The following is a 115,343-nucleotide window of genomic DNA, read 5'->3' on the forward strand; positions in this document are numbered from 1 at the left end:
GTGACCCTACACATTTGTTTATATCGAAACGATATTCAGTTTTCAATGATCTACTTTTTCGTTAGACAAGAGGCATTACCTCTTACGACCCAACTTGATTAAGTTTACTGTATTTAGTAATCAAAGTCAACAACTTTTTAATTTAAATTATCGTGTGACTTTTATCGCTCAAGTAGAGAACTCAAACTATATTACAGAACCAGCGGGTCTTTGTCAATAAAAAAAACAAACAATTTAAATTGTTTGTTTTCGTCTTTTTTAGTCACGCAAAGTATAGGGTTGTTTGATTTGATCGAATAGCTCCGATACTGATAATTGATAGAGTTCTTTGAAGAATTCAGCTCGTTGTGTTTCTTCTTCTGGAGCTGAAATAGCAAAACTATTTTGACCATCTTGTTTTGTTACACCAATATATGCCGTTTGGTTTGTTGTCTCATCCAATAAATCAACATGCTTAATATTGAAAATTTGATTAACCGTCAAACGCAATTGGCGTTCTGAAAGCACTGGCGTTAGGGTAGCAAACTCCTTCGCATTCAAAAGTGGCAATTGCATTTTTGCCATTTGTTCATCAAATGTTGTGAAGGCCGCGACAACAGCACGATGCAATCCTAAGGCATTGGTGATTTTTTCAGGCTGCATAGCTGCTAAAATCTCACTTGCGGCGGCCCAGGCCACTGGATACAAATCCATTAGCTCTGTCTGCTTTGCCTTAATTTGATCATTATCAAGCACGCTAAACAATACCTGCGCATCTAATAGCAGCATAATCCGCAAAGCTGCCTGGCTTTGCTCATCATCTGATGTTTCAGGAGTCAATTCTGCTTCAACTCCCTTAACGTACCCGTTCAAGACATCATTTGTAATCAAACCATGTTGCTTTTGTTCTTTATAGATAATGGCGTGCAAAGCTGGGCGATACAAGTAAGTTGACATCACAATCATTTGTTCCGTCAAATCATCATTATCTGCCACCTTCAATTGGAAGAACACTTGTGGGAAACCACCAAGTCCCAACATCATATGTAGTAACTCATGTGTAGCTGTAAAATCTGGGGCAGTTGCATCAGTCACCTGAATGGCCAAACGTTCACCAAGCACATCTGTTGTCACTTGTTCGTGATTAATAATGCCAGACGCATCCCCACTTCCATGTAACACAATTGAACCTGGATATAATTGATTAACTTGATCGAGTAACTTTAATGTATCTGCTGAAAATTGCATAGTAATTTACCTCATCTCTTTTCTAATATCTTCTAACAAGGCCTGCGCTGAGGCTTGATTAATTTGTTTTGATTTTGTCAAAGCTGCCACAAGTAGGGGAACTTCAGAAACCGTGGCGCCCACCTGTAGGGCAAGTGACTTCGCTTGAAGCGCCATATGACCAGCCTGAATACCACTTGAAACTAATGCTCTTAAGGCCGCCAAGTTTTGTGCCAATGCAACACCCGCTACTATTGCGCTCAATGTCTGCGCGTCAGGATTCCCCATGATCTGCTGGTTTAACTGGACTGCTGGTACAATACCGATTGAACCACCAACCACTCCTAACATCAGTGGCATTTTAATATAGCCGTGTAAATAGTCGCCATCGTCAGAAACTAACCATTGAGCCAGTCCCTTATATTGTCCTGATTCAGCAGCGTAAGCATGCATTCCTGCGTTCACGGCACGCGTATCATTACCACTAGCGAGTACAACGGCTTCAACGCCATTCATAATGCCTTTATTAGCAGTGACTGCACGATACGGTGTTAATTGTTCCATATGGCTGGCTTGCGCAATTTTCTCAGCAACCTCCGCACCAGTCATGCCTTGCTTTGTTTTCAAAGCCACCACTGGTACCGTAACCTCAGCTTCGATCAGCGCTTCAGTTGCATAATTTGATAGAATACCCATCAATATTTCAAATCCGGCTGAACGCAAGTCTTGTGCCACCGCCTCAGCCATTGTATTGACGACATTAGCGCCCATGGCTTCACATGGATCGACTAAAATATCAACTGCAACCGTGTTTATATCCAACGGCTCAATTGTAATATCTTTTGCACCGCCACCACGGGCTAGCATACTTGGGTGTGCTTGATTGGCTACTGCTAATAACTCTGCCGTATGTTGCTCTACATAATCCTGAAACGCCTCAGCATCTTCCAAGTTAATCGCAATCACTTGTCCTCGAATCAACCGTTGTTTAAACGCTGCTCGAACTCCATCGCCTTGATTCAACATTCTGGCACCGTTGTTAGCGGCTGCAATGACGCTAGGCTCCTCAGTCGCCATCGGTACTGACTTATGTTCACCATTAACCTTAATATCCGTCAATAACCCCGTTGGCACTCCGAAATTATATAGATAGTTTTCTACCAGCTGATCACCAACCGGGTTATAGTTCTCAGTTATCAGTTCTGCCTGATTCCCATCAATCAAATGATGGTCAACTAAATATTGTACCCGATCTTGCCAATCTAATTTATAGTAACCTGACCAATTCATTTATTCACCCTCTGCGCGCACATGATAATGAACTTTTTCATTTTCATCAATTGAAGCCCATAGCCGTGTTTGCGCTTTCTCGTCAAAAATTCCTAGATCCACCATCATTTCACCATCCACTTCTTCGATGCCACGAACAGCATGCCCGATAATGGTATGAATCTTTCCAAACATCTCTAAAATTTCATCCGTCTTGGCGACGGCTGCTTTTAACGTATAGCCTTCATCCAAAAAGTATTTAATTGATTGAACTTTATGAAACGCTTCATAGTTATAGACCCGGGCATCTTGATCACCTTCCCGTGGTAACGGATTGATAATCGCCTTGCTTTCCCAGTAACGTAACTGACGGGTTGACACGCCTGTCATTTTCGATAGCTCCCCAATTCTAAATTTAAAGAGATCAGGTTTAAATATGCTTTCAATCACTTCTCTTTTATCTAAATATGCCATCAATTCACACCCGTTATTTCAAATAATTTTACTTACCAAGATTGTTAACCTATTTAACAGACATGTTCAATTTTACTAAATTCCCATAAAAAAAGCCAACCGACAAAATATCGGCTGACTGGTAGTTCTGTGCTTATGGATTAGGCTTATCATTTCCGCCATCCGTGGCATCCCCTTGATCAGGGTTTATTTGCTGAATCCGCGAAGTATTTAATCGTGGCTGATCCTTTTCAGGCGCATCCGTCTTGTACAATGGTTGCGTTGATTTGTTTCCATGAATGGTAAACAAGTCACGTGAACTTGATTTACGTTGTTTCTCAAGATTTTTCAACTTTTCCAAACCGTTCGAATAATTGTATTCCTTAGCATCCACTGGTTTAAAGCCCTTTGGCGTGTAGAAACGCAACAAATCCTTTTGATTAATTGCATCCGATACGCGTAATTGTTCATGCGCGGCATCAGTCGCTTTCTTTGCCTGAGCAAGTTGTGCTTCGGTTGGATTTTCTATCGGCTGGTCAGTCTTATTATCGTACATCACTGAATTAATGTAACTGTACTGTGGTGTAATCACATCACCGTCACGCATAGCTACCACTTGTTGACGTTTGTCACTCAACAAGTCTTGTCCTAATTCAACATATTTCTTGGTATCCGTCACACCTAACAAATGTAACAATGTTGGCATTACATCAATCTCACCACCATACGTATGGTTGATGAATCCACCCTTATAACCTGGAATATGAATCATAAATGGGACACGTTGCAACTGAGCATTATCATTAGCATTCCACTTATCTGGATCCTTCCCTAAAATAGGCGCCAAAGCCTTATTTTCGGAATTAGAAATACCATAATGATCCCCATACATCACGATAATGGAATTATCGTATAACCCTGAACTCTTCAAATAATCAAAGAATTCATGAATAGATTGATCCATGTAGTGATTCGTTTCAAAATAACCGTCGACTACCTTCGATCCACTATCCGTCGTTTGGAAGTTCGGATCTTTATCCTCACTATCCAAACTATATGGGAAGTGATTTGTCACCGTGATGTACTTTGCATAGAACGGTTGTTGAAGACGCTCTAAATATGGAATTGAATCATAAAATAGAAGCTTATCCTTCAATCCATAGCCTGTTGCTTTATCCCCAGATGTATCATAATAACTCGCATCAAAGAAATACTGGTATCCCATGTTCTTGTACACGTTATTTCGATTCCAGAAACTTGCTGTATTTCCATGGAAAACTGCTGAAGAGTATCCCTGTGTCTGCTTCAAGATACTTGGCATAGCCTGGAACGTATGATCACTTCCCTGCGTAGCAAATAATGATCCTTGCGGCAACCCAAAAGTTGAGGTCTCCAGCATGTTTTCTGCATCAGAAGTTTTTCCTTGTCCTACCTGGTTGAAGAAGTTATCAAAACCAATGGTACTCTTTGAATGATAAATACTATTCAAGAAAGGGGTCACTTCTTGGCCATTAACTTTTAAATCAAGTGAGAATTGCTGGGTTGATTCAAGGTGAATCACAAATACATTACGTCCCTTTGCAATTCCTGCATACTTAGCATTCGCTGGCACATTATGGTCGCGAATGTATTTCTGTACTTTTTCGATATCTGATTTCTTAGCGCTACTCTTCATTTCAGAAACTTTTTGTGCGCGAATGGCATCAGAAAAAGTATAACTATCTAGCCCCAAATAACGGACCATCATTTTACTATCAAATTGACGGGTGATTAATTGTGGCCGATCCATTTCACTCAACATTAGCACAAGCATTGACCCTAAAATTGCAAAACTTGTAATACTGAAAGCTTTAAATTTTGCGACTGCAGGTGCTTTTAATCTGATTTTCCTAAAGACAACCAAGATTAACAGCACAATTAGATCGAGCCAAAAGAAAATATCATGTACATTACTTAAGGCAAATCCAGACGCGCCCAATCCTTGATTAACTTTATCGTATCCCAACATAACTAAGACTGACATGAAGTCAGAAAACTCACGATAATAGATAACATTTAACTGAACTAATGCGATATTTGCAATATATATAATTAATGAAATCGGATAAAATAGTTTAGGTGATTTAAAATATAAAGCAAAACTTAGTAATAATAATGCAATTGGTATTGGATTCACTAATAGAGTTATCCATTGAACCGGGCTAGCACCCTGATACAATTTAAAGTCCATTATGTTAGCCATCTGTGTTTTAGCCCAGAGTAAGGCAACTAAAATCACAATAAAGCCAATCCGTGATTTAAACCAATCAGAAAGACGACTCTGCTTCATAGATTATTGGTTCCTTTGTTTTTTTTTAACTATTCTCCATTATACGATAAATTCTGACAATTGTGTCCATCGTATAGTGTATACATCATATTAAAAGTAATTTAAACCAGCCATAAGGCGTTCCCTACGTCTCAAATTATGTCACTATCCTTTATGAACATGGATTTTCAGATGTTTACATTGGTGCTTTTGAAATTTGCCAAGTCGTTTTCATAAGCTGATAAAATATCACGCGCGCAGAGCAGTTTGACTCACTTGATGCTCTGGTTTCTACATCACGCTGATTACTTCAATGTCATCCTCATACTCACATGATTAAAACCAACCCATAAAAAAAGCTTATCCAGTTACGCAAACTGGATAAGCTTTTTAATTTTACTCTGAGTCATCTTCAGCACGGTCAAGCAAGGCTTCTACTTGTTCAGTCTGAGAATTAACTGCTTCAGCTGGTTCATCTACGACATCAACCACAACAGTTTCAATCTCCTCATCTACCGCTGCATCAGCATCGGGATCCGGATCAACTGTGGTAAATGTTGCAACCTTTGAATCACCATCCAAGCGAATCAAACGAACTCCTTGAGTTGCACGGCCTGTTTCAGAAACAGCATCTACGCTGAATCGAATCATGACCCCCATATTAGTTGTTAACATGATGTCTTCATCATTATCAACAACAGCAATTCCAGCAACTGGGCCATTCTTCTCAGTGATTTGGGCTGTTTTAATACCCTTACCACCACGACCCTTAATTGGATATTCGCTAACTGGGGTCTTTTTACCATAACCATTTTCAGTAATAACTAAGACATACTTATCATCTTCAAGCGCTTGGGCTCCGATGACATAATCGTCATCCCGCAAATTAATTCCACGAACTCCGGCTGCAGTTCGTCCCATTGAACGGACAGCAGTGGAGTTGAATGAAACGGCATAACCATTGTGCGTACCAATTAGAATATTACTTGCACCATTGGCAACTAACACATTAATTAATTCATCTTCATCCCGCAGATTAATCGCACGCAAGCCACTTGTTCGAATATTTCCAAAGTCAGAGACTGGTGTCCGCTTCACAACCCCTTGACGAGTAGTAAAGAAGAGGTAGTCTTCACTTTCAGAAGCATCTCCTTGGACACTAATCACCGTTTGAATAGATTCATCAGAATCAAGTCCCAAAAGATTAACGACTGGAATTCCCTTAGCCGTTCGGCTATATTCAGGAACTTCATAACCCTTCAAACGGTAAACGCGACCAGTATTAGTAAAGAAGAGCAATGTATCATGTGTTGATGATGAGACCATTTGGTCAATAAAGTCATCGTCATGCACACCCATACCTTGGACGCCTCGACCTCCACGGTTTTGTGAACGGAATTCACTTTGGGCCATACGCTTGATATAGCCACCACGCGTTAGTGACACAATGACATCTTCTTCTTCAATCAAATCTTCATCTTCAATTGATGTAACATCACCAACTTGCAATTCAGTTCGACGTTCGTCACCAAATTTATCTTGAATCTCCAACAATTCTTGATAAATAATTGCATCAATTCGTTCAGGCTTTGCCAAAATATCCTTGAAGTCAGCAATTTTTGCAACTAATTCTTGGTATTCATCTTCAACCTTATCGCGTTCCAAACCAGTCAAACGAACCAAACGCATATCCAAGATAGCTTGGGCTTGCTTATCTGATAAGGCATAATCTGCCATCAATTGTGTTTTGGCAATCTCAGCAGTTTTTGATCCACGAATAATCGTAATAATCGCATCGATATGGTCCAAAGCAATCCGCAATCCTTCAAGGATATGCGCACGTGCTTCGGCCTTTTTCAAATCAAATTCAGTACGACGACGAATTACTTCTTGTTGGTGTTCAAGATAAGCAACTAAAATTTCTTTTAAGCCAAAGAGCTTTGGCGCTCCATTTTGAACGGCCAACATGTTGAAACTAAAGTTAGTTTGCAACAATGTCTGCTTATACAAGTTATTCAAAACCACAGAAGCTGACACGTCACGACGAACATCAATTGCAATTCGGTAACCTTCCTTGTCGGATTCATCGTTAACACCGGTGATTCCTTCAATTCGCTTATCACGACCTAAGTCGGCAATTCGTTCAATCAAACGTGCCTTGTTGACCATAAATGGTAATTCAGTCACGATAATGCGTTCGTGTCCAGATTTATCAGTCTCAATATCAACCTTGGCACGTACCGTAATATGACCTTTTCCAGTTTCATAAGCCTTACGAATTCCAGCTTTTCCCATCACGATTCCACCAGTTGGGAAATCAGGACCTGGGACAGCCTCCATTAATTCAGCGGTCGTCACATCAGGATTATCCATCAACATGTGAATGGCTGATATAACTTCACCCAAATTGTGTGGTGGAATGTTAGTTGCCATTCCAACCGCAATTCCATTCGTTCCATTAACCAGCAAGTTTGGGAAACGTGCTGGCAAGACTTCAGGTTCGTGATCAGTACCATCATAATTATCGATGAAATTAACGGTATCCTTATTGATATCACGTAACATTTCAACTGAAATCTTACTCAAACGTGCTTCGGTATAACGCATCGCGGCAGCTGAGTCTCCGTCAATTGAACCGAAGTTTCCATGACCGTCAACCAACATGTAACGATAACTAAAGTCTTGCGCCATACGAACCATCGATTCGTAAATCGCTGAGTCTCCGTGAGGGTGATACTTACCCATGACATCCCCAACAATACGGGCTGATTTTTTATGTGGCTTATCTGGCGTCACACCAAGTTCGTTCATGCCAAATAAGATTCGACGATGCACAGGCTTCAGTCCATCACGGACGTCAGGTAATGCTCGTGCCACGATAACTGACATTGCATAGTCCAAAAAGGACGTCTGCATCTGTTCGCCAACATTGGCATTTGTTATCCGACTATCATATTGTTCTTCAGACATTCTTGACCCTTTCTATATCTTTTGGAAATACGTCTATACGAACTAAATATCTAATTCAGCGTATTGCGCATTCTGTTCAATGAATTCACGACGTGGTTCAACCTTGTCACCCATCAACATTGAGAAAATACGATCTGCTTCAACCCCATCATCTAATTGCACACGCAATAGGCGACGATTTTCAGGATCCATTGTTGTTTCCCAAAGTTGACTCGCATCCATTTCACCAAGTCCCTTATATCGTTGAATTGCAGGCTTCGGTGAAGCATTTAGCGTTGGCAATAAGCGATTAAGTTCTTCTTCTGAATCCAAGTACTGCACAAATTTCCCTTGACGCACTTGATAAAGAGGTGGTTGCGCAATATAAACGTATCCCTTTTCAAGAAGAGGACGCATGTAACGATAAATTAGCGTCAATAGCAATGTTCGAATGTGGGCACCGTCGACATCGGCATCAGTCATGATAATCAACTTGTGATACTTAGCCTTGGTAACATCAAATTCATCACCAAAACCAGTTCCCATAGCCGTAAAGAGTGACCGAATTTCTTCGTTACCCAAAATCTTATCAATGCTTGCCTTTTCAACGTTCAAAATTTTTCCACGAATTGGCAAAATAGCTTGTGTCAAACGTTCACGACCTTGTTTAGCTGAACCACCGGCTGAGTCTCCCTCAACAATAAATAGTTCAGAAATTTCAGGGTCTTTTGACGTATTATCCGCCAACTTACCTGGCAAATTAGAAATTTCAAGCCCGCTCTTCTTACGTGTCGCTTCACGTGCACGCTTTGCAGCTTTACGAGCTTTATTCGCCAACATTCCCTTTTCAACAATCTCACGCGCCGTTGCTGGGTTTTCCAACATAAATCGTGAGAATGTTTCTGAAAACATGCGATCAACAGCAGTTCGTGCATCAGAATTTCCAAGTTTAGTCTTTGTTTGACCTTCAAACTGTGGATCTGGGTGCTTAACTGATACAATCGCTGTCAAACCTTCACGCACATCTTCACCAGAAAGAGATTCATCCCCATCCTTTAAGATGCTGTTCTTACGTGCATAGTCATTGATAACACGTGTCAAAGCTGACTTGAATCCCGTCTCATGGGTTCCACCTTCATAAGTGTGAATATTGTTAGCAAATGACATCATGTTTGAATGGAAATCATCCGTATACTGCAAAGACACTTCAACAGCAATGCCATTTTCAGTTCCTTCAACATAAACTGGATCTTCAAACAAAACATCTTTATTAACATCAAGGTATTCAACATACTCTTTGATTCCACCTTCATAGTGGAATGATTCTGTAACGGGTTCTGCTGGACGATTATCTGTAATTGAAATTCGCAATCCCTTATTCAAGAAAGCCAATTCACGGACACGGTTTGTCAAAGTCTTGATATCAAATTCCGTTGTTTCTTGGAAAATATCAGGATCTGGCGTGAAATGAACAATTGTTCCACGTGAAACAGCAAGTCCTTCAGGGCTCACTTCATGGATACTATCCTTCACATGCCCGCGTTCAAAGTCCATATCGTAGGCTTTATCATCACGAACGACAATCACATCTAATTCAGTTGATAATGCATTAACAACTGAGGCTCCAACACCGTGAAGTCCCCCAGAAACTTTATAACCACCACCGCCGAATTTTCCTCCAGCGTGAAGTACAGTAAAGACTGTTTCAAGGGCAGACTTACCTGTCTTAGCTTGAACGTCAATTGGAATACCACGACCGTTGTCAGTCACAGTTATTGAATTATCTTTTTCAACTGTCACAGTGATGTGATCCGCAAAGCCAGCAAGGGCCTCATCGATTCCATTGTCGACAATTTCCCACACTAAATGATGTAGACCTTGACTCGTTGTTGTTCCGATATACATTCCTGGACGCTTACGCACCGCCTCAAGTCCTTCAAGAACTTGAATCTGGCTGGCATCATAATCATCCGCTTGTGTATGCATTTGTGTATCTTCTTCAGCCATTATTTTTCCCTTCTAACATTCATTCATTTTCTTTAAGTGTTCCATCTTGGACATTAAAAATCTTTGGGTCCTCAATCAATTGTTTAGCAACATCACTCAAAGAAGGTGTCGTGATAAACGTTTGCACCTTATTTTGCATTGCTTTTAACAAATGCGTTTGGCGACTTGCATCTAATTCAGATAAGACATCGTCTAGCAATAATACTGGATATTCTCCTGTTTGCTGTTTCATTAGATCAATTTCAGCAAGTTTAACGGCTAATGCCGTTGTTCTTTGCTGACCTTGTGAACCAAAGGTTGCCACATCAAATCCATTAACTAAAAAACGTAAATCATCTCGATGAGGTCCAACCTTCGTAACCCCTTCCGCAATTTCACGCTTTTGCACACGCTCAAACTCTTTGGTTAAAGTTTGCTGTAATTCTGTTTGGTCCAACTCTTCAACATTTTTAATTTGTGAAATATAGTCAATTTCAAGTTTTTCTTGATTTTGCGTAATCGCTTCATGAATTGGTTGTGCAGCTTGGTTAAGATCTTTCAAGAGCTTAATCCGCCGTTCAATTAATTCCGAAGCAAAAATAACAAGTCGCTCGGTCAGAACTTCTAAAAATAACTTGTCGGATTGTTTTTGCATTTGTAGTTGTTTTAAATATTGATTGCGCTGTTTTAGCGTGGCCCGATATTGATTGGCCACATACAGATATTTGGGGCTCATCTGACTAAATTCACGATCAATAAAACTACGTCGAACAGAAGGTGCACCTTTAACTAACTCTAAATCTTCAGGAGCGAACAAAATAACATTCAGATTCCCAATATAGTTGGCTAATTTCGGCTGATTCAAATGATTCACCCGTGCCTTCTTGCCTTTATTTGTAAACGTTAATGAAAGTGGTACCTTCCCAGAATTTTTTTCTACGACGCCGGCTACGCGGGCTTCACTTTCTCCCATCATAATCAATTCTTTATCAGAATGGGTTCGATGTGAGCGCGTCAAAGCCAGCACATAAATTGCCTCCAGTAAGTTCGTTTTACCTTGGGCATTTGCACCTAAAAAAACATTTACACCTGGTGAAAATGTGACGTCTAAATCTTGATAATTCCGGAAATTTTTTAACGTTAATTCCGTCAAATACATTAATCCGTTGCGCCCATCCCATTAATAACGAATCGTTCACCAGATGGTACCGCAACAATATCACCAGGATAAAGCTTACGGCCACGGCGATCATCGGGTTCTTGATTTACCAAGACTGTATTTTCACGTAGATACCATTTTGCTTGTCCACCAGTTTCTGTTACGTTGGCCTGCTTTAATAATTGCCCCAGTGTAATGTATGGTGTTTGAATATTGATTTCTTCAGCCAATTGAACCCCTCCTATTTGAAACAAAGTGTCATTTCTCTACTTTCTATTATACGCTTTCATAGGACTTTTCACAATCTTAAAAAGCCGATATACGCATTCTGAACAATTTATGTCAAATGTGACAAAAAAGCCGAAAACCCCTTCTGAATTCTTAAAAGGCAATTTTCGGCTTTTTATTAGTATGTGCGTACTGGCGTAATTAATTGAATGAAGTTAGTTTCATTGTTCGTTGGTACTAACGTGAAGGGATCCAAAGGTGTTTTGAACCCAATTTGGATTTCTTCATCACCAAACGACTTCAATGCTTCCCGCATATAATCTGGGTTAAATGAAATCGTTAATTCATCCCCTGAAGTTTGTGCAGCAAAAATTTCTTCTTCAACACGTCCAACTTCAGGTGAATTTGATGAAATCGTTGAACGACTATCACTCACCATAAATTGGATTACGTTTGAGCGACCTTCGTGACTAAGTAAAGCTGCACGTTCAATCGTTTGCAACAAGTCACGCGCATTAATCGTTAGTGTTGTTCGCTTTTCTGTTGGAATCAAACGTGATGCATCTGGATAGTTTCCTTCTAGCAAACGTGAATAGAACACTGTGTTTTCACCAAGTTGGAAAATCACTTGATTTTCAGCAACCCGAACATCAACTGTTTCAACATCATCAAGCATGGCTTGGAGTTGTGTCAATGAAGGCCCTGGAATGATGATATCAGCGTTGACATCAGATTCACCGAAGGTTACTGTGCGCTGTGCTAAACGGTGTCGATCAGTCGCAACAGCTGTTAAATTCCCACCAGCGATGATGAAGTGAACCCCTGTTAAGATTGGTTGACTTAATTGTTTTGAAACTGCAATCACCGTTTGGCTAATCACTTCAGTCAATGTGGCTGCTGGCAAAATTAAATGGTTAGTGACTTCAATTTCTGGCAAGTGCGGATAACTTTGCGCATCTTGTCCATTAATATCAAATTCAGCACTTTCAGATGTTATTTTGGCTTGTAAACCATCATTGTTAGTCAAAGTGAAAGTTTCACCAGGTAGACGTTTTACGATATTAGCAAAAAATGATGCTGGTAAAACAAGTGCTCCTGGTTGGGTTTGTTCTAATTTAGCTTGATCATCACTGAATGGGATTTTCGTTTCAATCGAAATATCTGTATTAGATCCGGTTAAAGTTAACCCTGTCTCATCTAATTCTAATTTAACACCTGTCAAAATTGGCATTGATGTACGTGAAGAAATAGCACGACTGACATGATTCATTGCTTTAATAAATTCTGAACGATTAATTGTAAATTGCATTTGACTCTCCTCATGAACATGTATCAAGCGTTGCTTATGCATGATTTATTTATAAATATAAAAAATAGTAATAGTAATAAGGGGTGTGGATACTGTGGATAACTCTAATACAGTTGATTATACCAATAATTGGTCTATGTGGATGACTGTGTGGATAACTTTTTTCAAACTTTCGACTTATCCACAGGCAGGATTGTGTTAATCGCTTAGCTTCTCGCGAATTTCTTCAACCTGACGTTGTAGTTGTTCATCTTCTGCAATCTTCTTTTCAATTTTTTCTGTAGAATGCATCACAGTTGTGTGATCCTTACCACCAAAGGTACGTCCGATTTGAGGTAAAGAATCTTGAGTTAGTTCACGAGCCAAATACATTGCTATTTGACGTGGTACCACAATTTCTTTATTACGCTTTTTACCATTCAAGTCATCAATCGTGACATCGAAGTAAGTTGCCACAGTATCTTGAATAATAGGTACAGTGATGGCACGCTGACGCTTAAAGCTCATCTTTTCCAAGATTGAACGTGCTGTTTCTACAGTGACATCGGCTTTACTAAACTTCATCTTACCAACAACTTGATTGAAGACACCTTCCAAGTCACGGACGTTCGTATCAACGGCTGCCGCGATTTCATCAATCACATCATTTGGAATGTTGAGATTTTCTTGATCGGACTTATTCCGTAAAATGGCAACTCGTGTAGGTAAATCTGGTTTGGTGATGTTTGCTGAGTAACCTTGTCCGAAACGAGTGACTAAACGCATCTCTAACCCGGGGATTTCTTTAGGTAGTTTATCTGAAGTTAAAACGATCTGGTTATTTTCACGGGTAATGGCATTAAATGTATTGAAGAATTCTTCTTGAATTTTTTCCTTACCGGCCAAGAATTGAACATCGTCAACCATTAGTAAATCAGTACTACGATACTCGCGCTTAAAGGCTTCGGTAGCTTTAGGTCCACGGCGCAACGCTTCAGTAAAGTCATTGATGAAATCTTCAGTGGTGATGAATTTTACCTTAGCTTCAGGGGTGCGTTCTAAAACAGCATTTCCAATGGACTGCATTAAGTGGGTTTTGCCAAGTCCAACGCCTCCGTAAATTAACAATGGGTTCCATTGTGTTCCAGGATTGTCAGCCACAGCTTGCGCAACTGAATAAGCCTCTCGATTTTCGTCAGACGAAACAAATGTGTCAAAACGGAATTCGGGGTTTAGGGTCGCTTTTGTGATGAAGTTTGAAGCCAAGACAGTTGAATCACCATCGTCAGATTCGACAGGGTCATTTGTAGACGAGTCGGCTGGATTCAAATCCAATTGGGTTGGTTTTGGTTCTATATATGTAACGGACGGCATAACATAAGTTGGCTGTCCGTTGAGAGACATGGTTGCCATCATTGCGGATTGGACGAAAGATTGCGTGTAAGCATTACCGTCAGTTTGCCATTCATCAGCAACATTTTCATGATTACTGGTCAATTGCAAAGTAACAGAATTATTATCATTTTCAATGATAGCGACCGGAGTCAAACTATCAATATAAGTTGCATATGAAAATTCATTGGTTTTCTTTCTCAAATCTTCTTTGATGGCATTCCAAAGTTGGATAGGATCCATTTTGGACGACCTCCTAAAAAGAATTAACTGGTGCAGAATAGTTATCCACAGAGCAAACTGTGAATAAATCTTATCACGTCACTCATTGTAACAGGGATATATTGAGTTTTCCACAGCTAAAAACGCGCTAGATAGGGAATCTAAACCACTATAAATAACAAAAAGAGATATTCACAGGCTGTGGAAAAAGTTATTCGACTTCCCACAGGGGTGTGATTAAAAAAAATAGGAAATTGTGGATATCTGTGGATAACTAACTGAAAATTGAGTTATCCATAACTAATTGTGGATAAGCGGATGTTACCATAGCAGTATTCAACAGACTTATCCACATATTCACAGGGGTAACCAAATTTATTTATACACCGCTGTGGATAATGTGGATAAACTGTGGAAATTGTGGAAAAACTACATAACAGAGTGTTAGGTGGGGTGTGGTTATCCACATAACAGAGCGTTAGATTTGGGATAACTTTTTTATTTTGAAATATTCAAATTAACCGGCCTGTTTTAAGTTTTTGAAGTCATACATTTGGTATAATAGGTAGCAACATTCAATAAAGAATCTTTTTTTGGATGCAAAAGTTCGTTTTGCTTGAATTGTATTTCGACAAATGGTATTATGGAAAACGAATTGTGGTTTGGCCTCGCCAACCGCAGGCCAAATCTAACTACGAATGAGAGGTGTTTTCACATGAAGCGTACATATCAACCTAAGAAGCGCCATCGCTCACGTGTGCATGGTTTTCGTAAGCGCATGAGCACTAGCAACGGACGTAAGGTATTAGCCCGTCGCCGTCAAAAGGGCCGTAAGGCATTGTCAGCCTAAGTAGGTCATACCTTCTATAGGAATTACTGATGAATGATGCGCGTGATGCGGCCAGGAATGGTTGCATGGCGCGTTTTCTTTTTGTCTTAATGGAGAAAAAATGAGAAAAAGTTATCGAGTTAAATCAGAAGCTGACTTTCAAAAGGTTTTCGATCAGCATCACTCGGTCGCAAATAAAATGTTTATTGTTTACACGATGCAACGTGATCAACCTACCCACTTTCGTTTAGGAATATCAATTTCTAAAAAAGTTGGGTTGCGTGGTCACGAGCGCGTTTGGGTAAAACGTCGGATTCGACAAAGTGTTTTAGAATTTAAACCACGATTACGTCAGGATATGGATATTTTAGTCATTGCGCGTCCAAGTGCACACGATCAAGACATGGCGACCATTAAGAAAAATCTAGAGCACGTCTTTAATTTAGCGCATTTATTTGTTGATACAGATGAACAAACGCATGACGCTAGTTCAACGGAGAAGAATTAATATGAAAGATACCCTAAAGAAGTTTTTGTATATGCGTTCTTTCCCAGTCGCTATTATCGCGTTAATTATTATGGTAATTGCTGGCGTTACCTACAATGGGCCGGTTGGTTCAGGTTCAGGATTGTGGAGCGGAGTCATTGTTGGCGCTGTTTCGCGTTCTATTTTAGGTGTGTCGGCATGGTTGGGGAATAATTATGGTTTAGGAATTATTGCCTTCACCATTTTGATTCGACTATTGATTTTGCCATTGATGGTACATCAAACCGAATCTACCATTAAGATGCAAGAAATTTCACCTCAACTGCAAGCTTTGCAAAAGAAGTATAAGTCAAAGGATCAAGATTCTATGATGGCTTTGCAAGCAGAGCAAAAAGCATTGTACAAAGAAGCGGGTGTAAATCCATTTGCAAGTTTTATTCCATTGATTGTGCAATTACCAATTTTGATGGCGCTATATTCAGCCATTCAAACAACAAAGGTCTTGCAACACGGAACATTCTTGTGGGTACAATTGGGTGAACGTGATCCATACTTCATCTTGCCTATCTTAGCGGCTGCCTTTACTTTCCTATCTTCATACATTGTGATGATGGGACAGCCAGAGCGAAACACGATGACAACGACAATGACCTTTATGATGCCAGTGATGATTTTCATCTTTGCGATTAATGTGCCATCTGTTTTGTCACTTTACTGGGTAGTTTCCAATGCGTTCCAAGTGGCTCAAACTTGGACATTGCAAAACCCAATTAAGTTACGTGAACAACGTGAGGCAAAGAAAGCGGCTGAAAAAGCACGTGAACGGGCTATTAAAAAGGCCAAGCGATCAAAGAAATAAGCATCAATTAGTTAAAAAAAGGACTGGTTTTTAAAAAACTAGTCCTTTTTTTAAGGTCTAAAACAGTTAATCGGTCTATTATGTTAAAATGAAGTGATGTAAAGAAGGAGTCACATATGAAAATCATTAAAAGTATTTTATCTTGGATCATTCCGATTGCAGTTGGTTTGCTGATTGCATGGGGTGTTACGCACTTCATCGTGAGCTTTGTACGTGTTGATGGAACGTCAATGGCACCAAACCTTTCAAACAATGAACGTGTTGTTCAATTTGTGAATGGTAAAGTTCGACGTGGTAGCGTCATTGTTTTTGATGCGCAGGGTGAAGATCCCTCAGTTACCGAAAGCAAGAAGTACGTGAAGCGTGTTATTGGTGTTCCTGGCGACACAATTAGCGCAACGAATGGCGAAATTAAGGTCAACGGTAAGAAAATTAACCAAGACTATATTTCTGAGAGCCAACAATATGCAACAAACAATCCGGGGCCAGTTAATATTGGTAACTGGAGTAGCTTGAAGCAATTGGGAACACGCATGGAATGGCAACAAGCTAAGCCAGTCAAGGTTCCTGCAGGCAAGTACTTTGTGCTTGGTGATCATCGCTCTGTCTCAAATGATTCTCGTTACTGGGGATTTGTGGATGGAAGCAAGGTTTCAGGTGTGGTCAAGGTTCCATTCTGGGATAATAGCGACAAAAAGACCGCTATTAATGAGCAATGGAAACATTTTTTTGAATAATGGTCATTAAATAAGACCCACGGTTTTAAACCGTGGGTCTTTTTTTGGCAGATTTTAAAAAAAGTTGAACAAAAAAAACGCCAGTTGGCGTCTTTTTTAAAGTTCAGGAATAATTAAACGTTGCCCAGCATGTTCCACAATTGAAAGTGGTAACTTAAACGTCTCTGACAGTAAAGTTTCGTCCATTAATTCAGTGACACTTCCCGTAATCAGTTGTTTATTGGCATCAATTAACCAAATATTTTGGCTGTTACTAAAAGCCTGTGTTAAATCATGTAAAATCATGAGCACTGTGAAGCCACGTTGGGCTTGTAAAGTTGTCAGTGCCTTTAGGAAAATTTGCTGGTAGTACAAATCTAAGTAAGTTGTTGGTTCGTCTAATAGAAGTAAATCAGGTTCTTGGTGTAAAACATACCCTAACCAGACCAGTTGACGTTGCCCACCAGAAAGTTTTTCAATTGGTCGATCCAAAAGTTGTTTGAGTTGTAAGAGATTCAAGACTTCTTCATCAAGTGTGTCACGTTGAATGGTTAATAATGCACGTACAGCCAACGGTTCAAACAATTCATTTTTCTGTGCTAATAGTGCAATTTTATCGGGGATGCCAATAATCTGGCCACTCTCGGGCTGAATTGATTGTGTAATTAGATTAAATAGCGTTGATTTTCCGATGCCATTAGGGCCGATTAAACAAGTAATCTCATGATCAATTAGTTCAGCACTCGCATCGTTGAAAATTGTTTTGTTGCCAATGGCGTAAGAAATGTGATCTAAAGTCAACATGTTAACGGCCTCCCTTAATTAAAAGCAAAATGAAGAGTGGGCCACTGATAGCAAGTAAGACCGCACTAGCTGGCAGTTCAGTCGGCGCAACCACTGTTCGCGCAATGGTATCGGCATTTAGCAACAAGAGACTCCCCCACAAACTAGTTGGGAGGAAGAGTGCTTGTGCTTTTGCCTGTGGGGCCATTAAACGAGAGATTTGGGGTAAGACTGCCCCTAAGAAGAAAATCACGCCTAGTAGACCAGTAACGGCCCCAGACCAGAGCCCAACAATCGCTAAGACGAGGTAAAGCATGCGTGATTCCGGGACCTTCAGTAAGCGTAATTGCTCTGAATTTAGTGCGAAATACTTTAAGTTGGGCCAGACTAGAATTAACAGCATGATTCCGATGACCAACATAACGAGCAGTTGCCAGGTTTGGGACCAGGTAACAGTGCTTAATGAGGGCAACGGAACGCCGAAACCAGTAGTCGTTAATTGTGTTAGTGACTGAAAAGTCATGGCTGTGGCGATTCCAACCAAGATAAGTTGCATTGTTGAGCGTTGCTTCAGAATGCATAGACGCCAAATGAGAAGTAAAATAACCCCACAAATTCCAGCAATTATAACATTGGCATTCGTCAAAAATGGTAGCATCACAATAATACATAAAGTTAAAAACTGTGAACCATTCATAATGCCTAAAATTGAAGCATCAACTAAGTGATTGCGTAGCACAAGTTGCAATAAGATGCCACTCATCCCAATCATGGCGCCACCAACGACAGCGACAATAATGCGTGGAAAACGGTAGTTAATGGCAAGTTGCCAAGCATCAGAATGACCTTGTAGCAAAGCCGTGAGTGATAAGTGCGTGCTTCCTAACAGCAAAGCCGCCCCAATACTGATGATAAGGGCGGCTGCTAGGATCACGTTGTATGCTTTATGCATAACGTGGTCTCCTTTTTAATTTTTGTCTGCATCAGCAAGCCAAGTTTGAATTTGCTTAAAGGCTTTTGGAGCATTCATGTTGGCAGTCATGCTGAAGGTTGGTTCTTTAGCTTGGTAGACATGGTTCTCCTTAACAGCCTTGATGTTTTTCCAACTGTCAGACTTGAACTCTGTCTTGAAACTATCAAAAACACTTTGATCCATGGCGTGCGCCATTGTGATAATCACATCAGGTTGTTCCTTAGCAATTTGTTCAGTGTTTGGTTGAACATAGTCACTCTTAGAACTGCTTGTTGTGACAACTTTTCCGCCAGCACGCTCAATTAAATCACCAACATAGCTGTACTTGGTTCCAGCTAGGAATGACCCACCAGGCATCCCCATCAAAAGCAAAACCTTAGGATGCTTCTTCGTAGAAGTATCCTTCAAATCAAGCTTATGCTTCAATTCAGCAGCCTTGACAGGCTTATTGTAGGTCTTACCAAGACTAGTAATGCTGTTTTGTAAATCAGCAACTGTTTTGAAATTTAAAATTTCAGTGTGAATGTTGTCGCTTGATAACTTCTTTTGATAATCATCAACTAACGCTTGATCGACATAAACAGCATCTGGCTTTAATGAAACGATTTTTTCAATATTTGGTGAGACGTGATTACCCACCTGAGGTAAGTCCTTATAGCGTTTTGGCACACTTTGCTTTTCACCTGGCGTGGCAACACCGACAACCTGCTTAATCCCCAATTGATCAAAGACCTGGGTTTGCGCATTGGTTGTGGTAACGACACGCTTATATGACTTTGCATTATCACTGGCATTGCTTTGGCTAAAGGCTAGCCATAACCAGCCCCCAGCTAAAATAAGCAAAAGGACAAAACAAAGTGACAAGAGACGAATTTGTTTTTTTGACATGTTATTTCTTCCTTGTGGTATACCAGATTGTACCAATAGCAGCTAAGATACCAATGCCTAAGCCCCCAGCAACGACAGCCCCCACTTGTTTGAACATGTGGGATTTATCATCTGTGTTGTCGTCACTTGAGCTAGACACATCAGGTTGACTAGACTTGCTTGACTGGCTTGATTGTTGTTCTGAAGAACTGCTAGTTTCACTACTTTCACCAGCACTTGAACTACTGCTATCCGCTTGTGATGATGCGGATGAAGATTTTGCAGGTTCATCTTGTTTGATGGAACTTGCATCTAATTGCAAACCAACATTGTAAGTATGGTGGTAGTTAATGTTGTTCACATCGACTTTAATGACCGCGGCGTGACGTTCACTCAAATCTTTTGTTTGATATGAGTAGGTAATTGTTTGTGAATCACCGTTGTCCGCCCTGCTAACGTTGGCTGGAGCCCCATCAATACTAAGAATCTGTACCGGATAATCCCCGAGCTTTTTACTGGTTGTCACAGTTGAAGTAATGGTATAAATACCGTTATCGTCAGAAGTGACGTTCGCCGAATGCGCAAAATATGATGCGGCATATGACGTATCGTTTGTACCATCTTTAAGCACAGCTAATGGCACTGTTTGCGTATCCGCATTCACAGATATGGGTAATGCGAAGAGCGCAATAAATGCCAGAGCGAGGCTGATGATTAATTTTTTATGCATTTGTGTAGCCACCTATCCTCTAAAGATATTCCAACCAAGGGTTGTACCAATGTAGCCTAAGACGGCTGAGATAATCCCACCAATTGAAAGGAAGGTCTTGTTCATGTCTGACTTTTCTTTATCTTTATCTTGGGCCGTTGCATCAGGATTTTTGATGTTATCACCGTTTTTGGCGCCATTCTTTTTAGCATTATCAGCGGCCTTCTTTGCTGCAGCAAGACTATTAGCATTGGCTGCATTCAAGTTTGAGGCTGATCCCATTGGGAACGCATTACCGCCCATTGCGCCTTCGGCTGAAGAACTATCACCACCAGCAGATGGCGTACCACTGAATCCAGGTGTTAGACGAAGTGAGAATGGTTGTGATTCATGGATGACACCAGGAACATCGACGTCCACATGTCCAGCAATGACTGATTCAAGTTCAGACTTAGGCAAAGTGACCGTGTAACCATTACCTGAACGACTAGCAGTCTGACCACCAAGGGTCATGTGCGTAATCATGTTGGCTGAACTAGCACTATTGGCAAAGACTGTAATTATGGCATTGTTACCCTTGATTTCAACGTGAGCAGCGTTAAGCATATAGTTAGCCATGACAGAACTCTCACTAGTTCCTTGCTTTAGGAAGTGGGCAGAGTAATTGTAGTAACTGTTTTTGGCGACAGCGACACTACCGCCAGATGCTCCATTGCTTTTGTTGGTATTAGCTGATGGAACTGGCTTTCCAATTGAACCGGAACCGGTACGCAACGAAGAAGCATCCCTCTTACGGATTTTTGGATTAGTCAAAGTCAACGTGAATTCAGGGTTCTCAGTAAATTTTTCGCCACTTGATAACCGAGTTGAAACACTAACTTTTCCATCGAATGTAACGCTGCCACGTTTTGAAATTTCTTTCGTACCTAGGTTAAAGTAAAATTCATTGCCACTTTTCTTGAAATAGCCATGACCGTTTAATTTCATATCTTTAATCATATTAGCAGAAGCGGGACTATTTGCACTGATCACAATGTATTGATGTCCACCTTTGTAATACATTGTGGCTTTAGTTGACATGAATTTAGCCATGGTAGATCGTTTACCAGTAGTTTTGTTTTTGTAGTTGGCTGTGTAATCGACGATATCCTGTTTATTAGCGGGATTACCAGACTTACGATCTTGTTCTCGTTCCTGTGCTCTTTTTCGATCGTCAGCTTTTTGTTGTTGTTCCTTACGACGATTTTCAGACTCTCGTTCAGCTTGTTGTTTCTTTTCTTCCTGCTTTTGTTGTTCCTTACGACGATTTTCAGACTCTTGTTCGGCCTTTTTTTGTTGGTCAGTTTTAGGATTTTCAGGTTTAGGCGCCTCGGCCTTTTTAATGCTACTTGTATTGATTTGGATATCAACGGGTTGCTTCTCTTGGAATGGTTCGTCTTCACCTATGTCCGCCACAATTCCAACATAACCCTTAAGAACGCCGTTGATTGAAGTTGATGGCACAATTACTTCAAAAGCGTTTCCCTTTCGGACCGTTGGCTTACCGTTAACTGTAAACTTTTTTACCATATCTGCACTGGACTTACTCTTAGCAGGGAAAGAAAGAGTTGCGTTGGCGCCATCGATGGTAACAGTTGCTTCAGGCTTCATGAACTGAGCCATGGTTGAAGTCAATTGTGTGCCAGATTTGTAGTAATTCACAGGCGTGTTAGGGTAAACACCATTAGCGTAAGGTGCGCTTTGATTTACAGCTGCTGGTTGAGCGGCAACCGTTTCAGCTGAGATAGTTGATGTATTTTGGGGGATTGCGATTGCGAGTGTTGAACCTAAAACAGCACTTGAAAATAGCAAAAATAATTTATTTCTTTGTTTCATGGTTCGTCTTCTACTCCTTGGATGATATATTTATAAAATTGAACATATTCATTAATTTGTCATTTATTATTATATGCCAAAAAAGTCCAAAATAACAGCGATTTAAGGTGCAATTAAGGCAATGGAATATGTTTTTTGAATTGATTCTGGCAGGATTCTATTAATTTGCGTTTTTCAAACCAGGTTGGTGTTAAAATAAGATAACGTAATTGAAGGTTAAGGAGAAAGCTATGCAACAGACATATGCCATTATTGGCTTGGGACGTTTCGGAAGTTCGTTATTAGAAGCATTAATCAACGCCAATCAAGAAGTACTGGCGATTGATAAAGATCCCGAGCGAGTTGAGGACTACATGGAAGTCGCAACACACGCCGTGATTGCTGACGCGCAAGAAGAAGAAGCGCTCGTTGAATTGGATTTGACGAGTTTTGATCACGTGGTGGTATGTATCGGGCACAATCAACAGGCTTCAATTTTGACGACGATTTTGCTTAAGGATTTGGGCGTGCACAATGTGATTGCCAAAGCCGAAAACAAATTGCATGCGCGTGTGCTTGATAAGGTTGGTGCAGATCAAGTCGTGCGCCCTGAGACCGAAATGGCGCAACGTTTGGCGGAACAATTGATTTCACCAAACGTGTTGAGTTTCGTTGATTTGGGGGATGCGACGGCCTTTGCTGAAATTAAGGTAGCTAACTTGAAGTTTTCTAACCAGACCATTGCTGAGTTGGATATTCAAGGAAAATATGGTTTGACAGTGGTTTCAATCAAGTCACAGGGCGATATTACAATATCCCCAGAAGTCGATACAACCGTACAAATCGGTGACATTATCACGGTGATTGGTAAGCATAGCGATGTCCAAAGGTTGGATGAGGCATTGGATAAGACGAAGTAGTCTGTATTGACTTTGTCATGTTTTGCTGATAATATAAATTTTTATTGTGAATAGTCAGTGAACAAAGCAGATTAGTCTCTATTTAATTTAAAAGAATAGGCAGAGAGCTCGGATGGTGGAAAAGAGCAAATTAAAGGACTAAGTGGAACTTTGGGAGATCAAGACAATAATCTTGGAATTAAGTTGCTCAACCTAGGTTGAGAAATAGGGTGGAACCGCGTTAATTAACGTCCCTATGTCAAATTCAAAATTTGGCATAGGGGCTTTTTTTGTCCTTATGCATACGGAGGTATTATGATGGAGCAACAGGAAGAAAAACGTGAGTTATCACGCGGCTTAACATCCCGCCATGTGCAGATGATTGCCATAGGTGGGGCAATTGGAACGGGACTGTTCTTAGGATCAGGAGAGGCCATTCGGACGGCGGGGCCAGCGCTAATTCTAGCGTATGCTGTGACTGGTTTCTTTGCTTACTTAATGATGCGAGCAGTCGGGGAACTACTATTATCAAATACAAAACTACGTTCATTCATTGATTTCGTGCGTGAGTATCTCGGAGAACGCTGGGAATTTGCGATTGGATGGGCATATTGGTTAAGTTGGGCCAGTCTGGCGATGGCAGACTTAACCGCGACCGGAATATACATGCGGTTTTGGTTCCCACAGCTACCGCAATGGGTGACGCCACTGATTGTGGTGGGGATTTTAATCCTGGCCAATCTGATTAACGTTGGATTGTTCGGGGAGCTCGAATCGGCTTTTGCGAGTGTGAAAATATTTGCGATTTTGGCGCTAATTGTGGTGGGACTCTGGATGATTGCGACTGGCTTCCAAACACACGGAACAACGGCATCATTTAGCAACTTAGTTAGTCATGGCGGATTCTTTGCGACTGGCTGGGGTGGATTTATCTTGGCCTTTCCAATGGTTATCTTTGCCTTTACTGGAATTGAAATGGTGGGGCTAACAGCTGGTGAGACAAAGCACCCTGAAGTTGACTTGCCAAAGGCAATTCACGCTGTGCCTGTTCGAATTGCGTTGTTCTATGTCGGATCAATGATTGTTATCATGTCGATCTTCCCATGGAACCAATTGAACCCAAGCCAATCACCATTTGTGCAAGTCTTTGCTGGAATCGGTTTGCCTGCAGCAGCGGATTTCGTTAACTTTGTGGTTTTGACGTCTGCGATGTCAGCAGCCAACTCAGCCATCTTCTCAACGTCACGAACTTTGTACATTCTGGGTGAGAACAAGCAAGCACCAAAGATGTTTGCCAAGTTGTCAAAGCAAGATGTACCTGTGAACGGTATGCTTGCCTCTGCTGGAATTTTCTTAGCAGTCGTTATCTTGAATTTCTTCTTCCCATCTAAGATTTTCGTCTTAATTACGGGAGTTGCCACGATGAGCTTTATCTTTGTTTGGATCATTATTATGGTTACGCACATTAAGTACCGTAAGACCAAGGATAGTGCTAAGTCATCGTACAAGATGCCATTCTTCCCACTTTCAAGTTATGCCACGATCTTATTCTTCGTCGCTGTCTTGGTGGTTATGGTGTTCAACAAATCAACACAGATTTCTGTGATTGCAACGATTATCTACTTTGCTTTGATGCTGTTCGGTTATACCGTTTGGCAGAAGCGCAAAGCTAAAAATTAATAATGAAAAACCGGAAGCTCCATTGTGGGGCTTCCGGTTTTTTGGTTGTTAGCATGAAATGGTTAACTTTCTTGACATTTTTTAAGGGATATTGTTATACTCCTCGTTACTTTAGTAAAGAGAAGAGGGTGATGAGAGTGCAAGCTCAACAGGCTTCTTTTATTTTGTTTAATGTTGTATCGCAAGCAAAATAAAGGACAAAAAATGATTAAACCAAATGAATATGTAAATTTAAAAAATAAAATTCACGAATTAATAAGTGTATACAAGTCAGTTAATGATAAAAATGTAGTGACCACTATTAAAAATGATACGTTCGCCTTAGGCGTTCAATATGGAATTGAACAGACTGATGAATGGAAGCATTTAGTCCAGGCAGTTGATGAGATATCGTGTTCGCATCAAAAAGCTGATAAGTTCCTATTAGGAATCGAAACGCTAGTCGTGCCTTTTGCTATGCCTAGTACAAAACAAATTGGCAAGTTATTTAAGAAATATAAAAAAGTACCTGATTTTGAGCAAAGTGAATTTGATTTATACGAAACCTCATATCTAGGTGTCAATGATACAGGGAATGCAAAAAAGTTTTTAATTTTACCCAATTCTGAAGGTCAATTATTTGGTGTTATTGGTGACTTTGATGTACAAGTAGTTAATGGTTTGTGTGCTGTTTGTCATACCATTGGGAATGTATCGTTGTTTTCTACGAAGGTTAAGCAGCGTGGGGCTAATGGTAACTACGTAAAACGTGGCAATTATATTTGTCGTCATTCGGAAAACTGTAATCATCAGTTAGTTGATTTGGAAAATTTATACAATTTTACTGATTCTGTTGTTAAGTATTAGTCGTGGTACTAGATAAGTTGAGGGTTTAGAAGATTTAACGGCTCAATTAACTCTAAATTAGACTTTTAATCGATAGATCGAAAACCCCACCCAAAAATCAAATGGGTGGGGTTTTTCTTGTTCAATTTTATGAGAATAGGTGCTATTTCATTTTAAGCATAACCAAACCAATTACAAAGAGAATAATTAGGCTGAGAATGCTAGTAAATGAAATGAAAATTCCTCGCTTCAAAAAATGATACTTCTGAGAGGCAATCTCAGAGTTAATATAGAGTTGTTTTTCTATTTGTAGAATTTGTTTTTGTGAGTCATCTATTGTTGATTTATACAACTTGGTGAAATCATTAAATGCCATATTGCTTACTGAATCGAAAAAATAAATTGAGTCATCACCAGAGGAGGTTTCTTCTGTGTACTTTTTATTTAGTCTGGGAATTAATGTGGTAATTAAGTAAGTGAGCCCAATAAAAAGTCCTAGTATTGCAGCAAGGGATATAAGTAAATATAATATATTCCAAAATGAACGGGTTTCTAAATTATGTTTGACTATTTTCTTGGCTATCTTAATAAAACTATCTCGAAAGATAATTCCAAATATAATACTTAACGCAGTAATCATGATTGACGCTTTAGTATCCGAACGTTCTATTAGTTTAGTTGTTCGCTCCAAACTGAGGTTTAGGTCTGAAATAAGTTTATCCGTATTGTTATCTGAGTTACTTTGTGCGTTTTCTGTTTCCATTAATTTTCACCTGTTCAATATATGTATTCGATACATATAAATATAACATTTATAAAAATTGATTCAAATAGTATCACTAAGAGCTTTTGTTATTAATTTTGACGTTTACAATATTAAAAAGGATACTATTACACAAATATATGATGTTCTGTGAGAAACTCACAAGTAATTATTTTACTATTGATTTCTGTTTATAAAGAGCCAAGCAAAGCCTAAAAATTAAAAAAGAGTGAAACATCTTAGATGTTTCACTCTTTTTTACTTATGATAGGGTGATCCTTCATTAATCATGAAGGCACGGTAAATTTGTTCAGTCAGCACCAAGCGCATCAATTGGTGCGGCAGTGTAAAGCGTCCAAAACTAATTTGCGTGTTCGCACGCTTCAAGACTGCTGGGGCTAGTCCAAGAGACCCACCAATGACGAATGTAATGTCAGAGGTACCGTGAACCGCTAAATCAGCGATTTCGGATGCAAGGTCTTCACTAGTGCGTTCTTTACCAAGGATAGCGAGGGCAAAGACATACTCACGATCCTTGATTTTGCTCAAGATACGTTCGCCTTCCTTTTCCATAACCTGATCCATTTGTGCTTGCGACAATTGTTCGGGCGCTTTTTCGTCTGGAACTTCTACGATTTCAAATTTTCCGAACTTTTGTAAGCGTTTGGCGTATTCATCGATACCCGCTTTCAAATATTTCTCTTTTAACTTTCCAACACATACAATTTTGATATTCATTTCGGCCCTCGTCTTATAAAAATCTTTATATTTTTTTTGCTTTGTTAATAAATGTGGATAACTTGTTAATAATTGTGATTTAAACACGTTTTCCACACGAACAAATGCTTGTCATAAATCGTAACAATCGGCTATATGTCAGTGTTTATCGTGTTCGCCTGTGTGTATATCTATGAGTTATACACAATTACATTGTAACCTGTGGATAAACTGGTGAAAAGTGATTAAATACGTACTTATAGCTTATCATAATTTAGGTAGTTGCCAACAAGTTTTCCACTTATCAACAGTTTTCCACAGTATAATTTTGCTAGGCAGAAGTTAACACCAAAAATGGATCAACTTTTATCATCGAACGTTCGCTTATTGTGGTTAAAAAACGATGTTCAGTATGCAAAAAAGAATAAAATCACTATAAAACCGAACATATTGTGCTTGTTTTCTCAGAAAACAGATTTATACACAAATTATGTTAGTTTTAAGCTAATTAACTAAAATCAAAGCCGATACTGCGGGCTTTTTGCAAAGTACAAGTGTTTCCCCAGACTTATCCACAGCTAACTTTTCCCCATCTTTGAACGGATTAGGGGTATAACTCACTTAGTTATCAACAAGTTATCCACAGGTAGAAGTTGTGAAATTTACTTTTCCACAAGTTTTCCCCAAATCGTGTGTATAACTTTTGGAAAACTTCGGTATAATGTATGAAGAAGTGGGGACTAACTTAATTATGAAAAAATTTCTTGATCGACTTACACCGCCTCAGATTTTAACCTTCGGATTTTTGGTAATTATTGCCACTGGGACGCTTTTGTTAATGACACCTATGGCACACCAACATGGTATTCGTGTGTCTTTTATTGATGCTTTATTCACAGCCGTTTCAGCAACGGCTATTACAGGTCTGACAACTTTGAACACCGCCAATACATGGTCCTACTTTGGTCAAATTGTGATTTTATTGATGATTGAAGTGGGGGCGTTGGGGTTCATGACCTTCACCGTGTTGCTTTTAACGATTACACGGCAAAAAATTGATTTAAAAGCGCGGCTACTCATGCAAGATGCACTGAATCTGCGAAACTTAGCTGATGTTAAAGTTATGCTGACATATGTGTTCTCGCTATCGGCAATTATTCAGGTTGCCGGAGCCTTGCTCTTATCCTTTGACTTTATTCCAAGATTTGGAGTGGGCAAAGGAATTTATTTTAGTGTTGCGCACTCAATTTCTGCCTTTGGAAATGCGGGTTTCACATTTTTCGCGCAACCAGTGTCCATGTTTAAAAATGATGCTTACGTTCTTATTGTATGGATGTTATTAATTTTGGCAGGTTCGCTCGGCTTCCTAGTTTGGCGTGACCTCTTGTCATATGGTAAACATCATCGTCGCTTGAGTCTGCATACCCGACTATCTTTGGTCACGTCGGGCTGGTTAATTTTGTTTGGTTTTATCGGCTTTATGATTACTGAACGCTGTTTGAATCATCTGACCGGCGTTAACCTCTGGGATCGGATTTTAGACACGTTGTTCCTTTCGATCGTGCCACGCACGGCCGGATTTGAAGTTATCCCAATGTCGACAATATCAACAGGAGGGCTCCTTATCTTGATGGTGCTCATGTTTATTGGTGGGACACCAGGTTCAACGTCTGGTGGAATTAAGACAACAACTCTGGGAATTCTATGGTTGCAATCGGTGGCTACATTACGTGGTCAAGACCATGTGAACTTCCGTGATCGCCAAATTAGTCAAAAAAACGTGATTAAAGCATTGATGTTAGCAGTTGTTTCAATTGGCTTCGTTCTCTTTGCAACACTAATTTTGACGCAAACAGAAACAATCCCACATGGATTTGGAATAGAATATATCACCTTTGAAGTAATTGCGGCGTTCTCAACGGCCGGCTTCTCGCTTGGACTTACACCGCATTTAACAGTCATCGGTAAAATCGTGATTATGTTTGTTATGTTCATTGGTCGTGTTGGAATCTACACGGTTATGTTCTCGGTACTAAACATTCATCAACAGCCAATGCATCACCAATATCCAACTGAAGAAATTATGATTGGATAAACTTAATAAAATAAACCCTGGTCCATTGTGATTAGGGTCTTTTTTTAATGAATATGTTTTGTTTTTCACAAAGTGTGGTGGCTAAAAGTTAAGCAGGCTTAGTTTTTTGTTCGCCTCCAAAAAATATTGATTTACATAACCACTAGTGACGCGACAAGGTCTGTATATTCATTCACAATCTATTCAAAATAAAAGCCCCGTCATTAGACGGGGCTTTTTTACAATTTTAGAGTGCATCCATAGCTTCGTTAAGTAATTGGTCTACTAAAATGTTACCTTGACTGGTAGCGTGACCTTTTACCCAAATGAACGCTAGACGATTGCCTAGTTGTTGAACCAATTCGTAGATTTGTTGCCAGGCAGTGAGGTTGGCAATCTCACCGCTCTGCTTTTTCCATCCGCTAGCTTGCCAATTGTACATCCAGTTGGTAACACCATCTAAGACGTACTTCGAGTCACTGACAATTGTAACTGGGGTTTCAGTTCTTTGTGCTTGTAATAATGCGTTAATCAGGGCTAGAAGTTCCATCTCGTTGTTGGTACGTCCTAAGTATCCCTTAGCATCTGTGTAAACGGCCTTGGTTAAATTAGCACCGGAATAGATGGCAATCGCCCAAGCCGCCTTATCGCTTGCCTTAACATGACCACCAGCGTGATTACCGGTGTTACGGTTACCTCCATCAGTAAAGATGTAGAACCGATTCGGATCTGCTTTGAAACTACCATCATAGGCGGTGTCATATTGGCGGTTGGTTTGACGTTGGGCATCTAACCAAGCCTGTGCTTCTTGTTTTGTGGTAAACCCTTTGAACTTAGGGGCGGGCTTAGTTTTCGTTAATGGTTGAACTTTTGACCATGGCTCAGTGTATAAGCCTTCGTTTTTATTTCCATAAATGGCGTATGTTTTCATATTTGACTCCTTTGAGCAATAAAAAAGAATCCATCGTTAAACGGATTCAGTAACACATTACAATTCCTTCCGGTGCACAAGATGCGGAATCAGTAGCTTATCAGCACGTGAAATCACAAAGCCTTGGCAGAAGAATGAGAATAGGGTTCCGATGTTAACGGCAACTAGCTTGTGCGTAAAGAGCCAGATTAATAATGAGATGGTCATCGGAATTGCAAAGTTTAGTGTCTGTGCGATAACGACATTACCATGGAAGTACTTGAAACGTGTGACGTTGGTCAAGTCATCTAATGGATGCAAAAACTTAGCCAAACGTTGTGTGACTGAAATACCCATTCCAATCATGGTGATACCTAAGATATCGAGAATTAAACGAGGCCAGTAGTGTAGGTGGCCAACGCCAATAGACTTGAATCCAGTGGCTGTCGCGCCAATCACGACACTGAAGATGAACACAAAGGCTAAGTTTCTAAAGAAACGGCCTGCATCAAAATCGTGTAAAATAAAGATAACAGCCACAGCAGCGATAAATCCGAAGCCGAATAAGAAGATATCAATTGGTAGTTGGGTAACGTTCGCTAGATTGGCCGCAGCTGCGGTCCATGGAGCAGATCCCATATTTGTGGCCACGGTTAGTCCGTTTCCAATCGCATTTAATAGTAAACCTGCTAGTAAGAATGTAATACTCTGAATACTTGTTAATTCTACGGTTTTTCCGTTGTCATTGTACATATATTATTTCTCCTAATCTCTATATTTTAACAAATATAGAACAGCTTGTTAGGTTGAATTTCACAAAGTGTTGTCTTTTATGATTATTTAAAGATTAAATGATGATACTCAACATATGATAGGGGGCGAAATGATGACCTTAAAAACAAAGCGTCGAATTATTAATTATATTTCATATGCAGGATTGCTTGTGATGGTCGTTCTTGCTATTTGGCTATATCGTATCGGTGCGTTCACAGACCCTAAAGTGTTAAGGCGTCTGGTCGAAAGTTGTGGGATTTGGGCGCCAATTGTTTTTGTTTTCATCCAAATTATTCAAGTGGTAATCCCAATTATACCTGGCTGAATTTCACTAGCAGTCGGCGTCGTTATTTTTGGTCCGCTGTGGGGATTTATCTATAACTATGTCGGAATTGTTGTTGGATCATTAATTTTGTTTGGCCTTGGTCGACGATATGGGCATAAAATCATTGATGTATTCGTGAGTGAAAAGACACTTGATAAGTATATGGATAAACTTGATGGTCGAGGCTGGCACATTACGTTTGCGCTACTTATCTTGGCACCTGCGGCCCCTGACGATGCCCTAGTTCTATTAACGAGTCTAACAAAGATGACTTGGCGTGAGTTTACGTTAATCATCCTACTTTGTAAACCAGCAACTATCATTGCTTATAGTGCAGCATTAGTTTATGGTGCCGACTGGTTAACGAAATTCTTATCATAATAAATCAAACAATAAAACCCATGTGTCCCAGACACATGGGTTTTTAAGTGCTTACTTAGTCAGTTTTTTTATTTAAAGATAAGTAGCAGTAACAGTGCTAGTACGAGCAAAGCTAATGCCATGTTCAAAATACGAGCATACTTTAATTGTGCGGATAATGATTTAGGTGATGTACTTGAAGAAATTGTTTCACGTGGAACAGGAGCATTCACAGGTGAATGTTCATCAGTAATCTCACGGATAAATGTTTGCTGTGCGGATTTACCATTTGGAACGTCATGCTTAAAGTAGCGTCCATCTAGGTTTAAGAACGATCCATCGACGTCATCTTGGCTGTAAACTTCAATGATATTAAGTAACTGTTGGCGAATTGTTGCATCCAGAATTGGCGCAGCTAATTCGACACGGTTATCCATGTTTCTTGTCATTAAGTCAGCTGATGAGATCCACAAACTTGGTTCTTCATCTGAAAAGAACGCATAAATACGATTGTGTTCCAACAATTCACCAATGATACTTGTAACAGTGATGTCTTCCTTATCACCACAGACGCCCAACTTCAAACAACAAGCACCTCTAACGATGATACGGAATGGAACGCCTACCTTTGCCGCGTCATAAATTGCCTCAATCACTTCTTGGTCAGTTAAGGCATTCGTTTTTAAGAAAACATGGCCTTGACCGGTGGCTTGATAACGTTCGGTGACATGCTTAATATTTTGAATAACCATATCTTCAATTCGGTGAGGGGATGCAGCCACGGTTTCATAGTGCGGTGGTTGTGCGTCATCCGTTTCAAGATAGTTGAAGAATCGAGATAGATCTTTGACATAGGCCGGGTTACTTGAAAAGAGATTCAAATCAACGAATTGGTTAGCGGTCTTTTCATTATAGTTACCGGTACCGATATGCACATAACCGGTGGGATGTGATCCGTCGTTTTTTAAAACAAGACATGTCTTGCTATGCACCTTCATATGCTCCTTACCGAAGTATACGAAACAACCAGCATCTTCAAGTTCCTCTACGATGTCGAGGTTGTGTTCCTCATCAAAACGGGCCCGTAACTCAACGATGACGGAAACATGAATACCTTTAGCTGCCGCTTCTTTTAAGAGCTCAACAACCTTGGAGTTATCGGCAACACGGTAAATGGTTTGTTTAATCGTAACAGTATGAGGATCATTTACCGCCTCTTGAAGGAAAGTGAGAAATTGATCGAAATTATCATAAGGATATTGAAGTAGCAAGTCTTGGTGATTAAGGTAATCAAGCATAGGCTTGTTTTGGGTCCATTCACGCCCGGCAAACGGGGTGTAAGTTAACTCAGGATGTTTTTTTCCATAGATTTTTTCAAATTGGAATAGGAAAGTTAAATCCAAAGGGCCGGGAATGTTATAGATTCCTGTCTCACGGACGTGTGTGAGCTTCACTAATTGTTGGAATAGTTGAGCTTGAGGACTTGCTTCATGGGCTTCAATTTCGACTCGGGTCGTGTTACCACGTTCACGGGCGGCTAAGTAGCGTTCCATATTAGCGATGGTACCTTCTGAATTTTCATCATCCATATCAATTTCCATATCGACATCTTTATCGCGTGTAATACGGAAAGTCAATGATTCCTCAATTTCATGGTCCGGGAAAATTTCCGAGAAATTGTGCCGAATCAAGTCTTCAAGTAAGACAAATTGGTCCAATTCGGTATGTTGAAGACGGACTAACCGACTGAGCTTTGGCGGAATAGGAATCAGACGAATCGCATTTGGCGCTGTATCCGCCAAGCGGACCGCAATAATCAACGTACCATCTTTAATTTCAGGACGACTATGTAAATTATCATAGGTAACAACATTTAAGAAGGGTAAAATGCGTTGATGGAAATAATGATTCGCAGTCTCTTGCTCATCTGTACTTAATTGATCGTATGGATTTAAACTAAATAGTTTGTGTTCATTAAAAATTGAAAGAATCTGATATAAACTATCATATTGTTGTGAAATGTTTTTACTGTTTCGAACGTGAATTTGGGTCAATAACTCTTGTGGTGTTAAGCCAGACTTAGGATCAATGCCATCGCGACCTAAGCTAATCTGATCTTCAATGCTGGGGATGCGGACATTGTAGAACTCATCCAAATTATTTGAACCAATGGCTAGAAAATTAAGTCTTTCAAGCAAAGGGGTGTCAGGATTGGTTGATAGATTAATCACACGACGATTAAAAAGCAGCCAACTTAAATCACGGTTATAAAATTCGCCTGCATAAATATCTTTCATAAGCTACTCCTCAGTAAATGTTTCATAATCATATTCGACTTGTTGGAGATAATTATTAGCAAAATCAACGAAGGACTTACTCATCCAGTCATGACTTTGTAGATAACCAATAATCATAGGGAAAGTGGGAGATTGGCTGTGGGCACGCGCCAATAAGATGACACAAATCAAGATGTAGTCCTGATAGGCGGACCAATCGAGCTTTTCCAGGTTGATTGACCCTTTCATATCCTTAAATTGACGGACATAAAAACTATGTTCGTCGGTATCAAAGTAACCTAGGAACGTATCCGAGGCACTTTGTAGAATCAACTGACTATCGACGATGTTTTCACCTTGCGTATGATGATGACTTCGATAGATATTCGAGTCTTGATAAATAGGGAGTGCTTGCTTAATTTGAAGTACTAAATGATTGTTGTCAGCATCTTCGAGCAGCATTAAGTAACATAGTGTACCTACGCTACCAACACCAACACTGTGTCGTACAATGTCGATAATATGGAAATCTTCCAAGAAGAGACGGACATCACTGCGAGAGTTCGAGCGATAATTTAAATAGCCATCGGTAATTTTCTGATAATCGGCCGAATTAATATGGATGGTCACGGGTGCATTTTCAATAAAACGACGTGTACCATCATCACGGATTTCAGTGTATTTTTTGACAGCGTAGTTAGAATCACTACGCAAAGCCTTTTTAACACTCTTTTGGACCAATTTATCAAACGATGCTTCAAAGCTCTCAGAAGACTCTTCTAACTTACCGAAAATTTGGGTTAAGTTATCCAACGTACTTGGTAAATAAAATTTTTGAAGTGCTGGTAGCTCAGACATGTGGATCAAAGTATCACGGTACGTATCAACGACTTTAATGAGAAACTTGTTTACTTTCTTCATCTCCAGGTCTTGTTGCTTTGCCACGAGCAGGCAACTAACAAGGAACCGTTTCAGATCGTATTCCCAAAAGCCCATTCGTGATTCATCAAAATCATTCATATCGAAAAGTAATTGTCCTTCGGGAGATCCGTAGAACCCGAAATTACCCAAGTGTGCATCACCACCAATCAGAACATGAATATTACTGTTTGGATGTTTATCCAAGTCATAATTCATAATATCTACGGTACCACGGAAAAATGCAAAGTCGGATTTCGACATGCGTTCACGTTTTGTTTGCAGTAGATCCTTTATGAGAAGAGAGTTGCGGACATCCATAATCTGCTTGACGTCTCGCTTTTCAGCAGGGAAACCACTAATGTCGGTTTTAGATACGTTCGTACCCATATTTTTTCCAATTTGAATTAAACTGTCATTATCAACAGCTACATCGGTATTTTTAAAGTTATAAGGTGAATTTGGTTTGCGTGCCATTATTGGGTCCTTTCACGATACACATTACTGAAATTGTACTATATTATAATAGATATGTATTCAAATCCTAGCGCTTTTAACCCGTAACTTAAGGAAAGAAGGTTGAAAATGACTCCAAAATTATACTATGACCAAGTTGTTTTTGAATCACAGACCTATTTAGTTGCGTCTACTGATGACGGCTTGGCATTTGTGGGTTCGCCAAATGCAGGCCTCGAAGAACTGCAGCGCTTCTATCCAACAGCTGACTTGGTCTTAGATCAACATAAAAACCGAACGGTTATGTGTCAACTTAAGCACTATCTTGAAGGAAATGGAGATTTATCGGCAGTAAAACTTGATATTACGGGGACTCCATTTCAAGAAGCCGTCTGGGACGTGTTACGTGGCATTCCTTTTGGAAGTGTTGTCACGTATCAGGATATTGCAGATAAGCTTGGCCGCCCGCGTGCAGCTCAAGCTGTGGGTAATGCAGTGGGGAAAAATCCAGTTCTGATTGTTGTGCCATGTCATCGTGTGGTCTCAAAAAGCAAGCAAGGCTCAGGTTATCGTGGAGGAATGCTCATGAAAGAATGGTTGATTGCACATGAACAAAATGTAGCTAAGTAATAAAATAATAGCTATAGATAGACTTCTAGTGGAGTCGAAATGAATTTGTTGAACTAAAAATGAAAAGTTTCTTCTATATAAAGGGGAAATATGACACTCATTAAAAAAGCTAAATGATGTTGTTTTTTTGGCATGATTATAACTTTTAAGTGGAAAGTGTTAAATATAGGCCAAATAAGTTAATAAAACAGTATATTTATAACGTAACGCTGTTGCGCTGTTGTAATTAAAATTGTAAAAAAAGTCGAATATAACCAAAAACAAATCTTTTTTCAAAATGATTTGTTTTTTTTTAGTCAAATTCCCTGATTTATATTACAGGCGCTAAGTGTACATATAAACACGTTTTGAAACGTTTTACTCGTTTTATATGTCGTAACTATGCAACATTTGTAACGAAACGTTATATGTATGATATTCTACAGAGCTTTAATCACGGTATAGTATTCCTTGTCGTTAAGAGCGACCAACAAAAACTAAAAAATATAAATTATAAACGTATAAAACACAGAGGAGATTTATTTCGATGAATATCAAACAAACAATCATTATGACAACTGCTGCTGCTGCCGGATTATTGGGTGCTACTGGAATTGCTTCTGCTGATCAAGTTACTGTTAAGTCAGGTGACACACTTGCTGCAATCGCACAAGCTCACAACACAACTGTTGAAAACTTGGCCTCAATCAACGACATCAAGAACATCCACATGATCTATGCTGGTGATGTTCTTGAAACTGAAGGACAAGCAACTGCTGTTGCCGCTGCTCCAGCACAAGCTGCTGTTCAAGCACCTGTACAACAAGCTGCTGCCCCAGTTGCACCTGCTGTACAACAAGCACCTGCACAAGTTGCTGCTCCTAAGCAAGCCGCTGCACCTGCTGTTGCCGCTGCTCCAGCACAACAAGCTGCTGCTCCAGCCGCTTCAGGTTCAACTTACGCACAATTCATCGCCAATGGTGGAACTGATGCAATGTGGAACACAATCGTTCGCCCAGAATCAGGTGGAAACCCTAGCGCCGTTTCACCAAACGGTTACCGTGGATTAGGTCAAACTAAGGAAGGTTGGGGAACTGGTTCAGTTGCACAACAAACTAAGGGTATGGTTAACTACGCAACTTCACGTTACGGTTCAGTTTCAAACGCCATCTCATTCCGTCAAGCTAACGGTTGGTGGTAAGATTTAATCTTATATAAAATAAAAGCTGTTTCCGATTTTTCGGGAACAGCTTTTTTGTGTTCTCATCGATTACGAATAGAGATGGGCTTAAAAATAATCAAATAATTATAGTAGCGTAGCTGATAATTGTATTCAGTACCCTTTAGAGGAAATTATTGACTTTGTTTATTGAGCATTTAGTTTTTGAAAAAAATTAAAAATGCTATAATAATTCGAAAAGAGGTATTAGAATGGTTGATTCAGCGTTTTCAATAGAACAAAATGAAGAAATTTCAGCAAGATGTGCACAAGAAAAGTCACACCTTGGTCAATTGACCGATAAGCGTAAGTTTTTGTGCAATGGTTGTGGAGTTAAACTAACTTGTATTAATTGGGGAAAGAACCCCTCAAATATCAAACGATGTTATTTTACCCCTACGGATAGAAACGTACTACACTACTTAGATTGTCCAAAAATTGATAGTGTTGAACGAAAATCTCAGATAAAAAAAGAATCAGATATGGCTACAAATTTGATCCAAACTGGAAATGAAATTAATATGTGTGTATCTAAAGAAAAGGCAATTTCAAATATTATTGATGAGAGTATTAATTCATCAATGATGAATGTCACTAGAAGTAAAAACACACAGATAAATTCGCCAACTAAAACTTCAAAGAAAGCAAATTTATATTCATTAGCAAGCTTTGTTGAACTATATGATAATCCAAAAATACAAAATGAAAGTACAATTATTAATGCTAGTGGAGAAAAAATGACTCTTAATGAACTATTTAAAGAGGCAAACGATTTAAATAATTCAAGTTCAAAAAGCATACATATTTTTTATGGAACTGGTAAGTTGGAAAAAATGTCAAAGAATAATGAAATACTGATGATTAAATCTGATGACTTTCCGAAAACTATATTTGCTAATTTAAAATTGGTGGAGAGATTGAATGCTAATCTGATTAAGAAGTATCTTGGTACAGGAGAGAGAGTAAATGTTTATTTTAGAGGGCGGTATGACATGAATGATGAACATCCATATAAACCATTTCACGATGGAAAGGTCTATATGGATGTTTACTTTACAAATATGTGACTAAAAATGATGTGGGAGTGGGGCCATTGTTGTGGGAGAAAAAAATTTTGACTTACTACAAACAAAAGAGATTGAAGAAATACTAAATGGGGATAGAGGGACCTTTCCGTATTTATCAGGACAGTCAATCCTTGGTAAAGGTAAAAAGTTTGGGGCAGTTATGCCGAAAGAAGTTGGGATGAAATCAAGATGGCAGTTGATGGAGAAACTTCTACAAGAGATGGCTCGTCTCGATAAAACAGAGGTGTTTCTTGCTGATTTAGTTTCAAAAGTTGCTTTGAAAGATAGAATAGAAAATGCAAAAGATGCAAATTTTGAAATTAACCCTTATGAAAAAATGTCGACGGAACAAATTTATAGATCATTAAGACATGATGCATTGGCGGATTTAAATAATCAACTATTCTTTTCGGGTTATAAGCTATTCGATCATGGGAGTTTTATTGAAATTATCTACCTAACTGAGACACCCAAAATTGAAGTACCAAAAAATATAATTACTAATGATTTTGTTCAGAATGTTTTGGATAACGGTGAAAAGGATTTAAAAAATGGGGATTTTGCTAGTGTAGTAACAAAATCAAAGACAATATTAGAATCAATTTTTCGGCAAATATTAGATGGTGCTGGTAAAAGCTATTCTAAAAGTCCAAATTTGAAGGAATATCAAAGTAAGGTGTCGGAATTATTAAATATGAAATATTCTGACGACTGGAATTCAAGAGTTAGAAATATGGTGTCTTCGTTAAATAAGTTAGTGGATAGTATTAGTGAATTAAGAAATAAGGATAGTGATGCACATGGTAGAACTAAGATAGTAAATATTGATGCAGCTGAAGCTGAGTTATTATTAAATACATCAATTTCGTTGGCCATATATTATCTGCGAGTAGCAGATAGAAAATAAAAAGCGCAGGGCCTCAGACCTTGCGCTTTTTATTTATTATTCCCACTCAACGGTTGCTGGTGGCTTAGCTGTAATATCGTAGACGACGCGGTTAATGTGGTCGACTTCGTTGACGATTCGACGAGAAATCTCGTTCAAGATGTCCCATGGAATGCGTGCAAATTCAGCAGTCATACCGTCAACAGATGTGATGGCACGAATAGCAATTGTGTAATCGTAAGTACGGATATCACCCATGACACCAACTGAACGAACGCCAGTTAGCACCGTGAAGTATTGCCAGATTTCGTCTTCAAGACCATGCTTGGCAACTTCTTCGCGCAAGATGGCATCAGATTCACGGACAATTTCTAGCTTGTCTTCTGTGATGTCACCAAGGACACGAATACCAAGTCCAGGACCTGGGAATGGTTGACGCCAAACAAGTTCATGAGGAATGCCAAGCTTCTCACCAAGTTCACGCACTTCATCCTTGAAGAGTGTGTTCAATGGTTCGATTAGTTGGAATTGCATGTCTTCAGGCAATCCACCAACGTTGTGGTGTGACTTGATTGTTTGAGCAGTGTCAGTACCTGATTCGATAACATCAGTGTACAAAGTACCTTGAGCCAAGAAATCAATACCATCAAGCTTAGTAGCTTCTTCATCGAAAACTTGGATGAATTCGTTACCGATAATCTTACGCTTCTCTTCAGGATCAGAAACGCCAGCTAACTTGTCAAGGAAACGATCTTGGGCGTCGACCTTAATGATATTAAGACCAAACTTACCTCCAAGGGCTTCCATAACTTCGTTAGCTTCGTTTTTACGGAGCAAACCGTGATCAACGAAGATTGAAACTAATTGGTCACCAATGGCGCGTTGTAACAAAACACCAACGACAGATGAGTCAACTCCACCTGAAAGACCTAGAAGGACCTTCTTGTCGCCAACCTTATCACGGATTGCTTGAAGTTGTTCTTCGATGAAGTCATCCATTGACCATGTACGATCAGCATGGACAGCGTTATCGATGAAGTTTTCAAGAATCTTCATACCGTTTTCAGTTTGGCGGACTTCAGGGTGGAATTGTACACCGTAAAAGTTATGCTCACGGTCTTCCATAGCAGCAAATGGCGTTTGCTCAGAAGTGGCCGCGACCTTAAAGCCATCGGGAATTGCTTCGATCTTGTCACCGTGTGACATCAAAACAGTTTGTTCCTCAGGTGTGTCGGCAAAGAGCAAAGTCTCAGGATCGGTTACCTTAATGGTTGTTTCACCATATTCAGCAGTGTTGTCTGCCGCGATAACTTTACCACCTGGAAGCATGTGGGCCATTAATTGCATACCATAACATACCCCTAGAATTGGTAATCCAAGATTAAAAATCTCAGGGTCGATGGTGAAGGCATCTTCAGCGTAAACTGAGTTCGGTCCACCAGAGAAAATAATCCCCTTAGGATTGATTTCTTTGATTTGTTCCGCAGTCAAAGTATGTGGCTTAAGTTCTGAATACACACCCAATTCACGAATGCGTCGTGAAATGAGTTGGTTGTATTGTGAACCAAAATCCAATACGAGAATGGTGTCGTGTTGTTGTTCGTTCGCCATGGTGGCCTCCTTTTTAATAATTGTCTTTATTATACGGGAATGACGCAAATAATCAATGTTGATTTTTGCGATAGTTCGGCGGTTTATCGCAATTTTGTTTTAAGTTTGTCTTGGTTTTAATATAATGAATGATGATAGCGAATTACTGATGAATTGAATTATGATTTTTATCACCCGTTGTCCATTAATTTGTAAAAACGAAAAGAGGAAACACAATGTTAGGTGTTGAACGGCAACAAGCCATTAAAACAGAATTAATTGCAGCTGAAACGCCCATTAGCGCGAACACATTTGCCAAAAAATTCGGCGTATCACGACAAACAATTGTGGGAGATATTGCGTTGTTGCGCGCCGCAGGTGAAGAAATTGTTTCAACGACGCAAGGGTACCGTTATCAACCAGGATATGCTTACAGCCAAATTGTAGTTGTTCAACATAATGCAGAGCAAATGGAAGCTGAATTGATGGCTTTAGTAGATGTGGGTGTCACTATACAAGACGTCCAAGTTGAACATCCACTGTATGGTTTACTCAAAGGGGAGTTAGCGCTTGACTCACGCGAAACGGTGGAACATTTTTTGAAACAATACCACACCAGTCAAGGCGCCTTGTTATCTTCTTTGACGAGTGGGTTGCATATGCACACGCTAAAATACGATCAACCAGAACAATTAGTCCAAGCCAAGGCTAAGTTGGCAGAATTAGGGATACTCTACGAAAACTAGGTTGACAAGACACCCCTGTACTTGCTATTATTTTTCCTGTTGTTAGGGTGTCTTGACACCTAAAAATGGGAGCTATTTTAGGAGTAGGGTAATGAATAAAAGAATTGGGAAACTGCTGTCGGTGACTGGCTGTGCTTGGTTATTTGATGCAATGGATGTGGGATTGCTATCATTTATTCTAGTAGCGGTTCAAAAAGATTGGGGCTTGTCCCAAGTGCAAGTTGGGTGGATTGGTTCGGTCAATTCAATTGGATTGGCAATTGGGGCAGTCGTTTTCGGCGCTTTGGCCGATACAAAAGGGCGTAAGTTGATGTTAATGGTGACATTGCTGACATTCTCAATTGCGACTGGGTTGTCGGCGTTTGCGACCGGCTACATCATGTTTATGATCTTACGTTTCTTTGTTGGCTTAGGACCTGGTGGAGAGTTGCCAGTTGCATCAACTTTGGTAGCGGAACGCGTACCGAATAATATTCGTGGACGTGTGATTGTGTTGCTTGAAAGTTTTTGGGCTGTGGGTTGGTTAGTAGCTAGCTTACTAGCGTACTTCGTGATTCCCAAGTATGGTTGGCGAATTACGTTGATTATTGCATCGTTGACCGCCTTTTATGTCTTAGTTTTGCGCCGTCATTTGCCAGATGATGAAGATAGCGTTAAAGAAACGACGCATGCAGACAGTATTAGTATTGCACAACGTTTTAAAATGTTATTCCAAGGAGCATATCGCAAACAAACCATTATGTTGTGGATTGTTTGGTTCATGATTATGTTCTCATATTATGGCATCTTCCTTTGGCTACCAAATGTTTTGATTGGTAAAGGGTTCAGCATGGTGAATAGCTTCGGTTATGTTGTTATTATGACGCTGGCCCAATTACCAGGATACTTTACAGCAGCTTGGTTGGTCGAGAAGTGGGGGCGTAAGTCAGTTTTGGCCTTGTTCCTAACAGGAACTGCCATTAGTGCTTTTGCCTTTGGATTTGCGACAACGTTGCCAATGGTCCTAATTTCAGGAATGCTATTGTCATTCTTTAATTTGGGCGCTTGGGGTGTCTTGTATGCTTACACGCCAGAACTTTATCCTGCTTCAGTTCGTGCAACTGCAAATGGAGCAGCAGAAGGGTTCGGTCGCCTAGGAGGTATTCTCGGACCACTCGCAATTGGGGTGTTTTTGAGTCACAGTATGTCATTTGTTGGTATCTTTAGTGTCTTTAGTATCGCCATTGTGATTGCTGTGATTGCCATTCTAACCTTGGGACACGAAACGCGTGGTGTTGAACTCGAATAAAATAAAAAAGCAGATACGTCCAGTCGGTACGTACCTGCTTTTTATTCGCCTTTAACTTGGTTGAACGAGGCCATGCTTGATATCAACTTTAGTCGCTTGCTTGTATTGACTTTCTGAAATCTCACCATTATTAAACATCGAAAGTAAGACAATATCACGACGTTCTTTAACTGTTTTTGGACTTGTATACAAATTGTAGACAGATGGACTCTGGCCCAGCCCAGCGATGGTGGATTGCTGATCTAGACTTAAAGCTTTAAGTGGTTTTTGGTAATAGAACTGTGAGATGGTTTCAGCACCATACTTGTTGTAACCTTCATAAATCTTATTCACATAAAATTCAAAAATTTGATTCTTAGAGTAGACCTTGTTGAGATGATAAGCTAAATAAAGTTCTTGGATTTTACGTTTTGGTGTGGGTTCAGCGTCGTTTTTGAACGCCGTTAATTTAACTAGCTGCTGGGTGATTGAGGAACCACCACGACCAACACCATGACCAAATAGTGCTTTAATGTTACTCTCAACCAATGCTTTTACACCGTCGGAATTGATACCATTGTTTGTCTCGAAGGTAGCATCTTCGGTTGAAACCACAGCTTGGCGGTAACGGTCAGGAATGTCGGCTGATTTAATATAGGTTTGTTCACCTTCAGGATTAGCTTTTGCTTTTAGTTCAGCAGTTGTAATGGTGGGTGCATCATCGATGGTGATCCAAACGTAGATTCCGCCTGCGACGGCGGCTAAAACGAAAAGTAAGATGAATAATTTAAATAGTCGTTTAATAATCCGCATGGGAAACCTCTTCATATTTTATCGTTAATTTGCTTACAATTTATCATAACTTTTTTGATCGATATTTTAAAGGGAAAACCTGTGTTAGAATAGGACTTAACAAATACGTAAGAAAGTGAATTTTTTGTAGAACGAATGCCAGATTATAAGAAAAAAACGTACAACCAAAATCAACGTAATGCTAAGTCAAATCAAAAGCAAAATCAAGATGTCCAAGTGGAGGTGGGTGATAAGTTATTAATCACCATCAAACGACTTGGTATCAACGGAGAAGGAATCGGATACTATAAGCGTAAGATTACGTTTATTCCGAATGCTTTGCCTGGTGAGGTTGTCGATGTCGTTGTGACTGCTGTAAATCCAAAGTTTATTGAAGCTAGGATTCGAAAGTTTAAGCAAAAGTCACCTGATCGAATCGAACCACTAGATAATCAAGAAGTGGGCGGAACTGAGCTGGGTCACTTGCGTTATGAAAAACAGCTAGAATTTAAGCAAGATGTTATCCGACAAGCGTTGGAGAAATATCGTCCACGCGGTTATGAGGACTACGATTTGCGTCCAACGATTGGTATGGATGATCCAACTGGGTACCGTAATAAAGCGCAATTCCCAATTCGTAAGCAAGGTGATCATCTAGCTGTAGGAATGTATAAGCCAAACTCACACGAGTTAGTCGATTTACCTGAGATTTCAACACAGCATCCGGCTACTTTAAAAGTGGTACGGACAGTGCGTGATATCTTAGAAGAGCTAGAAGTACCCATCTACGATGAAAAGCAAAATTCTGGAATCGTAAAAACTTTAATTGCGCGTGTTTCTGAATCCACAGGGGATGTCCAATTAACACTCGTGACAAACTCTCCAAAGTTGCCGAAGGCGCGTCAAATTATTGAGCGTATCAATGCAGATTTACCTGAAGTTGTTTCAATTGATCAAAATATCAATAAGGGAAAGACATCATTAGTTTGGGGTGAAGAAACAAAGCATTTGTGGGGAACAGACTATATTACCGAGACAATCAATGGTAAGCAGTTTATGTTATCACCACGAGCCTTTTTGCAATTAAATCCTAAGCAAACCGAACGCTTGTATCAAGAAGCAATTAAGGCGCTTGATTTAACCCATGCAGATAAATTAGTTGATGCATATTCAGGAGTTGGAACAATCGGTTTGTCATTGGCTGATCAAGCTGGAGAAGTGCGGGGAATGGATACCGTTGCTGATGCAGTTTACGATGCGAATGAAAATGCTGAAGCTAATGAGATTGAAAATGCTGATTATTTCGTTGGTGAAGCGGAAGTCTTGATTCCAGAATGGGCTGACCAGGGTTGGGTCGCTGATGCAATGGTGGTTGACCCACCACGTACTGGACTTGGTGAAGCATTACGTGACACGATTTTGGATACTGAGCCAGAGAAGTTAGTCTATATCTCATGTAATGCCTCGACTTTGGCACGTGATTTAGAAGATTTGACTGAAGTGTATGATGTTGACTATATCCAGTCAATTGATATGTTCCCCCAAACAGCACGTTGGGAAGGGATTGTTAAGTTTACGCGTCGTTAATGTTCCATGTGAAACAAAAACCGCCAACGTTATGCGTTAACGTTGGCGGTTTTTTATTGTGTTAATTTTGAAGCCAATCACTTATATCAGTTGTGATTTGAGTGACGGGTACGTTATTTTGCAGCGGGTGTACGGGCTCCTGATTGACAACGAAAATATGTTCTAGTTTTTTTGCCCACAGGGTAAGTTGATTAACTGGAGCAACATTGAGTCGTGTCCCAACAATGACGACATTTTTAGCTGTCTGCATCCAAGATAACGCTTGGTCCATCCCTTTGACGTTCTCACCATAAAAAACAATGTCAGGCAGAATCATTAGGTTATCCTCTGTGTGTGGCAAATATTGATATTCTGTTTCGGACATCGAAACGGGTTGCCCATTTCGATCAATAAAATGGTCAATTGAACCGTGAATCTTTAACAGGTTATCGGCATTAATATGGGCTTGTTCCAATAAATTGTCGATATTTTGGCTGATGACTTTAATCCCTTGATGATGACTTAGGTCAGCAATCCACTGATGTCCTATGTTAGGCTGCGCAGTTTGATTCATTAAATACTTCACCATGAAGTCATGTTGTTCCCAATAGTGTTGGTAGTAAGCTTCGCGACTAAGTAAAGCTGATGTATCGAAATTTGCTTGGAGACTAGCAAAATCTTGAATGCCTGAGGCAGTTGATAACCCTGCTCCAATGATAAAAACAGTAGGACTTTTGGTAATGATTTTTTCCATTTCTGAACGGTGCATTAGTGAACCTTCCTTTTCAATTGTTTTAGTGTGAATTTCTTCACGAGTGATGTTGAATTTTATTATATTCAGCGTTAACATAGTATTTGTAATTGATAATATTTTCACAATATCAGAAGAGAAATGAATTTATTCATGTTCACGCTTTAAATTAATCATATCACTAAAAATAGGAGGATTGGAAAATGACATATCAAAAAGTAACAGTAGTTGGTGGTGGAACGCTTGGTTCACAGATTGCCTTCATGGCAGCTTTTTCTGGTAAGGATACCACAATTTGGGGTCGTTCCGAAGGGTCACTTGAACGTGCTAAGGCACGGGTTGATCGTTGGGAAAATGAAGTGAAGGCTTACTATGATGCTGCAGATGCTGATATTGAATCTGCTCGTGATCATCTCAACTATACGACGTCATTAGAAGATGCCTTAGCTGGAGCTGATTTAGTCATTGAAGCGTTGCCTGAAAATGTCGAAACTAAGACCGACTTTTACGAGAAATTTGATAAGTTAGCCGATCCTGAAACCGTGGTAGTGACGAATTCATCAACGATGATGCCATCACAATTTGCCGAAACGACAGGTCGTCCTGAGAAGTTCTTGGGATATCACTTCGCCAATGAAATCTGGAAGAATAACACAGCTGAAATCATGTCAGGTCCAGAGACTGACGCTACCCTTCCAGAAACATTGGAAGAGTTTTCTCGTGAGATTAAGATGGTTCCAATTATGGTTAAGAAAGAACAACCTGGTTATGTGTTGAATTCATTACTTGTGCCATTCTTAGATGCCGGAACTGATCTCTGGGTTAGGGATGTAGCTGACCCAGAAACAGTTGATAAGACTTGGATGATTGGAACAGGTGCGCCCGTGGGACCATTCGGTATCATGGATCTGGTCGGATTAAATACGGTATATGAAATTAATAAGGGTCGCCCAGATGAGAAGAGTCAGCATGCTGCTGAGAAGATTAAGGAGCGCATGGACCAAGGGCTAATTGGGCAAGAAACGGGGCAAGGATTCTACACGTATCCAAATCCGGCTTACCTTGAGGATGACTTTTTGAGCTAATAAAGAAAAGAAAGTTGAAATAACCGTTAGTGTTGTTTCAGCTTTTTTTATGCTATTATATTGGTTGGGAGCATAGTTATCTATTTCTGTTAATATTTAATTGTATAAAAACGGGGTGTTTTTAGTATATGTCCAAAGTGAATCAGGCACAGATTTTTCAAGCAGCACGTGAAGTGTTAGATGAAAAAGGGTATGAAAAAGCGCGCTTGGCGGATGTCGCACGTAAGTTAGATATTTCGTCGGCCGCGTTGTACAAACATTTTAAAAATAAGGAAGATTTGTTTGAAGGAACCTTGGTTGATTGGTTGAATATGATTGATGAACCGCTGTTTGCTGCAAATGAACGCGCAAAGCCAGCTGATCGTGATCGAGCCCTCCATGACTGGATGTGGTTATTGTCATCACGACGACAGGAATTCTTTTTGGAGGAGCCGGAGCTTACCAAATTGTATAAAGAAGTATTAGAGCGTAATCACGAGTTACTGAATCCACGCTTAGTTGCCTTCTCTGAAGTTGTTGAGAACATTATGGCTTGGGACACTTTCCGTCATCAACGTGGTGCAACAATCATGCAAACTTTTGCCATGTTTTATCATCCATATTTTGTGAATATGTGGAAAGATCCATTGCTAAAGACGTTATTTGAGTCAACTTGGTTAGAAATTAATCCAATTCTGGCAGATGCGCAAACTGAAGGATAAGTAAAACCGGCGTCAGGAAAATTGACGCCGGTTTTTGTGTTAGAATAGGTTCGAAAGTTAGAAACATATTTTGCTGTGGTTTATGCTCGAACAAGTGTAGAAATACGATAATATAACCAGAAGTGAGGGAAATAATGACTAAACCAAAATTATTCTTAGATATGGACAATGTTCTTGTGGACACGTTACCTGTCTTAAATGCAAAAGATATGCAGAAAGAAGACGTGGCTAAACCTGATCAAATTCCAGGTATTTTCAAAAACTTACCACCAGTTGCAGGTGCGATTGAAGCGGTGAATGTCTTATCCGAAGACTATGATATGTACATTTTATCAACTGCACCATGGCATAATCCAAGCGCTTGGCAGGACAAGTTGATTTGGCTGCAGAAATATTTTGGTGCGGATGATTCAAATCCTTTTTATAAGCGTGTTGTTATGGCACACGATAAGGGCCTTGTGCATGGTACGGGTGGTATTCTAGTTGATGACCGACCATATCATGGTGCGAGCGCCTGGGATGATGCTAAAACTGATAGCTTTTGGATTCAATATGGTTTCGATGAAAAGCTAGTTTGGTCAAATGAATTAGTTGATTTTCTACAGGCTGTGGCACAGGCTTATGCTAACACGCATAATGTGCGTGCAGCAATCGATCAAGTGAATCAATCAGTGCATTATGAATTGCATGGTGATAAAGAGAAGTTTGAAAAAGCAAGTTGGGAGTAATGTCCCAATAAAAAAACCACTTATGAAGATTCATAAGTGGTTTTTTATTGGTAAAGTTTCACGTGAAACTTTTATTTTTGACGAAGTATGCGCATTGAATTCAAAACAGCTAGCGCGGTCACACCAACGTCAGCGAAGACAGCTTCCCACATATTAGCTAGGCCAAAGGCACCTAATAATAGGAAGATAGTTTTGACAGAGAGTGCAAAAATAATATTTTGAAGCACAATTTTACGGGTATACTTGGCGATATTGATGGTCGTTGAAATACGACTAGGCTTATCATCCATAATAATCATATCTGCGGCTTCAACGGCAGCATCCGAACCAAGGGCCCCCATGGCCATTCCAACATCAGCTTTTACGAGGACGGGGGCATCATTGATACCGTCACCAACAAAGGCAACTTTTTGAGGGTTCTCATTGTTAAATTGAAGCTCGGTAATTTGTGTTACCTTATCAGCAGGTAGTAAATTGGTAACAGCCTTATCGATACCTAATTCACTGGCAACAGTGGTTCCAACAGCATGATTATCACCAGTAAGCATGACGGTTTGCAAACCTAAGTCGTGAATTTGACTGATAGCAGCTTTAGCATCCGCTTTAGGTTCATCGGCTACAATGATGCTACCCCAGAATTTACCATCAACAGCTACGAGAATGGTTGTTCCAGTTGGGTCAAGTTCGACATGATTAATATTTAAATCCGCCATCGCTTTTTCATTACCAATGCTGACCTTATGACCGTTAACAGTAGCTTGGATACCGCGACCAGAAGTCTCGGTACTCTCAGTAACCTGATATTGGTTCAAATCACCGGTGTAGCTGTTAACAATTGATCGAGCAATAGGATGAGTTGAGTTTTGTTCAACAGCAGCGGTATACCCGAGTAAATCATTCTCATTCACATCATTAGCTGGAATTAACTTGGTCACTGAGAAGCTACCCTTAGTCAAGGTACCTGTTTTATCAAAGACCACAGTTGTCACATCGTTCAATGCTTCCAGATAGTTACTTCCCTTGATAAGGACACCATTCTTAGAAGTAGCGCCAAGACCAGCAAAGAAGGCGAGCGGCACTGAAAGGACTAATGCACAGGGACATGAAATGACAAGGAAGACTAAGGCACGTTGGACCCAAGTACTCCATTCTTGACCAAAGAAGAGAGGCGGGATGATTGCAAGTAAGACCGCTACCAAAACAATGATAGGTGTGTAGATACGTGCAAACTTTGTAATAAACTTTTCTGTTTCAGCTTTGTGTGAGTCTGAATTTTCAACCAAATCAAGAATTTTGGCAACCGTTGAATCCGTGTAAGCATTTGTTACTGCAACGGTTAATGTACCGTCGATATTAATTGATCCACTTAAGACATCATCACCAGTGGCAACACGGCGTGGCAAAGACTCACCAGTTAGAGCAGCTGTGTTCAGGCTTGATTGGCCATCAGTCACAACAGCATCAACAGGAATTTTTTCACCCGGTTTGATGAGTAAGGTGTCACCAACTTTAACTGCCTCAGGTGCCACTTGCTTGAAGTTATCACCATCTTTAACATTTGCATATTCTGGTTTAATTGCGACAAGATCACTAATAGAGCGCTTTGAACGGTCAACGGCAGTTTCCTCAATCAATTCACCGATTTCAAAGAATAGCATAACGGCAATTGCTTCAGGGTATTGCCCTAAAATAAGTGCACCGATGGTGGCAATACTCATTAAGGTGTTTTCGTCGAAGAAGTCACCATGCGCGCAACTTTTAAGCGCATGCCAAAGAACATTTCCACCAGCTAATAGGTAAGCTACGAGATAAAGGGTGAGTTGTAGATATCCTTCGGAGAGCATGTATGCCATCATGCCCAGAACGACACTGGCGCCTAAGAGTAAAGCTTTTTTCTTTTGCTCCTCAGTTAAGTGTAATGATGATTGAGGTTTAGTATTTTGTGTATTTTCCATAAAGGCACCTCTTTTATAATGATAGTTTATATATGAATATTTGTTCATGTGTAAAGCTTATCATGTGTTATAAGGCTTTGCAACACTGATTGTGCTAATCTTTTGTTAGTGTGTTAAGATAGATTTATTGATTTTAAAAGGAGAAATGTGATGCCAGAAGATGTTAATTTAATTCATGCCGCTGACCTAGATGCAGCCCATGACATTTTTAAATTGCTCAGTAATCCAACGCGTTTACAAATTCTCTGCATATTAGAACAGCGCTCGTTGAATGTGAGCGAAATCGTGAATTTACTTGGGATGGAGCAGTCGGCGATATCACATCAGCTAGCGCTCCTACGTGCGGGACATTTGATTCGAACAGAACGCTCTGGAAAGTCGATCTATTATCGATTAGATGATCCACACGTTTTGGATATTATTAATGAAACCCTTGAACACGTTGGACATATTGCCAAAGGAGAACCTTGGCAGGCCGATGACGCATAGTAATATTAGCCGGGAGTCTTTCATTTTAAAACAAAAAAACTGTTAATTTGTGTTTAGCCAAGGCCGGCGAACAGCAAATTAACAGTTTTTTCAATTTGTTTTCATTAAATTTTATAAGCGTTCAAGAAACGATTGATTCGGTCGGTCGGATGATTAAAGAATTCATCAGGTGTACCATCAAATTTAATAGCACCATCTTCAAGAAAAATCATACGGTCTGCTGCATTCTTGGCGAACTCCATATTGTGCGTCACAATAATCATTGAGGCTTGTTGTTCAGCTAAGCGCTTTAGAATCCGCAGAATTTGTGCTTCGATTTCAGGGTCAAGGGCCGATGTTGGTTCATCTAATAGCAGATAATCTGGATGCATCGCCAAGGCTCGGGCGATTGCAATACGTTGCGTTTGCCCACCAGAAAGCTGATAAGGGTAGCGGTCCGCCATTTCGTCAAGGCCAACTTGTTTAAGTAAGTCATGGGCGTTTGCTTTGGCATCAGTCTTACTTTGCTTGAGTACGTGTACAGGGGCTTCAATCATATTGCCCATAACTGTTAAGTGATCGAACATACGAGGTTGTTGGAAAACCATCCCAGTTTTACGGCGAATCCACAATAATGTTTCTTTGGTAATGGGTTGGCTGAAGTCAATTTTACGATCATCAATGGTGTACGCACCTGTTTCAGGGTGTTCTAAAAGATTAAGCGAACGCAAGAGCGTTGATTTACCAGATCCAGAAGGTCCGACAATGACGGTAGTTTCCCCAGGGTTAAAGGTCACATTGATATCATCTAAGGCTTGGTGTTCAGTATAGGTTTTATTAACATTTTCAAGTTTTAACATGTGGAACCTCACTTATTTGACGAAACGATCCGCCCAACGTTGGATGTAACGTTGTGGAATCGAAAGAATGGTAACAAAGATGGCGTAGATGGCAGCAACGAGTAAGTACATTTGTAGTGGCTCGAAAGTTGCTGCAGCCAACTGTTGTGATAGGTAGAACATTTCAACAATCGTTACGGTTGAAGCCAATGAGGTGTCTTTGATTAATGAAATGAATGAGTTAGCGAGTGTCGGAATAGAAATTCGGGCCGCTTGAGGCAAGATAATGCGTATGAACGTTTGGCTGTCCGTCATACCTAATGCCTCGGCTGCTTCGCGTTGCGTGTCTGGAATGGAAGAAATTGCTGCACGAATTGCTTCACTGGCGTAGGCTCCAGAATTCAAAGACAAGACGGCGATGGCAGCAATCCATGCGGATGGTTGGAGCCAGGCAATCCCAAGCTTTGGCAAGCCGTAGAAGACAACGAAGAGTTGGACTAGCATGGGGGTTGAACGAAAGGCCCAAACGTAGAAGGCGAGCAATTGGTCAAGGGTGAACCAAAGGGCACGCTTAATGCCGGTGACCTGTGGCTTATATGAACGGAGCACACCAACGAAGGCGGCGAGGACTAGCGCAATCACGAAGGAGATTAACGCAAGCGGAATGGTGTATTTGATTCCAGCTATGATGAGCTGTGGGGCATAAGTTTTAATGAATTCAAACATGAATAAGTCCTTTCGATGGTGCTTGAGCAAAAGAAAAAGCGCCTAAGAATCCGGATGCCGGTCTTAGCGCGCTTGTTACGTTATATCGAATTGTTCACCAAAACAACCTAACGCAAGACGCGCGTTAGGCAGATGCAAGCAGCTTGATTGTTGATGTTTGTAGGTTTGTAGGCATCATCGTTTTGGATCTCCTTAGAAATTTAATAAATAAGTTGCCTTAATTATATTTAAATTACTAACGAAAAGCAAGTGTAAACCAGCACAAATTATGCGGATGTAAAATTGTTAACTTTTTATTAGTGAGTTAAACCCTTGGTATGAGTGCGTTTTTGATGAATAGAAAACAAGTTAATCAAAATTAGGGGTTTGACAGGTTAAAAAAAGGTGGTTATGATTTGGGCATAATCTAAATTTGAAGCGAGAAAAAATCATGAAAACTTTAATGAACCGATGTTGATTTTCCATTCTAATTATATATTTCGTATTAAAATAACGGCTTAATTTAGAAAAAGGAAAAGGTGTTAAATCATGAATAAAGTATTGAAAGCATCAATGGCAATTGCGGCAACTGGTCTAGTCGGATTTGGTTTGGCAATGTCGAATGTATCGGCTGACTCATACAAGTCAGAACTTAAGCACAAGGGTGAATTAACTGTTGGGCTTGAAGGAACGTATGCACCATTTTCATACAAAGATAAGCATGGTAAATTGGTTGGATATGATGTTGAAGTCGCCAAGGCAGTTGCCAAGAAGCTTGATTTAAAGCCTGTTTTTGTTCAAACAAAGTTTGATTCACTAGTTGCTGGTCTAGATTCAAATAAGTATGATGTCGTTTACAATGACATGGGACCAACTAAAGAACGTAAGCAACATTACACATTTGGTGGAACTTATTTGAATTCAAAGGCAGTTATTATCGTTAAGAAGGGTTCTGATATTAAGACTGTTAAGGACTTGAAGGGTAAGAAGGCGGCACAAACGACATCATCAAATTATGGACAAGCGGCCCAAAAGGCCAAGGCACAGATTGTGAGTGCGCCTGGTTTTGCTGAAGCACTAGACTTAGTGAGCTCAGGTAAAGCTGATGCAACATTGAATGCTGATGATGCATGGAGTGTTTACAAGAAACAACATCCTAAAACAGATTTGAAGGCAATTCCAACTGATGATCTTGATGCATCTGGTGCAGCACCAATGTTGAGTAAGAAAGATAAGAAGTTGGCAAAGAAGATTACTAAGGCCCAAAATGAGTTGAAGAAGGATGGTACTTTGACGAAGCTTTCAAAGGAATACTTTGGAAAAGATTTGTCAGGTAGCAAAAACTAATTTATATAGATAAATATTAAAAAAGTCGACTTCAGTTGAAGTTGGCTTTTCTTTTGTTTATAGCTTGAGCGAGTAGATAATACGAGACTTGTCACTGGTAGGGTAAGTAGTGCATAATTTGTAACGAAATCGATTTAGAAAGAGGATATGTAAACGTGAAAAATTTATTGAAGCTTGTGGAAATCCAATCACTTGTGGCTAGTGCGTTACCCTTAATGTTGGGATATTTATATACGTTAAATGCGTATCATGATTTTAATTGGGTGAATGCCTTGGTGTTTGCGCTAATTGCATTTGCTTTGCAAATGGGCGTCAATGTTTGGAATAATTTGCAGGATTACAAAGTTGCTAGTACTGATACATGGAAAAACGGGGTCAACAACATTGTTGGGTCAGCGGGGTATACCCTCCGTCAAGTTTGGCTGGTACTGCTAAGTTTGGTTGGCTTTGCTGGCGTTCTAGGATTATGGTTAGTGACGCAAACAGGTTGGCCTTTACTTGTGATGGGACTTATTGGGGTGTTTGTGGCTTATTGGTATGCGGGGACGCCGTTGCCACTTTCACGAACGCCCTTTGGTGAACTAGCTTCAGGGTTAACGATGGGCTATTTGATTTTTCTAGCAGCTGTTTATGTTAATGTGGCACCTTTAATGACGTGGACTTTGATTTGGCATGCGATGGTTGCATCAGCAATTGCGTGGTTTGCGATTGCTGACATTATGTTAGCGAATAATATTGGCGACTATGAAGAAGACATGGCTGAAGGGCGACGTACGTTGGTAGCGGTTTTAGGTAAGCCCACTGCCTTGAAATTCTTTGGTGGTATCTACGTAGCCGGATATGTGGTGTTGGTTCTTGCAGTTATTTTACGCATCTTACCTTGGCCTAGTGTCCTAGCATTGCTTTCTGCACCAATCGTCTTTAAAAATGTGAAGGCTTTTCAATCCGATCCCCAAAAGAAAAATTTCATCTTGGCAATCAAAAATGTCGTTGTGATCTCAGTGACTTTAGCGATTGGTTTGATTATCGCCTTGTTTATATAGTAAAATGAAATGTCTTAGTGCTAATATAGGCGCGAGGCATTTTTTTTATGAAAAAAACATATCAAGGAGTAGGCTATGGAACGTCTAAAGCAATCTAAGTTGCTATATTGGACATTAGAAGCACTCGCAGTGGTTGTCTTAATCTGGGTTCTTTCACAATTAAGCTTTGTGTTGAAGCCAATTGGTCAATTTATTGGTGCTGTCTTTGTCCCACTAATTGTTTCTGGATTCTTATATTATTTAATGAATCCAGTTGTGAAATTTGTTAGTAAAATCAAAAGTGGGAAGCGTCACTTAGGTCGTGGTTTAAGTGTTGCTATTGTTATGATTTTATTCTTAGCTATTATTGTACTGGCTATCTTTACTTTTGTTCCTAACTTAGTGGAACAATTAACAAAGGTTGTCGCAAGCGCCCCTAAGAGTATTTCAGGGATGCAAGAATGGTTAAAAGGCCTTAGCAACAACGAATTGGTCCAACGGATCAGTAAGGAACTTGACCTAAGTAACCTGCAAAAGCACGTGCAAAAGTATGCCGAAGGCTTTTTGGTTGGAACTGCAAACGGACTTGGAGCAGTTGTTGGTACTTTGACTGGTGTCATCGTGACAGCAATTACGGTTCCGGTTATGACTATCTACATGTTATTAGATGGCGATAAGTTGGTACCATTCCTACAAAAGTTGTTTGTTCCAAAGAACAAGGAAAAGGTTGCTGATATCTTGCATCGTCTGGATGAAACAATCTCTAACTATATTACCGGTCAAGCCATTGAAATGATTTTCGTTGGTGTCTTTACGACCGTTGGTTACTTTATGATTGGTCAAGAATATGCGCTCTTACTAGGAGTTGTAGCTGGATTAACAAATATGATTCCATATGTGGGACCATATATCGGCTATATTCCAGCTGTGATTGTAGCTCTAATGCAAGGTGGCTTCAAACAAGCTGCGTTGGTAACGATTGTCGTGTTGGTTGTGCAACAGATTGATAGTAACTTGATCTACCCACGTATTATCGGAAATACATTAAATATTCACCCATTAACAATTATTGTGTTGTTGTTAGCAGCGGGAAATATTGCTGGAATTCCGGGAATGATTTTGGCTGTGCCAGCCTACGCTATCGTGCGGACAATTGTGATTTACGCCTGGCAATTGTGGCAGTTACGTAATACATCAACAACAACTGATGTTACAAATACTTCTCAAAACAACTAAATCTTGAAAAAAGAGTAGCAGTGGCTACTCTTTTTTTGTTGGGACATTGTTAAAAAAGTATCAAAGTTACATAATCAGTGCGGGAAAATATTGCAAATTTTGGTGAGTAATTTATAATAACTAACTAACTGGCGTGCAATGTGCACGAACCAAAAATTGAATAGCGAAAGTGAGGCACAATTTATGTCAACACAAAACGAAAGTGGCCCGCAAGAGTTTGAGCGTGGGTTATCTGGACGTCATGTTGAAATGATTGCCTTAGGTGGAACGATTGGAACTGGATTATTCCTGGGAGCAGGAAAATCAATCAGTGCCGCGGGACCATCTATTTTATTGATTTACATCATTACTGGAATCTTTATGTTCTGGATGATGCGTGCATTAGGTGAACTTTTACTTACTGACACGAATGAACCGACATTCGTTGGGTTTATTGAAAAGTATCTTGGATTACGAACTGGCTTTGTGATCGGGTGGACCTATTGGCTAGGATGGATTACGATTGCCATGGCCGAATTAACGGCGGTGGGTACGTATATGAAGTACTGGTTCCCGAATATTCCGGTCTGGATTTGGGCCTTGGTATTCTTGGTTGCCCTTTACTTGATTAACATCATTGCTGTGGGAGCCTTTGGAGAAACCGAATTTTGGTTCTCAATGATCAAAATCATCGCCATTTTGGCAATGATTGCCGCCGGTGTCATCATGGTTTTGACACATACGCGTACGTCTGCTGGTGTGGCAAGTTTGTCTAACCTTTGGAAGTATGGCTTTGTAGCACATCATGGACATCAATTGTTAGCAGCGTTCCAAATAGTTTTCTTTGCCTTCCTTGGAATTGAATTCGTTGGAATTACCGCTGCTGAAGCTAAGAATCCTGAAAAAGTGATTCCAAAAGCAATCAATTCAATTATTGTGCGAATCTTGATTTTCTACGTAGGTGCTTTGATTGCGATTATGAGTATCCAACCTTGGACACACTATTCAGCAAACCAGTCACCTTTCGTGCAAGTGTTCTCAGGAATCGGTATTACTGCCGCCGCTGGAATTATTAATTTCGTGGTTTTGACAGCTGCTGCTTCATCTTTGAACAGTTCATTGTTTACAACAGGACGGATGCTATATTCACTAACACCTGCAACGTCACGTTTCCACACATTGAATCACCACAAGTTGCCATTCAATGCCATCTCAATTTCAGCGCTTTTGATTGGATTTGCGGCAGTTATTAACTACATTTCACCTGATGGGGCCTTTGAGATTATCACGTCAATTGCTTCAGCTGCATTCGTGGTTATTTATGCCGTGCTTGTGTTGGCCCACTTGGCTTACCGCAAGAGCGCTGACTATAACAAGTTTGAACATAAGTTTACGATGCCTGGGGCACCGTACACTGACTACGCAACCATTGCTTTCTTGGTTGGTATCTATATCATCTTGTTGACGACAGCCGATACACAATTAACAGCCATTCTTGCTTTGGTTTGGTTTGCAGTAATGATTCTATTGAGTCTCCGAATCAAAAAAGACAAAAATAAGTAAGATTTAAAGACTAACGTAAAGAGTTAGTCTTTTTTTTATCTAAATGTGAAACGGAAGTGGTAAAATGGCTAGTGACAGAAAAAGGAAAGTGAGGGGAAATCATGGCTGAACGATTTATTGATCGCGATTATCAAAGGACCTATGCCGAAGTCGCCGACATTAAACGCAAATGGTTGGATGTGCCATATATGGATGGTGCAAGGCATACGTTGGATATTTATTTACCCAACGAAGAACGTGAGACATACCCAGTAATTATCGATATTTTCGGTGGGGGACTGTGCTTCGGTGATAAAAGTTCGCATAAATTAGAACCTGCATTACGTTTACTCCGTAATAATGGATATGCGGTGGTCAGCATGGATTATTCGCTCTTAGCTGACGCCCCTTTCCCAACTCAAATTTATGAAGTAAAAGCGGTTATTCGTTATGTCCGGGCTCATGCGACAAATTATCAACTGAACCCAGACGCAATTGCTTTAATGGGCGAATCTTCCGGCGCACAATTGGCCGTTACGACTGCCGCTACCCATGCGGTAGGTGCAATGGAGCGAGATGATTTTGGAGAAGATCCAGATGTTTCTGAAGACGTCCAAGCTGTGATTGCCATGTATGGACCATATGATTTTGATAAATTTGTGGAACAATTTGCTGAGGCGGGGATTACTTCAAAATATCCTGAAACAGGTACTGCAGAATCATTCCAAGGACAATTGTTTGGGAAACAAGCGCCCAAAGATGTACCGGAATTAGTGAAGAAGGCTAATCCGGCAACCTATTTCTCAGCAAAAATGCCGCCAATTTTGGCAATGGTTGGTCGTGCTGACCCCGTTGTACCATATCAACAAACGGTGAACATGATGGAAGCGGCTCGCAAGGCAATTGGTAAAGATAAGACACCTTATTATATTGTTGAAGATGGCGTGCATGGACCAGATGATTATATGGGAGCAACATTGACGCAAGTTAAAGCCGATTTTCTTGAAAAATGGCTAAAGGAGCAACATGTATAACTCAATTCGTGGTAGTTTTTTTAGAGCAACACCGGCACAGTTATTTTATTCGTTAATTACGGATGCGCTACTGTATTTCTTTTTTACAGCTTTATTAGGTCCAATGGGACCAGGTTCAACATTGATTTACCTTATTTTCTTACCAGGCTTCGATTTTCTCTGCCTGATTATTAGTTTTTATCACTATGTTACTGATCATTTCAAAAAAACACATAAAAAATAAAATGTTTCATGTGAAACACAGGAGTTACGAATGAAAAAATGGGTTGATAAGCTCACAAACAAAGCTGAACAGTGGCATATTCCACAACTATTAACATTTTGGAAGCGTGGTAATGCAGCCATGGTTGGACCAACAATTGCATATTATACAATTGTTGCGCTAGTGCCATTAATTATGACGATTGGATCAATCGTGAGTTTACTGGGTGTTAATAAGGCTCAAATTCATGACACTTTAAAAGTACAAATGCCCGCAGGTGTTGCTGACATTGTTATACCAATCGTTGATTCCGTGCTACGAGGTGGCTTTGGAACGCTGTCAATTTCCATTTTAGTGGCGATTTGGAGTGCAAGTAGTATTCTGTCGACGATTCGTAAAGCCTTTAACGAAATTTACGGGTCGGATGTTGTTGAAAATGGACTTCTAACACGTATTGTTAGCTTTCTCTGGATGTTGGTGCTATTGACCGCAGCTGTTGCTGTAATGATTGCTAATTCAGTCTTGCCCGCAATTGTGAAGGCTTTACCCTCAGCTCCCGGTATCTCGTTACTCAAGGATTTTGCTAGTCAAAGTTGGATTTATGCTTTCGTGGCGCTAATGGTACTCTTTTCATTGTTCAATTACCTCATTCCTGCAGAAAAAATGCAATGGAAGCCCGTTATACTAGGCTCATTTATCGAAATTGTATTATTATTGTTGTTGAACTCAGGTTTCGGAATTTACAGTAAGTACGCTTTGAAAAATGCGAGTTTCTACCAATCCTTAGGGTCATTGTTAGTCTTGCTGATTTATTTGAACTTAGTAGCGATGGTCATGGTCGTCGCACAAATTTTGATTGCTTGGTTTATGACTTTCTTGGACAAACCGGAAAAAAAGAAAATACTTGAAAGCAAATAAAAAAGCAACGATACAAGAATTGTATCGTTGCTTTTTTGTTAATCATTTTGATGTTGTTCAGCCAATTCGGCTTGTTTAGCAGCCCATTGTTGATCAAATTCATCGAGAATGTTGCGTACTTCATCGGTCGTCTTCGTTTCCATAAGCGCAACTCGTAAATCTGAGGCGTATGAGAAACCGCGAACATAAATTTTGAAGAAACGCTTGAGCTTTTGGAAATTTGTTGGGCCAAATTCAGCTTCGAATTCGTCATGCAAATCCAATTGATAACGCAATAGGTCTAATGAATCATCAAGTGTATGTTCAGTAGCGGTATCTTCAAAAGCGAATGGACTTTCAAAAATGCCACGACCAATCATAATGCCATCAAGACCAGGGTGTTCCTTGGCAATTGCTAAACCTTGGGCACGGTCTTTGATGTCGCCATTAATTTGAATTAATGTATCTGGTGCGATTTCATCACGCATTTGCAAAATCTCATCAATTAATTCAAAGTGGGCTGGCACTTTTGACATCTCTTTACGTGTACGAAGATGGATGGTTAATACTTGAATGTCCTGGCGAAGTAAGAATGGAATCCATTCGCGGAAGGTGTCAAGTTTATTAAATCCAAGACGTGTCTTAACTGAAATGGGTAGTCCACCAGTTTTAGCCGCAGCAATAAGTTCAGCAGCTTTATCGGGTTCTTTAATTAAACCAGAACCGGCACCGTTTTTAATGACCGTTGAATCAGGGCAACCCATGTTAATGTCGACGGCTTCAAAGCCACGATTTTTAACATCGGCGACACCAAGTTCAAAGTCAATTGGTCGATCGCCCCAAAGTTGTGCAACTGGAATTTGCTCACTTGGGTCGAAAGACAAACGGCCTTGCACCGTAAATTTCGCTTTGGGATGTGAAATGCTACGGGCATTGGTGAATTCTGTATAAAAAGCATCAGGTGCGGCAGCTTTAGCAACAACACGACGGAAGACTGTATCAGTAACAGCTTCCATAGGGGCTAAAGTGAAAAAGGGTAACTTTTCCAAACCATCAACCTGGGGATGCTGTTGGGCAGCATCCACAACGTTCTGCCAAAAGGCAGATTTTGGTTGTACCATAATATAGTCCTTTCAGGTATTTATATTTTTAAAATTTGCGGCTCGATCTTCCGCATCCGAACTGGGACATCTACTAATATAACTTACTGAATTGCGATGTCAATGGTCGAATCGGCGCCTGAGTCACGTTTATGAATGATAAATGTGAGGACTGGTAGGTGGTGTTTCAAAACAAAGGCGAAAAGAATATAATTGAATGTGAAAATGAATCGGAAAGAAGTGAAAACATGCAAAAAGGCTGGGTGCTTATTTATCTTATAATCGGATTGATATTACTAAACTATGCTAATAAAAGTAAGTCCAGTCAGGGAAACCGGGTGATGTTTGGTGTCATGGGAATGCTGTTTGTCTTTTTTGCGCTAATTTCATATACCGGATAAGCGCTTTAAAAGCGTACGAACATGACACGAACATATTAACGAAAATTTAACTTACGAAAAAAATTTAAATTTGCTAACTTAGAGAAGTTGGTTAAATTAAATATTTTCGGAGGGGAAAATGCCAAATAATAAACATGAAAGTCTTATTTTTACAATTATGATGTGCTTCGTCATGGTTTTGGGGATGAGTCTATACAATGCCTACTTAATTCAGGGGCAAGTGTCAGCCGCCATGGTGAGCCAAGCCTGGTTGGGATTCCCATTTGCCTATATTGTCGCGATGGCCCTGGATGTGCTCGTTGTGTCCAAGAATGCTAAGACAGTTGCTTTTAAATATATTATTAAGCCGGAACAGTCACAAGCAGTTAAAGGGATTACCATCTCAATCTGTATGGTGATTCCAATGGTGATTTGTATGTCAGGTTATGGTGCTGTCATAGGTGCGCTTCATACCGGTATTTGGCAGGATCTGGTGGGACAGTGGATAAACAATATCGGGAAGAATGTACTTGTCGCATTGCCCTTACAATTGTTAATTGCTGGGCCGCTTGTACGTAAGACTTTTAGACGTGTCTTTCCAGTTGGGGTCATCCAAGGCTAAATGAGATTTAGATGAGGATATTGACATATAATTATAAAATGCGTTAAACTTGTAAACATAAACTTTTAGGAGGTAGGATCAATGTAATATTCAATGGTAACAGTTGAATCATTTAAGGGCTTTACGTTTTTTGGGTAACTATCCGAAATTTATGTAAAGTCTGTTTACGTGAACTTTCGGATGTTGAATCCGGAAATGTTTACGTGCATTGAACTACTTTAAACAAGTAAGCCAACGTGAGTAAGTGTGCCGGATTCTAACGATTAATCCGTCGCACTTTTTTTATGATTATTTTAGGAGAATTTATATGGGTTTATTGAATCGGGTATTTAAAAAAGAATCGATTGCAAATTACATGCAGTCAGATGAACACCTTACGAAAACATTGAGTGCAAAAGACTTGCTTGGTTTAGGCGTTGGGGCAGTTATTGGTACAGGAATCTTTATTCTGCCTGGAACGGTTGCTGCTACAACAGCTGGTCCCGCGGTTGTCATTAGTTTTATTATTGCCGCTTTGATTTCCGGATTAGTCGCAATGGCCTATTCTGAAATGGCTTCAGCTTTACCTGTGGCGGGATCCGCTTATTCATATGGAAACATCATTTTTGGTGAAATTATCGGTTGGATTCTTGGCTGGGCTTTAATCTTGGAATATTTCTTAGCAGTTGCCGCAGTGGCAACCAGTTGGTCGGCATACTTTGCTAATTTGGTAGCCCCAATTTTCAAAATGCCAAAGGCGATTTCGGGACCTTTTAATCCAGCTGGTGGAACGTATATTAATTTGATTGCCGTTGTGGTTCTCCTTGTTTTGGGGATTTTGCTGTATGGGGGCATGAAAGAATCAAAGCGTCTCCAAAATGGGATGGTCTTATTGAAAATTGCCATTATCCTATTGTCCATTGGTGTCGGTATTTTCTATATTAAATCTGGTAACTATCATCCCTTTGTACCAGCACGTTCAAATGGTGCCTTTGGAATTCATGGTATTTTGACTGGAGCCTCAATGGTATTCTTCGCCTTCCTTGGCTTTGATGCTTTGTCATCATCTGCCGCAGAAGTGAAGAATCCCAAGCGTAATATTCCAATTGGTATTTTTGGGACTTTGATTATCGCGGCTATCTTATACGCGTTAGTTGCTTTCGTTCTAACAGGGATGGTCAACTACAAGCAATTGAATGTTGCTGATCCTGTTGCCTTTGCTTTGCAAATGGTTGGAAAGAACGGTGTTGCCTTTGTGGTGACCATTGGTGCCTTGGTAGGTATGTTCACAATGATGTATACCATGTTATATGCGTCATCACGTTTGGTCTATGCGATTGGTCGTGATGGGTTGTTACCTGGTCATTTAGGTAAGTTGAACAAGAAGGGAGAACCAAGCCGTGCTTTGTTGATTGCCACAATTGTGGTAATGATTTTTGGTGGTTTGGTTCCATTAGATCGGTTGGTTGCCTTAGTGAATATTGGAACCTTATTGGCATTCATTGTTGTGTCACTAGGTATCATCCCACTACGTAAGCGTAAGGATTTGAATCATACTGGCTACAAAATGCCATTCTATCCGGTACTACCACTTATCTCAGCTGGTTTCTCATTCTTCTTAATGACGCAACTACAAGTAGATACATTGGTTGCCGCCGCTGTTTGGTTTGCTATTGGGATTGTGATTTATTTAGCCTACGGCGTTAAACATTCAAAATTAAATAAGCAATAATAAAAAGCACATGCAGCGATTGCATGTGCTTTTCTTATGCGTTAAAAATGGTTTCAGCGATGATTTCTGCATCACGGAGATTACGATCACCAACATTAGGACGTGGGGCAAAGGTCGTAAACCAGTGCCACTTTTCCGTTGGAAGTCCCCAAACATAGAGGTGCTGTTGTTGTCGTCCATTCGCATCAATGACTTGCTGTGTTTTACGGTTTGTATGCACAGCATCAATCTCAAAGATACTATCGTCAGACCGCTTAAGTGCTACGGAGCTCACGATTCCCTTCGCAGCTAGTTCACTCAAGAGTGGGTCGGCAGTATGTTTAACTGTTGTTGCTGGTAAGCGCGCTTCAATTAATTGTGTGGCTGTCCAAGTATGTCCCTGTTCATCAGTTGCCTGATACCCATCCGTGGTGATGGTAACTTTAAACTTTGGTGCCGCCACAGTGATAATGCCTGCAGCCAGTAACGTATGCAGTTGTTCCATTCGTAAGAGTGGTGGGCCGACATTGAGCAGACGGTTAATTGGGTTGAATTCCTTCAAAAATATTTCATATTCATCGACCGTTAATGCATCTGCTTCCAGATACTGACGTAGTTGGCCACGTAAATCTTTCAATAATTCAAACGCACCGGCAAGCGGTGCTAAATCATTACCTTTGCGCGCATCAATGATGTCGTTTTCAAGATATTGTTGCATAAACGCCTGATAATCCGTGGGAATCTCCGCCAATGGATTTAATATCCGTGACCAATTAATTTGTAGATTGGCGGGGATGCCGTACGCGTTAGCCGTGGCTGAAAGATCATCGCTACGACGTAACGATGATAGAAAATCAGCCCGATTAAATGGCCAGTTGGCGGCCATATCACTCATTAAATTGAAATAATACTTGTAGGTCATTTCATTTTGGAATAATTGATAGAAGTCGGCATAACTAATGTGCCCATTAACCATATGGCGTTCAATATTAGTGCGTGTGAAGAAGATGGCATCATAGTTTTCAGCATGTGGCTTTTGATTATAGGCTTTGGCGTGTGGAATGGTTCCGGTGCGTGAGCCCGCGATGATATGTGGCTCACGACCTGAAGGATGATAGACGAGTTGGTTGTCTGGTAACCGTTCAAATTTTCCGCCGCGCCCTAAGGTGAAATCAGCCATGTAATCAAAAAAGCTTAAGCCAAGGCCACGAATGAGTACATCGTCGGCAGGACGAATGGTATCCAACGGTGCAGCGCTGGGTTGCATGGGTGCGATATACTGCCAGTTGGCATTTTTGTCCGCCGCAACTTGAAATGAATGTTCTTCATCAGTTGGTTTCGTGGCGGTATACCCTGGTGTGTAGATAACATCATCAGCAGTGAGTTGTTGCCCGTCCGCAAGATTAATTTCATAATGCCCATCAGTTATAGCACGGACTTGGGTAGCTTTTGATTGTTTGAAAACTAATTGCGTATTTGCGTCCGTGTTTTGTTGTAACTGATCAAAATACCACGATGCATATAAGCCAAAGATGGCGCGCGAAGAAAAATGATTTGGATTCAAGACTGCAATTTCATCACGAAAAGCTGCCTCATTTTTGAAGGTATGAGTATCCAGATAAGTAGCAGCTTGATGATGCGCCCATTCATAGAGATTAGGACCAGTTAGCCCCGGTTGCTGTTTAGGGATGCTGTTATCGGTAAATAATGTCAGCTGTTGGCTAATTGTATTGGCAATGAATTTTGGATTTTGATCAGGGTTCCAAACCACACCACCAACTGGAAAAGGATCCAATAGGGTAATCGTGTGCGCTTGTGTTGAAGCGTTGGCGAAAGCCACTAAGCGTTCGGCAAGGACCAAATTACGTGGTCCAGCACCAATCAATACAATATTCATAAGAGTAAGTTATTCCTCCTCTTGTTGAGAAGCTAAGAATTCCTCTAAGTTTTCAGGACGGAAAATGCCAATGTCTTTGACATAAATGTCACCGGCACGTTTGATCTCTTCATTCTTAAGGAGACCTGTTTTAGGGTAAGCAAACGTTACGGTTGAATTGGCGCGAATGGCTGAACCAAGAATTTCACCGGTTGTGGCGTTTAATCCAGAAGGGACATCCACTGAAACAACTGGGATATTCGCAGCGTTAACCCGCTTGATAATATCGCCGAGTTTAACGGGAACTGGCTTTGATAGACCAATCCCAAATAAGGCATCTACAATGACAGAATAATGCTTAAAATCATGGATTCGATGCAAAGGTTCAATCCCATAGTTACGAGCAATTTTTAATTGTGTGGCGGTATTAGGCGTAGCACGCTTTTCATCACCTAAAATAAGTAAGTCAACATTGACGCCTTTTTGACGTAAGAGCCGGGCGATGACGATGCCGTCACCACCATTATTACTTAGACCAGCAATGATAAGAACTTTTGATAAGTCGTACTTTCCAGAAGCTAAGACTTCAATCACTGATTGAGCCGTGCGTTCCATTAAAACGAGGGATGGCATTCCGATTTGATCAACGGTGTAGCGATCCAGTAGTTGCATTTCTTGTGCGGTTACAGCTTCAACCATGAATTGTAACCTCCTTAATTATTGTTTTTGATGTGCATGAGGCACTTAGCACCATTATAAACGGAATTACGACTCCCTACAAATTCAATTCGCATTAACCTTTATAAACTAATTGAGCATGTTACAATATTCATTAAAGATGTTTAATTTTAGGAGGATGATGACATGGCAGAACCAAAAATTCCGCAAGATATGCAAGAAGTCAAAGATCAAGTGATTTTAATGAATGCTCGTGGCTTCGAAGTTTCTGAAGATGATGTGATTCGTGAAGCGTTAAAAGCTGGTTTTCAAGCGATTGTGAATGATCGTATGGATGGGAACTATGACACGGTCCGTTGGGATGATGAATTTAAAGGGTTACAAATCGTTGGCATTGATGACTCACTTGAGGGTGAGATTCAACCAGCTGATGACGAGCCTAGCTTTATCGAACAATTTAAAGAAGATGCCAACAAGGTCTGGTTTAAATTAGACAATGCTGCAGCTTCAATTATTGGACGCTAAAATTAATAAGAAATACTTTAGTTAAACGCTTTAAGTTTAATTAAATGGGCTTGGTGTTATATATTAGAAGAGAATAAATTTAGAAATTTACTGGAGGATTTATCGTGGAAAAAGCACGTCTATACTTGGCCGAATTTATCGGTACATTAATGCTAGTTGCTGTTGGAACTGGTGTGGTCGTATTCGTTGGGGTACAAACTGGTGCATTACCAGTTGCCGTTGCCTTTGGTTTAGCTGCAATCATGGCAGTTTACACCTTTGGAAATGTCTCAGGAGCGCACTTGAACCCAGCGGTTTCATTAGCTATGGCCATTAACAAGCGGCTCTCATGGATTAATTTCTTGGGTTACGTTGTTGCACAAATTCTTGGTGGTATTGCTGGTTCAGCAGTTGTCTTTGGATTCATGAAGGCCTTTGGTGCCAAGCATGCAGCCATCCAACAAATTGGATTTGGACAAACAGTTTATCAAACACCAGTTTCATTCATGGGTGCAACCATGATTGAAATGTTCTTAACATTTGTCTTTGTTTTGGTAATCATGATGGTAAGTTCAAAGAAGCATGGTGCAGGTAAGCTTGCACCACTAGTAATCGGATTTGCTTTGACAGCCTTGGTTCTACTAGGTATTTCAGCGACCGGTGCTTCATTGAACCCTGCTCGTTCATTTGGACCAGCTTTGTTCGCAATGTTCTTTGGATCAGCTACTGCCATGTCACAAATTGGTGTGTACTTGATCGGACCTTTGGTCGGAGGAGCTTTAGCTGCCGTAGTTGCTAAGTTCTTCGGTTCAGAAGAAGCCTAAATAATAAAAAGCTCCCAAATTTAATTTGGGAGCTTTTTTTAAATCGGTGTGCCCTGCTTTTGGACTTTTGGGCTAGGTTTCAGGTATAATTAGAAAAAGGTTAACCAAAACCAATGTAAATAGAATTACACAATGAGCTGGTCATCAGTTCAGTAGGGGGAAAACATGTCAAACTTAGTAAAGTGGTTACTTGGAATTGGCGCTGTTGCCGTTATCGGCGGCGGTGGTTATGCCATTGTAGAATCACAAAATCATGCTGATAAGAAAACAGAATCATCTGTTTCTAGCCATAAGAAGGCTAGTTCACATAAGCGTGCTTCTGAAAAATCAAGTTCAAAAACGAGTTCAAGTTCTTCTGAAGTTAGTTCTTCTGAAGCACCAGCTAGTTCAAGTGAGCAACCTGCCTCAAGTGAACAAGCTGTTTCAACTGAAACGAGTGAAGCTGCTGCTACAACTCAAGCAGATCAAAGTGTTGTCGGAAATCCACAAGGGGAAGTGCAAGCGGATCCTAACACTTACGTGACGACACCTGGTGCTGCAACGTCAGCTGTAGCGGCTCACATGAGTCAAGTGCAAGGTCGCGATCCAAATCGCTTCACATTGAGTGCCCACCCATCTGATGGTGGTGTAGGTTACACGGTTAACGTTTCAAGCAGCCAAATTGCTGGTACGTTGGCCGTTTACCAAGTTTCAGCCAATGGAGTGGTAACACAAGTTCAATAAGTAAGATAAAAAACGTCTAACACAATGTATATTGTGCTAGACGTTTTTTTATTTATAGTCGTGGGCAATTCGTGCTTCCGCTGCTGCGACAATCGCGGCAACAAGGTCATCAATAAATGTATTTACGCGACCGCCATTTTTCTGAGCATCGTTTAACTCACCAATAATACCGGGCTTAGTACGATCAAGGAAGCCAAAGTTGGTCCATGAAATAGTACCGTAGAGCCCCAAAATAGACATAACTAATTGTTCGTCAATGCCATAAGTACTTGAATCTTCTTGCACGCGTGTTTGCAATGGCTCGGGCAGTTTTCCAGCTTGTGCTAAATCATCTAAGGCGAGCCCAGTTAAGATGGCGTCTTGTGATTCAGTCTTATGAAGAACATGTTCAATGGACGTTAGGGCCGTTTCATAGGGTAGGTCAGGAATATGATCCTTTTGTCCTTCAATCACCATAGGGGCGAGTGCGTCTAATGTCACACCTCGTTCTGCTAAGGCGTCGACAACTTCTTGATAATAATCAGGGGTAATATCTTGCATTTATTTGGCTCCTTACTTTAAAATTCGAGAACAAGCTTACCGACAGGGCTTTCCGCACGCATGAGCGCGTGGTCTGCTTGAAGGTTTGCTTGATTGAATGGTTTTGTATCAGCAATCTTAATGGTAATACGGTCGGCAGCAATATCGGCCAAGAGTTCGCTTAGTAATGCACCTTTACCGGCTAAGTAGCCTGCCTTGGCATCAATGCTAAAATGCTGACTTAATTCCTCTAGCTGGGGGTCAGAAGATAAGTTGACCAAACGCCCACCTGTTTTAAGCACTTGCGCCGACTTTACCGTTGTGGCTCCACCAACGGTATCAAGCACAGCATCAAAATCACTTAAGTCGTTTTCATAGTCGGTGTGATAATCAATTGGATGCACATCCCCCAAACTCTGGAGATAATCAAAATGTGCAGCACTACTGGTAGCGTAAACCTCTGCCCCACGATTGAGGGCTGCTTGAATGGCCACACTACCAACGCTTCCAGAACCACCTTGGATGAGTACCTTTTCACCGGCTTGTACGTCTAAGTCCACAAGGATCATCTGATAACCAGTTGCTGCACCTAAAACGGATGCCACCGCGGTGGCATCACTGATTGTATCCGGAACTTTAGCTAAGGCGGATTGGCCGACGGGCACATACTCAGCGTAAGTTTGATGGTGACGATTGGCAGCCACGCGCTCACCAACCTTAAAGTCGGTGACGTCGGCACCGACGGCAACAACTTCACCAACAACACTTGAACCCGGAATTAAGGGTAATTTATCACCTTCACCCATGAGACCCATCACGAACTTAACATCATAAGGGTCGATTGCGACGGCATGGTTTTCAATTAAGACTTGCTTCGCAGAAGGGGCGGGTCGGTCAACAGTAGCTTCTTTGAGCGCATCAACACCACCAAATTGATCTAATTTAATTGCTAACATAAAATACCTCCAGGTAATGACTTACTTTCATTGTAAAGCGTGGCGCCACTGAATGCGAATTTTTACAAGGTATTTTCATATTAAAAAAAAGAAAAACCTTAAATGGCAAACAAAGAAGAATTTAAGTTTGTTTTCAGAAAAACAAATCTTAGGGCTTGCCAGTAATAATTTAAAATGATAGAATTCTAATTATTCTAAAACAAGCCAGAAGGGAGAGCCAAGATTATGCAAAGCAATTATTCAAATTCAAATCAAGTGTTGGTTCTCACCTCAATTAGTCTCGTGACTGGTTGGGGTTTTTCTGCTTGATATAGATCAACATGACAGAATTCCCCCAAACCAATTGACCCGTGCCGATAACGTCCTCGTTATCGCAGTAGGCCAGTTGGTTTTTTCGTACAAAGGAGCTCAGATATATGGAAAAAACGACTGGATTGAAACGGTCGGTTGGTGTAACATCAGGGATTTCGTTGGTTGTTGGAACTGTGATTGGTTCTGGAATTTTCTTTAAGCAGGCACAAGTCATCGCAACGGCTGGTGGAAGTACACCAGCTTTGCTGGCTTGGATTTTCGGTGGATTGATTACACTAGCAGCTGGCCTGACCATTTCAGAAATTGGGGCGCGGATTCCATTGACTGGTGGCCTGTACATTTACATGGAAAAGATTTATGGAAAAGTTTGGGGATTTTTAACCGGTTGGGCGCAAACGGTGCTGTACGCACCAGCGATTGTTGCCTCATTATCGGCTTACTTTGCCATCTTGTTTAATAATTTTTTCGGCTTGTCACAACAATGGCAGCTACTCGTCGCTATTTTAACCATTTTATTTATTACAGGTATTAATTTACTAGATAATCGTGTTCCGGCAGCCTTTGCTGTCATCACAACGTCGATTAAATTATTACCAATTATTGCTGTAATTGCGTATGGTTTGTTTTTTGGTAAAGTGGATGCATTAAATCAGTCAGTTGCCACTGTTACGGCAACACCATCTGGCGGATTTGGAATGGCCGTCTTAGCAACGTTGTTTGCCTATGATGGCTGGGCGACGTTGACCAACATGGGTGGCGAGCTAAAGAATCCACAAAAGAACCTACCGCGCGCAATTGTGATTGGCATTTTAATTGTGGTCGTGGCTTATGCGGGTATCTCATACGGGATGATGCGGGCCATGCCAGCAAACGAAATTGTTCGATTGGGTGACAATGCAACTTTCGGCGTTGTGACGCAAGCCTTTGGTAAATTAGGTGGTCGTCTATTAACAATCATTATCCTGATTTCAATTTTGGGAACGATTAATGGGAAGTTAATGGCACTACCACGGATGACATTTGCGATGGCGGAAGACGGTGTATTACCAAAATGGTTAGCCAAAGTGAATCGCTTTAATGAACCGATTGGTTCGATTCTCTTTCTAACGGTGACGGCCAGCTTGTTGCAATTCACAGCATCAGCAGATTGGTTATCAAATATTGCAGTGTTTATTATTTGGATCTTCTATACGGCGACATTCGTTGGTTTGTTCATTTTACGTCATCGTGACAAGCAAGCCGCACAAGTCGCGGAACCACTACAAGAACTCGAATCAATCTTTTCAGTGCCAGGTTATCCGTGGGTGCCACTGATTGCGATTCTAGGGGCATTATTTGTCCTGATTAGTACATTAATTAATGATTTTGGATCATCCATCATTGCGATTGGATTAGTATTTATTGGCTTACCAGTGTATTGGTATTATAGCCGTAAAAAGGGAGAAGCTTATGACTAAATCAAGTGTTTTAGCAAATATGGGGCGAAAAGAAAATCCCCAGAATTACGCGGATAAGGACGGTCATCTAAAGCCTGTTTTGGGACTTAAAGACATGGTGGCCATGGGAATTGGAACAGTTGTTGGAGCCGGAATCTTTACGATGCCGGGAATCGTTGCAGCTGATTATGCTGGACCCGCTGTTGTCATTTCATTTATTGTTGCCGCTTTTGTTGCAGGTTTATCAGCCTTATCATATTCAGAGTTAGCATCAGCAATGCCATTTGCTGGTTCAATCTATTCTTGGGCGAATGTTATTTTTGGTGAATTTATGGGTTGGGTGGCCGGTTGGGCCGTTCTTTCTGAATACTTGATTGCTTTGGCATTCGTGTCATCTGCTTGGTCATCTTATTTCCAAGGATTCGTCAATAGTTTTGGCATTAAATTGCCTGCTGCCATTTCGGGATCATTTAATCCAGCCAAAGGTCAATTTATTGATTTGTTTGGGGCACTAGCGCTAATCGGAGTTGGATTATTAGTGATGCGTGGGGTTAAGGCTGCTGCCATTGTTGAAAACTGGTTAGTTATCTTAAAAGTCGCCGTGATTATTCTCTTTATCGTTGTTGGTTTAACAGCAGTACAAGTTAATAACTGGGTACCATTTGTGCCTGCTCACCGCGCTGGTACTGATTTTGGTGGTGGTATTGGTATTTTGCACGGTGCCTCACAAGTCTTCTTTGCTTATATTGGGTTCGATACGATTGCTGCTAACTCAGCGGAAGTTAAAAACCCACAAAAAACAATGCCACGTGCCATTATTGGAACGTTGTTGATTGCGACCGTCCTATTCGTTGCGGTTTCAGCAGTTTTGACAGGAATGTTCCCATATGAACGTTATGCCGGAAACGCCGAACCTGCTGCTTGGGCTTTGCGTCAAACTGGACACTTCTTTACAGCGAACTTGCTATCAATTGTTGCCTTAGTTGGAATGTTCACGGGATTGATTGCCTTAATGGTTGGTGGATCACGTTTGCTATACTCATTCGGACGTGATGGATTGATTCCACAGCAAATTGGAAAACTTGATAAGCGTGGATTACCTGGAAATGCAACGGTGTTGATGTTGGTTGCGGCCGTCTTCTTGGGCTCAATCTTCCCAATTAACTTGCTTTCAAACTTAGTTTCAGCTGGAACTTTAATTGCCTTTATCTTGGCTTCAGTAGGTGTCTTGTTGCTACGTCGTCGTAAGGATATTGTTAATACGGGTTACAAAGTTCCTGGATATCCAGTTATCCCGATTCTTGCTGCTTTGTCAGCTGCCGGACTATTTTTAACATTGAATGTTGATGCCTTGATCTTGATGGCTGGTTGGTTAGCAATTGGAATCGTCTTATACTTTGTTTATGGCATTCGTCATAGTACAAAAAATGAGGTTGAAGCAGATTCAAAATCTTAATGTGATTGTGAAAGAAGTTGGGGTTTCCCAACTTCTTTTTTATGTGCGATAATGAATTTTAATGAAAAAGACGGCGTGGAGGGAAAAACATGCAGAAAATTTTAGTATTAACAACGGGTGGAACCATTGCTTCACGCAAAACTGAGAACGGCCTAGCCCCTGGGATGGCTGACGATGTGTTAATCAGTTACTTTGGGGAACGCCCTGGGGTTGAGTTGTCAGTTGAGAGTGTCATGAATAAAGACTCAACGAACATGCAACCTGAAGATTGGGTGGCGTTGGCAGAACGGATCCAGAAACACCAAGCCGAATACGATGCTTTTATTATTACGCATGGAACCGATACGATGGGTTACACAGCTGCGGGCTTGTCATACCTCTTGAATGGTCTCGAAAAGCCAGTTATTTTAACGGGTTCACAAGTGCCATTGGGGATGGCGGAAACAGATGCGGTTCGTAATTTACACGATGCGTTAACCTTTGCGAGTCAAACCACCTTGAATGGTGTGTTTGTTGTTTTCAATGGGCTTGTTATTTTGGGAACCCGTGCCGTTAAGACGAAGACGAAGAGTTATGATGCGTTTGAAAGTGTGAATTTCCCCTATATTGCCAGTGTGAGTGACGGTGAAATGGGGCAGTTGTTTGAACCAGAAACGAATGAAGATAAGGTGATACCAAGTGAATTAAAATTGGACACGAACGTCTTTGTTTTAAAGGCTTTTCCAGGTCTACAACCAGAAATCCTGGATTACTTGGCTGAGCGTGTTGATGGTTTAATTATTGAAAGTTTTGGAAATGGTGGATTACCATTCGAAAACCGAAACTTGATTCCGGGAATTGAAAAGATGACGCAAGCTGGCATTCCAGTGATTATCACAACGCAAATCCTACAAGAAGGACAAGATATCTACCTCTATGAGGTGGGACAACAGGTGGCGAAAGCCGGTGGAATTACCGTTGGTGATATGAATACAGAAGCGGTTGTCGCAAAATTGATGTGGATTTTGGCGCAAACTAAAAATCTCGACACTGTTAAAGTCATGATGCAAAAACCAATTGCGCACGATTTGGACTTCATTTAGGAGGTTGATGTATGGCAGAATTGAAATTCGAAATCTTGGAACAATTTGGTACGCTTTCAACGAGTAAAAGTGGTTGGGAGTTACAGTTGAACTTTGTGCAATGGGGGGACAATCAGCCTAAGTTTGACTTACGAACGTGGTCACCAGATCATAAGAAAATGGGTAAGGGGATTACCTTAAACCATGATGAACTGGTTAAATTGCAAGATGCGATTACCCACGTGTTGGCACCAGAAGATATGCCGACAGCAACGGTTGCTTTAAGTTCCGAACCTGAAGAGCCTGTAGTGGAAACTGAGCCTGATGAAAAACCAGGTTGGGCTAAATTGAGTGATTTTTAAATAAAAAGACTGTGTCGTAATAGACACAGTCTTTTTTAGTTGATATGGCTAATCATCAACAGTGTCAACTAAGTAAAACTTGCGGTAGTGGTCAAACGGAAATCAGTTAATCCTATTAATCGATAATAAATCGGTCGGCAATGGTCTCATTTTATTGTCAAATTGACTTGAGGTGGAGGGCTAATTCAGCTAATATTTGTTTTCTCTTAATCGAAGCACGAGGTGAATTTATGCGAATGGCCTTAATGGATAAGCAAATTGATGTGTGGCAACCTACTATGGTTGCCAAGATGCAAGCGCAGATTGAAGAACTCGATATTGAATGCCTGGTGTTAAACCAAGTTGGGCAACATCAGCAGCAAGGAATAGCAGAATTATATCCACAACATTTTTATTTGAATGACGGCATTACACGGATATATCAAGATAACTTGGGATATCAACTCAGTGTCCAACTGCCAGATACATGGCAAACCGTGTTTTCGACAATTTATTTAAAGGCGCAGGCCCATTATGGACAGGTTATTTTATGTCGAACGAATCTGGTAAAGCTTTGGCATCGACAGTTAGCACCCCAAATTAAATTAGTCGTGGCTGAAACGCAAACGTATGTTATTGCCATCATCTCAACACCCAGCGTGCATAAAATAAAAGCGCAGCACTTACTAGAGGTCCATGATCTATTAAGGGCACAGATTAAACCAGTCATTTTATGTGTCCCCCATCAAGTTGCTTCAGGTTTACCAAGTCCACATTGGCAAGGTGGACTTGATAAAAAATTTCATCAAGGACGGTTGTGTGAGCTAGAGGCTTATTTTGACTTTGGATTAGTTTTTGATACGCAACGGACCTGGGATGTTCTGGGAGATAAAACGCAGCGAGCAATTTTGCCGGATTTTTAAAATAAAAAAAGGCAGTTGTGTTGCCTGCAAAAAGGTGACTTTGCGGGCGCAACAATTGCCTAAAGATACTGTTATTGTTAGGCGTCAATGACATTGGCGCCTAATGAGTTTTGGAAGTGACCAAGCGCCCACGTGTGACCCTCTGGTGAAAAGCTAGCCACGGCATCAGCGTGAACGGTGATGTTGTAATCTAAATTATAAGCGTCAACAGCAGTGTGCAAGACACAAATGTCAGTGCAGACACCTGTGAGGTGAACATTACGGATATCACGTGAACGAAGATAGTTATCCAAATTTGTATTGGCAAAACTGCTGTATCGATTTTTTGGATAAACATATACGTTATCTGCATCTTGATGTTCAGCAACCCAATCTGCTAGCGGTCCGTAGTAATCGCGACCAGGCGTTCCGGCAATATTGTGAGGTGGGAATAACTTAGTTTCAGGATGGTAGGGATCATCGCGTTCATGCAAATCTGTTGGCAAGATGACGGCATCGCCATTTTGGTAAAATTCTTCAGCTAAAGCGACAATACGATCACTAATTGCTTGACCAGCAGCACCACAGGTAAGGGCGCCATCATCGGCAACAAAATCATTTGTATAGTCAATAATAAGTAATGCTTCCATAGTTAAAGACTCCTTTAGATAGTACGACTAGTTAAGGTAACAATCGATACGGCCACGTGTGTTTCAGTGGTGGTTTCATAGATATTAACTTGCCAAGTCTGTAGGCGATGACCAATATGAATTGGTTTAGCAACTGCTTTGAGATTTCCAGTAGATACGGCATTGAGATGATGGATCTCAAGATCTACACCAACTGCAGCCCGATGTGCGTCGCCTAATACTGTATTTCCGCCGATACTAGCAGCAGTCTCTGCCAGCATGGCATTAACACCGCCATGGACCATACCGTAAGGTTGTTTGGTCTTATCAGTGATGGGCATGGTTAGGACGACTTCATTGGCAGTAGCTAGTTCGGTAGTGATACCAAAAAATTCTAATGTGTTCATAAGCCTCCAATCATAAAGTGGTGTTAGTAACTAGTTTGAAATTACCTATATTGTACGATATCTGTAAAAAAAAAGACAGCGACCCACGAAACGGCTGGAACGTGTTAAAATATGAGTTATTAATTTGATAAATCTAGTCGTAAAGTCACGGGGGAATAATGAGTGATGAGTGAAGTTGAATGGTCAACGGTTAAGCCGTATTCTGAAATTTTGTTTGAACGGACAGGTAAGATTGCAAAGTTAACAATCAATCGTCCAGAAAAGCGTAATGCATTCACGCCAGTAACGATTTCTGAGCTAATTGAAGCTTTTAGTTATTGTCGTGATGATGCCTCAATCGGGGTTATTATCCTAACTGGAGCCGGGGATGAAGCATTTTCATCAGGGGGTGACCAATCTGTTCGTGGTAACGGTGGTTATGTTGGACCAGATGAAATTGCGCGTTTAAATGTTTTAGATTTGCAACGTTTAATTCGAGTAATCCCAAAGCCAGTCATTGCAATGGTTAAGGGCTGGTCTGTAGGTGGTGGAAACATCTTACAACTTGTTTGTGATTTGACAGTTGCTGCCGACAATGCCAAGTTTGGTCAAACGGGACCGATGGTTGGCTCATTTGATGCTGGATATGGTTCAGGTTACTTAGCTCGAGTAATTGGGCATAAGCGTGCCAAAGAAGTCTGGTTCTTGAATAAGTTCTATACCGCTGAAGAGGCTATGGATATGGGGTGGATCAACCGTGTAGTGCCATTAGCTGAAGTTGAAGACGCAACCATCGAATGGTCAAATGAATTACTAAAGAAGTCACCGACTGCGCTTCGCTTTATCAAGGCAGCGATGAATGCGGATACTGACGGACTTGCAGGTTTGCAACAATTTGCTGGTGATGCCACGATGCTTTATTACACGACAGACGAAGGAAAAGAAGGACGTGATGCGTTCTTAGAAAAGCGCGATCCTGACTTTGATCAATTTCCAAAGTTCCCATAAGTCGTTTAAGCTCCAACCAAAATTGGTTGAGAGCTTTTTTATTGAAGGAGACTACCATGCAGAATTGGCTACAAAAACGTGTTGCGTTAACACCAACGCGAACGGCGGTGCGTTTTAATGGCATAAGCTTGTCGTTTCAAGAATTAAATACGGCTGTATTATCTTTAGCAGGAAAATTGGCCCGGGTTTTGGATGATAACCCACGTGTTGCAGTATTAATGTCAAATACATTGTTGGGGTACGAAATGATTTTGGCACTCCAGCAATTAGGTCGCGAAATTGTCCTTTTGAATTATCGCTTGGCGCCAGCTGAATTAGCTTTTCAAATAGAAGATGTGGAGATTACGCAAGTTGTCCAGGCTGATACGTATACCGGACAACTAGACGTGGTACAACAAGTAACGTTTGATTACGTTCAGTCACAAGCCCCACAGATGGTTGAACCAGTTGCTGAATTTGCTTTAGATCAAGTAACGACTATCATGTATACCTCTGGCACGACTGGGAAACCAAAAGGGGTCGAACAAACCTACGGTAATCATTTTTATTCGGCAGTTGGCTCAATGTTAAATTTGGGGCTCACAGCATCTGATACATGGGTGGCAGCCGTACCGATTTTTCATATCAGCGGATTTTCGATTATGATGCGTTCCTTAATTTATGGTATGACGGTACAACTGTATGAGCGGTTTGATGCAACGGTTATCAACCAAGACATTATGGCAGGGGATATCACAACTATTTCTGTTGTGCCGACGATGCTTAAAGATTTACTAGAAGCCTTACCAAGTGGGCAATGTTACCCAGAAACATTTCGAACAATGTTATTAGGTGGAGGACCGGCAGATTTGGCAACATTACGCCATGCGCAATCAGTTAATGTTGAAGTTGTGCAGTCATATGGTATGACGGAAACTGCTTCACAAATTATTGCATTAGATCCAACCGATGCAATTTCAAAAATGGGTTCGGTTGGTAAGCCGCTTTTTCCTGTTGAATTAAAGCTGGCCCATGCGAATGAAAATGGTGTTGGTCGCGTTCAAGTTAAATCACCAACTTTAACCGTTGGGTATGTTCGCCAGCCAGCTAAATTTGCGGATGCATTTGAAGATGGTTGGTTTGACACTGGTGACATGGGATATTTGGATGATGATGGGTATCTCTACTTAGTTGGTCGTGAAGGTGATATGATTTCATCTGGTGGTGAGAACATTTTTCCAGATGAAGTTGAGGCGATGTATCGTGAAATGCCAGAAATCAAAGAAATTGGTGTAGTTGGTGTACCAGATGAAAAGTGGGGTGCCGTACCAGTTGCAGTGGTTGAATTGGTGGATGGAGCTGATGTTTCAGCGACCGATTTATTAGCTTATGGACGTGAACATATTGCACACTATAAGGTGCCTAAAGCGTTCTACCGCCTAAGCAAACCGTGGCCAAGGACAGCGAGCGGCAAGCTACAACGGTATCAATTGCAGCAATTTATCGTAGCTACTGAGAAAATTAATTGATTTTTTTGCCATCAGAATAGATGGTGTTATAATAGAGATATTCTAGGAAAGGGGGTGATACGATTTGAGTAATGTAGAATTACAACAGATCGTGTCGCCCTTGTAGAGGAAACAAGGGCGACACGATCTGTTAAAAGACAGAGGTGTCTGTGGTAGTGATATCACAGTCCGGATGCGTTGATTATTTATAATCAACGCATTTTTTTTAAAACTTAAAGCCTAGATAAAGCTGATTACCTTAAACTGGCGATACAAGATAAGTGAACTTAAATAAAAGATGAGTAAATTCAAGAAATGAGGCTAGCAATGGCAGGAGATACAATTAAATTACTAGTTGTGGAAGATGATTATGCATTAAACGATACGGTTCGTGACACAATTAGTGAACTAGGTGATGTGACACAAGTGCATGACGGAGACGAAGGACTATTTGAGATTGAATCAGGTGTTTATGACGCCGTTATTTTAGATGTGATGCTTCCGGGTGTCGATGGCTTTACGATTCTAAAAAAGGCCAAGGAAGAATTTCCTAATTTGCCAATCTTAATGCTAACTGCAAAGGGTGAATTAGCTGATAAGATGCAAGGCTTTGATATGGGGGCTGACGAGTACATTACTAAGCCTTTTTATAAAGAAGAGTTATTGGCACGTTTGAAGACCCTTTTGCGTCATACCGGTGTTTTGGGTCAAGATGGTGCTTTGGAAGTTGGAAATATTCAAGTATTCGTTGACCAACACAAGGTATTGATTGACGGTAAAGAAGTGAGCTTACAGGGACGTGAGTTTGGTCTTTTGGTTTATCTGATGCAACACGTGGGACAGATTGTGACGAAGGATCAAATTTTTGATCGCTTATGGGGCTTTGACTCAGATACATCACTTACTGTGGTTGAAGTTTACATGAGTAATTTGCGTAAGAACTTACGTAAGGCAAATGCATCAGTCAATATTAAAACGCTCCGTAACGTTGGTTATACTCTTTCAGCGGCGGATGAAGATTAGAGGTTTGCATGCGAAACAACAAACATCAGACGGCGTATGCACCATATCAAGCGCCTAACTTTGAAAAACTGAAGTTGCCTAAGCCACTTCAGAAAATTCGTGAAGATTTGACTCAGCAAGAAAAAATGACGATTTTGATGGTTTTTGGGTTTACCATGGTCTTCGCATTCATTAGTTTGTTTTCAGTTAGTCAATTTAAGGAATTGATGTATGATTCGCCAAAATCTCGGGTAGAACAGACGTTTAATCCGAACCCAAATCCACAAAAACGACTCGATCCAGCACCAGTTATGGATTATACGAGTACCGTGGAACAAGTTTTAAAAATTAAGTCTGGGTCCAAAGTAACGGAGCGTGAATTTAATGGACGTTGGTATTTCTTTGAGCGACAAGGAGATAAATTGGCTTATCTCGACATCACTAAAGAGCATGAAATTCTTGAGAATGTTTCACGGCGATTGCTATGGATTTTTGGTTTAGCTGAAATTGCCTTACTCTTGTTATCAATGATGCTGACGCGTTCAAATATGCGCCCGATTATGCGTTCTTGGAAGCAACAACGCCGATTCGTGGCCGATGCCGCTCATGAATTTAAAACACCTATGACGGTTATTCAAAATGACTTGGAACGGATGCTTGAACATCCACAAGATACAGTAATGGATCAAGTTGAAAATGTCGCGGGTGCGCTCACTGAAGTTCGGCACTTGAATAATTTAATCGGTGATATGTTGACGCTCGCACAATCAGATGCAGATGTACCAATGTTTAAATTTGATGATTTTGATTTAGCGGAAACCGTGCATGAAGTCGGTGATATTTTTAAATTCAGTGCGGAAGAACGTGATCAAAAGCTTGAAATTAACGTTCCGGAAACATTGCCGATGTACGGTGATGAACAACGCATTCGGCAATTATTAATTATCCTGATTGATAATGCGCAGAAGTATGCTGGACCAGACAGTGTTGTCACTGTCAAAGCCGAGCAGAAAAACAACTCAATTAAGCTATCAGTTTCTGACACAGGTAGTGGTGTTACTGATGATCAGAAGAAGCATTTGTTTGATCGATTCTATCGTGTTGATAAAGCTCGATCTCGTTCTAGTGGTGGTCATGGATTGGGGCTTTCAATTGCGAAGTGGGTTGTACAAGGACATCATGGTACAATTCAAGTAGTTGATACTGTTCCACATGGAACAACGTTTAATATTGTCCTACCTAAAACGGCAAGAACGCGAAATGGTAAAGAAAAGTAGCGCGCAAAACGCTACTTTTTTAATGTTTAAAATAAGGCGGAAAAATAAAAAATGATTGATATGTGGGATGATGAAAAAATTCATGCGTTTCAAAAAACACTCTTAAAATGGTATGACGAAGCTGGACGCAGTACGCTGCCCTGGCGTGCAGATCACAGCCCGTATCGGGTTTGGGTTTCAGAAATCATGCTGCAACAAACACAAGTGAGTACGGTTATTCCATATTTCAATCGATTCATGCAGGCTTTTCCAACGGTGGACGACTTAGCGAAAGCTCCAGAAGCAGACTTATTGAAAGCATGGGAAGGGCTTGGCTATTACTCACGAGTACGTAACATGCAAAAGGCAGCCCAACAAATTGTGAATGACTTTGATGGTGCCTGGCCCAATACCATGCAGACCTTGGAAGCGCTGAAGGGTGTGGGGCCGTATACTGCGGCTGCCATTGCTAGTATTGCTTTTAATGAGCCGGTAGCGGCGATTGATGGGAATGCTTTTCGTGTGTTTGCCCGCTTGTTTGAAATCGATGCAGACATCGCCCAACCAGCGACACGAAAATTGTTTTTTGAGCTTGGAAACCAAATTATTGATCAGGAGCGTCCAGGTGATTTTAATCAAGCCATTATGGACTTAGGTTCGTCGTATATGTCGGCCAAAAATTCTGACCCAGCGCATTCACCGGTGCGTGAATTTGATGCGTCTTATCAGAATGGTACAACTGATTTGTACCCGGTGAAATCAAAAGCAAAGAAGGCTAAGCCTGTTCATTATGCGGCCATGGTGATTAAAAACGATGATACTTATCTGTGGGAAAAACGGCCGGAAATCGGCCTACTCGCCAATTTTTGGACCGTCCCGCTTTTTAACATTGATGATTTTGTGAACGACCGCGATGTTAATTGGTCAGAAACCGAGATTCAGAATGCTCTTGAGAAACAGTTGTTTGAACAATATGGCGTGAAGGTCGACCTAACGAAACGCAACCTCGCACCAATTACGCATATTTACACACACCAAAAATGGTTTGTGTCGGTCTTTGAGGGGACAGTCGTTCAAGATCAGGTACCCAAGCAAGGTGAGTGGAAAACGATGACTGACCTAAATCGCGATCCACAACCTAAAATTCAAGAAAAAATTTGGAAAAAACTATCCTAACAGCTTTTAGCGTAAGAATTATGTTTCACATGAAACATAATTCTTTTTTTATGCGACAGAAGTGTTGATAACATAGGCATTTTGCGCTATTCTTTTAGTATTGGAATCAGTTTGGAGAAATGAAATGAACCCTGAAGAATTTACGGCGGCTTTACGTCAAAATGGTGTGGACTTAGATGACCACCAAATCGAACAATTTAATAAATATTACGAGCGTTTAGTTGCGGTAAACGAGCACATGAACTTGACGGCAATTACTGATCAAGATGAGGTGTATTTAAAGCACTTTTACGACTCATTAACGTTGGCGTTTGCGTACCCTAAACTTCAGGATCAACCATTGAACATGATTGATGTTGGGGCTGGGGCTGGTTTCCCATCGTTACCCCTTAAGATTGTGTTCCCACAATTGAAAATCACGATTATTGACTCATTGAATAAGCGAATTAATTTTTTAAGTGAGTTAGTACAAGAATTGGGACTTGAGGACGTAACAATTGTCCATGCACGTGCTGAAGAGTTTGGCGGTAAGAATAGCCCTGAACGTGAAATGTACGATGTCGCTACGGCGCGTGCATTAGCGCGTCTAAATGTGCTCGGCGAACTAACATTACCATTTGTTAAGGAACACGGTGTGTTACTCGCAATGAAGGGTAGCCAAGCGCAAGATGAAGTTGAACAGGCCAAGCAGGCGATTAATACATTGGGTGGTAAAATTCAATCAGAAATCGATGTGACGTTACCAAATGGTGACCCACGTACCGTGATTGTGATTGAAAAGGTTCGTAAGACACCTAAGAAGTATCCACGCAAGCCTGGTGATCCAGTAAGAAAACCATTATAGGCAAAGAAAGGATGATTTGATGGGACACGTTATTGCATTAGCAAATCAAAAAGGTGGGGTTGGTAAAACAACGACCACGGTTAACCTAGGGGCGTCATTGGCAACGCTGGGGAAAAAGGTGTTACTCATTGATACGGATGCGCAAGGTAATGCGACGTCTGGATCAGGCATCCAAAAATCAACAATTGAACGTGACGTTTACGATGTTTTAGTAAATGAAATGCCAATTGAAGATGCAATCTTACCAACGGCACATCCAGACATGGATATTGTGCCAGCTACGATTCGTTTGGCTGGAGCTGAGCTAGAGTTAGCACCAGTGATGGCGCGTGAACTTCGCCTAAAGCAAGCCGTTGAAGGTGTTCGAGATAAGTATGACTATATTTTGATCGACAACCCACCTTCGTTAGGTTTGGTGACAATCAATACATTCTCAGCTGCAGATTCAATTTTGATTCCGGTCCAAGCAGAATATTATGCTTTGGAAGGATTGGGACAATTGATGAATAACATGCAACTTGTGCAACAACACTTCAATCCTGATTTGGAAATTGAAGGCGTTTTATTGACAATGGTTGATACCCGTACCAACTTAGCCAATGAAGTTGTCGATAGCGTTCGGGATTATTTTGGTAGTGAAGTTTACGAAACAAATATTCCACGAAACGTTCGTCTGTCTGAGGCACCATCACATGGTTTGCCAATTATTGATTATGATAATAAGTCACGTGGTGCAGAAGTCTACCTAGATTTGGCAAAGGAGGTCTTGGCAGCTCATGGCGACAAGTAAGAAGAAGTCTATTTTAGGTGACGGTGGCGGATTAGGTGCGCTCTTTGCGGATCAGGGTCTTGATACTTCAGTTAGCAATGAAGATGCTGTACGTGAACTATCAGTGACGTCGATTGTAGCCAATCCGTTCCAACCACGCCACATTTTTAATGCTGAAGCTCTACAGGACTTAACGGCATCAATTAAAGAAAATGGTGTTTTACAACCGATTATTGTGCGCCATAGCCCTAAAGACAGTCAAAAGTATGAGATTCTGGCTGGTGAACGCCGTTGGCGTGCATCACAATCAGCAGGGTTGGAAAACATTCCAGCAATTGTTCGTAAGTATACGGATGAACAAATGTTGCAAGCTTCTATTTTGGAGAATCTGCAACGTGAGGATTTGACCCCGCTTGAAGAAGCACAAGCGTACCGCGACATGATGACTGCGTTGAATCTAACGCAAGAACAAGTTGCAAAACGTCTAGGAAAAGCGCGGTCAGCGGTAGCTAACTTACTTCGTTTATTAAACTTGCCAGATGAAGTTAAAGATATGGTGGACGCGGGTGATTTATCAATGGGTCAAGCGCGAACATTGCTTGGTTTGCATAATAAGCGTCGAATCGTACCGGTCGCGAAACGCGTTGTTCGTGAAGGCATGACCGTACGACAAGTTGAGCAATTGGTAAATAAGTTAAATGAACAAGCCGAACCAACCCCTAAAACTGACGAAAAATCAGCCTATCTGGCTGAGACACAATCGGCTTTAGAAAATAAATTTGGCACTAAGGTAAATGTTACCCGTAACCGTAAAGGGGCTGGGAAAATTGAAATTTCATATTTGTCAGACGACGACTTAAATCGGATTTTTGATGTATTAGATATTTCATTAGATTAATCTGAAGGAGAGCGACGATGTACGAATTAAATGATATTGTCGAAATGCGTAAAGGACACCCTTGTGGTGCCAACGCTTGGAAAATTGTGCGCATGGGGGCAGATATGAAAGTTGTCTGCCAAGGTTGTCAGCGCCAAGTGACGTTGACGCGTCATGATTTTGACAAGCGCCTTAAGCGCGTTTTAGAAAAAGCAAACGAAGACTAAAAGAAAAAGAGGGATTAAAAAATGGCTTTAACAGCAGGAATCGTCGGCTTGCCAAACGTTGGTAAGTCAACACTATTTAACGCGATTACTAAAGCAGGGGCGGAAATGGCCAACTATCCTTTCGCCACAATCGAGCCTAACGTCGGAATGGTTGAAGTGCCAGATGATCGTTTGGCACGAATTCAAGAACTAGTACCAGCTGACAAGTTGGTACCAACGACTTTTGAATTTACTGACATTGCCGGAATCGTTAAGGGTGCATCACAAGGTGAAGGACTTGGAAACAAGTTTTTGGAAAACATTCGTCAAGTGAACGCGATTGTACACGTTGTCCGTGCTTTTGATGATGATGACATTACTCACGTGACAGGTGTTGTTGATCCGATTGCGGATATTGAAACAATCAACACAGAATTAGTTTTGGCTGATTTGGAAGCGGTTGATAAGCGCTACGCAAAGGTAGAAAAGATGGCGAAGTCAGCAAAGGACAAGAATGCCGTTGCTGAATTTGAAGTTTTGGAAAAGCTAAAGCCAGCTTTGGAAGCTGGTAAGCCCGCCCGTTCATTGGATTGGAACGAAGAAGAGCAAAAGATTGTCCAAAGCTTATTCTTGTTGACTTCAAAGCCAGTGCTTTACGTAGCAAATGTGGCCGAAGATGACATGGCTGATCCAACTTCTGGTGAGTATTACCAACAAGTGGCTGAGTACGCAGCAAAGGATCATGCTGAAGTGATTGGAATTTCAGCTCGTGCCGAGGAAGAAATTGCTGAAATGGATGACGCAGATAAACAAGAGTTTATGGAATTGCAAGGTATTACAGAGCCTGGTTTGAATCGTTTGATTCGTACGGCATATCACTTGCTTGACTTGCGTACATTCTTTACAGCTGGTGGTAAGGAAACGCGTGCCTGGACGTTTAAGGCCGGCATGAAAGCACCTCAAGCAGCTGGTGTTATTCACTCAGACTTCGAACGTGGATTCATCCGTGCTGAAACAGTTGCTTTTGACGACTTGGATCAACTTGGTTCAATGAAGGCAGTTAAGGAAGCTGGAAAGCGTCGTTCAGAAGGTAAGGAATATGTTGTCCAAGATGGTGACATCATGGAATTCCTATTCAACGTATAGTGGAGAAAAAAATGACTGAAAATAAAAATGAAAACCAAGCAGTACCAGCATTAAAAACACACGCTGAGTTAGCTGAAAGTGGTTTAACGAAACGTAATCAAGAATTTATGTGGCAAGTGCAATCTGCTGCCAATGATGAGCAAATCAATGCCGGTTTAGTTGCTGAAATTGAATCTAATTTGTTAGAAGCCCAAAAGTCAGGAGCAACTGCTAAGCAAATTTACGGTACACCTGAAAATGCCTTGGGAATTAAGACAAAAGAAGTGCGACAAAGTAACTCTGCCCAACAGGCATCAATTAACTATGCGGCCAACGGTTTCTGGAAGATTGCCGTGGATAACAGTTTCGTCTTCTTCATGATGTTCAGTTTGATGTTCGGAATTATGTTGCTCTTTAGTGCTAAGCAAGTAACTGCATCAGGTCAAAATGTTGGACAATTAGGTGTAACAGCTTTGATTTTGACATCAATTACGGGTGGTGTGTTCTTTGCAGGATGGACCATGCTTATGGCACCAAATGCAGATGGACAACTTCGTGGTGTCATTGTACGAATTTTGGGTTCATTGGCTATTTTTGCAGCGTGGTTCGGTTGCTACATGGGCTTTGGTTTCCTACCAGCAGTGATTAACCCACTCTTGCCAGGTTGGATTTACTTGGTACTTGCTGGACTTTCATTCTTGGGATTCCAATGGTGGCGTCGCAAGACTGGTATGCAAGGTGGTTTCTTAGGTGGTGCTGGTAAAGCGCGCAAGTAATGTACGGCCATGATGGCGTACCGTCAACCTGGAATAGGGGTGAATTGAATGAAAATATTGATTGTTGATGATGATCATGAAATTGCAGAATTACTAGAAATTTACGTTAAGAACGAAGGTTATGAACCAATTTCAGCTGACAATGGTAAGGATGCCTTGAAAAAGTTGCGGACAAATCCAGATGTTGGGTTGGTAATCTTAGATATTATGATGCCTGAAATGGATGGGACAGAAGTAGTGAAGGAGATTCGTAAAGATAATCCAATTCCAATTTTGTTGCTTTCAGCTAAGTCAGGAGCAATGGATAAGATTCAAGGCTTGATTCAAGGGGCGGATGATTACGTTACGAAGCCATTTAATCCATTGGAAGTGATGGCACGTGTGCGTGCGCTTTTGCGTCGTTCGCAAAACGGTATGCAACAAGAAGCACCGGAAATTCTTGATATTGGACCTTTGACGATCAATAAAGACAGCCATGAAGTGAAAACAGCTGATGGTGTTGAAGTTAATTTGACGGCCTTGGAATTTGGTATTCTTTATCTTTTGGCATCGCATCCAAACCGTGTCTTTAGTGCAGATGATATCTTCGAACGTGTTTGGCAACAAGAATCGGTTGTTTCAGCTAAAACGGTCATGGTGCACGTTTCGCACTTGCGAGATAAGCTAGAAGAAGCAACTGGCGGTAATCAAGTTGTCCAAACCGTTTGGGGTGTGGGCTACAAGATTGAAGTCTTATAAGAAAAAAGGAAATTAGGGATGAAACATAATACTTTAGAGTGGGTAATTTTTACCCTTAAGAGTGTCGTTTCGGCCCTATTTTTTGTGTTCGCCTTTTATGGTGCGATGGGCTTGTGGCTACTAACGCAGCAAACAACCATCAATCAAGCAGCGCTCGCTGGTATTTGGACGCAACATACGCTTGCGGCCGTTATCGGGGGTCTCGTTGCGCTAGGTGGTTGGCTGATGTCAGTGCGCTATTTCCATACCCAATTGCAATTAACAACATTAACGCAAGCGGTAAATGAACTAGGCATGCAGGTTAAGAACGCAAAAGATATGGACGAAAATCCAGCAGTTAACGAACTGCGGTTAGGTCGACGCCTACGCCCAATGGCGAAAAGTGTGGATGACCTCTATACAGCTGCGCAAAATGCGATGGAAGAGGAACGCGACATTGAACGTTCTAAGGATGAGATGATTACGAATGTATCGCACGATTTGCGAACACCATTAACATCAATTTTGGGATACCTTGGTTTAATTGTGAACGATTCACCACAAGAACTAACGGTCGAAGATGCAAAGCAATATGCAACGACCGCGTTCAGCAAGGCCCAACAAATGAAATCATTGGTAGAAGATCTATTTGACTACACGCAGGTAAAGCAAGTGGACTTCAAATTGCGTTGGGCACCGTTGGATTTAGCTGCCCTACTGCAACAATTGTCAGCTTCTTATGAACTAGAAGCAAAACAAAAGGATGTCGTGATTTCGGCGGTGACTAATCCCAAACGTATTGAAATGATTGGAGATCCGGACCAATTAGCACGTGTCTTCATGAATTTGATTAGTAATGCGTTGAAGTACGGGAAGAATGCGACATTTATTCGTTTATCAGCTAAGATTATTGAGGATGAAAATGTCGTTGAAGTTCGTGTGACCAATAATGGAGATCCGATTCCAGAAGATTCAATTGATAGGCTGTTTGATCGATTCTATCGTGTAGAAAGTTCACGTAATACTGGCACAGGTGGAACTGGGCTTGGTTTGGCGATTGTTAGTAGCGTAGTTGAAGCGCACGGTGGAACAATTGAAGTCACCTCTAACCCAGAGTTAACGAGTTTTATTATTCGTTTACCATTGCAAGAGGCTGAATAAAAGAGCATGCGCAATTGCGTATGCTTTTTTTGTGAATTCGGACATGGAATTTCCTTGGGTAAAGTCATCAGAACTGGTATAGTAAATGTTTGTACTGATAAAAGGTAAGTTAGCATCACATATAAAATAAACGCTAGGAGGTGGGATGATGCGAGAATTTATGGCATTGGATCGAAACTTAAAGTTACGAGCCTTAACGGTTTTTCTAACCGTGCTTTTGGGAAGCTCAATTGGACCAAATATGACAATTTATTATGTGCAACATTTTGGTTCATTTTGGACCGGAGTATTGCTCATGGTGGTTTCAATTGCTGGATTGATATTCGGACTATATGGGGGCCATATTGCCGATGTTATCGGACGTAAGCGGACCATTGAATATGGTCAAATTGCGATGGTAATTGGTTATGCGATTGCGATGGTGAATAACTCACCTTGGTTGGTTAATCCTTTCGTGACCTTTTTTGGCTTTTTGCTAGCGATGATTGGTTCATCTTTGGCTGATCCTGCCGAACAAGCGATGATGATTGACTCATCAACACCACAAAATCGTCGCTTTGTCTTTGCGTTAATTTATTGGATTTTAAACATCGGAGTGATGATTGGCGCTGCGATTGGTGGCTGGTTCTTCCGTGATTATTTATTTGAGTTGCTGTTATTTATGACAATCGTACCAATCATTAATTACTGCATCGTTCGTTTTGGGATGACGGAAACGTTGGAACGCAGTGAACACGAACAAACAACATCAATTCTGAGCGCTTTAAAGGGGTACTGGGCCGTTTTGAAAGATCGTCGTTATCTAACCTTTGCAATGGCTTCTGTGCTTGCCTCGGTAGTTTATTTGCAACCTGACTACTATTTAGCGGCGCACTTGTCACAATCGTTCCACGAATATAACTTCTTGGGAATGGATATATATGGTCAACGGATGTTGTCATTGATGTTGGTCTTCAATACCGTGATTATTATATTTGTCATGGGTTGGGTCACCCGAGCGACCGAAAAATGGCGGTTAGTACGAGCTTTTGCGCTTGGTGTTTTGCTCCAAGGTGGGGGCTTTGCGCTTTCGTTCGTATTGCAAGACTTCTGGCCATTGATTCTCGCCACAATTATCTTCACGACTGGTGAGATGATTGGCGTACCAGCGAGTCAAACGTTACGTGCAGATATGATGAATCCTGCTAAGATTGGTGCCTATTCAGGGGTCTTCTCAGTCACGCGTCCAATAGGAGCGGTGATTGCCAGTGGGTTCGTCTCATTGTCTGCTGTCGTAAACAATTGGGGCATTGCGGCTTTGTTGATGATGGTTGTATGCTTAGCGATTTACTTGGTCGCTCGGGCAGCTAAAATGCCAGCACCGTTTTAAAAAAATAATGTGAGCCGCAGAAATGAGCTTGTTTCTGCGGTTTTTATTTCACTGCTTTGCAACATATATATTGCGCAAAGGTAGATATATTGTATAATTGGTTTGAGGGTGAAATGATGAAAAATATAGCAATGAAATTAGCGAGAACGAAAAAAGGCCTTAGTCAAGCGGAATTGGCAGATTTAGTGGGCGTGACACGACAGACCATTGGATTGATTGAAACAGGGAAATATAATCCATCAATTCGGTTATGTATTGAAATATGTGAAAATTTAGATGTAACGTTGAACGATTTATTTTGGGAGGAGAGTAATCATGGATGAACGAATAGAGGGAGAGCAGCGACGAATTACAAGTAGTGGGTTTTGGGTAGTGCTTTCTATTTTATCTATATCACTGATTATCCAAGTGAATGTACTGAAAGCTGATTTTTCACAGTATGCTGTTGAATTATTCACGATAATTTTTATGTTAGTCTATGTTGGGCTTGGCTATATTATTAAGGGAATTGAATGGGATCCTAAGCTCGCTTTAGCGAATCCGATTGTCTTTAGTTTTATTGTTGGTATTGGCGTTACTTTGCTAAATGCAATGACCAACTATTCCCGATACACTAAAGTCTATGAACAAAAGGGGCTTTCTTTATACCTTGTTGTACTTGCTTTAACTTTTGGATTTGCATTCATTGTGGCTTTAATACTTTCGATTAGCTTTAAATGCTTAATGAAATGGCGTCAAAAGAAAATTGAACAAGAACTAGATCAATAAACACAAATAAAAAAGGCTTAGCACATCATGTGCTAAGCCTTTTTTTGAACAGTGTCTACCTGACGCCGGCCATGAGTTTATTAATTTTTGGTACTAAGAATATCAATACAATTCCTAGGGCGACTGAAGCCGCACCGAATAGGAAGAAGTAGCCGACTTCGTTGGCTGGGTTGTATAAACGAACTAATTGCGCGTTTAAGGCTGAACCAGCGGCTGAAGACAAGAACCACATTGACATCATTTGTGACATGAAAGCATGTGGGGCTAACTTAGTTGTGACAGATAGACCAACAGGAGAGATTAACATCTCACCAATAATAACAAGCGCCCATGAACCAACTAGCCAAAGTGGAGAAACCTTCATTCCGGTTCCCCAAATTGCACCTGGAACGGCCATCAACAAGAATGAAGCTCCGGCGAACATAAGTCCAACTGAGAATTTCATTGGGGCTGATGGTTGGCGCTTACCCCATGCTGTCCACAACCAAGCAAAGAATGGCGTGTAAAGCATGATAAACAATGGGTTCATTGATTGGAACATGGCTGGCTTAAACCATGATAACCATGATGGTAAATCAGCATAGTTAACACGATCAGCCGCAAATGTTGCCAAAACGATTGAACCTTGTTCTTCGATTGCCCAGAATAGCACGGCGGCTAAGAACAATGGAATGTAGGCGAACACACGTGAACGTTCCAAAGTTGTAACCTTTGGGCTTGTTGACATGATAACGAAGTAAGTAATTGGTAATACAATTGCGACAACGGTTAGTAAGTTAATGTAATCGTTGATGCTGTTCCAACCCATTAAGTTCATCAAAACGATAACCAAAGCTAATGCAATAACAGCATAACCAACTTTGAAAATTAATGGACGAACTTCTTCATGTTGTAAAGGATCTGGAGCATAAAGTGAATTATCTGACAAATCCTTTTGACCGAAGTGGAATTGAATTAATCCAAATAGCATACCAACGGCAGCTAATGAGAAACCAGCGTGGAAACCAAAGCTTTGTTGCGTCCAACCAACCAAGATTGGGGCAAGGAATGAACCAACGTTAATTCCAAACACAAAGATTGAGAAACCAGAGTCACGGCGTGGATCATCTTGTTTATATAATGAACCAACCATTGAAGAAACGTTAGGCTTTAGCAACCCAGTTCCCAAAACGATTAAGGCCATGGCACTAAATAGGGCTGCTGTAGCACCAGGTAGGGCAAGGACGATGTGACCAAGCATGATCAAAACTCCACCCCAGAACACGGTGCGACGTTCACCCAGGATACGATCGGCAATGAAACCACCAAGCGTTCCGGCTAAGTAAACCATTGAAACGTAAATGGCCATAATTGAAGCCCCGGTTGCACGATCAACGTGTAACTGCCCAGCTGAAATTAGGTACCAGATATAGAACAACAGGATCGCCTTCATACCGTAGAAGCTAAAACGCTCCCACATTTCGGTCATGAAGAGCGTCCGCAAGCCACGTGGTTGACCAAAGAAAGCTGTATCTTTCTTTTGGTCGGCCAAGGCTTTTTTATCAGCAGAATCCATGATATAGACATCTCCAAACGATCAAATTTTATTTGCGTCCCTTTCCAAAGTGGGTTCACACAATAGTCAATTTTAAAGGATAAAACTAGAAACTACAAGAATAAAGTGTTATGTTAAAGTATTATATTTTAAGGGAGCGGGCGCATGGTCAAAATAGCAGCGAGTAGCGACAATCATCTTGATATCAATCGTGTTGATGTAGACCAAGTGATCCAAGCACAAGCGCAGGTACTGACAGAATTACATATAGATTACTATTTGATTGTGGGAGATGTGTCAAATCGTTTTAATCGAACGCTTAACTATGTGGATAAATTAAAAGCTGCCCTCCCAGCAACGCAGGTGTACTTTATAGCTGGAAACCATGACATGAGTCACGACATTTCTGAATCTGAACTGGAGACGTTACAACATCCAAATTACTTACATAATCAATATGTGGACTTAGTTGATACTGATTGGCGGGTGATTGGTTTAAATGGCTGGTATGATTATGGGTTTGCTCCCGCATTGTCAGAAAAAGAAGCAGCTGATTTCCATTTTGGCCGTTTTTACGATCGCAGTATCGATCAAACTGAAAGTGACCCACAACGCTTTCAACGGGCCTATGAGCAACTAAAACAGCAGTTAATGGCTGGTTATCAGGCCCATAAACAAATGCTTGTGATGACGCATTTTGTTCCCATTAGTGATGATTTACTACCGAATACAACAAAGCCACGTGAGTTAGTGAATGCCATGTTAGGTTCGCCGCGGACGGGGGCACTGCTTGAACAAGTGCCGGGTGTACGTCATGTTGTTTTTGGACACGCGCATGTAGCGTCGCCAATGCGGCAACATGGATTAGTACAATATGACAATGTGAGTTTGGGCGTGCAGCGGCGCAATGATTGGCCTGATGCGACCTTTATCCCGAGCTGGGAAAAAAGATTGAAAATTTTTGAGTTAAACGCTTGACGATGTTTGGAAATTCCTGTATATTATAAATCTGTTGAGACGCAATGTTGTTGCGAGTAAACGTCATGGGGGTTTAGCGAAGTCTGGTTAAACGCGATGGACTGTAAATCCATTCCTTCGGGTTCATAGGTTCGAATCCTATAGCCCCCATTTTTATTATTGGGATATGGCCAAGCGGTAAGGCATCGGTTTTTGGTACCGTGTATCGTTGGTTCGAATCCAACTATCCCAGCTATATAAAGCGATGAACACTTTGGTGTTTATCGCTTTTTTGTTGTTCTAAAAATCGATGGTTGACAATAGGTCTAAACGACCTATAATAGTCTTTTGTCGGATAGGTCTAAACGACACATGGAGGTTAACATGTACGATCTATTAATTTTAGGAATGTTAATGGCACATGATTACTCGGGTTACAAGCTGGGACATGTGTTAGGTGAGGTATTAGTCCCGAGACGTAAGTTATCGAATGGTGTGATTTATCCGTTATTGGATCGCTTAGAGCAAGAGGGTTATATTACTTCTGCTGAGTGTGAAATTAATGGGCGCCGCACGAAGATGATGCATATTACTGATGCGGGTCGTGAACGCTTCTATGCGTTAATGGCGCAACCTGTTGCAGAAGATGCTAAACGTGCGGATGTTTATCGCTTTAAGTTTCGCGGGTTTGGTCAGATTGGTCCGGATGAACAAAAGCACATTTTAGATGAGTACTGTCATTCTATTCAAAATGATTTGGATCACTATCGCCATGCCCAAACCAAGATGGTGCACGAGGCAGAAAAGTATCCTGATCAACAAGCGCATTATCAGTGGGCCGGCAACACTATCGTATTACAAATTGAGATGTGTGAAGCCCAACTTGCTTGGGCGAACGCACAAATAGCAGCAATTAAAGCAGAGGAGTAAGGTTAAATGACAGAAGTAAAATCAGGTAGCAGTAAGAATAAATGGATTGCCTTGATTGCCATGTCGTTGGGGGTCTTTATGGCCCTCTTAGATGTGACGGTCGTCAATGTGGCTTTGCCAACGATGGCAGTTGATTTCAACACAACTTTCAGTAACTTACAATGGGTATTGAATGCTTATACCATTGTGTTTGCTTCAATTTTGTTGATTGTTTCAAAATTGGGCGATATGTACGGTCGTAAGAAAATTTTCATGATTAGTATGGTTATTTTTGTGGTTGCCTCTGCGATTAATGGGCTAGCAACCTCACTACCAGTCTTGATTGCAGGGCGTGCCCTTCAGGCGATTGGTGGGGCCGGCTTAAATTCACTTTCGATGGCCTTGGTTGCATCAAATTTTGAAGGAAAGTCACGTGGAACCGGAATGGGAATTTTAGGTTCAGTGATTGGACTTTCAACGGCCTCTGGTCCGCTGGTTGGTGGATATTTAGTTGAGACGTTTGGTTGGCCATCAATTTTCTTTGTAAACGTGCCAATTGGTATTATTGCGTTTGCCTTGTCTTGGAAGTACGTTAAGGAAACGCCAAGCTATGGTAAGGGCCAAAAGATTGATTTTCTTGGTATGCTGCTTTCCGGAGCTGGTTTGTTTACATTAGTCTACGGATTGATTGAAAAAGAACAACACTTTAACTGGGGCTGGACAGATCCCCGTGTTATGGGGTGGTTGTTGGCCGGAGTTGTTTTGTTGGTTGTCTTTGTTCTAGTTGAACTAAAGTCAAAACACCCCATGATGAATCTCAAGTTGTTCAAGCATGTTAATTTGGTTGGGGCGACTTTTGTTGCCTTTGCTTTAGGGGCGGGTGTCTACGCCATTAATGCTTATCTTACAACTATGATGCAAAATTACATGGGCTACAGTGCCTTCAGTACTGGCGTTCATCAATTGGTTATGTCGATTTGGGCCTTGCTTCTAGGTCCAATTACGGGACGTTTAGGTAACCGATACTCAAAGCGTTGGATGATTGCTGGATTCTTGGGCTTAGGGGTCGTTGCTTACTTGGTACTAGCACTGATGATTACACCAAATATTACCTTTAATGAATTGGTTCCTGGTTTGGTGTTGCTGGGGATCTCAAATGCAATGGTTAATCCGTTGGTTAACAACGCTGGATTGGAAGGCATTGAACCTTCTGAAACCGGTATGGCGTCTGGTATTATGAATGTCTTTCGTCAATTTGGTGTGACGGTCGGAATTGTAATGCTTGGTTTGACGCAATCAAATAAGTATGAAGATTACGTCAACGGTCATTGGTCCGGTTTGAATTTACCAGTTCAAATGTCAGATGGTTTGCATGATGCTTTCACCAATGCTGGACCTTTTGCTGGACATACGATTGCCTACAACAGTCGCTTGGCAAGTTTGCCACAGATTGGTCAGTTACGAGATATGATTCTACATGCGTATAATCATAGTATGGTTGCCATCTTCATCGCAGCTGCGATCGTGATGGCAATTGGCGCCGTGGCAGCTGGATTATTAATGCGTGATTCAAAAGAAAATTAAAAAAAGGGTTGCAATCATTTAGCCAACTTGTTATTATATAAAAGTTGGTTATGGGGGTTTAGCGAAGTCTGGTTAAACGCGATGGACTGTAAATCCATTCCTTCGGGTTCATAGGTTCGAATCCTATAGCCCCCATTTATTATTGGGATATGGCCAAGCGGTAAGGCATCGGTTTTTGGTACCGTGTATCGTTGGTTCGAATCCAACTATCCCAGTAAGAAAAAGGTCGGTGAGCGATTTCGCTTACCGGCCTTTTGTTATAATTAAAAGAAAAAGTGTAGCGAAAGGACAAGCAATGCAGAGTAATCGACAAATTAAAGCAGCGGCGCGCCATCAAATCATTGGTAACTTTAGTCAATTCCAGATTGCCCTATCATTAGGTTTTGGGTTAATTATTTGGCAATTTATCTTCAGCTTGATTAATTCACGTAGTGCGCAATATCAAAATTTGATGAGCATGAGTATGAAAACCATGAGTGGGCAAACGGTTCCCTCAGATGTTTACATGCAAAATCTGCAAACGGCACTACCAGGTTTACTGGGATCTGCCTTTATTGATGCCATTATCAGTGGAATGTTAGCGATTGGTGCCAGCTGGGCGTTTGTGATGTGGCAACTAACAAAGAAACAGCCAGGACACCCTTTTAAATTAAGCCTACGTTTCTTTAGTCGAACGACCTTGAAAGATAGTGTCATCTTGATGGCGGTACGTTCAGTACTTGTCTTTGTTGGTTACATGCTCTTCGTGATTCCGGGGATTGTCATGTCATTGAACTTTGCGATGGCACCGTTTATTTACGCAGCAGATGTCCAAACTAAGCGGCCAATTCAAAGCACAACCGCTTATCTCCGTGCGTCAAGTGCGATGATGCGTGGACATCGCATGCAATTGTTGTTCTTAAACATCAGTTTTATTGGATGGATGTTAGCCAATGCGCTTACAGGTGGACTAGCTAGTATCTATGTCGTACCATATTATCAGTCAACGATGGCTCAATTCTATGTGGCACGTCACGTCAATTAGATATCGAAAAAAATATGTCATAAACCAAAAACCGATGTCGTGCATCGGTTTTTTATTTGAGGTAAATTATTATGCAGAAAAATCACCATACAGAACGATTACGCGTTGGCCGTGATGGGGATGCTTGGCAACGCGAAGCACCGGATGTATTAGATAAGCAGGCGCCAATTTTTGAACCGATTCAAGTTGTAAATCCCCACACAGAGATGAGCGTACATTTTGCGGAACACGCCGAACGTGTTCCACGTGAAACATGGTACCGGCTTATTTTGCAAGAATGTCGAAAAGTAACGCAAGCAGATATACGTATCCGCAGTATTATATTGGATCGGCACGATACATTGCATATTTTATTTGTTATGCCGGACGTTCCGGCAATGCAAGAACTTACCATTTTTGTTGGTAATTCAGTGCCTAAATTGCAACAGCATCAAATGTGGACGGGATATTATGCTTCAATCCGTGAAGTATTAAAAGTGGTACGTCAGTATTTAAGTAATCAGCGTTATCAGAGTTTCTCGTTAGGAATGTATAGCTTTTTACGGCTTAACCAGCAAGGTGTGGTAACAGATATTCAAATGCAACACAGACATTATTATTTAGGGCATGCTGAGATACCGATTGCTGAGGATGAGGCGCGTCTTTTACAAGTGCTACAACGTTATGAGTTGTTCCAACTGTCTGCAGAAGGACTGAAAATAACTGCCTTAGGGATTAGTGCGTTAAATTACTTTGCGAGATTTTATGAACGAACATTTTCGGCAAATTGGAAGACAGGTATTGTCGACTCTGATATGTCTGAACAATCAGTTAAATCAACTCAGCGAAAACAAGTTCGATTAGCACGGGAGGTTGAGAAAAATGACTGATGCAGAGCTCCAATCTTTAGTGGAAAGCATCTCAATCACTGATTTTGAACGTCCTTTCGAACATCAAGCGACGTTTAATCGACGGTTAAGAACGACAGGTGGTCGTTATTTATTAGCGACTCACAATCTTGAAATCAATCCACGGATGATGACAGATTTTGACGAAGCAACTTTGATCGGTGTAATTCAACATGAATTAATTCACTACCATCTTCACATGCAAGGGTTACCACACCAACATCGAGATCAGGCGTTCAAACAGGAATTAGCACGTACCGGTGCGTTACGGTTTGCTCCGGCCCAGCCACAAGCAGCGAAGTGGCATTACTGTTGTGCGAATGGACATGACATTTATCGTAATCGACGTATGAATGTTAAACGTTATGTTTGTGGGAAATGTCGGGCACCGTTAAAATTAATGAATCCAAATGGTTGACTAACTAATTGTTAGCGTGATATATTTTACTGGTTAATTAACCGGTAAAGGAGTTTTCGATGACAGTTAAAGAAAATGCAGCGCAAGTCGATGATTTTTTAAATCAAATTCTGTTACTCGCTGAAAATCAGCGGGAAATCCTCTTGGGATTTGAACATAAGCAAACAATTACCTTGACGCAAGGACATCTATTGATGATTTTGGCGCAAAAAGGGCCACAAACGAATGGAGAACTTGCTCAGGCATTAGCTGTTTCACCAGCTGCGGTGACAAAAGCGATGAAGATTTTGCAAAATGAGCAAAACGCAATGGTGACATTGATGCCAGATCCGGAGGACGGACGAATTAATCGATGGGCACTGACGGATACTGGACGGGCTAAAGCGACCGAGCATGCAGATGAACATCAAACAACGCAAAGCGAATACATCGCCGTACTCAATCAATTTACAGATGATGAGCAGGCTGTCGTATCGCGATTTATAACGGCCATGACAGATAAGTTAACGGGGGGCAATGATGCGTAGTCAACTAAATAAAATGCTTTTATCATTCACAGGGGCTTTAGTTTTATTTTTGATTGGGTTAGTGATTTATACTGGCCTGCAGCAAAATAAAAGTACTGATTTGGGGAATAGTCCGATTCGTGTTGTTAGTAGTTTGAATAGCTATGGTGAAATGGCGGAAGCAGTTTTGGGCAATCAAGGAGAAGTTAAGAGTGTAATGACAAATCCGGATGTTGACCCACATGATTATGAACCAACGGCAAATACAGCCAAGTTATATGAACGGGCTACAGTGACCATTTCGAATGGAGGTGGTTACGATACTTGGAGTGAACGCTTTACAAAAGCTAATAAAGATGTAAAAGCGGTTAATGTTGTTGAAATGTATCATTATCAAGAAGGACAAAATGAACATTTTTGGTATCAACCAGATGTCGTTAACCGGGTGACAAATGCTTTGGTTGATACTTATAGTGCGATTAAGCCAGATCAACGAGCTTATTTCGAACAAAATGCCAAAAATTACCAGAAGAAAATGCAAAAGGTGGATCACCTGCGGACGCAATTAAAACAGGAAATGGCTGGAAAAGGTGTTTTGGCAACAGAGCCCGTCTTTGATCCACAGCTAGAAGCTGTGGGAGCGAAGCGTTTAGATACAGCCTTTGCCCAAGCAATTGACGAAGGGAATGACCCAACGCCAGCAGCCATGTCAGAATGGCAAGGCAAGTTAAAAAATCATGAAGCAGTTGCGGTAATCGATAATACGCAGTCTTCAAGCAAACTGGTTAAGCAGGCTTTGCAAGAAGCGAAAGCGGCCGGGGTACCGATTGTACCGGTAACGGAATCGATGCCGAAGAACACGTCATATATTGATTGGCAATATAATCAATTAAAGAGTCTGCAAAAGGCGGTGCAATAATGGTAGTGCTAGAAGGAAAAGATATTGGAATTAAATTTGGCAAGCGTTGGTTATATCGCCATGTGAATTTTGAACTGAAATCACAACACGTCTTAGCTGTTATTGGGGATAATGGTGTTGGAAAAACGACTTTAATTCGCGCTATTTTGGAACAACAGAAGTTAACTGAAGGTGCGTTGACTTGGCCTGATAAAAAACCAGTAATTCGGTACGTGCCACAAGAACGGCCCGATGCGCAGGACTTTCCATTGCGTATTTCTGAATTTGTGAGTTTGAGCTTTGATCAAGGGATTCGTCCTTGGATGACGAGAGCCGAAAAAGACCAAATTCAACATATTCTTGACGATACACATTTGGTTGAGTTAGCTGATCAACGCATTGATCAAGCTTCTGGAGGTGAACGTCAACGTTCTTACTTGGCGCAAGCTTTGCTGGTAGATCCAGGTCTATTGATTTTGGATGAAGCAACGGCCAATCTTGATAATATTGCCAAGTATGAATTAATGGATGTGGTGAAGCATTATCGGGATCATCATCACCTTAGCATTATTATGATTAGTCACGATTTGGAAATTATTAAAGAATATGCGGACGATTATCTGTTACTCAAGCCTGAAGGTAGTGAGTTTGGACAGGTAAAGGATTTGGACGTGTCACAACTGGAGGTGGGAAATCAAGATCATGCTTAGTTATCCATTTATGCAAAATGCCTTTGTTGTTGGAACCTTGATTGCCATTGTCAGTGGTTTTATTGGGGTCTTTGTTGTTGCCCGTCACATGTCGTTTTTAGCGCACACTTTAAGTGAAATTGGCTTCGCCGGAGCCTCTTTTGGCCTCTTTATGGGCTGGTCGCCGCTCATTGGGATGTTGATTTTCACCATTCTCGCTTCGACGACAATTGGTGAGTTGGGGATGCAAGAAAAACGTTCTGAATCATTGATTTCGGCGGTGAGTGCGGTGGCTATTGGACTAGGAATCGCCTTCCTGGCGCTTTCACAAAAGAATGCCAGTGCAGCAACAAGTATTCTATTTGGTTCGATTTTCAGTATTAGTCATGCAAACGTCGTCCAAGTAGTGGTCTTAGCGTTGATTGTTTTGGTTGTAGGGTTACTTTGTTATCGCCCGTTGCGACATTTTGCGTTTGACTACAATACGGCTATTTTTAGCTTAAAACACGTCGTATTGATTGAAGTTCTGTTCTTAGTGCTAATGGCGATGACTGTAGCGATTTCTTCACAAGTAGTGGGGTCGTTGTTAATCTTCATCTTAATCACTTTACCAGCTAGTGCAGCGATGCGCTGGGGCCGGACTGTGTGGCAGATGGTTGGCTTATCAGTCTTGTTTGGTGTTGTCGGTGTCTGGGCTGCGTTAGTCTTATCGTATTGGACGAATGTACCAGTTTCGTTTTACATCGCCATTATCGAAGCAGGGATTTATTTTATTTCCTTGATTAAACGCGATGCGTAATTGTTAATGAAATGATACAATGGGCGGACATATGTTCGTCCATTTTTGATATGATGGAGATTGATTGTTTTAAGATATGAATTAACGCAAAAAAGGAAGTAATAAAAAATATGTTAACAGCCTCAAACGTTTCAATAGCTTTCAACGGTAAAAAGCTATATCAAGATGTTAATCTTAAATTTACACCAGGAAACACATATGGAATTATTGGTGCCAATGGTGCCGGTAAGTCAACTTTCCTAAAGATTTTGGAAGGTAAGTTGCAACCAACAACTGGAACAGTTTCAATGGATCCAAACGAACGTATGTCATCATTGGTACAAGATCACTTTGCTTTCGATGACTACACGGTGATGGATACAGTTATGCAAGGTTATAAAGAGCTTGCTGAAGTTAAGTCTGAAATGGATGCCATTTACGCTAAGCCTGATTTCTCTGATGAAGACGGAATTCGCGCAGGGGAACTTTCAGCGCAATTCGACGACATGAACGGTTGGACTGCTGAGTCAGATGCCTCACAACTTTTGCAAAGTGTGGGTATTCCTGAAGACATGCACCAAACTAAGATGAGCGAATTATCAGAAACTGAAAAGGTTAAGGTTTTGTTGGCCCAAGCTTTGTTCGGTAACCCTGATATTTTGATTTTGGACGAGCCGACTAACGGTTTGGACACTAAGACAATTGCTTGGTTGGAAGACTTCTTGGCCGATTATCCAAATATCGTTATCGTCGTATCCCACGACCGTCACTTCTTGAACACTGTTTCAACAATGACTTTGGATGTGGACTTCGGTAAGATTACAGAATTCGTGGGAAACTATGACTTCTGGAAGGAATCTTCAGAATTGGCATCACGTTTGCAAGCAAACGAAAACGCTAAGAAGGAAGAACAAATCAAAGAATTGCAAGACTTCGTGGCCCGTTTCTCAGCCAATGCCTCAAAGTCAAAGCAAGCCACTGCACGTAAGAAGCAATTGGAAAAGATTACATTGGACGATATTCAACCTTCAAGCCGTAAGTACCCATACGTGCACTTTGATGTTGCCCGTGAAATGGGAAATGACATGGTTAAGGTTGAAAATGTATCAAAGACCGTTGATGGTGTTAAGTTGCTAGACAACGTGTCATTCACATTGCGTCCAAATGAAAAGACGTTAATTATGGCCGATAACGACGTTGCGACAACAGCAATGTTGGATATCTTGGAAGGCAACATGGAACCTGATGAAGGAACTGTGACTTGGGGTGTGACAACTTCACGTGATTACCTTTCAAAGGATATGGGAAAGAACTTCCCTAAGCCTGATATGCCAATTCTTGATTTCTTGCGTGACTTTGCGGGTAAGGATGAAGATGACAATACTTTCTTACGTGGATTGTTAGGACGGATGTTGTTTAAGGGTGAAGATGTTGAAAAGACATTGGATGTCCTTTCAGGGGGTGAAAAGGTCCGCGTTATGTTAGCTAAGCTAATGTTGACGAAGCCAAACGTTTTGATTTTGGATGACCCTACTAATCACCTTGACTTGGAATCAATTACCTCATTAAATGATGGATTAATTGACTACAAGGGTGGTCTAATTTTCACATCACACGACCACACGTTTGCACAAACAATTGCTGACCACATTATCGTGCTTGGTAAGCCTGGCGTTATTGAACGTGCCGAAACGGATTACGATGAATTTATCGCTAACCCTGGGGTACAAGATGCGTTGAAGGAACAAAATATTCAACTATAAAGAAAAGACGGACAGTGATGTCCGTCTTTTTTGCTTGTGTTTTTGGTGAAATCATTTAAAAATAGACATATATTATATGTGTTAAAGGGGTTCAACATGGCAAAGAAAACAAAAATTAAAAAGATTTTAGTTGAACAAATTTTAGATAAAGCAAATGTTCCATATGAAACAATTGTGTTCGAAGACGGGATGAATCGGCATGCCGATGAAATGGAGAAATATCACCTGGATGATCACAGTATCTATAAGACACTGGCTTTAACAGGCAATGTAACCGGCCCGGTAATTGGTATTGTACCGATTGATGCACACCTGGATGAGAAGAAATTAGCGGTCGTTTCAGGTAATAAAAAAGTCAATATGATTCCAACCAAAGACCTCCAAAAGACGACGGGTTACGTACATGGCGCTAATAATCCTGTTGGTATTTGGCAAAATAAAAAATTCCCAATTTATATTGACGAATCGGCGCGAACAGCAGGTGAACTCACAGTTTCAGCAGGCGAAATTGGACGATCAAGTCGCATTAATGCTGAGGATCTGGCGCAGTTTGTGTCAGGAACATTTGCTGATTTGCAACAAGCATGATGCCAAATTATTTTACAACGCTAGTGCGGTTACTGTTAATTGTATTAGTGATGCCTTATGTAGGGGCAGCAGTGATTTCAGCAATTACTAAGCGCACAAATCAATTAATTGTGAATCATTTCGGCACCCAAGCGCAGTTTTACTTTAGTTTTTTTGGCATTATTGTCCATGAATTATCACATGCTGCGATGGCACTATTATTTCGACACAAGATTGATAAAATCAGCTTGGTCCAAAAAGCAGATGTTGAACAAACCCTAGGCTATGTTTCTCATGCGTGGAATCCCAAGAGTTTATACCAACAATTGGGTAATTTCTTCATCGGGATGGGGCCGTTGTTTGGAATCGGGTTAGCCGTTTGGCTTACAACATATGTGTGTTGGCCACAGCTGTTGACAGCATTGCTACGACTGGATTCGAGCCAACTTTGGATGGGTATCATTTGGTGGCATCTCCTGATTTGGTTACTTTTATGTATTCAGTTTTGTTTAGCCTTGAACTTGAGTCGGGCGGATTGGCAGAATATTCAAAGTGGCATCGTCAGCTACATCGTTTTTTTGGCAGTGTTAGCAGTGCCTCTCTGTTTTATTGTGACGAACACGCAAATGTTATGGCAAGATTTTGGACGTTATATCCTGTATTTTCTTCTGGCCATGTTCGGTTTTAGTTTAGTTATTGATGTCGTCTTTAATGTGTTAACGCGAACCAGAGAATAAGGAGTCTTTCATGAACGAACAAGAACAAATTCAGTTAAGCGCACTTGATGCCTTTATGCGCGAACGGTTGCAACAAGATGAAAGTGGCCATGATACAGGCCATATTGATCGAGTTGTGCAGTTGGCGCAACATCTGCTTGAGACCGAACCAACCGCTGATGCTTTCATTACTTTGGCTGCAGCTACTTTGCATGATACTTATGATGATAAGCTGTTCGATGATGTCGTGGCGGCTAAACAACAAGTGGCGGATAAAATGACTGAACTTGAAATTGACCCAACGCGCCAAACCACCATTTTCCATATTATCGATAATATGTCGTGGAGTAAGCAACGTTTCGGTAAGCCTGAGCCATTGGATATTTCGGGGAAAATTGTGCAAGATGCTGATCGTCTAGAGGCAATGGGGATGATCGCAGTTGCACGTGTCATTCAGTATGGTGTCCAAGCCCATCACATTTTATATGACCCAAGTATCCCACCACGTGATTTGAAGACGAAAGCCGATTATCGGAATCCTGCCGGTGAAACGATGATTAATCATTTTGATGAGAAGTTATTTTTGCTCAAAGATTACTTAAATACTGATGAAGGTAAAAGAATTGGTGCTATTCGAGATAAGGCGATGCATCAGTTTGTAAATCAATTTAAGGCCGAATGGGCTGGTGTTGATTATCAATAAATCATTAAAAGTGGTCCAACCAAATGCTTTTGGTTGGACCACTTTTATGTTATGCTAAACGCAAGTTAACAAGATGGAGAGAGTAGGATGGAACAAGAGGCAATATACTTACGTGTATTAACTGACTTGAAAAAGCGGATTAATCAACAAGAATTTGCGACATTAAAACTGCCTGACGAACGTTCACTTGCCGTTGCATACGACGTATCACGGAGTTCGATTAAGCGCGCTTTGAATGTGCTAGCGCAACAAGGAATCATTTTTAAGAAACGTGGGTCAGGAACTTTTGTGAATCCACTATATTTGAAGAATCAAAACATGTTCCAATCAACGGGGCATAGTTTGGGCGTTTCGGACTCATTCCGAATTGACGGTGAGGCACCAGCAATTGAATTAGTTTCATTTGATAAACAATTAGCAGATAAAGATACGCAATTAGCCTTGTTTTTGGAAGAAGGCGAAGAGGTATACCATATTAAACGATTGCGTCAATTGCAGGGTAAAACTTTCATGAGTGAAGATGCATTGGTTCCGGTAAAGTTATTGCCAAATCTAACTGAAGCGGATGTCCATGCTTCCTTATTTAAATATGCCGAACTAACGACGAGGAAACCTGTGACACGCTCATTTTTGACAGTTTCAGCAGAGCCGTCAACACCACAGGATCAGCGTGCTTTGGGCTTAAAGTCGACCGAACCAGTAGGTGTGATGGCTGGGATTTACTTCCTAGATGATGGTACGCCATTTGAAGTTGGAACCATGAGAATTCATTATAAATACATGCGATATAATAGCTTTGATAGTCTAGATGGTGAATAGGCTGTTTACGTCATTTCAAAAACCAATAATTGGACCGTTCCAATTATTGGTTTTTTCTTGTATGTCGTATTTAAATCTGTTATCATGATTGTGTTGACTTAGGAGAATTGTCTTCTAAAGTCGTAACTTATTTCTCAAACAATTTATTAAGGAGATATCAAAATGGCAGTAGATTTTGATTCAAAAGAATACCTTGAAAAAGTTGACGCCTGGTGGCGTGCAACCAACTACCTTTCAGCTGGTATGATTTTCTTGAAGAGCAACCCATTGTTCTCAGTTACTAACACACCAATTACATCTGAAGACGTTAAGGTTAAGCCTATCGGACACTGGGGTACTATCTCAGGTCAAACTTTCCTTTACGCTCACGCAAACCGTTTGATCAACAAGTACGGTTTGAACTTGTTCTACATCGGTGGCCCTGGTCACGGTGGACAAGTTATGGTTACGAACTCATACCTTGATGGTACTTACACTGAAGATTATCCTGAAATTACTCAAGATATCGAAGGTATGTCACGTTTGTTCAAGCGTTTCTCATTCCCTGGTGGAATTGGATCTCACATGACAGCCCAAACTCCAGGTTCATTGCATGAAGGTGGAGAATTAGGTTACTCATTGTCACACGCCGTTGGTGCTGTGTTGGATAACCCTGACCAACTTGGTTTCACTGTTGTTGGTGATGGAGAAGCCGAAACTGGTCCATCAATGACTGCATGGAACGGTATCAAGTTCTTGAACCCAAAGACTGATGGTGCGGTTTTGCCAATTTTGGATCTTAACGGATTCAAGATTTCAAACCCAACTTTGTTTGCACGTATGTCAGACGAAGAAATCTCAAAGTTCTTTGAAGGTTTGGGATGGTCACCTCGTTTCATCGAAAACGATGACATTCATGACTACATGGCTTACCACGAAAAGGCTGCTCAAGTCTTTGACCAAGCTATTGAAGACATCCAAGCAATCCAAAAGGACGCTCGTGAAAACGATCGTTACCAAGACGGTGAAATTGCAGCATGGCCTGTAATTATCGCTCGCTTGCCAAAGGGTTGGGGTGGACCACGTTTCGACGCTAAGGGTAACCCTATCGAAGATTCATTCCGTGCCCACCAAGTGCCACTTCCTTTGTCAGCTGGTCACATGGAAACATTGGACCAATTCGAAGAATGGATGAACTCATACAAGCCTGAAGAATTGTTCAACGCTGATGGTTCATTGAAGGAAGAAATCGCTGAAATCGCCCCTAAGGGTGACAAGCGTATTTCTGACAACCCAATCACTAACGGTGGTGCCCCTAAGGGTCAATCATCAAAGGATTTGGATTTGCCAGATTGGAAGAAGTTTGCTAACGAAATTACTGCTGAAAACCGTGGTACTGAATTAGCTGACGGAAACCGTAACATGGACATGAACGTATTGTCAGGATTCTTTGCTGAAGTTGCACGCATGAACCCTACATCATTCCGTATCTTCGGACCTGATGAAACAATGTCAAACCGTCTATGGGACATGTTCAAGATGACTAACCGTCAATGGATGGAACAAACTGAATTCCCTAATGACGAATTCGTTGCTCCTGAAGGACGTATCATCGATTCACAACTTTCAGAGCACCAAGCTGAAGGTTGGTTGGAAGCATACACATTGACTGGTCGTGTTGGTGTATTCGCATCATACGAATCATTCCTACGTGTCGTTGACTCAATGATCACACAACACTTCAAGTGGTTGCGTCACGCCTCAGAACAATCATGGCGTAATGATTACCCATCATTGAACTTGATTTCAACTTCAACTGTATTCCAACAAGATCACAACGGTTACACACACCAAGATCCAGGTATGTTGACACACTTGGCCGAAAAGAAGTCAGACTTCATTCGTCAATACTTGCCAGCTGATGGAAACACTTTGTTGGCCGTATTCAGCCGTGCGTTCTCAGAACGTAGCAAGATCAACCACGTTGTTGCCTCAAAGCAACCACGTCAACAATGGTTCTCTGCTGAAGAAGCTGATGTTTTGGCAAACGAAGGTTTGGCAGTTATCGATTGGGCATCTACTGCTCCACAAGGTAAGGCAGATATCGTATTTGCTTCAGCCGGTGCGGAACCTACTATCGAAACTTTGGCTGCTGTTGACCTTGTTAACCATGCCTTCCCTGAAGTTGCAATGCGCTACGTCAACGTTGTTGAATTGATGCGTTTGCAAGCTAAGAATGGTGCAATGAACGACGAACGTTCATTGTCAGATGACGAATTTGCTGAATACTTCGGTGAATCTGGAACACCTGTAATCTTCGGATTCCACGGTTACGAAGATTTGATTGAATCATTCTTCTACCAACGTCAACACTTGGGATTGCACCCACACGGTTACCGTGAAGATGGTGATATTACTACGCAATACGACATGCGTGTATACTCAGAATTGGATCGTTTCCACCAAGCTAAGGATGCTGTTGCTACTTTGGCAGCTAACGGCGTTATCAACGAAGAGAAGGCTGGCGCTTTCTTGGAGAAGATGGACAACATCTTGGCAAAGCACTTCGACGTTACTCGTAACGAAGGTCGTGATATTGAAGAATTCACTGACTGGAAGTGGGAACCATTGGTTTAATCAACCTGCGTTGATTAGCTAATCGTTTTACTAAAAATAAAAGCTAGAAAATATCATTTATTGATGTTTTCTAGCTTTTTTATTTGGCTCAATTAACCTATAATGAGAATAATTAGATCAATAGGAGTGAACTCGACATGGTAAATAGCTTTCCTCAAGTGGTGACAATTGCAGGTAATGATAGTGACGGATCAGCTGGTGGACCAGCGGATTTACACACTTTTTTTGCACGAGATACTTATGGTATGATGATTTTGACAGCTGCCGTAGCTGGAAATTCATATGGCATTCAAGAACAACGCACAATGCCATTGGATTTTATTACGCAACAATTTACAAGTATTGCCGATGACTTTGAGATTCGAGCAGCCAAAACAGGCATGTTGGCTGACCGAGCTATTATTCATAATGTTGTTGAAAATCTAAACCGTGTTTCATTTGGTGACTTGGTTGTGGATCCGGTTATTTCAACCAAACATGGGGCAACTTTATTAGAGATGGATGCGATTAAAGCGGTGCAAACCGAATTGCTGCCTCTAGCGACGATTACAACACCAAATATTTATGAAGGTGAGTTATTAGCTGATATGAGCATTGATTCACCTGATGATATGGAGGTAGCGGCACGCAAAATTCAAAGTTTTGGTGCAAAGAATGTGCTGTTAAAAGGGCGTCATGCCGACGCTAAGCAACTTGAAGTAACGGACCTATTGTTACTTGAAAATGGGGAAACACACTGGCTAACAGAGCCATATGTCGATACAACGCACATTAATGGAACGGGGGATACTTTGTCGTCTGTTATTGTGGCTGAATTGGCCAAAGGACAGTCAATTTTGGAAGCTGTTAAATTAGCAAAGACATTGACATATCAAGCCATTGCCGAAACGATTGAAGTGGGACATCAATTTGGGCCAATTAACATTTGGGCGGCTCAAGATAAAGCATAAAGTTCGAAAATTTGATACACTTAGTACTTAAGATAAATTAATGAGGTATTATATCTATGATTGTATTATTAGTACTAGGAATTGTGTTTTTGCTTTATACATTACTCCAATACGTACAACACCGTTCAATTCGATGGATTCCGTTGGTCATCGGAATTGCTTTGATTGGTGTAAATGTTTGGGGACTACGAGTTGATGACTCAGAACACTTGTTTATGACAAAACGTTCTGACTCAACAACGGAAAAGATTAAGCCGGCTGAGGAGTTAGGTTCATACAAATTCATCACGACAGAGAAAGTCGACGGTGGCAAGCATTATACTTATGATATGGGTGATAAGACTTACCAAACTTTAGCTGAAGGAACGAAGATGACGCTAAAAACTGGGACGCCCGCAACTTTGAAAACCAATTTAACGACTTATCAAACTGATAATGCATTTGATCGGTTTATGCGAATGGGACAAAGTCAAAAGACAGACACTAAAACTGCCTATGTGATGACAATTCCTAAAGACTGGCATGTGATTTCAACGAATCAATACCAACAATTGGAAGGTTTGAACAAAAATTCTGAGAAGACCATTTCGGATGCAGTGGCCAAGCAAGTGAAGATTGAATTTGCTAAGCGCTACAAGCAGGATCCTGACTTCTTAAAGAATAAAAAGGCACAAAAGACTGTTCAAGATCAAGTTGTTAAGTCAGAAACCCAAAAATATAACACGAAATTGAATGAGCAAATCGATCAGAAGTTGAAAGATTGGCACGTACAATAGCATGAAAAACCAGGCAACTTATCTGTTGATTGGTTTTTATTAGATATTGATGAGAAATGTGCTAAACTAGTATTACTATATAAAAATGAGGTGCTGAAATGACAAAAGTACGTAAACAAGATGATTTGTACGAAGCAGTCAATGGAGAATGGCAAGCAAAAGCGGTTATTCCTGATGATAAGCCCCGCACAGGTGGATTCAATGATTTGAGCGATGAGATTGAAACGCTTATGTTGGATACAACAGATGAGTGGTTAGCTGGGAAAGATGTCCCAAGTGACCCAATTTTGCAAAACTTTGTAAAATATCACAAGCTGGCTAGTGATTGGGAAACGCGTAATGCTAAGGGTTCTGCGCCTGTGGCGGATTTGATTGCGAAGTATCAAGCACTAGAATCATTTGAGGACTACAATGCGCATTTAGTTGAATTAGAACAAGCTGGTTTACCAAATGGGGTACCATTTGGTATTGCACCGGATTTTAAGGATGCGCAAACGAATGTGCTTTGGGCCGATAGTTTTGGAACTATCTTACCTGATACAACGTATTATGCTGATGATCACCCACAAAAGCAGGAGTTATTGGATAAGTGGCGTGAGTCGCAAACTGCGTTATTCAAGGCCTTTGGATTTGCAGACACTGAAATTGATGATATCTTAACGAAGAATTTGGCCTTTGATGCGCGTGTTGCTGAGCATGTCATGAGTAATGAGACGGCGTCAGAAATTACGAACGTCTATCACCCTTATACTTGGGATGAATTTGTGAAAATGGCTGGTTCTTTGGATGTCACTACTTTGATTCAAGCGCAATTAGGTCAGTTGCCAACTGACCTAATTGTTTCAGAAGATGACTTTTGGAAGCACGCGGATTTGTTCTATTCAGAAGAGGCGTGGCCTTTGTTAAAGGCGCACTTACTTGTTGCGATTGTAAATAGCTTTACAGCTTATTTATCTGACGATATTCGTTTAAAGGCGGGTGCCTATGGACGTTATGTATCTGGTGTTCCAGAAGCAAGCTCGCAACGTAAGTCAGCCTATTACTTGGCGGAATCGTTCTATGACCAACCATTAGGGCTATGGTATGCCGGTGAGAAATTCTCGCCTGAAGCAAAGGCGGATGTTGAGCACAAGGTGCAAACGATGATTGAGGTTTATAAAGAACGTTTGAACGCCGTAGACTGGTTGCAAGAAGAGACAAAGCAAAAGGCTCAAGTTAAACTAAGTGTGATTAATCCCCACATTGGTTATCCAGAAAAGCTACCTGAGCGTTTTGCTAAGCGTGTTATTCAAGATGACGATGATCTTATTTCTGCAGCACGTCGCTTCCGTGAACAAGCGACTGAGGAGGCATGGGGTCGCTGGAATCAACCAGTGGATCAATCTGAATGGGGAATGCCAGCAAATATGGTTAATGCCTACTATGATCCACAACAAAATCAAATCGTATTCCCAGCTGCTATCTTACAAGCACCGTTCTACAGTCTTGACCAAACGTCATCACAAAATTATGGTGGTATTGGAGCTGTAATTGCCCATGAAATTTCACACGCTTTTGACACAAATGGAGCGGAGTTCGATGAACATGGTAATTTAAATAACTGGTGGACTGAAGCTGACTTTGCTGCCTTTAAGGAACGGACACAAAAAGTCGTCGATCAATTCGATGGACTTGACGTGGAAGGTGTTCCGGTTAACGGTAAGCTAACTGTTTCAGAAAACGTGGCTGATTTAGGCGGTCTTGCTGACGCATTACAAGCCGCACAGTTAGAAGATGATTACTCTGCTGATGAATTCTTCACGAATTGGGCACGAATTTGGCGTCAGAAGCGTCGCCCTGAGTATGCGAAGATGGTGACGGCAGTTGATGTCCATGCACCAAATAATTATCGGGCCAATGTACCGGTAACGAATTTTGATGAATTCTATCAAACTTATGATGTAAAACCAACGGATGGAATGTATCGCGAACCAAGTGAACGCGTGATTATTTGGTAGTGCTTAAAAACCACAGTTTCTATATATAGAAACTGTGGTTTTTTATTTAGCAGATCAGATTAAGCGATTGTGTAAAAATATAGGAAATAGCACCCTTGTGTGATTAAAGTCACATATAGATAGCATGCATGAATATGAAATGATAAAACCAGTGTTAAACCGTTTCAAAAGAGTTTGAAAAAAACTTCACAAGAACTGTTGACACTACTTTGTGAAATGTTATACTAAGTATTGTTGATAGAGATAAAGAAATAAAACCTATATAAAAGAGGAGATCTTACCGATGGCAGAAGCACCTAAGAATAAGAAAAAAGAATTAACTCCAGAAGAGAAGGCTCAAAAGAAGGCCGACGCCGAGGCACAAACACAAGCTTTGGTTGAAAAGGCTCAAGTTGCCTTTAACGAATTTAAGACATTTAGCCAAGAACAAGTCGACAAGATTGTTGCCGCAATGGCATTGGCTGGTTCAGAAAACTCATTGCTTCTTGCTCACGAAGCACACGATGAAACTGGTCGTGGCGTTGTTGAAGATAAGGATACTAAGAACAAGTTCGCTTCAGAATCTGTTTATAACGCTATCCGTAACGACCGCACTGTTGGTGTTATCAGTGAAGACAAGGTTAAGGGACAAGTTAAGGTTGCTGCCCCACTTGGTATTTTAGCTGGTATCGTGCCAACAACTAACCCAACATCAACGACGATTTTCAAGTCAATGATGGCGGCTAAGACACGTAACGTGATTATCTTTGCGTTCCACCCACAAGCTCAAAAGTCATCTGTTCACGCCGCACAAATCGTTTACGATGCAGCTGTTAAGGCTGGTGCCCCAAAGAACTTTATCCAATGGATTGAAAACCCATCAATCGATGCCACAAATGCATTGATTACAAATCCTGGTATTGCTTCAATCTTGGCAACTGGTGGACCTGGAATGGTTAATGCTGCTTTGCACTCAGGTAATCCATCAATGGGTGTTGGTGCTGGTAACGGTGCCGTTTACATTGATGCTACAGCTAACATCGAACGTGCCGTTGAAGATTTGCTTATTTCAAAGCGTTTCGACAACAGTATGATCTGTGCCGCTGAAAACTCAGTTGTTATTGATGCATCAGTTTATGACAAGTTTATGGACCAATTGCAAAAGCAAGGTGGTTACTTGGTTCCTAAGAAGGATTACCAAAAGATTGCTGACTACGCCTTCAAGCCAAATGCTGAAGGTTATGGAGTCGCTGGACCTGTTGCCGGACGTCCAGGACCTTGGATTGCTGAACAAGCTGGTGTTAAGGTTCCTGAAGGTAAGGATATCTTGTTGTTCGAATTGGACAAGAAGAACATCGGTGAAGCTTTGTCATCAGAAAAGTTGAGCCCAATGCTTTCAGTCTATAAGGCGGAATCACGTGACGAAGCGATCGAAATCGTGCGTTCATTGCTTAACTACCAAGGTGCCGGACACAACGCCGCTATCCAAATCGGGGCTCAAAATGACCCATTTGTTAAGGAATATGCTGACGCCGTTGAAGCATCACGTATCTTGGTTAACCAACCAGATACACTTGGTGGAATTGGAGACGTTTATTCAGATGCTATGCGTCCATCATTGACGCTTGGAACTGGTTCATTGGGGAAGAATTCATTGTCACATAACTTGTCTACAGATGATCTATTGAATGTTAAAACTGTTGCTCGTCGTCGTAACCGTCCACAATGGGTACGTCTACCAGAGAACATTTACTACGAATCAAACGGAATTTCATACTTGCAAGATGTTGAAGGTGTAGAACGTGCCTTTATCGTTGCTGACCCAGGTATGGTTCAATTCGGATTCGTTGATGAAGTGCTTGATCAACTTGCATTGCGTGAGGAGCCTGTTAAGACTTCAATTTACGGAACTGTTAAGCCTGACCCAACACTTGGACAAACAATCGAAATTGCTAAGCAAATGGCTGACTTCAAGCCTGATACTGTTATCCTAATTGGTGGTGGATCAGCACTTGATGCAGGTAAGATTGCGCGTTACATCTACGAATACTCACAACAACACGAAGGTGTCTTGGATGATCCTGAAGCAATGAAGGAACTCTTCCAAAAGTTGCAACAAAAGTTTATCGATATCCGTAAGCGTATCGTTAAGTTTGAAGAGCAACCACTAACTAAGATGATTGCTATCCCAACAACTTCAGGTACTGGTTCAGAAGTTACACCATTCGCGGTTATCACTGATGACGAAACTCACGTGAAGTACCCATTGGCTGATTATGCTTTGACTCCACAAGCTGCTATCGTTGACCCTGAATTCGTTATGACTGTGCCAAAGCGTACAGTTGCATACTCAGGTTTGGATTCATTGTCACACGCTTTGGAATCATACGTTTCAGTTATGGCTTCAGACTTTACTCGTCCATGGGCTTTGCAAGCTATCAAGTTAATCTTTGATAACTTGGTTGAATCATACAACTATGATCCACAACACCCAACCAAGGAAGGTCAAACAGCCCGTGCTAATATGCACTACGCTGCAACATTGGCTGGAATGTCATTCGCCAACGCCTTCTTGGGATTGAACCACGCGATTGCCCACAAGACAGGTGGAGAATTCAACTTGCCTCACGGATTGGCTATCTCAATTGCTATGCCACACGTTATTAAGTTCAACGCGGTTACTGGAAACGTTAAGCGTACACCATTCCCACGTTACGAAACATACCGTGCACAAAAGGATTACGCTGATATCGCACGTTACATCGGTTTGGAAGGTAAGGATGATGCAGCCCTTGTTGATGCTTTGCTAGCTAAGATTAAGGAATTGACTGATGCCTTGGATGTTGATACAACATTGACTGGTAACGGTGTTTCAAAGAAGGCTGTCGAAGAAAGTGTTGATCGTTTGTCAGACTTAGTTTATGATGACCAAACAATCGGTACTAACCCACGTCAACCATTCTTGGAAGAAATCAAGCAACTATTGTTGGATGAAATCTAAGCAAATTTAAAGTTAAACAAAAGCACCCGGAATTTCCGGGTGCTTTTTTGTTATGACGAGCAAATAAAAACAGCTCAAGCACATGCTTGAGCTGTTTTTTTAATTGAGGCTAAAGTCTTTTAGGACAAGTTGGATTGGTGCATGATCTTGACGAGCACCGGTATCGATGACATCGAGACTAACCAATTTGTCACCGAGTTGATTTGAAATAAGGTAATAATCAATACGCCACCCGGCATTGTTGACCTTTGATTGCTTGGCGATTTGTGACCACCACGTATAAACCCCGGTTGCTTCAGGGTGTAACGTACGGAAGGTATCAATGTAACCAGCCTTGAGCAAATCAGTGAAGTCAGCGCGTTCTTCATCGGTAAAGCCAGCACTGTGATGATTTGTCTTTGGGTTCTTCAAATCGATTTCTTCATGCGCAACGTTAAAGTCACCAGAAAAAATGACTGGCTTTTCCGCGTTTAGCGAATCGATGTAAGTCGTGTAGGCTTTATCCCAGGCTTGACGATCTTCAAGTCGAGCCAGTTCACGCCCTGAATTTGGCGTATAAACAGTCGATACAAAGGCATTGGGGAACTCG

General features: G+C 41.0%; 107 protein-coding genes, 4 tRNA genes and 1 pseudogene (1 of these 112 running past the window's edge). 76 read left to right on the plus strand and 36 right to left on the minus strand.

The genetic code is table 11. From position 1 onward, the window contains the following. Nucleotides 1–258: 258 nt before the first annotated feature. The 10 genes from IV50_RS02555 to dnaA form a co-directional block, all read right to left on the minus strand. Nucleotides 259–1,227 carry a hypothetical protein gene (locus IV50_RS02555; RefSeq protein ID WP_057744656.1) on the minus strand — a complete coding sequence of 323 codons (969 nt, stop codon included), beginning with the start codon at nucleotides 1,225–1,227 and terminating at the stop codon, nucleotides 259–261. A 6-nt stretch (nucleotides 1,228–1,233) separates the two neighbouring features. Then, nucleotides 1,234–2,496: a hydroxymethylglutaryl-CoA reductase, degradative gene (locus tag IV50_RS02560; RefSeq protein WP_057744659.1), complete on the minus strand. Its 1,263-nt coding sequence runs from the start codon at nucleotides 2,494–2,496 to the stop codon at nucleotides 1,234–1,236. Continuing rightward, entirely contained in the window at nucleotides 2,497–2,949 is a 453-nt protein-coding gene (locus tag IV50_RS02565) for a MerR family transcriptional regulator (RefSeq protein ID WP_057744662.1), read from the minus strand. A gap of 133 nt (nucleotides 2,950–3,082) precedes the next feature. After that, nucleotides 3,083–5,257, minus strand: a complete 2,175-nt coding sequence (locus IV50_RS02570) for an LTA synthase family protein (protein ID WP_057744665.1) — start codon at nucleotides 5,255–5,257, stop codon at nucleotides 3,083–3,085. 375 nt (nucleotides 5,258–5,632) lie between these two features. Further along, nucleotides 5,633–8,206 carry a DNA gyrase subunit A gene (gene gyrA, locus IV50_RS02575; RefSeq protein WP_057744668.1) on the minus strand — a complete coding sequence of 858 codons (2,574 nt, stop codon included), beginning with the start codon at nucleotides 8,204–8,206 and terminating at the stop codon, nucleotides 5,633–5,635. A 42-nt stretch (nucleotides 8,207–8,248) separates the two neighbouring features. After that, nucleotides 8,249–10,192 (minus strand): DNA topoisomerase (ATP-hydrolyzing) subunit B, encoded by a 1,944-nt coding sequence (gene gyrB, locus IV50_RS02580; protein ID WP_057744670.1) that lies wholly within the window; start codon nucleotides 10,190–10,192, stop codon nucleotides 8,249–8,251. Nucleotides 10,193–10,211: 19 nt separating this feature from the next. After that, nucleotides 10,212–11,330: a DNA replication/repair protein RecF gene (gene recF / locus IV50_RS02585; RefSeq protein ID WP_057744673.1), complete on the minus strand. Its 1,119-nt coding sequence runs from the start codon at nucleotides 11,328–11,330 to the stop codon at nucleotides 10,212–10,214. After that, nucleotides 11,330–11,560 carry a S4 domain-containing protein YaaA gene (gene yaaA, locus IV50_RS02590; protein WP_057744676.1) on the minus strand — a complete coding sequence of 77 codons (231 nt, stop codon included), beginning with the start codon at nucleotides 11,558–11,560 and terminating at the stop codon, nucleotides 11,330–11,332. Before yaaA ends, recF begins: the two co-directional genes overlap by 1 nt. A 176-nt stretch (nucleotides 11,561–11,736) precedes the next feature. Continuing rightward, the gene (gene dnaN, locus IV50_RS02595; RefSeq protein WP_057744679.1) at nucleotides 11,737–12,867 is read right to left on the minus strand and encodes a DNA polymerase III subunit beta; all 1,131 of its coding nucleotides are present in this window, start codon (nucleotides 12,865–12,867) and stop codon (nucleotides 11,737–11,739) included. A gap of 198 nt (nucleotides 12,868–13,065) precedes the next feature. After that, complete coding sequence (dnaA, locus tag IV50_RS02600; RefSeq protein ID WP_057744683.1) at nucleotides 13,066–14,481, minus strand: chromosomal replication initiator protein DnaA; 1,416 nt, start codon at nucleotides 14,479–14,481, stop codon at nucleotides 13,066–13,068. 694 nt (nucleotides 14,482–15,175) lie between these two features. Between dnaA and rpmH the strand changes: the two genes are divergently transcribed. The 4 genes from rpmH (at nucleotide 15,176) to lepB (ending at nucleotide 17,372) form a co-directional block, all read left to right on the plus strand. Further along, nucleotides 15,176–15,310, plus strand: a complete 135-nt coding sequence (gene rpmH / locus IV50_RS02605; RefSeq protein WP_057744688.1) for a 50S ribosomal protein L34 — start codon at nucleotides 15,176–15,178, stop codon at nucleotides 15,308–15,310. A gap of 100 nt (nucleotides 15,311–15,410) precedes the next feature. After that, the gene (gene rnpA, locus IV50_RS02610; RefSeq protein ID WP_057744691.1) at nucleotides 15,411–15,797 is read left to right on the plus strand and encodes a ribonuclease P protein component; all 387 of its coding nucleotides are present in this window, start codon (nucleotides 15,411–15,413) and stop codon (nucleotides 15,795–15,797) included. 1 nt (nucleotide 15,798) lies between these two features. Next, nucleotides 15,799–16,635: a membrane protein insertase YidC gene (gene yidC / locus IV50_RS02615; RefSeq protein WP_169790318.1), complete on the plus strand. Its 837-nt coding sequence runs from the start codon at nucleotides 15,799–15,801 to the stop codon at nucleotides 16,633–16,635. 116 nt (nucleotides 16,636–16,751) lie between these two features. Then, nucleotides 16,752–17,372, plus strand: a complete 621-nt coding sequence (lepB, locus tag IV50_RS02620) for a signal peptidase I (RefSeq protein WP_057744696.1) — start codon at nucleotides 16,752–16,754, stop codon at nucleotides 17,370–17,372. Between the two features lie 96 nt (nucleotides 17,373–17,468). On the opposite strand, the gene IV50_RS02625 is transcribed toward lepB, so the two are convergent. The 5 genes from IV50_RS02625 to IV50_RS02645 are packed head-to-tail and all read right to left on the minus strand — an operon-like array spanning nucleotide 17,469 to nucleotide 22,558. Beyond that, nucleotides 17,469–18,155, minus strand: a complete 687-nt coding sequence (locus IV50_RS02625) for an ABC transporter ATP-binding protein (protein ID WP_057744699.1) — start codon at nucleotides 18,153–18,155, stop codon at nucleotides 17,469–17,471. A 1-nt stretch (nucleotide 18,156) separates the two neighbouring features. After that, nucleotides 18,157–19,086, minus strand: a complete 930-nt coding sequence (locus IV50_RS02630) for a FecCD family ABC transporter permease (RefSeq protein ID WP_057744702.1) — start codon at nucleotides 19,084–19,086, stop codon at nucleotides 18,157–18,159. Between the two features lie 15 nt (nucleotides 19,087–19,101). Then, nucleotides 19,102–19,995 carry an ABC transporter substrate-binding protein gene (locus IV50_RS02635; RefSeq protein ID WP_057744704.1) on the minus strand — a complete coding sequence of 298 codons (894 nt, stop codon included), beginning with the start codon at nucleotides 19,993–19,995 and terminating at the stop codon, nucleotides 19,102–19,104. A gap of 1 nt (nucleotide 19,996) precedes the next feature. Next, the gene (locus tag IV50_RS02640) at nucleotides 19,997–20,704 is read right to left on the minus strand and encodes an NEAT domain-containing protein (protein ID WP_141324946.1); all 708 of its coding nucleotides are present in this window, start codon (nucleotides 20,702–20,704) and stop codon (nucleotides 19,997–19,999) included. Nucleotides 20,705–20,716: 12 nt separating this feature from the next. Further along, entirely contained in the window at nucleotides 20,717–22,558 is a 1,842-nt protein-coding gene (locus tag IV50_RS02645) for a hypothetical protein (protein WP_057744711.1), read from the minus strand. A 230-nt stretch (nucleotides 22,559–22,788) separates the two neighbouring features. Between IV50_RS02645 and IV50_RS02650 the strand changes: the two genes are divergently transcribed. The 3 genes from IV50_RS02650 (at nucleotide 22,789) to IV50_RS02660 (ending at nucleotide 25,962) form a co-directional block, all read left to right on the plus strand. Continuing rightward, complete coding sequence (locus tag IV50_RS02650) at nucleotides 22,789–23,457, plus strand: potassium channel family protein (protein ID WP_057744714.1); 669 nt, start codon at nucleotides 22,789–22,791, stop codon at nucleotides 23,455–23,457. 297 nt (nucleotides 23,458–23,754) lie between these two features. Next, a complete protein-coding gene (locus IV50_RS02655) occupies nucleotides 23,755–25,116 on the plus strand; it encodes an amino acid permease (RefSeq protein ID WP_057744717.1) in 1,362 nt (453 codons plus the stop codon). 204 nt (nucleotides 25,117–25,320) lie between these two features. After that, the gene (locus IV50_RS02660) at nucleotides 25,321–25,962 is read left to right on the plus strand and encodes a FusB/FusC family EF-G-binding protein (RefSeq protein ID WP_162259498.1); all 642 of its coding nucleotides are present in this window, start codon (nucleotides 25,321–25,323) and stop codon (nucleotides 25,960–25,962) included. 142 nt (nucleotides 25,963–26,104) lie between these two features. Here the strand turns inward: IV50_RS02660 and IV50_RS02665 are convergent, their stop codons facing one another. Further along, nucleotides 26,105–26,704, minus strand: coding sequence for a Pycsar system effector family protein (locus IV50_RS02665; protein WP_057744722.1), 600 nt, complete (start codon nucleotides 26,702–26,704; stop codon nucleotides 26,105–26,107). Between the two features lie 258 nt (nucleotides 26,705–26,962). Next, nucleotides 26,963–27,442 (minus strand): 23S rRNA (pseudouridine(1915)-N(3))-methyltransferase RlmH, encoded by a 480-nt coding sequence (gene rlmH, locus IV50_RS02670; RefSeq protein ID WP_057744725.1) that lies wholly within the window; start codon nucleotides 27,440–27,442, stop codon nucleotides 26,963–26,965. A 730-nt stretch (nucleotides 27,443–28,172) separates the two neighbouring features. Here rlmH and IV50_RS02675 point away from each other — a divergent pair. Next, on the plus strand, nucleotides 28,173–29,516 hold the full coding sequence (locus IV50_RS02675; RefSeq protein WP_057745922.1) for a TrkH family potassium uptake protein: 1,344 nt from the start codon (nucleotides 28,173–28,175) through the stop codon (nucleotides 29,514–29,516). 226 nt (nucleotides 29,517–29,742) lie between these two features. Here the strand turns inward: IV50_RS02675 and IV50_RS02680 are convergent, their stop codons facing one another. Continuing rightward, the gene (locus IV50_RS02680) at nucleotides 29,743–30,426 is read right to left on the minus strand and encodes a ribonuclease H family protein (protein ID WP_057744728.1); all 684 of its coding nucleotides are present in this window, start codon (nucleotides 30,424–30,426) and stop codon (nucleotides 29,743–29,745) included. A 57-nt stretch (nucleotides 30,427–30,483) separates the two neighbouring features. Continuing rightward, nucleotides 30,484–31,158, minus strand: a complete 675-nt coding sequence (locus IV50_RS02685) for a DUF6198 family protein (protein WP_057744731.1) — start codon at nucleotides 31,156–31,158, stop codon at nucleotides 30,484–30,486. Nucleotides 31,159–31,291: 133 nt separating this feature from the next. On the opposite strand from IV50_RS02685, the pseudogene IV50_RS02690 reads away from it, so the two are divergent. Further along, nucleotides 31,292–31,885 (plus strand): annotated as a pseudogene (locus tag IV50_RS02690) (TVP38/TMEM64 family protein). 68 nt (nucleotides 31,886–31,953) lie between these two features. Here the strand turns inward: IV50_RS02690 and ppk1 are convergent. Continuing rightward, nucleotides 31,954–34,161, minus strand: coding sequence for a polyphosphate kinase 1 (gene ppk1 / locus IV50_RS02695; RefSeq protein ID WP_069201667.1), 2,208 nt, complete (start codon nucleotides 34,159–34,161; stop codon nucleotides 31,954–31,956). Between the two features lie 3 nt (nucleotides 34,162–34,164). Continuing rightward, nucleotides 34,165–35,535, minus strand: a complete 1,371-nt coding sequence (locus tag IV50_RS02700) for a DUF2252 domain-containing protein (protein ID WP_057744735.1) — start codon at nucleotides 35,533–35,535, stop codon at nucleotides 34,165–34,167. Nucleotides 35,536–35,643: 108 nt separating this feature from the next. Here IV50_RS02700 and IV50_RS02705 point away from each other — a divergent pair, with 108 nt between their 5' ends. The 4 genes from IV50_RS02705 to IV50_RS02720 all read left to right on the plus strand — a co-directional run bounded on the left by IV50_RS02705 (nucleotide 35,644) and on the right by IV50_RS02720 (nucleotide 39,316). Next, nucleotides 35,644–36,144: a methylated-DNA--[protein]-cysteine S-methyltransferase gene (locus IV50_RS02705; RefSeq protein WP_069201668.1), complete on the plus strand. Its 501-nt coding sequence runs from the start codon at nucleotides 35,644–35,646 to the stop codon at nucleotides 36,142–36,144. A gap of 526 nt (nucleotides 36,145–36,670) precedes the next feature. Then, nucleotides 36,671–37,324 (plus strand): LysM peptidoglycan-binding domain-containing protein, encoded by a 654-nt coding sequence (locus tag IV50_RS02710; RefSeq protein WP_057744737.1) that lies wholly within the window; start codon nucleotides 36,671–36,673, stop codon nucleotides 37,322–37,324. Nucleotides 37,325–37,554: 230 nt separating this feature from the next. After that, the gene (locus IV50_RS02715; RefSeq protein WP_057744738.1) at nucleotides 37,555–38,409 is read left to right on the plus strand and encodes a hypothetical protein; all 855 of its coding nucleotides are present in this window, start codon (nucleotides 37,555–37,557) and stop codon (nucleotides 38,407–38,409) included. A 31-nt stretch (nucleotides 38,410–38,440) separates the two neighbouring features. Beyond that, a complete protein-coding gene (locus IV50_RS02720; RefSeq protein ID WP_057744741.1) occupies nucleotides 38,441–39,316 on the plus strand; it encodes an abortive infection family protein in 876 nt (291 codons plus the stop codon). A 36-nt stretch (nucleotides 39,317–39,352) separates the two neighbouring features. Here the strand turns inward: IV50_RS02720 and guaA are convergent, their stop codons facing one another. Then, complete coding sequence (gene guaA / locus IV50_RS02725; protein ID WP_057744744.1) at nucleotides 39,353–40,906, minus strand: glutamine-hydrolyzing GMP synthase; 1,554 nt, start codon at nucleotides 40,904–40,906, stop codon at nucleotides 39,353–39,355. 215 nt (nucleotides 40,907–41,121) lie between these two features. Between guaA and IV50_RS02730 the strand changes: the two genes are divergently transcribed. Both IV50_RS02730 and IV50_RS02735 read left to right on the plus strand, forming a co-directional pair. Continuing rightward, complete coding sequence (locus tag IV50_RS02730) at nucleotides 41,122–41,631, plus strand: transcription repressor NadR (RefSeq protein WP_057744748.1); 510 nt, start codon at nucleotides 41,122–41,124, stop codon at nucleotides 41,629–41,631. A gap of 91 nt (nucleotides 41,632–41,722) precedes the next feature. Beyond that, on the plus strand, nucleotides 41,723–42,919 hold the full coding sequence (locus IV50_RS02735) for an MFS transporter (protein ID WP_057744751.1): 1,197 nt from the start codon (nucleotides 41,723–41,725) through the stop codon (nucleotides 42,917–42,919). A 51-nt stretch (nucleotides 42,920–42,970) separates the two neighbouring features. Here the strand turns inward: IV50_RS02735 and IV50_RS02740 are convergent, their stop codons facing one another. Further along, nucleotides 42,971–43,711: a transglycosylase domain-containing protein gene (locus IV50_RS02740; protein ID WP_236697692.1), complete on the minus strand. Its 741-nt coding sequence runs from the start codon at nucleotides 43,709–43,711 to the stop codon at nucleotides 42,971–42,973. 135 nt (nucleotides 43,712–43,846) lie between these two features. On the opposite strand from IV50_RS02740, the gene rlmD reads away from it, so the two are divergent. After that, nucleotides 43,847–45,277 carry a 23S rRNA (uracil(1939)-C(5))-methyltransferase RlmD gene (gene rlmD / locus IV50_RS02745; RefSeq protein ID WP_057744756.1) on the plus strand — a complete coding sequence of 477 codons (1,431 nt, stop codon included), beginning with the start codon at nucleotides 43,847–43,849 and terminating at the stop codon, nucleotides 45,275–45,277. A 61-nt stretch (nucleotides 45,278–45,338) separates the two neighbouring features. Here rlmD and IV50_RS02750 read toward each other — a convergent pair whose 3' ends face one another. Continuing rightward, nucleotides 45,339–46,025, minus strand: coding sequence for a Sir2 family NAD-dependent protein deacetylase (locus IV50_RS02750; RefSeq protein ID WP_057744758.1), 687 nt, complete (start codon nucleotides 46,023–46,025; stop codon nucleotides 45,339–45,341). Between the two features lie 185 nt (nucleotides 46,026–46,210). Between IV50_RS02750 and IV50_RS02755 the strand changes: the two genes are divergently transcribed. The 3 genes from IV50_RS02755 to IV50_RS02765 all read left to right on the plus strand — a co-directional run bounded on the left by IV50_RS02755 (nucleotide 46,211) and on the right by IV50_RS02765 (nucleotide 48,521). After that, nucleotides 46,211–47,092: a 3-hydroxyacyl-CoA dehydrogenase gene (locus IV50_RS02755; RefSeq protein ID WP_057744761.1), complete on the plus strand. Its 882-nt coding sequence runs from the start codon at nucleotides 46,211–46,213 to the stop codon at nucleotides 47,090–47,092. A 128-nt stretch (nucleotides 47,093–47,220) separates the two neighbouring features. Further along, on the plus strand, nucleotides 47,221–47,793 hold the full coding sequence (locus tag IV50_RS02760; RefSeq protein WP_057744764.1) for a TetR/AcrR family transcriptional regulator: 573 nt from the start codon (nucleotides 47,221–47,223) through the stop codon (nucleotides 47,791–47,793). Between the two features lie 131 nt (nucleotides 47,794–47,924). Then, entirely contained in the window at nucleotides 47,925–48,521 is a 597-nt protein-coding gene (locus IV50_RS02765; RefSeq protein WP_057745928.1) for a 5' nucleotidase, NT5C type, read from the plus strand. Between the two features lie 71 nt (nucleotides 48,522–48,592). Here the strand turns inward: IV50_RS02765 and IV50_RS02770 are convergent, their stop codons facing one another. Continuing rightward, entirely contained in the window at nucleotides 48,593–50,476 is a 1,884-nt protein-coding gene (locus IV50_RS02770) for a heavy metal translocating P-type ATPase (protein WP_057744767.1), read from the minus strand. A gap of 150 nt (nucleotides 50,477–50,626) precedes the next feature. On the opposite strand from IV50_RS02770, the gene IV50_RS02775 reads away from it, so the two are divergent. Then, on the plus strand, nucleotides 50,627–50,965 hold the full coding sequence (locus IV50_RS02775) for an ArsR/SmtB family transcription factor (protein ID WP_057744771.1): 339 nt from the start codon (nucleotides 50,627–50,629) through the stop codon (nucleotides 50,963–50,965). Between the two features lie 104 nt (nucleotides 50,966–51,069). On the opposite strand, the gene IV50_RS02780 is transcribed toward IV50_RS02775, so the two are convergent. Then, the gene (locus tag IV50_RS02780; protein ID WP_057744774.1) at nucleotides 51,070–51,804 is read right to left on the minus strand and encodes an amino acid ABC transporter ATP-binding protein; all 735 of its coding nucleotides are present in this window, start codon (nucleotides 51,802–51,804) and stop codon (nucleotides 51,070–51,072) included. Between the two features lie 12 nt (nucleotides 51,805–51,816). Then, nucleotides 51,817–52,509: an amino acid ABC transporter permease gene (locus tag IV50_RS02785; RefSeq protein ID WP_057744777.1), complete on the minus strand. Its 693-nt coding sequence runs from the start codon at nucleotides 52,507–52,509 to the stop codon at nucleotides 51,817–51,819. Between the two features lie 528 nt (nucleotides 52,510–53,037). Here IV50_RS02785 and IV50_RS02790 point away from each other — a divergent pair. From IV50_RS02790 to IV50_RS02820, 6 genes are all read left to right on the plus strand, one after another. Then, on the plus strand, nucleotides 53,038–53,835 hold the full coding sequence (locus tag IV50_RS02790; RefSeq protein ID WP_057744780.1) for a transporter substrate-binding domain-containing protein: 798 nt from the start codon (nucleotides 53,038–53,040) through the stop codon (nucleotides 53,833–53,835). Between the two features lie 155 nt (nucleotides 53,836–53,990). Beyond that, nucleotides 53,991–54,878, plus strand: coding sequence for a UbiA family prenyltransferase (locus IV50_RS02795; protein WP_236697693.1), 888 nt, complete (start codon nucleotides 53,991–53,993; stop codon nucleotides 54,876–54,878). 75 nt (nucleotides 54,879–54,953) lie between these two features. Further along, a complete protein-coding gene (locus IV50_RS02800; RefSeq protein ID WP_057744786.1) occupies nucleotides 54,954–56,093 on the plus strand; it encodes an AI-2E family transporter in 1,140 nt (379 codons plus the stop codon). 183 nt (nucleotides 56,094–56,276) lie between these two features. After that, nucleotides 56,277–57,635, plus strand: coding sequence for an amino acid permease (locus tag IV50_RS02805; protein WP_057744789.1), 1,359 nt, complete (start codon nucleotides 56,277–56,279; stop codon nucleotides 57,633–57,635). Nucleotides 57,636–57,736: 101 nt separating this feature from the next. After that, nucleotides 57,737–58,648 carry an alpha/beta hydrolase gene (locus tag IV50_RS02810; protein WP_057744792.1) on the plus strand — a complete coding sequence of 304 codons (912 nt, stop codon included), beginning with the start codon at nucleotides 57,737–57,739 and terminating at the stop codon, nucleotides 58,646–58,648. A 253-nt stretch (nucleotides 58,649–58,901) separates the two neighbouring features. Next, nucleotides 58,902–59,768 carry a YihY/virulence factor BrkB family protein gene (locus tag IV50_RS02820; RefSeq protein ID WP_057744797.1) on the plus strand — a complete coding sequence of 289 codons (867 nt, stop codon included), beginning with the start codon at nucleotides 58,902–58,904 and terminating at the stop codon, nucleotides 59,766–59,768. Between the two features lie 38 nt (nucleotides 59,769–59,806). On the opposite strand, the gene IV50_RS02825 is transcribed toward IV50_RS02820, so the two are convergent. Continuing rightward, nucleotides 59,807–60,868, minus strand: coding sequence for a tRNA dihydrouridine synthase (locus IV50_RS02825; RefSeq protein ID WP_057744800.1), 1,062 nt, complete (start codon nucleotides 60,866–60,868; stop codon nucleotides 59,807–59,809). 498 nt (nucleotides 60,869–61,366) lie between these two features. Here IV50_RS02825 and IV50_RS02835 point away from each other — a divergent pair, with 498 nt between their 5' ends. Both IV50_RS02835 and IV50_RS02840 read left to right on the plus strand, forming a co-directional pair. Next, on the plus strand, nucleotides 61,367–61,849 hold the full coding sequence (locus tag IV50_RS02835) for a DUF2798 domain-containing protein (protein WP_057744804.1): 483 nt from the start codon (nucleotides 61,367–61,369) through the stop codon (nucleotides 61,847–61,849). A 307-nt stretch (nucleotides 61,850–62,156) separates the two neighbouring features. Continuing rightward, complete coding sequence (locus IV50_RS02840; protein WP_057744807.1) at nucleotides 62,157–63,560, plus strand: APC family permease; 1,404 nt, start codon at nucleotides 62,157–62,159, stop codon at nucleotides 63,558–63,560. A gap of 34 nt (nucleotides 63,561–63,594) precedes the next feature. Here IV50_RS02840 and IV50_RS02845 read toward each other — a convergent pair whose 3' ends face one another. Both IV50_RS02845 and IV50_RS02850 read right to left on the minus strand, forming a co-directional pair. Beyond that, nucleotides 63,595–65,436, minus strand: a complete 1,842-nt coding sequence (locus IV50_RS02845; RefSeq protein ID WP_057744810.1) for an FAD/NAD(P)-binding protein — start codon at nucleotides 65,434–65,436, stop codon at nucleotides 63,595–63,597. Between the two features lie 9 nt (nucleotides 65,437–65,445). Then, nucleotides 65,446–66,114: an NAD(P)H-hydrate epimerase gene (locus tag IV50_RS02850; RefSeq protein WP_057744813.1), complete on the minus strand. Its 669-nt coding sequence runs from the start codon at nucleotides 66,112–66,114 to the stop codon at nucleotides 65,446–65,448. A gap of 165 nt (nucleotides 66,115–66,279) precedes the next feature. Here IV50_RS02850 and IV50_RS02855 point away from each other — a divergent pair, with 165 nt between their 5' ends. From IV50_RS02855 to IV50_RS02865, 3 genes are all read left to right on the plus strand, one after another. Further along, nucleotides 66,280–66,618 (plus strand): hypothetical protein, encoded by a 339-nt coding sequence (locus IV50_RS02855; protein ID WP_057744815.1) that lies wholly within the window; start codon nucleotides 66,280–66,282, stop codon nucleotides 66,616–66,618. A 104-nt stretch (nucleotides 66,619–66,722) separates the two neighbouring features. Then, the gene (locus IV50_RS02860; protein WP_072152740.1) at nucleotides 66,723–67,421 is read left to right on the plus strand and encodes an MIP/aquaporin family protein; all 699 of its coding nucleotides are present in this window, start codon (nucleotides 66,723–66,725) and stop codon (nucleotides 67,419–67,421) included. A 165-nt stretch (nucleotides 67,422–67,586) separates the two neighbouring features. After that, the gene (locus tag IV50_RS02865; protein WP_057744818.1) at nucleotides 67,587–68,144 is read left to right on the plus strand and encodes a hypothetical protein; all 558 of its coding nucleotides are present in this window, start codon (nucleotides 67,587–67,589) and stop codon (nucleotides 68,142–68,144) included. A gap of 48 nt (nucleotides 68,145–68,192) precedes the next feature. Here IV50_RS02865 and IV50_RS02870 read toward each other — a convergent pair whose 3' ends face one another. Beyond that, the gene (locus tag IV50_RS02870) at nucleotides 68,193–68,675 is read right to left on the minus strand and encodes a phosphatidylglycerophosphatase A family protein (RefSeq protein WP_371851815.1); all 483 of its coding nucleotides are present in this window, start codon (nucleotides 68,673–68,675) and stop codon (nucleotides 68,193–68,195) included. 26 nt (nucleotides 68,676–68,701) lie between these two features. Next, on the minus strand, nucleotides 68,702–69,619 hold the full coding sequence (locus IV50_RS02875; RefSeq protein ID WP_057744824.1) for an NADP-dependent oxidoreductase: 918 nt from the start codon (nucleotides 69,617–69,619) through the stop codon (nucleotides 68,702–68,704). Between the two features lie 416 nt (nucleotides 69,620–70,035). On the opposite strand from IV50_RS02875, the gene IV50_RS02880 reads away from it, so the two are divergent. The 5 genes from IV50_RS02880 to IV50_RS02900 all read left to right on the plus strand — a co-directional run bounded on the left by IV50_RS02880 (nucleotide 70,036) and on the right by IV50_RS02900 (nucleotide 75,148). After that, the gene (locus IV50_RS02880) at nucleotides 70,036–71,388 is read left to right on the plus strand and encodes an APC family permease (protein ID WP_057744827.1); all 1,353 of its coding nucleotides are present in this window, start codon (nucleotides 70,036–70,038) and stop codon (nucleotides 71,386–71,388) included. Continuing rightward, entirely contained in the window at nucleotides 71,381–72,823 is a 1,443-nt protein-coding gene (locus IV50_RS02885) for an APC family permease (RefSeq protein WP_057744829.1), read from the plus strand. Before IV50_RS02880 ends, IV50_RS02885 begins: the two co-directional genes overlap by 8 nt. 89 nt (nucleotides 72,824–72,912) lie before the next feature. Continuing rightward, nucleotides 72,913–73,905, plus strand: coding sequence for an asparaginase (locus IV50_RS02890; protein WP_057744832.1), 993 nt, complete (start codon nucleotides 72,913–72,915; stop codon nucleotides 73,903–73,905). Nucleotides 73,906–73,916: 11 nt separating this feature from the next. Further along, entirely contained in the window at nucleotides 73,917–74,246 is a 330-nt protein-coding gene (locus IV50_RS02895; protein ID WP_057744835.1) for a YdbC family protein, read from the plus strand. 230 nt (nucleotides 74,247–74,476) lie between these two features. Next, a complete protein-coding gene (locus IV50_RS02900; RefSeq protein WP_057744838.1) occupies nucleotides 74,477–75,148 on the plus strand; it encodes a hypothetical protein in 672 nt (223 codons plus the stop codon). 77 nt (nucleotides 75,149–75,225) lie between these two features. Here IV50_RS02900 and IV50_RS02905 read toward each other — a convergent pair whose 3' ends face one another. Beyond that, a complete protein-coding gene (locus tag IV50_RS02905; protein WP_057744841.1) occupies nucleotides 75,226–75,777 on the minus strand; it encodes a cysteine hydrolase family protein in 552 nt (183 codons plus the stop codon). 14 nt (nucleotides 75,778–75,791) lie between these two features. Then, entirely contained in the window at nucleotides 75,792–76,163 is a 372-nt protein-coding gene (locus IV50_RS02910) for a PaaI family thioesterase (RefSeq protein WP_057744845.1), read from the minus strand. Nucleotides 76,164–76,328: 165 nt separating this feature from the next. Between IV50_RS02910 and menB the strand changes: the two genes are divergently transcribed. From menB to IV50_RS02990, 16 genes are all read left to right on the plus strand, one after another. Beyond that, nucleotides 76,329–77,150 (plus strand): 1,4-dihydroxy-2-naphthoyl-CoA synthase, encoded by an 822-nt coding sequence (menB, locus tag IV50_RS02915; RefSeq protein ID WP_057744849.1) that lies wholly within the window; start codon nucleotides 76,329–76,331, stop codon nucleotides 77,148–77,150. Nucleotides 77,151–77,206: 56 nt separating this feature from the next. Next, nucleotides 77,207–78,658, plus strand: coding sequence for an o-succinylbenzoate--CoA ligase (locus IV50_RS02920; protein WP_057744852.1), 1,452 nt, complete (start codon nucleotides 77,207–77,209; stop codon nucleotides 78,656–78,658). A 306-nt stretch (nucleotides 78,659–78,964) separates the two neighbouring features. Next, nucleotides 78,965–79,660 (plus strand): response regulator transcription factor, encoded by a 696-nt coding sequence (locus IV50_RS02925; RefSeq protein ID WP_057744855.1) that lies wholly within the window; start codon nucleotides 78,965–78,967, stop codon nucleotides 79,658–79,660. 8 nt (nucleotides 79,661–79,668) lie between these two features. Then, nucleotides 79,669–80,916 (plus strand): sensor histidine kinase, encoded by a 1,248-nt coding sequence (locus tag IV50_RS02930; protein WP_057744858.1) that lies wholly within the window; start codon nucleotides 79,669–79,671, stop codon nucleotides 80,914–80,916. Nucleotides 80,917–80,967: 51 nt separating this feature from the next. Continuing rightward, nucleotides 80,968–82,071, plus strand: coding sequence for an A/G-specific adenine glycosylase (mutY, locus tag IV50_RS02935; protein WP_057744861.1), 1,104 nt, complete (start codon nucleotides 80,968–80,970; stop codon nucleotides 82,069–82,071). A 124-nt stretch (nucleotides 82,072–82,195) separates the two neighbouring features. Beyond that, nucleotides 82,196–82,915, plus strand: coding sequence for a 16S rRNA (guanine(527)-N(7))-methyltransferase RsmG (rsmG, locus tag IV50_RS02940; RefSeq protein WP_057744864.1), 720 nt, complete (start codon nucleotides 82,196–82,198; stop codon nucleotides 82,913–82,915). A 19-nt stretch (nucleotides 82,916–82,934) separates the two neighbouring features. Further along, nucleotides 82,935–83,705, plus strand: coding sequence for a ParA family protein (locus IV50_RS02945; RefSeq protein WP_057744867.1), 771 nt, complete (start codon nucleotides 82,935–82,937; stop codon nucleotides 83,703–83,705). Beyond that, nucleotides 83,692–84,582 (plus strand): ParB/RepB/Spo0J family partition protein, encoded by an 891-nt coding sequence (locus tag IV50_RS02950; RefSeq protein ID WP_057744870.1) that lies wholly within the window; start codon nucleotides 83,692–83,694, stop codon nucleotides 84,580–84,582. The genes IV50_RS02945 and IV50_RS02950 overlap by 14 nt, the downstream gene beginning before the upstream one ends. A 17-nt stretch (nucleotides 84,583–84,599) precedes the next feature. Continuing rightward, the gene (locus IV50_RS02955; RefSeq protein WP_057744873.1) at nucleotides 84,600–84,788 is read left to right on the plus strand and encodes a DUF951 domain-containing protein; all 189 of its coding nucleotides are present in this window, start codon (nucleotides 84,600–84,602) and stop codon (nucleotides 84,786–84,788) included. A 21-nt stretch (nucleotides 84,789–84,809) separates the two neighbouring features. Further along, nucleotides 84,810–85,913 (plus strand): redox-regulated ATPase YchF, encoded by a 1,104-nt coding sequence (gene ychF / locus IV50_RS02960; protein WP_057744876.1) that lies wholly within the window; start codon nucleotides 84,810–84,812, stop codon nucleotides 85,911–85,913. Between the two features lie 11 nt (nucleotides 85,914–85,924). Continuing rightward, nucleotides 85,925–86,668, plus strand: coding sequence for a DUF1129 family protein (locus tag IV50_RS02965; protein WP_057744878.1), 744 nt, complete (start codon nucleotides 85,925–85,927; stop codon nucleotides 86,666–86,668). A gap of 48 nt (nucleotides 86,669–86,716) precedes the next feature. Then, complete coding sequence (locus tag IV50_RS02970) at nucleotides 86,717–87,406, plus strand: response regulator transcription factor (RefSeq protein WP_057744882.1); 690 nt, start codon at nucleotides 86,717–86,719, stop codon at nucleotides 87,404–87,406. An 18-nt stretch (nucleotides 87,407–87,424) separates the two neighbouring features. Then, on the plus strand, nucleotides 87,425–88,546 hold the full coding sequence (locus IV50_RS02975; protein WP_057744885.1) for a sensor histidine kinase: 1,122 nt from the start codon (nucleotides 87,425–87,427) through the stop codon (nucleotides 88,544–88,546). A 145-nt stretch (nucleotides 88,547–88,691) separates the two neighbouring features. Beyond that, nucleotides 88,692–89,915, plus strand: a complete 1,224-nt coding sequence (locus IV50_RS02980; RefSeq protein ID WP_233119703.1) for an MDR family MFS transporter — start codon at nucleotides 88,692–88,694, stop codon at nucleotides 89,913–89,915. Nucleotides 89,916–90,028: 113 nt separating this feature from the next. Continuing rightward, nucleotides 90,029–90,238, plus strand: coding sequence for a helix-turn-helix transcriptional regulator (locus IV50_RS02985; RefSeq protein WP_201781738.1), 210 nt, complete (start codon nucleotides 90,029–90,031; stop codon nucleotides 90,236–90,238). Beyond that, nucleotides 90,231–90,683: a DUF6773 family protein gene (locus tag IV50_RS02990; RefSeq protein ID WP_057744893.1), complete on the plus strand. Its 453-nt coding sequence runs from the start codon at nucleotides 90,231–90,233 to the stop codon at nucleotides 90,681–90,683. The genes IV50_RS02985 and IV50_RS02990 overlap by 8 nt, the downstream gene beginning before the upstream one ends. 55 nt (nucleotides 90,684–90,738) lie before the next feature. On the opposite strand, the gene IV50_RS02995 is transcribed toward IV50_RS02990, so the two are convergent. After that, nucleotides 90,739–92,238 carry a peptide MFS transporter gene (locus IV50_RS02995; RefSeq protein ID WP_057744896.1) on the minus strand — a complete coding sequence of 500 codons (1,500 nt, stop codon included), beginning with the start codon at nucleotides 92,236–92,238 and terminating at the stop codon, nucleotides 90,739–90,741. A gap of 144 nt (nucleotides 92,239–92,382) precedes the next feature. On the opposite strand from IV50_RS02995, the gene IV50_RS03000 reads away from it, so the two are divergent. From IV50_RS03000 to adhE, 24 genes are all read left to right on the plus strand, one after another. Continuing rightward, complete coding sequence (locus tag IV50_RS03000) at nucleotides 92,383–93,195, plus strand: metallophosphoesterase (RefSeq protein ID WP_057744899.1); 813 nt, start codon at nucleotides 92,383–92,385, stop codon at nucleotides 93,193–93,195. A gap of 67 nt (nucleotides 93,196–93,262) precedes the next feature. Next, a tRNA-Tyr gene (locus IV50_RS03005) sits at nucleotides 93,263–93,345 on the plus strand. Between the two features lie 10 nt (nucleotides 93,346–93,355). Next, nucleotides 93,356–93,427, plus strand: a tRNA-Gln gene (locus tag IV50_RS03010). A 131-nt stretch (nucleotides 93,428–93,558) separates the two neighbouring features. Then, complete coding sequence (locus tag IV50_RS03015) at nucleotides 93,559–94,104, plus strand: PadR family transcriptional regulator (protein WP_057744901.1); 546 nt, start codon at nucleotides 93,559–93,561, stop codon at nucleotides 94,102–94,104. A gap of 6 nt (nucleotides 94,105–94,110) precedes the next feature. Next, nucleotides 94,111–95,667 (plus strand): MFS transporter, encoded by a 1,557-nt coding sequence (locus IV50_RS03020; RefSeq protein ID WP_057744904.1) that lies wholly within the window; start codon nucleotides 94,111–94,113, stop codon nucleotides 95,665–95,667. Between the two features lie 52 nt (nucleotides 95,668–95,719). After that, nucleotides 95,720–95,802: transfer RNA gene (locus tag IV50_RS03025), tRNA-Tyr, on the plus strand. Nucleotides 95,803–95,810: 8 nt separating this feature from the next. Beyond that, nucleotides 95,811–95,882, plus strand: a tRNA-Gln gene (locus tag IV50_RS03030). A gap of 80 nt (nucleotides 95,883–95,962) precedes the next feature. Next, nucleotides 95,963–96,691: a DUF975 family protein gene (locus tag IV50_RS03035; protein ID WP_057744907.1), complete on the plus strand. Its 729-nt coding sequence runs from the start codon at nucleotides 95,963–95,965 to the stop codon at nucleotides 96,689–96,691. 71 nt (nucleotides 96,692–96,762) lie between these two features. Then, on the plus strand, nucleotides 96,763–97,560 hold the full coding sequence (locus tag IV50_RS03040; protein WP_057744910.1) for a hypothetical protein: 798 nt from the start codon (nucleotides 96,763–96,765) through the stop codon (nucleotides 97,558–97,560). Beyond that, a complete protein-coding gene (locus tag IV50_RS03045) occupies nucleotides 97,553–97,996 on the plus strand; it encodes a SprT family protein (RefSeq protein ID WP_057744913.1) in 444 nt (147 codons plus the stop codon). Before IV50_RS03040 ends, IV50_RS03045 begins: the two co-directional genes overlap by 8 nt. Nucleotides 97,997–98,055: 59 nt before the next feature. After that, a complete protein-coding gene (locus IV50_RS03050) occupies nucleotides 98,056–98,523 on the plus strand; it encodes a MarR family transcriptional regulator (RefSeq protein ID WP_057744917.1) in 468 nt (155 codons plus the stop codon). After that, a complete protein-coding gene (locus IV50_RS03055; RefSeq protein WP_057744920.1) occupies nucleotides 98,516–99,421 on the plus strand; it encodes a metal ABC transporter solute-binding protein, Zn/Mn family in 906 nt (301 codons plus the stop codon). The genes IV50_RS03050 and IV50_RS03055 overlap by 8 nt, the downstream gene beginning before the upstream one ends. Then, nucleotides 99,421–100,110 (plus strand): metal ABC transporter ATP-binding protein, encoded by a 690-nt coding sequence (locus IV50_RS03060; RefSeq protein WP_057744924.1) that lies wholly within the window; start codon nucleotides 99,421–99,423, stop codon nucleotides 100,108–100,110. Before IV50_RS03055 ends, IV50_RS03060 begins: the two co-directional genes overlap by 1 nt. Then, a complete protein-coding gene (locus IV50_RS03065) occupies nucleotides 100,103–100,888 on the plus strand; it encodes a metal ABC transporter permease (protein WP_057744927.1) in 786 nt (261 codons plus the stop codon). Before IV50_RS03060 ends, IV50_RS03065 begins: the two co-directional genes overlap by 8 nt. Nucleotides 100,889–100,998: 110 nt before the next feature. Further along, nucleotides 100,999–102,630: an ABC-F family ATP-binding cassette domain-containing protein gene (locus tag IV50_RS03070; protein ID WP_057744930.1), complete on the plus strand. Its 1,632-nt coding sequence runs from the start codon at nucleotides 100,999–101,001 to the stop codon at nucleotides 102,628–102,630. Between the two features lie 96 nt (nucleotides 102,631–102,726). Continuing rightward, a complete protein-coding gene (locus IV50_RS03075; protein WP_057744933.1) occupies nucleotides 102,727–103,218 on the plus strand; it encodes an aminoacyl-tRNA deacylase in 492 nt (163 codons plus the stop codon). Further along, nucleotides 103,215–103,934, plus strand: coding sequence for a hypothetical protein (locus tag IV50_RS03080; RefSeq protein ID WP_069201670.1), 720 nt, complete (start codon nucleotides 103,215–103,217; stop codon nucleotides 103,932–103,934). Before IV50_RS03075 ends, IV50_RS03080 begins: the two co-directional genes overlap by 4 nt. A gap of 10 nt (nucleotides 103,935–103,944) precedes the next feature. Beyond that, nucleotides 103,945–104,616, plus strand: a complete 672-nt coding sequence (locus tag IV50_RS03085) for an HD domain-containing protein (protein ID WP_057744939.1) — start codon at nucleotides 103,945–103,947, stop codon at nucleotides 104,614–104,616. An 87-nt stretch (nucleotides 104,617–104,703) separates the two neighbouring features. Then, nucleotides 104,704–105,435 (plus strand): GntR family transcriptional regulator, encoded by a 732-nt coding sequence (locus IV50_RS03090; RefSeq protein ID WP_057744943.1) that lies wholly within the window; start codon nucleotides 104,704–104,706, stop codon nucleotides 105,433–105,435. A 162-nt stretch (nucleotides 105,436–105,597) separates the two neighbouring features. Then, the gene (locus IV50_RS03095; RefSeq protein WP_057744946.1) at nucleotides 105,598–108,051 is read left to right on the plus strand and encodes a phosphoketolase family protein; all 2,454 of its coding nucleotides are present in this window, start codon (nucleotides 105,598–105,600) and stop codon (nucleotides 108,049–108,051) included. Between the two features lie 137 nt (nucleotides 108,052–108,188). After that, nucleotides 108,189–109,001, plus strand: coding sequence for a bifunctional hydroxymethylpyrimidine kinase/phosphomethylpyrimidine kinase (gene thiD / locus IV50_RS03100; RefSeq protein ID WP_057744949.1), 813 nt, complete (start codon nucleotides 108,189–108,191; stop codon nucleotides 108,999–109,001). Between the two features lie 56 nt (nucleotides 109,002–109,057). Beyond that, nucleotides 109,058–109,777 carry a DUF4811 domain-containing protein gene (locus IV50_RS03105; protein WP_057744952.1) on the plus strand — a complete coding sequence of 240 codons (720 nt, stop codon included), beginning with the start codon at nucleotides 109,058–109,060 and terminating at the stop codon, nucleotides 109,775–109,777. Between the two features lie 98 nt (nucleotides 109,778–109,875). Next, nucleotides 109,876–111,774 (plus strand): M13 family metallopeptidase, encoded by a 1,899-nt coding sequence (locus IV50_RS03110; RefSeq protein WP_057744955.1) that lies wholly within the window; start codon nucleotides 109,876–109,878, stop codon nucleotides 111,772–111,774. A 283-nt stretch (nucleotides 111,775–112,057) separates the two neighbouring features. After that, on the plus strand, nucleotides 112,058–114,754 hold the full coding sequence (gene adhE, locus IV50_RS03115) for a bifunctional acetaldehyde-CoA/alcohol dehydrogenase (RefSeq protein ID WP_057744958.1): 2,697 nt from the start codon (nucleotides 112,058–112,060) through the stop codon (nucleotides 114,752–114,754). Nucleotides 114,755–114,853: 99 nt separating this feature from the next. Here the strand turns inward: adhE and IV50_RS03120 are convergent, their stop codons facing one another. Continuing rightward, on the minus strand, nucleotides 114,854–115,343 hold the 3' portion of the coding sequence (locus IV50_RS03120) for an exodeoxyribonuclease III (RefSeq protein WP_057744961.1). The gene runs 344 nt beyond the window's last position; 490 of the gene's 834 nt are visible here — the last part of the coding sequence; its start codon lies beyond the right edge, outside the window; its stop codon occupies nucleotides 114,854–114,856.

Origin of the sequence: Weissella viridescens (assembly GCF_001437355.1) — a bacterium.
Taxonomy (GTDB): domain Bacteria; phylum Bacillota; class Bacilli; order Lactobacillales; family Lactobacillaceae; genus Weissella; species Weissella viridescens.

Bases quoted from the DNA above. Each gene is read 5' to 3' on its own strand.
- IV50_RS02780 (WP_057744774.1), bottom strand. From the start codon at position 51,804: ATGTTAAAACTTGAAAATGTTAATAAAACCTATACTGAACACCAAGCC.
- IV50_RS03065 (WP_057744927.1), top strand. From the start codon at position 100,103: ATGCTTAGTTATCCATTTATGCAAAATGCCTTTGTTGTTGGAACCTTG.
- rnpA (WP_057744691.1), top strand. From the start codon at position 15,411: ATGAGAAAAAGTTATCGAGTTAAATCAGAAGCTGACTTTCAAAAGGTT.
- IV50_RS03035 (WP_057744907.1), top strand. From the start codon at position 95,963: ATGCAGAGTAATCGACAAATTAAAGCAGCGGCGCGCCATCAAATCATT.
- IV50_RS02950 (WP_057744870.1), top strand. From the start codon at position 83,692: ATGGCGACAAGTAAGAAGAAGTCTATTTTAGGTGACGGTGGCGGATTA.
- IV50_RS03020 (WP_057744904.1), top strand. From the start codon at position 94,111: ATGACAGAAGTAAAATCAGGTAGCAGTAAGAATAAATGGATTGCCTTG.
- IV50_RS02755 (WP_057744761.1), top strand. From the start codon at position 46,211: ATGACATATCAAAAAGTAACAGTAGTTGGTGGTGGAACGCTTGGTTCA.
- IV50_RS02925 (WP_057744855.1), top strand. From the start codon at position 78,965: ATGGCAGGAGATACAATTAAATTACTAGTTGTGGAAGATGATTATGCA.
- IV50_RS02735 (WP_057744751.1), top strand. From the start codon at position 41,723: ATGAATAAAAGAATTGGGAAACTGCTGTCGGTGACTGGCTGTGCTTGG.
- guaA (WP_057744744.1), bottom strand. From the start codon at position 40,906: ATGGCGAACGAACAACAACACGACACCATTCTCGTATTGGATTTTGGT.
- rlmD (WP_057744756.1), top strand. From the start codon at position 43,847: ATGCCAGATTATAAGAAAAAAACGTACAACCAAAATCAACGTAATGCT.
- IV50_RS03090 (WP_057744943.1), top strand. From the start codon at position 104,704: ATGGAACAAGAGGCAATATACTTACGTGTATTAACTGACTTGAAAAAG.
- IV50_RS02945 (WP_057744867.1), top strand. From the start codon at position 82,935: ATGGGACACGTTATTGCATTAGCAAATCAAAAAGGTGGGGTTGGTAAA.
- IV50_RS03050 (WP_057744917.1), top strand. From the start codon at position 98,056: ATGACAGTTAAAGAAAATGCAGCGCAAGTCGATGATTTTTTAAATCAA.
- IV50_RS02675 (WP_057745922.1), top strand. From the start codon at position 28,173: ATGAAAAAATTTCTTGATCGACTTACACCGCCTCAGATTTTAACCTTC.
- IV50_RS02800 (WP_057744786.1), top strand. From the start codon at position 54,954: ATGGAACGTCTAAAGCAATCTAAGTTGCTATATTGGACATTAGAAGCA.
- IV50_RS02970 (WP_057744882.1), top strand. From the start codon at position 86,717: ATGAAAATATTGATTGTTGATGATGATCATGAAATTGCAGAATTACTA.
- rsmG (WP_057744864.1), top strand. From the start codon at position 82,196: ATGAACCCTGAAGAATTTACGGCGGCTTTACGTCAAAATGGTGTGGAC.
- adhE (WP_057744958.1), top strand. From the start codon at position 112,058: ATGGCAGAAGCACCTAAGAATAAGAAAAAAGAATTAACTCCAGAAGAG.
- IV50_RS02645 (WP_057744711.1), bottom strand. From the start codon at position 22,558: ATGAAACAAAGAAATAAATTATTTTTGCTATTTTCAAGTGCTGTTTTA.
- IV50_RS02770 (WP_057744767.1), bottom strand. From the start codon at position 50,476: ATGGAAAATACACAAAATACTAAACCTCAATCATCATTACACTTAACT.
- gyrA (WP_057744668.1), bottom strand. From the start codon at position 8,206: ATGTCTGAAGAACAATATGATAGTCGGATAACAAATGCCAATGTTGGC.
- IV50_RS02840 (WP_057744807.1), top strand. From the start codon at position 62,157: ATGGGTTTATTGAATCGGGTATTTAAAAAAGAATCGATTGCAAATTAC.
- IV50_RS03070 (WP_057744930.1), top strand. From the start codon at position 100,999: ATGTTAACAGCCTCAAACGTTTCAATAGCTTTCAACGGTAAAAAGCTA.
- dnaA (WP_057744683.1), bottom strand. From the start codon at position 14,481: ATGGATCCTATCCAACTTTGGAATGCCATCAAAGAAGATTTGAGAAAG.
- IV50_RS03015 (WP_057744901.1), top strand. From the start codon at position 93,559: ATGTACGATCTATTAATTTTAGGAATGTTAATGGCACATGATTACTCG.
- IV50_RS02630 (WP_057744702.1), bottom strand. From the start codon at position 19,086: ATGCATAAAGCATACAACGTGATCCTAGCAGCCGCCCTTATCATCAGT.
- IV50_RS03045 (WP_057744913.1), top strand. From the start codon at position 97,553: ATGACTGATGCAGAGCTCCAATCTTTAGTGGAAAGCATCTCAATCACT.
- IV50_RS02805 (WP_057744789.1), top strand. From the start codon at position 56,277: ATGTCAACACAAAACGAAAGTGGCCCGCAAGAGTTTGAGCGTGGGTTA.
- IV50_RS03000 (WP_057744899.1), top strand. From the start codon at position 92,383: ATGGTCAAAATAGCAGCGAGTAGCGACAATCATCTTGATATCAATCGT.
- IV50_RS02660 (WP_162259498.1), top strand. From the start codon at position 25,321: ATGATTAAACCAAATGAATATGTAAATTTAAAAAATAAAATTCACGAA.
- IV50_RS02760 (WP_057744764.1), top strand. From the start codon at position 47,221: ATGTCCAAAGTGAATCAGGCACAGATTTTTCAAGCAGCACGTGAAGTG.
- IV50_RS03095 (WP_057744946.1), top strand. From the start codon at position 105,598: ATGGCAGTAGATTTTGATTCAAAAGAATACCTTGAAAAAGTTGACGCC.
- lepB (WP_057744696.1), top strand. From the start codon at position 16,752: ATGAAAATCATTAAAAGTATTTTATCTTGGATCATTCCGATTGCAGTT.
- IV50_RS02640 (WP_141324946.1), bottom strand. From the start codon at position 20,704: ATGCATAAAAAATTAATCATCAGCCTCGCTCTGGCATTTATTGCGCTC.
- IV50_RS02730 (WP_057744748.1), top strand. From the start codon at position 41,122: ATGTTAGGTGTTGAACGGCAACAAGCCATTAAAACAGAATTAATTGCA.
- mutY (WP_057744861.1), top strand. From the start codon at position 80,968: ATGATTGATATGTGGGATGATGAAAAAATTCATGCGTTTCAAAAAACA.
- IV50_RS03110 (WP_057744955.1), top strand. From the start codon at position 109,876: ATGACAAAAGTACGTAAACAAGATGATTTGTACGAAGCAGTCAATGGA.
- IV50_RS02900 (WP_057744838.1), top strand. From the start codon at position 74,477: ATGCGAATGGCCTTAATGGATAAGCAAATTGATGTGTGGCAACCTACT.
- IV50_RS02570 (WP_057744665.1), bottom strand. From the start codon at position 5,257: ATGAAGCAGAGTCGTCTTTCTGATTGGTTTAAATCACGGATTGGCTTT.
- IV50_RS02705 (WP_069201668.1), top strand. From the start codon at position 35,644: ATGACTCCAAAATTATACTATGACCAAGTTGTTTTTGAATCACAGACC.
- IV50_RS02710 (WP_057744737.1), top strand. From the start codon at position 36,671: ATGAATATCAAACAAACAATCATTATGACAACTGCTGCTGCTGCCGGA.
- IV50_RS02665 (WP_057744722.1), bottom strand. From the start codon at position 26,704: ATGGAAACAGAAAACGCACAAAGTAACTCAGATAACAATACGGATAAA.
- thiD (WP_057744949.1), top strand. From the start codon at position 108,189: ATGGTAAATAGCTTTCCTCAAGTGGTGACAATTGCAGGTAATGATAGT.
- IV50_RS02775 (WP_057744771.1), top strand. From the start codon at position 50,627: ATGCCAGAAGATGTTAATTTAATTCATGCCGCTGACCTAGATGCAGCC.
- ychF (WP_057744876.1), top strand. From the start codon at position 84,810: ATGGCTTTAACAGCAGGAATCGTCGGCTTGCCAAACGTTGGTAAGTCA.
- IV50_RS03075 (WP_057744933.1), top strand. From the start codon at position 102,727: ATGGCAAAGAAAACAAAAATTAAAAAGATTTTAGTTGAACAAATTTTA.
- IV50_RS02980 (WP_233119703.1), top strand. From the start codon at position 88,692: ATGATGCGAGAATTTATGGCATTGGATCGAAACTTAAAGTTACGAGCC.
- IV50_RS02995 (WP_057744896.1), bottom strand. From the start codon at position 92,238: ATGGATTCTGCTGATAAAAAAGCCTTGGCCGACCAAAAGAAAGATACA.
- IV50_RS02635 (WP_057744704.1), bottom strand. From the start codon at position 19,995: ATGTCAAAAAAACAAATTCGTCTCTTGTCACTTTGTTTTGTCCTTTTG.
- IV50_RS02955 (WP_057744873.1), top strand. From the start codon at position 84,600: ATGTACGAATTAAATGATATTGTCGAAATGCGTAAAGGACACCCTTGT.
- IV50_RS02875 (WP_057744824.1), bottom strand. From the start codon at position 69,619: ATGTTAGCAATTAAATTAGATCAATTTGGTGGTGTTGATGCGCTCAAA.
- IV50_RS02975 (WP_057744885.1), top strand. From the start codon at position 87,425: ATGAAACATAATACTTTAGAGTGGGTAATTTTTACCCTTAAGAGTGTC.
- IV50_RS02650 (WP_057744714.1), top strand. From the start codon at position 22,789: ATGCAACAGACATATGCCATTATTGGCTTGGGACGTTTCGGAAGTTCG.
- IV50_RS02905 (WP_057744841.1), bottom strand. From the start codon at position 75,777: ATGGAAGCATTACTTATTATTGACTATACAAATGATTTTGTTGCCGAT.
- IV50_RS02855 (WP_057744815.1), top strand. From the start codon at position 66,280: ATGGCAGAACCAAAAATTCCGCAAGATATGCAAGAAGTCAAAGATCAA.
- IV50_RS02930 (WP_057744858.1), top strand. From the start codon at position 79,669: ATGCGAAACAACAAACATCAGACGGCGTATGCACCATATCAAGCGCCT.
- IV50_RS02810 (WP_057744792.1), top strand. From the start codon at position 57,737: ATGGCTGAACGATTTATTGATCGCGATTATCAAAGGACCTATGCCGAA.
- IV50_RS02965 (WP_057744878.1), top strand. From the start codon at position 85,925: ATGACTGAAAATAAAAATGAAAACCAAGCAGTACCAGCATTAAAAACA.
- IV50_RS02700 (WP_057744735.1), bottom strand. From the start codon at position 35,535: ATGGCACGCAAACCAAATTCACCTTATAACTTTAAAAATACCGATGTA.
- IV50_RS02845 (WP_057744810.1), bottom strand. From the start codon at position 65,436: ATGAATATTGTATTGATTGGTGCTGGACCACGTAATTTGGTCCTTGCC.
- ppk1 (WP_069201667.1), bottom strand. From the start codon at position 34,161: ATGAAAGATATTTATGCAGGCGAATTTTATAACCGTGATTTAAGTTGG.
- yidC (WP_169790318.1), top strand. From the start codon at position 15,799: ATGAAAGATACCCTAAAGAAGTTTTTGTATATGCGTTCTTTCCCAGTC.
- IV50_RS02890 (WP_057744832.1), top strand. From the start codon at position 72,913: ATGCAGAAAATTTTAGTATTAACAACGGGTGGAACCATTGCTTCACGC.
- IV50_RS02920 (WP_057744852.1), top strand. From the start codon at position 77,207: ATGCAGAATTGGCTACAAAAACGTGTTGCGTTAACACCAACGCGAACG.
- IV50_RS03060 (WP_057744924.1), top strand. From the start codon at position 99,421: ATGGTAGTGCTAGAAGGAAAAGATATTGGAATTAAATTTGGCAAGCGT.
- rpmH (WP_057744688.1), top strand. From the start codon at position 15,176: ATGAAGCGTACATATCAACCTAAGAAGCGCCATCGCTCACGTGTGCAT.
- IV50_RS02910 (WP_057744845.1), bottom strand. From the start codon at position 76,163: ATGAACACATTAGAATTTTTTGGTATCACTACCGAACTAGCTACTGCC.
- IV50_RS03080 (WP_069201670.1), top strand. From the start codon at position 103,215: ATGATGCCAAATTATTTTACAACGCTAGTGCGGTTACTGTTAATTGTA.
- IV50_RS02625 (WP_057744699.1), bottom strand. From the start codon at position 18,155: ATGTTGACTTTAGATCACATTTCTTACGCCATTGGCAACAAAACAATT.
- IV50_RS02895 (WP_057744835.1), top strand. From the start codon at position 73,917: ATGGCAGAATTGAAATTCGAAATCTTGGAACAATTTGGTACGCTTTCA.
- IV50_RS03040 (WP_057744910.1), top strand. From the start codon at position 96,763: ATGCAGAAAAATCACCATACAGAACGATTACGCGTTGGCCGTGATGGG.
- IV50_RS02865 (WP_057744818.1), top strand. From the start codon at position 67,587: ATGTCAAACTTAGTAAAGTGGTTACTTGGAATTGGCGCTGTTGCCGTT.
- IV50_RS02880 (WP_057744827.1), top strand. From the start codon at position 70,036: ATGGAAAAAACGACTGGATTGAAACGGTCGGTTGGTGTAACATCAGGG.
- menB (WP_057744849.1), top strand. From the start codon at position 76,329: ATGAGTGAAGTTGAATGGTCAACGGTTAAGCCGTATTCTGAAATTTTG.
- IV50_RS02820 (WP_057744797.1), top strand. From the start codon at position 58,902: ATGAAAAAATGGGTTGATAAGCTCACAAACAAAGCTGAACAGTGGCAT.
- IV50_RS02560 (WP_057744659.1), bottom strand. From the start codon at position 2,496: ATGAATTGGTCAGGTTACTATAAATTAGATTGGCAAGATCGGGTACAA.
- recF (WP_057744673.1), bottom strand. From the start codon at position 11,330: ATGTATTTGACGGAATTAACGTTAAAAAATTTCCGGAATTATCAAGAT.
- IV50_RS02555 (WP_057744656.1), bottom strand. From the start codon at position 1,227: ATGCAATTTTCAGCAGATACATTAAAGTTACTCGATCAAGTTAATCAA.
- rlmH (WP_057744725.1), bottom strand. From the start codon at position 27,442: ATGAATATCAAAATTGTATGTGTTGGAAAGTTAAAAGAGAAATATTTG.
- IV50_RS02785 (WP_057744777.1), bottom strand. From the start codon at position 52,509: ATGTTTGAATTCATTAAAACTTATGCCCCACAGCTCATCATAGCTGGA.
- IV50_RS02680 (WP_057744728.1), bottom strand. From the start codon at position 30,426: ATGAAAACATACGCCATTTATGGAAATAAAAACGAAGGCTTATACACT.
- IV50_RS02825 (WP_057744800.1), bottom strand. From the start codon at position 60,868: ATGGTACAACCAAAATCTGCCTTTTGGCAGAACGTTGTGGATGCTGCC.
- IV50_RS03055 (WP_057744920.1), top strand. From the start codon at position 98,516: ATGCGTAGTCAACTAAATAAAATGCTTTTATCATTCACAGGGGCTTTA.
- IV50_RS02740 (WP_236697692.1), bottom strand. From the start codon at position 43,711: ATGCGGATTATTAAACGACTATTTAAATTATTCATCTTACTTTTCGTT.
- IV50_RS02850 (WP_057744813.1), bottom strand. From the start codon at position 66,114: ATGGTTGAAGCTGTAACCGCACAAGAAATGCAACTACTGGATCGCTAC.
- IV50_RS02835 (WP_057744804.1), top strand. From the start codon at position 61,367: ATGCCAAATAATAAACATGAAAGTCTTATTTTTACAATTATGATGTGC.
- IV50_RS02750 (WP_057744758.1), bottom strand. From the start codon at position 46,025: ATGCACCGTTCAGAAATGGAAAAAATCATTACCAAAAGTCCTACTGTT.
- IV50_RS02985 (WP_201781738.1), top strand. From the start codon at position 90,029: ATGATGAAAAATATAGCAATGAAATTAGCGAGAACGAAAAAAGGCCTT.
- IV50_RS02790 (WP_057744780.1), top strand. From the start codon at position 53,038: ATGAATAAAGTATTGAAAGCATCAATGGCAATTGCGGCAACTGGTCTA.
- IV50_RS03085 (WP_057744939.1), top strand. From the start codon at position 103,945: ATGAACGAACAAGAACAAATTCAGTTAAGCGCACTTGATGCCTTTATG.
- IV50_RS02715 (WP_057744738.1), top strand. From the start codon at position 37,555: ATGGTTGATTCAGCGTTTTCAATAGAACAAAATGAAGAAATTTCAGCA.
- dnaN (WP_057744679.1), bottom strand. From the start codon at position 12,867: ATGCAATTTACAATTAATCGTTCAGAATTTATTAAAGCAATGAATCAT.
- IV50_RS02685 (WP_057744731.1), bottom strand. From the start codon at position 31,158: ATGTACAATGACAACGGAAAAACCGTAGAATTAACAAGTATTCAGAGT.
- IV50_RS03105 (WP_057744952.1), top strand. From the start codon at position 109,058: ATGATTGTATTATTAGTACTAGGAATTGTGTTTTTGCTTTATACATTA.
- IV50_RS02885 (WP_057744829.1), top strand. From the start codon at position 71,381: ATGACTAAATCAAGTGTTTTAGCAAATATGGGGCGAAAAGAAAATCCC.
- IV50_RS02990 (WP_057744893.1), top strand. From the start codon at position 90,231: ATGGATGAACGAATAGAGGGAGAGCAGCGACGAATTACAAGTAGTGGG.
- IV50_RS02655 (WP_057744717.1), top strand. From the start codon at position 23,755: ATGGAGCAACAGGAAGAAAAACGTGAGTTATCACGCGGCTTAACATCC.
- gyrB (WP_057744670.1), bottom strand. From the start codon at position 10,192: ATGGCTGAAGAAGATACACAAATGCATACACAAGCGGATGATTATGAT.
- IV50_RS02565 (WP_057744662.1), bottom strand. From the start codon at position 2,949: ATGGCATATTTAGATAAAAGAGAAGTGATTGAAAGCATATTTAAACCT.